Origin of the sequence: Methanosphaera sp. BMS, assembly GCF_003268005.1 — an archaeon.
In the GTDB taxonomy this organism is placed as follows: domain Archaea; phylum Methanobacteriota; class Methanobacteria; order Methanobacteriales; family Methanobacteriaceae; genus Methanosphaera.
Genome location: NZ_CP014213.1, coordinates 115343 through 230685 on the forward strand (window position 1 = coordinate 115343; position 115343 = coordinate 230685).

Annotated in this window: 86 protein-coding genes (2 of these 86 running past the window's edge); 29 read left to right on the forward strand and 57 right to left on the reverse strand. The window is 30.4% G+C overall.

Annotation, left to right across the window (positions count from 1 at the left end):
* The 8 genes from AW729_RS00370 to AW729_RS00405 form a co-directional block, all read right to left on the reverse strand.
* Window positions 1–1608 carry the 5' portion of a chitobiase/beta-hexosaminidase C-terminal domain-containing protein gene (locus AW729_RS00370; RefSeq protein WP_112123207.1) on the reverse strand. The gene continues 1569 nt to the left of window position 1, outside the view, so 1608 of the gene's 3177 nt are visible here — the first part of the coding sequence; its start codon is at window positions 1606–1608; its stop codon lies beyond the left edge, outside the window.
* A gap of 230 nt (window positions 1609–1838) precedes the next feature.
* Complete coding sequence (locus AW729_RS00375) at window positions 1839–3299, reverse strand: transposase (RefSeq protein ID WP_112123208.1); 1461 nt, start codon at window positions 3297–3299, stop codon at window positions 1839–1841.
* 463 nt (window positions 3300–3762) lie between these two features.
* Window positions 3763–5217: a transposase gene (locus AW729_RS00380; RefSeq protein ID WP_112123209.1), complete on the reverse strand. Its 1455-nt coding sequence runs from the start codon at window positions 5215–5217 to the stop codon at window positions 3763–3765.
* A gap of 1145 nt (window positions 5218–6362) precedes the next feature.
* Window positions 6363–7148, reverse strand: coding sequence for a hypothetical protein (locus AW729_RS00390; protein WP_112123211.1), 786 nt, complete (start codon window positions 7146–7148; stop codon window positions 6363–6365).
* Entirely contained in the window at window positions 7139–10321 is a 3183-nt protein-coding gene (locus AW729_RS00395; protein WP_162685686.1) for a chitobiase/beta-hexosaminidase C-terminal domain-containing protein, read from the reverse strand. The genes AW729_RS00390 and AW729_RS00395 overlap by 10 nt, the downstream gene beginning before the upstream one ends.
* Before the next feature lie 436 nt (window positions 10322–10757).
* Entirely contained in the window at window positions 10758–11810 is a 1053-nt protein-coding gene (locus tag AW729_RS00400) for a site-specific integrase (protein ID WP_112123213.1), read from the reverse strand.
* A 1008-nt stretch (window positions 11811–12818) separates the two neighbouring features.
* Complete coding sequence (locus AW729_RS11580; protein WP_257791393.1) at window positions 12819–12953, reverse strand: hypothetical protein; 135 nt, start codon at window positions 12951–12953, stop codon at window positions 12819–12821.
* Window positions 12954–13140: 187 nt separating this feature from the next.
* Window positions 13141–14052 (reverse strand): TFIIB-type zinc ribbon-containing protein, encoded by a 912-nt coding sequence (locus AW729_RS00405; RefSeq protein ID WP_112125202.1) that lies wholly within the window; start codon window positions 14050–14052, stop codon window positions 13141–13143.
* Between the two features lie 926 nt (window positions 14053–14978).
* Between AW729_RS00405 and glmS the strand changes: the two genes are divergently transcribed.
* Window positions 14979–16754 (forward strand): glutamine--fructose-6-phosphate transaminase (isomerizing), encoded by a 1776-nt coding sequence (gene glmS, locus AW729_RS00410; RefSeq protein ID WP_112123214.1) that lies wholly within the window; start codon window positions 14979–14981, stop codon window positions 16752–16754.
* Between the two features lie 151 nt (window positions 16755–16905).
* On the opposite strand, the gene AW729_RS00415 is transcribed toward glmS, so the two are convergent.
* The 5 genes from AW729_RS00415 to AW729_RS00440 all read right to left on the reverse strand — a co-directional run bounded on the left by AW729_RS00415 (window position 16906) and on the right by AW729_RS00440 (window position 29945).
* A complete protein-coding gene (locus AW729_RS00415; protein ID WP_112123215.1) occupies window positions 16906–17235 on the reverse strand; it encodes a hypothetical protein in 330 nt (109 codons plus the stop codon).
* Window positions 17236–17505: 270 nt separating this feature from the next.
* A complete protein-coding gene (locus AW729_RS00425; RefSeq protein WP_112123217.1) occupies window positions 17506–18102 on the reverse strand; it encodes a hypothetical protein in 597 nt (198 codons plus the stop codon).
* Complete coding sequence (locus AW729_RS00430; protein WP_162685687.1) at window positions 18102–20339, reverse strand: chitobiase/beta-hexosaminidase C-terminal domain-containing protein; 2238 nt, start codon at window positions 20337–20339, stop codon at window positions 18102–18104. Before AW729_RS00430 ends, AW729_RS00425 begins: the two co-directional genes overlap by 1 nt.
* Window positions 20329–20928 (reverse strand): hypothetical protein, encoded by a 600-nt coding sequence (locus tag AW729_RS00435; protein WP_112123219.1) that lies wholly within the window; start codon window positions 20926–20928, stop codon window positions 20329–20331. The genes AW729_RS00430 and AW729_RS00435 overlap by 11 nt, the downstream gene beginning before the upstream one ends.
* The gene (locus AW729_RS00440; protein ID WP_112123220.1) at window positions 20925–29945 is read right to left on the reverse strand and encodes a right-handed parallel beta-helix repeat-containing protein; all 9021 of its coding nucleotides are present in this window, start codon (window positions 29943–29945) and stop codon (window positions 20925–20927) included. Before AW729_RS00440 ends, AW729_RS00435 begins: the two co-directional genes overlap by 4 nt.
* A gap of 1325 nt (window positions 29946–31270) precedes the next feature.
* Between AW729_RS00440 and AW729_RS00445 the strand changes: the two genes are divergently transcribed.
* Together AW729_RS00445 and AW729_RS00450 are read left to right on the forward strand one after the other, a co-directional pair.
* A complete protein-coding gene (locus AW729_RS00445) occupies window positions 31271–31921 on the forward strand; it encodes a vWA domain-containing protein (protein ID WP_236951239.1) in 651 nt (216 codons plus the stop codon).
* A gap of 89 nt (window positions 31922–32010) precedes the next feature.
* Window positions 32011–32343 carry a hypothetical protein gene (locus tag AW729_RS00450; RefSeq protein ID WP_112123221.1) on the forward strand — a complete coding sequence of 111 codons (333 nt, stop codon included), beginning with the start codon at window positions 32011–32013 and terminating at the stop codon, window positions 32341–32343.
* Between the two features lie 472 nt (window positions 32344–32815).
* Here the strand turns inward: AW729_RS00450 and AW729_RS00455 are convergent, their stop codons facing one another.
* Entirely contained in the window at window positions 32816–34588 is a 1773-nt protein-coding gene (locus tag AW729_RS00455; RefSeq protein WP_112123222.1) for a DUF2207 domain-containing protein, read from the reverse strand.
* A 307-nt stretch (window positions 34589–34895) separates the two neighbouring features.
* On the reverse strand, window positions 34896–35102 hold the full coding sequence (locus tag AW729_RS00460) for a hypothetical protein (protein ID WP_112123223.1): 207 nt from the start codon (window positions 35100–35102) through the stop codon (window positions 34896–34898).
* A gap of 420 nt (window positions 35103–35522) precedes the next feature.
* Between AW729_RS00460 and AW729_RS00465 the strand changes: the two genes are divergently transcribed.
* The 5 genes from AW729_RS00465 to AW729_RS00485 all read left to right on the forward strand — a co-directional run bounded on the left by AW729_RS00465 (window position 35523) and on the right by AW729_RS00485 (window position 38280).
* Entirely contained in the window at window positions 35523–36272 is a 750-nt protein-coding gene (locus AW729_RS00465; RefSeq protein WP_112123224.1) for a metallophosphoesterase, read from the forward strand.
* A gap of 121 nt (window positions 36273–36393) precedes the next feature.
* Window positions 36394–36624, forward strand: a complete 231-nt coding sequence (locus tag AW729_RS00470) for an AbrB/MazE/SpoVT family DNA-binding domain-containing protein (protein ID WP_112123225.1) — start codon at window positions 36394–36396, stop codon at window positions 36622–36624.
* Window positions 36625–36627: 3 nt separating this feature from the next.
* Window positions 36628–37014, forward strand: a complete 387-nt coding sequence (locus AW729_RS00475) for a type II toxin-antitoxin system VapC family toxin (protein ID WP_112123226.1) — start codon at window positions 36628–36630, stop codon at window positions 37012–37014.
* A 589-nt stretch (window positions 37015–37603) separates the two neighbouring features.
* The gene (locus AW729_RS00480) at window positions 37604–37792 is read left to right on the forward strand and encodes a hypothetical protein (RefSeq protein WP_112123227.1); all 189 of its coding nucleotides are present in this window, start codon (window positions 37604–37606) and stop codon (window positions 37790–37792) included.
* A gap of 23 nt (window positions 37793–37815) precedes the next feature.
* Window positions 37816–38280 (forward strand): TIR domain-containing protein, encoded by a 465-nt coding sequence (locus AW729_RS00485; protein WP_112123228.1) that lies wholly within the window; start codon window positions 37816–37818, stop codon window positions 38278–38280.
* 53 nt (window positions 38281–38333) lie between these two features.
* Here AW729_RS00485 and AW729_RS00490 read toward each other — a convergent pair whose 3' ends face one another.
* Together AW729_RS00490 and AW729_RS00495 are read right to left on the reverse strand one after the other, a co-directional pair.
* On the reverse strand, window positions 38334–38714 hold the full coding sequence (locus tag AW729_RS00490) for a hypothetical protein (RefSeq protein WP_112123229.1): 381 nt from the start codon (window positions 38712–38714) through the stop codon (window positions 38334–38336).
* Window positions 38715–38924: a hypothetical protein gene (locus AW729_RS00495; RefSeq protein ID WP_112123230.1), complete on the reverse strand. Its 210-nt coding sequence runs from the start codon at window positions 38922–38924 to the stop codon at window positions 38715–38717.
* 529 nt (window positions 38925–39453) lie between these two features.
* Here AW729_RS00495 and AW729_RS00505 point away from each other — a divergent pair.
* Together AW729_RS00505 and AW729_RS11085 are read left to right on the forward strand one after the other, a co-directional pair.
* Window positions 39454–40728: an ATP-binding protein gene (locus AW729_RS00505; RefSeq protein WP_112123232.1), complete on the forward strand. Its 1275-nt coding sequence runs from the start codon at window positions 39454–39456 to the stop codon at window positions 40726–40728.
* Window positions 40729–40940: 212 nt separating this feature from the next.
* Entirely contained in the window at window positions 40941–41114 is a 174-nt protein-coding gene (locus AW729_RS11085) for a hypothetical protein (protein WP_162685688.1), read from the forward strand.
* 151 nt (window positions 41115–41265) lie between these two features.
* On the opposite strand, the gene AW729_RS00510 is transcribed toward AW729_RS11085, so the two are convergent.
* The gene (locus tag AW729_RS00510) at window positions 41266–43680 is read right to left on the reverse strand and encodes a hypothetical protein (RefSeq protein WP_112123233.1); all 2415 of its coding nucleotides are present in this window, start codon (window positions 43678–43680) and stop codon (window positions 41266–41268) included.
* Between the two features lie 566 nt (window positions 43681–44246).
* On the opposite strand from AW729_RS00510, the gene AW729_RS00515 reads away from it, so the two are divergent.
* On the forward strand, window positions 44247–44819 hold the full coding sequence (locus AW729_RS00515) for a DUF2284 domain-containing protein (RefSeq protein ID WP_112123234.1): 573 nt from the start codon (window positions 44247–44249) through the stop codon (window positions 44817–44819).
* 112 nt (window positions 44820–44931) lie between these two features.
* Here AW729_RS00515 and AW729_RS00520 read toward each other — a convergent pair whose 3' ends face one another.
* From AW729_RS00520 to AW729_RS00530, 3 genes are all read right to left on the reverse strand, one after another.
* Window positions 44932–49260 (reverse strand): DUF4011 domain-containing protein, encoded by a 4329-nt coding sequence (locus AW729_RS00520; RefSeq protein ID WP_112123235.1) that lies wholly within the window; start codon window positions 49258–49260, stop codon window positions 44932–44934.
* A 93-nt stretch (window positions 49261–49353) separates the two neighbouring features.
* Window positions 49354–50907: a zinc ribbon domain-containing protein gene (locus AW729_RS00525; protein ID WP_112123236.1), complete on the reverse strand. Its 1554-nt coding sequence runs from the start codon at window positions 50905–50907 to the stop codon at window positions 49354–49356.
* Window positions 50908–51049: 142 nt separating this feature from the next.
* A complete protein-coding gene (locus AW729_RS00530) occupies window positions 51050–52243 on the reverse strand; it encodes a type I restriction enzyme HsdR N-terminal domain-containing protein (RefSeq protein WP_112123237.1) in 1194 nt (397 codons plus the stop codon).
* A 275-nt stretch (window positions 52244–52518) separates the two neighbouring features.
* On the opposite strand from AW729_RS00530, the gene AW729_RS00535 reads away from it, so the two are divergent.
* The gene (locus AW729_RS00535) at window positions 52519–53793 is read left to right on the forward strand and encodes a hypothetical protein (protein ID WP_112123238.1); all 1275 of its coding nucleotides are present in this window, start codon (window positions 52519–52521) and stop codon (window positions 53791–53793) included.
* Between the two features lie 37 nt (window positions 53794–53830).
* On the opposite strand, the gene AW729_RS00540 is transcribed toward AW729_RS00535, so the two are convergent.
* Complete coding sequence (locus AW729_RS00540; protein ID WP_112123239.1) at window positions 53831–54514, reverse strand: DUF5714 domain-containing protein; 684 nt, start codon at window positions 54512–54514, stop codon at window positions 53831–53833.
* A gap of 158 nt (window positions 54515–54672) precedes the next feature.
* On the opposite strand from AW729_RS00540, the gene tsaA reads away from it, so the two are divergent.
* From tsaA to AW729_RS00555, 3 genes are all read left to right on the forward strand, one after another.
* Window positions 54673–55062, forward strand: a complete 390-nt coding sequence (tsaA, locus tag AW729_RS00545; protein WP_112123240.1) for a tRNA (N6-threonylcarbamoyladenosine(37)-N6)-methyltransferase TrmO — start codon at window positions 54673–54675, stop codon at window positions 55060–55062.
* A 155-nt stretch (window positions 55063–55217) separates the two neighbouring features.
* Entirely contained in the window at window positions 55218–55616 is a 399-nt protein-coding gene (locus AW729_RS00550; protein ID WP_112123241.1) for a hypothetical protein, read from the forward strand.
* Between the two features lie 123 nt (window positions 55617–55739).
* Complete coding sequence (locus tag AW729_RS00555) at window positions 55740–55994, forward strand: hypothetical protein (protein WP_112123242.1); 255 nt, start codon at window positions 55740–55742, stop codon at window positions 55992–55994.
* A gap of 39 nt (window positions 55995–56033) precedes the next feature.
* Here the strand turns inward: AW729_RS00555 and AW729_RS00560 are convergent, their stop codons facing one another.
* Together AW729_RS00560 and AW729_RS00565 are read right to left on the reverse strand one after the other, a co-directional pair.
* On the reverse strand, window positions 56034–56876 hold the full coding sequence (locus AW729_RS00560) for a M48 family metallopeptidase (RefSeq protein WP_112123243.1): 843 nt from the start codon (window positions 56874–56876) through the stop codon (window positions 56034–56036).
* Between the two features lie 158 nt (window positions 56877–57034).
* Window positions 57035–58156: a M48 family metallopeptidase gene (locus AW729_RS00565; RefSeq protein WP_162685689.1), complete on the reverse strand. Its 1122-nt coding sequence runs from the start codon at window positions 58154–58156 to the stop codon at window positions 57035–57037.
* 233 nt (window positions 58157–58389) lie between these two features.
* On the opposite strand from AW729_RS00565, the gene AW729_RS00570 reads away from it, so the two are divergent.
* A complete protein-coding gene (locus AW729_RS00570) occupies window positions 58390–59022 on the forward strand; it encodes a zinc ribbon domain-containing protein (protein ID WP_112123244.1) in 633 nt (210 codons plus the stop codon).
* Between the two features lie 241 nt (window positions 59023–59263).
* Here AW729_RS00570 and AW729_RS00575 read toward each other — a convergent pair whose 3' ends face one another.
* Complete coding sequence (locus AW729_RS00575) at window positions 59264–59596, reverse strand: hypothetical protein (RefSeq protein WP_112123245.1); 333 nt, start codon at window positions 59594–59596, stop codon at window positions 59264–59266.
* Window positions 59597–59753: 157 nt separating this feature from the next.
* Between AW729_RS00575 and AW729_RS00580 the strand changes: the two genes are divergently transcribed.
* Complete coding sequence (locus tag AW729_RS00580) at window positions 59754–60191, forward strand: hypothetical protein (RefSeq protein WP_112123246.1); 438 nt, start codon at window positions 59754–59756, stop codon at window positions 60189–60191.
* Between the two features lie 75 nt (window positions 60192–60266).
* Here the strand turns inward: AW729_RS00580 and AW729_RS00585 are convergent, their stop codons facing one another.
* Window positions 60267–60500, reverse strand: a complete 234-nt coding sequence (locus AW729_RS00585) for a hypothetical protein (protein WP_112123247.1) — start codon at window positions 60498–60500, stop codon at window positions 60267–60269.
* A 246-nt stretch (window positions 60501–60746) separates the two neighbouring features.
* On the opposite strand from AW729_RS00585, the gene AW729_RS00590 reads away from it, so the two are divergent.
* The 5 genes from AW729_RS00590 (at window position 60747) to AW729_RS11090 (ending at window position 64805) form a co-directional block, all read left to right on the forward strand.
* A complete protein-coding gene (locus AW729_RS00590; RefSeq protein WP_112123248.1) occupies window positions 60747–62195 on the forward strand; it encodes a hypothetical protein in 1449 nt (482 codons plus the stop codon).
* 236 nt (window positions 62196–62431) lie between these two features.
* Window positions 62432–63154, forward strand: coding sequence for a CPBP family intramembrane glutamic endopeptidase (locus AW729_RS00595; protein ID WP_112123249.1), 723 nt, complete (start codon window positions 62432–62434; stop codon window positions 63152–63154).
* A gap of 39 nt (window positions 63155–63193) precedes the next feature.
* Window positions 63194–63532, forward strand: coding sequence for a hypothetical protein (locus AW729_RS00600; protein ID WP_112123250.1), 339 nt, complete (start codon window positions 63194–63196; stop codon window positions 63530–63532).
* A gap of 72 nt (window positions 63533–63604) precedes the next feature.
* Window positions 63605–64432: a helix-hairpin-helix domain-containing protein gene (locus AW729_RS00605; RefSeq protein WP_112123251.1), complete on the forward strand. Its 828-nt coding sequence runs from the start codon at window positions 63605–63607 to the stop codon at window positions 64430–64432.
* 139 nt (window positions 64433–64571) lie between these two features.
* The gene (locus tag AW729_RS11090; RefSeq protein WP_162685690.1) at window positions 64572–64805 is read left to right on the forward strand and encodes a hypothetical protein; all 234 of its coding nucleotides are present in this window, start codon (window positions 64572–64574) and stop codon (window positions 64803–64805) included.
* Window positions 64806–65174: 369 nt separating this feature from the next.
* On the opposite strand, the gene AW729_RS00610 is transcribed toward AW729_RS11090, so the two are convergent.
* Window positions 65175–65678 (reverse strand): hypothetical protein, encoded by a 504-nt coding sequence (locus AW729_RS00610; RefSeq protein ID WP_112123252.1) that lies wholly within the window; start codon window positions 65676–65678, stop codon window positions 65175–65177.
* 215 nt (window positions 65679–65893) lie between these two features.
* Between AW729_RS00610 and AW729_RS00615 the strand changes: the two genes are divergently transcribed.
* The 4 genes from AW729_RS00615 to AW729_RS11725 all read left to right on the forward strand — a co-directional run bounded on the left by AW729_RS00615 (window position 65894) and on the right by AW729_RS11725 (window position 68974).
* Window positions 65894–66295: a hypothetical protein gene (locus AW729_RS00615; protein ID WP_112123253.1), complete on the forward strand. Its 402-nt coding sequence runs from the start codon at window positions 65894–65896 to the stop codon at window positions 66293–66295.
* A 700-nt stretch (window positions 66296–66995) separates the two neighbouring features.
* Entirely contained in the window at window positions 66996–68447 is a 1452-nt protein-coding gene (locus AW729_RS00620) for an ATP-binding protein (RefSeq protein WP_112123254.1), read from the forward strand.
* Between the two features lie 89 nt (window positions 68448–68536).
* A complete protein-coding gene (locus tag AW729_RS11095) occupies window positions 68537–68704 on the forward strand; it encodes a hypothetical protein (protein ID WP_162685691.1) in 168 nt (55 codons plus the stop codon).
* Window positions 68705–68740: 36 nt separating this feature from the next.
* Window positions 68741–68974 carry a hypothetical protein gene (locus AW729_RS11725; protein WP_394339574.1) on the forward strand — a complete coding sequence of 78 codons (234 nt, stop codon included), beginning with the start codon at window positions 68741–68743 and terminating at the stop codon, window positions 68972–68974.
* Between the two features lie 71 nt (window positions 68975–69045).
* Here AW729_RS11725 and AW729_RS00630 read toward each other — a convergent pair whose 3' ends face one another.
* From AW729_RS00630 to AW729_RS00665, 8 genes are all read right to left on the reverse strand, one after another.
* A complete protein-coding gene (locus tag AW729_RS00630; RefSeq protein WP_112123255.1) occupies window positions 69046–69363 on the reverse strand; it encodes a hypothetical protein in 318 nt (105 codons plus the stop codon).
* Window positions 69353–69568 carry a hypothetical protein gene (locus AW729_RS00635; protein WP_162685692.1) on the reverse strand — a complete coding sequence of 72 codons (216 nt, stop codon included), beginning with the start codon at window positions 69566–69568 and terminating at the stop codon, window positions 69353–69355. The genes AW729_RS00630 and AW729_RS00635 overlap by 11 nt, the downstream gene beginning before the upstream one ends.
* 285 nt (window positions 69569–69853) lie before the next feature.
* A complete protein-coding gene (locus AW729_RS00640; RefSeq protein ID WP_112123257.1) occupies window positions 69854–70642 on the reverse strand; it encodes a potassium channel family protein in 789 nt (262 codons plus the stop codon).
* A 248-nt stretch (window positions 70643–70890) separates the two neighbouring features.
* Window positions 70891–71433 (reverse strand): hypothetical protein, encoded by a 543-nt coding sequence (locus AW729_RS00645; RefSeq protein ID WP_112123258.1) that lies wholly within the window; start codon window positions 71431–71433, stop codon window positions 70891–70893.
* A 270-nt stretch (window positions 71434–71703) separates the two neighbouring features.
* Window positions 71704–74208 carry an Hsp70 family protein gene (locus tag AW729_RS00650; protein WP_112123259.1) on the reverse strand — a complete coding sequence of 835 codons (2505 nt, stop codon included), beginning with the start codon at window positions 74206–74208 and terminating at the stop codon, window positions 71704–71706.
* A gap of 18 nt (window positions 74209–74226) precedes the next feature.
* A complete protein-coding gene (locus tag AW729_RS00655) occupies window positions 74227–75039 on the reverse strand; it encodes a hypothetical protein (protein ID WP_112123260.1) in 813 nt (270 codons plus the stop codon).
* A gap of 102 nt (window positions 75040–75141) precedes the next feature.
* On the reverse strand, window positions 75142–76839 hold the full coding sequence (locus AW729_RS00660) for a carboxypeptidase-like regulatory domain-containing protein (protein ID WP_112123261.1): 1698 nt from the start codon (window positions 76837–76839) through the stop codon (window positions 75142–75144).
* A 192-nt stretch (window positions 76840–77031) separates the two neighbouring features.
* Window positions 77032–79344: an ATP-dependent Clp protease ATP-binding subunit gene (locus AW729_RS00665; protein ID WP_112123262.1), complete on the reverse strand. Its 2313-nt coding sequence runs from the start codon at window positions 79342–79344 to the stop codon at window positions 77032–77034.
* Window positions 79345–80499: 1155 nt separating this feature from the next.
* Here AW729_RS00665 and AW729_RS00670 point away from each other — a divergent pair.
* Together AW729_RS00670 and AW729_RS00675 are read left to right on the forward strand one after the other, a co-directional pair.
* Window positions 80500–83790: a toll/interleukin-1 receptor domain-containing protein gene (locus tag AW729_RS00670; protein WP_112123263.1), complete on the forward strand. Its 3291-nt coding sequence runs from the start codon at window positions 80500–80502 to the stop codon at window positions 83788–83790.
* Window positions 83791–83802: 12 nt separating this feature from the next.
* Window positions 83803–86022 carry a RyR domain-containing protein gene (locus AW729_RS00675; protein WP_112123264.1) on the forward strand — a complete coding sequence of 740 codons (2220 nt, stop codon included), beginning with the start codon at window positions 83803–83805 and terminating at the stop codon, window positions 86020–86022.
* Window positions 86023–86621: 599 nt separating this feature from the next.
* On the opposite strand, the gene AW729_RS11100 is transcribed toward AW729_RS00675, so the two are convergent.
* The 21 genes from AW729_RS11100 to AW729_RS00775 all read right to left on the reverse strand — a co-directional run bounded on the left by AW729_RS11100 (window position 86622) and on the right by AW729_RS00775 (window position 114528).
* Entirely contained in the window at window positions 86622–86843 is a 222-nt protein-coding gene (locus AW729_RS11100; RefSeq protein WP_162685693.1) for a hypothetical protein, read from the reverse strand.
* 324 nt (window positions 86844–87167) lie between these two features.
* Window positions 87168–87683: a DDE-type integrase/transposase/recombinase gene (locus AW729_RS11730; protein WP_394339575.1), complete on the reverse strand. Its 516-nt coding sequence runs from the start codon at window positions 87681–87683 to the stop codon at window positions 87168–87170.
* A complete protein-coding gene (locus AW729_RS00685) occupies window positions 87605–88087 on the reverse strand; it encodes a hypothetical protein (protein ID WP_162685694.1) in 483 nt (160 codons plus the stop codon). Before AW729_RS00685 ends, AW729_RS11730 begins: the two co-directional genes overlap by 79 nt.
* Window positions 88088–89109: 1022 nt before the next feature.
* On the reverse strand, window positions 89110–89841 hold the full coding sequence (locus AW729_RS00690; protein WP_162685695.1) for a hypothetical protein: 732 nt from the start codon (window positions 89839–89841) through the stop codon (window positions 89110–89112).
* A gap of 464 nt (window positions 89842–90305) precedes the next feature.
* Complete coding sequence (locus tag AW729_RS00695; RefSeq protein ID WP_112123268.1) at window positions 90306–90686, reverse strand: hypothetical protein; 381 nt, start codon at window positions 90684–90686, stop codon at window positions 90306–90308.
* Window positions 90687–90715: 29 nt separating this feature from the next.
* Window positions 90716–92680: a hypothetical protein gene (locus AW729_RS00700; RefSeq protein ID WP_162685696.1), complete on the reverse strand. Its 1965-nt coding sequence runs from the start codon at window positions 92678–92680 to the stop codon at window positions 90716–90718.
* 1239 nt (window positions 92681–93919) lie between these two features.
* Entirely contained in the window at window positions 93920–97933 is a 4014-nt protein-coding gene (locus AW729_RS00705) for an Ig-like domain-containing protein (RefSeq protein WP_112123270.1), read from the reverse strand.
* Between the two features lie 152 nt (window positions 97934–98085).
* The gene (locus tag AW729_RS00710) at window positions 98086–98517 is read right to left on the reverse strand and encodes a low molecular weight protein arginine phosphatase (RefSeq protein ID WP_112123271.1); all 432 of its coding nucleotides are present in this window, start codon (window positions 98515–98517) and stop codon (window positions 98086–98088) included.
* Between the two features lie 192 nt (window positions 98518–98709).
* On the reverse strand, window positions 98710–99699 hold the full coding sequence (locus AW729_RS00715; RefSeq protein WP_112123272.1) for a hypothetical protein: 990 nt from the start codon (window positions 99697–99699) through the stop codon (window positions 98710–98712).
* Window positions 99700–99720: 21 nt separating this feature from the next.
* On the reverse strand, window positions 99721–100032 hold the full coding sequence (locus AW729_RS00720; protein WP_162685697.1) for a hypothetical protein: 312 nt from the start codon (window positions 100030–100032) through the stop codon (window positions 99721–99723).
* Window positions 100033–100283: 251 nt separating this feature from the next.
* Window positions 100284–101603 (reverse strand): toll/interleukin-1 receptor domain-containing protein, encoded by a 1320-nt coding sequence (locus AW729_RS00725; RefSeq protein WP_112123274.1) that lies wholly within the window; start codon window positions 101601–101603, stop codon window positions 100284–100286.
* Window positions 101604–101763: 160 nt separating this feature from the next.
* Window positions 101764–102669: a right-handed parallel beta-helix repeat-containing protein gene (locus AW729_RS00730; RefSeq protein ID WP_112123275.1), complete on the reverse strand. Its 906-nt coding sequence runs from the start codon at window positions 102667–102669 to the stop codon at window positions 101764–101766.
* A 30-nt stretch (window positions 102670–102699) separates the two neighbouring features.
* On the reverse strand, window positions 102700–103110 hold the full coding sequence (locus tag AW729_RS00735) for a hypothetical protein (RefSeq protein WP_112123276.1): 411 nt from the start codon (window positions 103108–103110) through the stop codon (window positions 102700–102702).
* 489 nt (window positions 103111–103599) lie between these two features.
* Complete coding sequence (locus AW729_RS00740; RefSeq protein ID WP_112123277.1) at window positions 103600–104874, reverse strand: hypothetical protein; 1275 nt, start codon at window positions 104872–104874, stop codon at window positions 103600–103602.
* 221 nt (window positions 104875–105095) lie between these two features.
* The gene (locus AW729_RS00745) at window positions 105096–105437 is read right to left on the reverse strand and encodes a hypothetical protein (protein WP_112123278.1); all 342 of its coding nucleotides are present in this window, start codon (window positions 105435–105437) and stop codon (window positions 105096–105098) included.
* A gap of 11 nt (window positions 105438–105448) precedes the next feature.
* Window positions 105449–106741 carry a hypothetical protein gene (locus AW729_RS00750; RefSeq protein WP_112123279.1) on the reverse strand — a complete coding sequence of 431 codons (1293 nt, stop codon included), beginning with the start codon at window positions 106739–106741 and terminating at the stop codon, window positions 105449–105451.
* 199 nt (window positions 106742–106940) lie between these two features.
* Complete coding sequence (locus tag AW729_RS00755; RefSeq protein WP_162685698.1) at window positions 106941–109385, reverse strand: Hsp70 family protein; 2445 nt, start codon at window positions 109383–109385, stop codon at window positions 106941–106943.
* 125 nt (window positions 109386–109510) lie between these two features.
* Entirely contained in the window at window positions 109511–111106 is a 1596-nt protein-coding gene (locus AW729_RS00760) for a serine/threonine-protein kinase (RefSeq protein ID WP_162685699.1), read from the reverse strand.
* Between the two features lie 64 nt (window positions 111107–111170).
* Window positions 111171–111962: an FHA domain-containing protein gene (locus tag AW729_RS00765; protein WP_112123282.1), complete on the reverse strand. Its 792-nt coding sequence runs from the start codon at window positions 111960–111962 to the stop codon at window positions 111171–111173.
* A gap of 354 nt (window positions 111963–112316) precedes the next feature.
* A complete protein-coding gene (locus AW729_RS00770) occupies window positions 112317–113264 on the reverse strand; it encodes a lipopolysaccharide assembly protein LapB (RefSeq protein WP_162685700.1) in 948 nt (315 codons plus the stop codon).
* Between the two features lie 304 nt (window positions 113265–113568).
* Window positions 113569–114528: a BspA family leucine-rich repeat surface protein gene (locus AW729_RS00775; protein WP_112123284.1), complete on the reverse strand. Its 960-nt coding sequence runs from the start codon at window positions 114526–114528 to the stop codon at window positions 113569–113571.
* A gap of 242 nt (window positions 114529–114770) precedes the next feature.
* Here AW729_RS00775 and AW729_RS00780 point away from each other — a divergent pair, with 242 nt between their 5' ends.
* Window positions 114771–115184 carry a diacylglycerol kinase family protein gene (locus AW729_RS00780; protein WP_236951240.1) on the forward strand — a complete coding sequence of 138 codons (414 nt, stop codon included), beginning with the start codon at window positions 114771–114773 and terminating at the stop codon, window positions 115182–115184.
* Between the two features lie 90 nt (window positions 115185–115274).
* Here AW729_RS00780 and AW729_RS00785 read toward each other — a convergent pair whose 3' ends face one another.
* A protein-coding gene (locus AW729_RS00785; protein ID WP_112123285.1) for a hypothetical protein crosses the window boundary here: on the reverse strand, window positions 115275–115343 show its 3' end. Its footprint extends 1443 nt past the window's final position; 69 of the gene's 1512 nt are visible here — the last part of the coding sequence; its start codon lies off the right edge, out of view; it ends in the stop codon at window positions 115275–115277.

A 115343-nucleotide genomic window follows, 5' to 3' on the forward strand; every position in this document is an offset into this window, starting at 1 on the left:
ATATGTTTTCTCTGATACAGAAGTAAAAGAGATTTCTTCATATTGGGATACATTTAAGAATCGTACAACATATTGATAATTCATAACAGTTTTAGACCCATTTATTGGATTGTACTCGATTGTCTTGGAATATTTGTCATTATATTGTGTGTATATTTCTATTTTAGTATTGGTATCTGTTGTGTAGCTTCCGTAGTTGTTTAGTGTTTCTGTTGGTGCTTGTGTCTGGTTATACTTTGTTATGTTGAATTTACCTGGCTGGTTGGATTGTATGATTATTTTCTGCTGTCCATTGCTCCAGATGTTACTTGCATTCATGACTGTTATGGTTGGTCGCTCATCCGGGTGCTGTACCGGCGTGTAATTGAATACTTTTGATTTATATAATTGTATGTCATCCTGTGTGTAGTATTTGAGTCGTGTGTTTTTGTTTAGGTATATTTTATCATTGTTTTTTGCTGTTTTTACTGTTGTACTATTGTTTGGATTTGTACCATCTGTTGTATAGTATACTGTGCAGTTTAGTTTGTTTATGCTGAATTGTATTCTTTGTTTGTTGTTTTCCAGTGTTGTTAGTGGTCTTATTGCTGTTATTGGTGGTGTCATTACCTTGGGTGGCTGGTAGAATGTTACATCGGATGTGAATCCTTCATTATCCACCAGTATTGCTCTTACCTGTGTTTTTATGGATATCATTACCTTGGTGTTGTTAGTCCACGTGTTACTGCTGGTATTGGGTGTTGATCCGTTTCGTGTATAGTAGATGGTACCTGCCTTGTTTATTTTTACAGTTATGTTTTGATAGTTGTCACGTACATCGGTAATGTTTTTGATTGTAACCACGGGTTTAACTGCATTCATACGGTAGCTGTAAACGTTGCTGGTTATTGAGCCGTATACTGATATGAATCGTAGGTCGGTATAGTTGTTTATGTTTATGGGTGCATTATATTTGGTACTCTTGGTGGTGGGTATGCTGCCGTTGATTGTATAGTATATGCTTGTTGTGGGCAATGTGTATGAAATGTATACTTGTTGTGCCTGATTTGTTATTGGTGTTTTGTATACTATGTATGGTGTTGAACCTTCACTAAGCTTCATTGATAGCACTGCACCGCATTCGCCGTTGGCCTTAACTGCAAAGTACTTCAAAGTCTTACTTGTATCATAAACAAATGCCTTGGTGTATTTTGTGCTACTGGTTGTTGGATTAGCACCATTTAAAGTATAATAAACACTACAGTTGTTCACACCACTAAAAGTAGCATTATAAGTAGTGGACGTGAGTTTGCTTAGCACCACCTTTACACTTAAAGCTGTGGTGGTGTTACTTACAATAGCATCGGTATCTCCACTTCCCCTGTCATTGTTGGGGGTACCTCTAGTGGAATCTGTGGATTTGTCATCTTCGACAAATTCCTCCTCATCCTCATCACTGGTATCGTTTAATTCTATTATTTCAGAATTTTCAAATCCATCCTCAAAATTATTATCGGGAATAACTTCCACATTATTCATATATTTATCCATATCCTGTTTTACATTATTATCGTAATTTGCATTTGCAGTAGTACCCATGTCATTATCATTTGATTGGCTGACATCCATAGCACATGCTACACTAATGCAAGAGAGAATAACAAATAAAAACAAGATTATCTTCTTATAATTAATAAATATTAGCCTCCTATTTTTTTTCTTTTATTGATTAATTATAATTAATCATGTTATTTTGCTGTTAATTATATAACTCAACTTAAAATTCATTATATCAAAAATGATTAACAACATTAAAAATTTTGTCTCAGCTTATTAATAAACATTACCTTTTTAAGGCATTAGTACATTGCGGTCACTTTTTGTAATGTTTTGTTTTTCATGTATGTGATTAGTTTTGAGATTATTCCTTCTTCTGTTTTGTATTTTCTTTTTTCTGATTTTTGTAGTGATAAGTTATAGGTTAATTCTGCGTTGTTGTTGGTTCTGGGTACTCCGTTTAGTCTTAAGTGTGTTGTTAGTTGATAGAAGTTTTTTTCTGTTCTTTCGAGCATTTTTTTATTGATTTTGGGTAAGCCTATGGTTGATTGTATTTCTTTTAGTTCATTTAATTGTTCTTTGGCATCTTCTAAGCTTAGTTGTCTTACTATTTCATTTATTTGTGATGTGTAGTTGAATATTGTCATTTTATCTAGTGTTGATTTACTTAGTGATTTACATTCGTTTTTTGCATCGTTTTTGTTGTTATATATTGCGTGAAATATGCATAATTGGTGTTCTACATTGAATTCTTTTGCTATTTTTTTATACATGGCTCGTCCATCTGTTATTAAGACATGAAATGCTCTATCTTTTGTTGCTTTTTTTATAAAATTAGATACTTCTTCTTTTGTTATTTTCCATTTATGAATAGTATTTCTTTTTATTATCTGTTCAGCAATGGGTATTTTGAGTTTAGTATCAGATAATGTTAATCGTAGCCCATCTTTCTTGTTTTCGGATAAATATTGTTCATCATAATTATATATGCCTGAACCTATTTCTTTTAGGTTTAAAATTAGATTTTCATCGGAATTATAAGTTATTCCATCGTAATCGTTGGATCTACTTATTTTGGATGCTGTTCTTGTCCAGTCGAAGAGAGTTTTAAGATTAATTTCTCTATTGAAAGAAGTTTTAAGTACGTCTTGTAATTGTGAGGGTGTATAATGAGAATAATATGTTATTTCATCTATTTTGTTAAAAAAAGACTTTGCATAACGTTTATATTTATCATAAACATTTGTTAATTCGGTTTGGAAGTGTTTTTTACATCGTTTACATTTATATTTTCTTAAATAAACAGTAATATTCTTATCATCTTGAACATCATAATACTTGACTTCATTAATAAAATTATGTATGTAATTAACTTCTATTTTTTCATTAAAATCATTTAAAGTGTTTAATACTGTCGAAACGTTTATACTTTCTATTGTTTGCTTAATTATTTCTTTTTCTTTATTTTTATCGTAAGGATTTAATTTTTCATTACCATTTATTCTTATTTTTCTAGGCCTAAATCCTTTTTTAATGATACTTCCTCTCATATTTTCTTTAATACAATGAGGACAAACAGGATTAACATATTCAAAATGATTATCATCCAAATTACTTAATTTTTCATTCATATCTTTTATTAAAGACTGATTTAAAGCTCTTTTAACAACATTTTCTTTTGCATTATCTGAACCAAAATCGAAAAGATTAAGTTGAATGGAAGACAAATTACTACTTAAGGAATCAGATATTTCGTTGTACATAATAATATCTATTCCTTTTTTACTATAAATAATTATTTATTTTTCATATCCTCTATGGGGTACTACCATTTTTTTATATAAAATTTCAACCTTCATTAAAATAGTATAAATAATTTAATACCCTCAGCATAGTTTTTAAAAAATGTATTTTTTTCAGGTGACCGATTTGTACTAATGTCCTTTTTAATAAGAAACGGGGTTATTTTAATAATTGTGGTGGAGGGGTTTTGAGTAATATTTTTTCTTAGTTTTGTTAGAAAGGATTATAAATAAAGTAAGATGTTGTTCGAAAAAGAAAATTTTCACAAATGATGAACTTAAAAAAGCAGTATTGCCAAAAGCCTTAAAGGAAAGCTTTTGAAAGATTAAATCCTTCTGATTATGAACTATTTGCCATAGTTTTTATGGTTAATTCGCTATACCCTGATATAACGAGGTAGTGTCCAAAATACAGTCTGACTTCCTATAAATTTAATATTTTTTCAGTGGGTTGTATTACAAAGACAGGTAAGATAAAATCTGTTTTTCCCAAGCATACTCTATAATTCCATCTGAATCTATTAGCCCTCATTTTTCTATCAACCCCTTTATCGGTCCTATAATGTTTCTTTAACTTATTACCACATGTAACATTGAAAAATAATTCGACTAAATTATTTGTACTAGGTATATCATCATTTCCAATGTGTTTAGTTAGTTTATCAAATTTTTTATCTATTTTGTCAAGGGCATCCACTATAGAATCAGGTAATTTACTTTTATCTTCTTTTAGTCTGTTTAATCTATTCTTGGCTGTTTTAAGAGTTTTTGATTTGAATATTAAGGATATCTTATCCATATATTTATTTAGTTCTTTATCTTCCTTATTTAACGTTCGGATTTCTTGATTTAATGTAGATATCTGTCTGTTTTTGGATTGTATTTTTTCATACAATTTACGTTGTTTAGTATCGTTTTTTTGAAATCTACCTCGTTTAGGAATGTATTGATTATTCAATTCTGTTAAATTTTCTTCAATAGTCTTAATCTTCTTTGATTTATTTTTTCTTTTTGTATTGTTTCTATTTATTATCTTATATGGTTTATCTCGCACATTATGGATGGCATGAAAAGTGCATAATGCTTGTTCTATTTCAAATTCTTTACAAATTGATGGATACATTGTATGACCATCAGTAATCATGCATTCTTTTGGTAAATTTGATAAAATCGTATTCCAGTAATTTAAAATAGTATCAGAATCAAATTTATCTTGATTAAGGATCATGGCAGGATATGCATATTTTGTGTTAGCATCAAGCAATTGTAATTTTGCTTTTTTATTTTTGGATACTTTCATAAACTGTTCATCATAATTATAGTTTCCAGATGCTTCTATTTCTTGTCTTTCAACTTCTGCATCAATTTCTTTTTCAACGGCAGTTAATATTTCATCACTAGTTTGATCTTGATGATTATACATGGTAGACTTAGGTATTCTTATTCCAAGAATAGCTTGAAAAATTTCACTCATTTTACGATAGGCTATCTTTTCAATAAATTGAAGTCTAGAACCCAATTGTTTCATATTATTAGTATAATTAGAACCATTATCAATAAATTTATCTAATTTAGCCCTGTGTTTCTTACCGCATTTTTTATCAGGACACCTATAAACAATCCTATAAACATTATCTAATTTATTGGGATAAAATTCTTCAACAGTACTTTCAACCAATTCCAATCCACAATCAGGACAAATAGGATTTGATTTAAAATACAAAACACCATCAATATCGGAGTTAAAGAATCCTAAAAACGGTATAACATCAGGTGAAACAGTATCTGGTAACATGACCAATAATTTTTCTTCTTCACCGAAAAATTTAACTACTTCAAAATTAATACATATATCTGTAGGGGTTATTTTCGTTAACATAATATTATATAACTCCCTACACATATATAAACTTATTTTATAACTCTAAACTCATTATAACAAATTCATTAAACTGATATAAATTAACGACGACATATATATCAACCATATATTAAAATACTGATAAAAATAAGTCTGTTAATTAAATAACATTTAACTTATAATTTAATTGAAGATTAAATAATTGTATGATATTATATCGTACTTTAACATTTATTTAATCAATGAAAAAATAAAACAATTTATTAAATAATGTTATAAGGTTAACAGACATCAAAACTCAGACTGTATTTTGGACACTGCCCAAAATTTATATAATGGGCCTATGGAAACATTAATTAATATCAATAAACATTATTATTTTGTTAGTAAGACACCTTTAGGCAATTTTTTTAAAAATAAAAATAATTATGTCGTAGGAAAAAAATATAATTATTTATTTGAATTCAGATATAAATTAGAGCCATACCCTTTTATCAAAGCTGAACCCATAAATGAAGAAAAATTCTTAGATTTAATTTATTAATGGTTTTTTTATGGCTGTGTGGTAAATAGATAAGAATTGATTTTTTTTATTGATTTTTAGAATTAGATGATTATGCCTCTAATATAATTATCAATATATATTTTGCATTTGCAGATGAACGTTCTGTCAGAATTAATTATGAACTCCTTTAACTTCTTTTTTCCTCTTCATAGTTGTTGATAATAATTGCTTTGTTGATTGTAAAATTTATATCTTTTTATTTTATGTATTAATTTCAGGTAAATTTATCATAATTTGGTAAAATTATGGGATTATAATTGGTAAAATGTTGGGAATGAAATTGGTAAAATGTTGGGAATGAAATTGGTAAAATTATGGGATTATAATTGGTAAAATGTTGGCATTGGATTTGGTATACTGTTAATATTCATTTTTTTCTTCTTCGCTATACCTGACTATAACGAAGAAAAATATTATTATTATTTTTTGAATATATTAAAATCATAGATAAAAGAGGAATCGTTTACACATCCTATTAATATTTATCTGAATCACCTAAATTCCAATTAGTATCGTTAATTTATATAACTATTATTATGATGTTACAACGTTAGTAATCAGGTTAACTGTTAATCTAAGTATCATCAATAATTAATTTTTAAAATGTCAAGTGTCTAATTCCACTAGCCATTAAAAAAGCCATTGCAGATAATGTAAACATTACTAGTATGTATTGTATATAAATTTTCAAATCCATTTTTCTTTTATCTAATAAGTTAAGATTAAAATATTTGTCTATCTTATCAATAAAAATATGATAATTTAACCGGAATAGTATATAAATTAACAGTTTAACCGCATAGATATTATCTGTAGCAAAAACAGGCAGTAATATGAATGAAGATTCTATTAAAAATAACCTATTGAAGAAAATCATGTAAGTTATATAACTATGTTTATATGGATATTTGCTATTCATCAAATCAATGGTCTTATCAAACTTGTAACGTAGATAAATCATGATTGAATTATAAATCCATAATAATAATGTTGTAACAACAACCAAAAACATGACATTATTATGAAAAATAACAAGAACCGGCCATGTCAATAACAATAAATATAATGGAATCACGATTCCTTGTTCTATTAAACGACCTTTTTCATTTAATATTGTAATATTACCCATTTTATCCACATGATAAAAGCGGTTTAACATCTTAACCCCGTTGTTTTTTATAATTATCAATTTATTCTTTTTATCATTTTCAGATAAATTATTTGCACATTCCTTTAAATAATCTAAGGATACGATAAAATAACATTTATTATTTCTATTGAATATACTCAGTTTATAAATTTTATCATAAATCAAAACAGATAAGATAAAAATTATAATCAAATTCCCAAAAATTATAAAGCCATAGTTCAATTTTAATCCCATCCCATAAAGTCACTTACTTGTTCATAAATCGGCTTTTCAATCAATTTATCTCTAACATAGTTAATGCATTCTTCAGAAGCAATTTTCATACCCATTAAAAAATTATTTATCTCATAGGAAGTTTCAATTACCAATGAAGATGTAACGTACTCTTTTGTCATTAATTTAAATCCTTCTTCCATAGCTTTATAAGTTATTTTAGAAATGCCCATACCAATACCCAACATAGCTGTATCAATGCCTAAACCTATCCAATCACTTTCGTTAGCTAAACCAGAAAAAATACCATGAGAATCCACAATCAACAAATAACCACCCACTATAAGAGCACCTGCCACAAAAGCAGGAGCACATGATATCGTTATTACTCCTGTTGCGATTCCAACTCCAACTGTAATTACTACTGAACCTGCAAAAGATTCAACATCTGCCCATCCACTATCTGTTGTAAAACCAAAAAAAGAACATGCTTTATTGCTAGTATTCTCAAAACAATTTTCTTCAAAACATTCCATTGTTGATGATTTCTTAATATTTTTCAAATTTTCTGTTTCATTTTCCTCTATTAATGGTTCTGATATTGCCCCGTTATATTTAAATCCATTTAGAATTATTATACACTCTACGATTCCAGTATCATCATGTTTTAGTAAGTATATATCATGCATATTATTTGCATATATTTTTAGTGTGTCTGTCTGATTGTTAAATGTAGCTATTATTTTGGTGCTTTTATTTAAATCCATTATTATGGATTGTGCTGATTTACCTAGATTTTCTTTTATTAAATTTAATGATATTCTTGCTATTTCAGGTAATCTTGTCGTTGATTGTAAATTAAATAAATATTTATTTGTAGCATTTCCTGTCATTACAAGTCCCATTTTTAAATCATTATATTGTATGTAATTAACTCTGTCATAGTTTATTCCAACAATGATTAATGTTTCATCACTTCTAATGGCTGTTAGATTATATGCGTATGTCAGATAATTTGCATATTGATCAGCTTGCCATAATGTCATTACAGCCGTTAATATTGTTCTGTCTTGGGGATATGTTCTAATTAGATTACTTGGTATGTTTCCATATGTACGATATGTGCTTAGATAGGTTAATGTTTGGTTTGTGTATTCATTTGTTATTATATTATTAGTTAATAAGTATGTTTGTAAAACATCATAATCTCCACAGTTATATGTGAACTTTGATTTATATGTTATTGTTTCTTTTTTTGTGAATGTATTGGATAATGTTTTGAATATCGTGGTTATATTTTCGTTATTATTATTTTTCTTCTCCCAGTAAATATCAAATAGTCTTGTATAATTTGAATAAAGATATACCCGTTCAGTTTTTTCAAATAGAGCATTTGCTGTAAATATAGCATTAACTGTATTTATATCACCATACATTTTGTCTTGGAATATTATTTCTAAGTTATTGCCTTTATGTATCCAAACACCAGCCATATGGGGATTATAATTGCTTTCATAACTTATTTGATAATTGTTAAAATTTATGAAGATGTAATTATCCAATGCAATATCATCCATATAAATTGATTCGGAATTCCAATTTCTTATTAAAAAAATCCTATTATACTGACTGACTTTACTTAACTTAATTGTATAATTATAATTCATAATAGTTTTAGACCCATTTTCTGGATTGTACTCGATTGTCTTGGAGTATTTGTCATTATATTGTGTGTATATTTCTATTTTAGTATTGGTATCTGTTGTGTAGCTTCCGTAGTTGTTTAGTGTTTCTGTTGGTGCTTGTGTCTGGTTGTATTTTGTTATGTTGAATTTTCCCGGCTGATTGGATTGTATGATTATTTTCTGCTGTCCATTGCTCCAGATGTTACTAGCATTCATGATTGTGATTGATGGTCGCTCGTCCGGGTGCTGTACAGGTGTGAAATTGAATACTTTTGATTCGTAAAGCTGAATATCATCCTTTGTATAGTATTTTAGTCGCGTGTTTTTATTTAGATATATTTTATCATTGTTTTTAGCAGTTTTTACTGTAGTGCTATTTTTTGGATTTGTACCATCTGTTGTATAGTATACTGTGCAGTTTAGTTTGTTGGTACTGAATTGTATTCTTTGTTTGTTGTTTTCCAGTGTTGTCAGTGGTCTTATTGCTGTTATTGGTGGTGTAATTACTTTTTTTGGTTGGTATACTACTAAATCGGATGTGAATCCTTCATTATCCACTAATATTGCTCTTACCTGTGTTTTTATGGATATCATTACCTTGGTGTTGTTAGTCCATGTGTTACTGTTTGTATTTGGTATTGATCCGTTTCGTGTATAGTAGATTGTACCTGCCTTATTTATTTTTACCGTTATGTTCTGGTAGTTGTCACGTACATCAGTAATGTTTTTAATTGTAACCACAGGTTTAACCGCATTCATCCTATAACTATAGACGTTGCTGGTTATTGAGCCGTATACTGATATGAATCTAAGATTTGTATTGTTGTTTATTTCTATTGGTGCAGAATACTTGGTGCTGCTGGTTGTTGGCGTGCTGCCATCGGTTGTATAGTATATGCTGGTTGTAGGCAATGTGTATGAAATGTATACCTGTTGCTTTTTGTTAGCGATTGGTGTTTTATATACTATGTATGGTGTTGAACCTTCACTAAGCTTCATGGATAGCACTGCACCATATTCGCCGTTTGCTTTAACGGCAAAGTACTTTAAAGTCTTACTTGTATCATAAACAAATGCCTTTGTGTATTTTGTGCTACTAGTTGTTGGATTAGCACCATTTAAAGTATAATAAACAGTACAGTTGTTCACACCACTAAAAGTAGTATTATATGTGGTGGATGTGAGTTTGCTTAGCACTACCTTTACACTTAAAGCCGTGGTGGTGTTACTTACAATAGCCTGTGTATCTCCACTTCCTCTGTTATTAGGACAGTTACGTCTAGTGGAATCTGTGGATTTGTCATCTTCGACTAATTCCTCCTCATCATCATCAATAGTAGTATCGTTTAATTCTATAATTTCAGAATTTTCAAATCCATCCTCAAAATTATTATCGGGAATAACTTCCACATTATTAATATATTTATCCAGATTCTGTTTTATATTATTATCGTAATTTGCAATTGCAGTAGTGCTTATGTTATTATCATTTGATTGGCTGACATCCACTGCACATACTACACTAATACAAGAAAGAATAACAAATAAAAACAAGATTATTTTTTTGTAATTAATAAATATTAGCCTCCTATTTTTTTTCTTTTATCGATTAATAAATAGTTAATCAAGTTATTTTGCTGTTAATTACATAACTCAACTTAAAATTCGTTATATCAAAAATGATTAACAACATTAAACATTTTGTCTTAACTTATTAATAAAGATTACCTTTTTAATAAAAAATGACACTTTTAAAAAATTGTGGAGGAGGGGGTTTTTAGAGATATATAAGTATACTTAACTGCTAAAACAATTCCAAACATTACTGTGAGTATAATAAGGTAACGCCCATATAATCTTGTCACGATGAGTGGCGAATTAGGTATTATATAGGATCTTTTTACTTTCAAGACTATTTTTATATTATCATTATTTAAAATGTTCCCTACATCAATCCTTCAAGCTGTGCTATTTTCTTATTCTTATTGACAATTATCTCTTCCAGTTCCCTTATCTGCTGTTTCAACTGTTTAACTTCCTCAGAGTCTTCCTCGATTTTCAGATATTCTATCCCCTTCAAATACTGCGACTTTATGTTCTTGTTGGCGTAGGAGTACTTGCTTAAGACCGATTTTACCTTATGACCTAGGAGCCTGTCAATATCCTCATTGTGTACTCCTGCCAGGGTAAGCTGTGTTGCAAAGAACTTTCTAAGTCCGTGAGGGTGAAACTTGCGGTGGCTGTCTATTTTTCCAAAGCCCAATTTGTCATTGTAGTACCTGAATGCCTGATTAATTGCAGGTTTTGTCATGGTAAACAGCAATTCGTCATCACCAAGATCAGTTCTTGTACTTAGGTATCTTATGATTGCAGTTGTTGACTCGGGTGTGCAGCAGGTGTAGTAGAAGAAGTCTGTTTTTCTTCGATGTACCTTTATTGTCGGTATGATATCTGACTTGTTCCACAATTCATCTATTACTTCAGTTATGTCTTCACTTGATGTGTATTCGTCAAGTGAATTCTTGAATTCTCCCACACTAATGTTGGTTACCTCATTTATTGCACAGCCGCTTGTTGCCATGAATAGTATTATTGCCTTGAGTTGCTTGTTGTTAGTAGTGTTTAGTACCTGTCTTATCTCATTTTTATTGGGTAGTCTGTCGGGATCGTTTGATTCTCTGACAACGAGTTTTTCGATTGATCCAAGGTCTATTTTTCCGAGTTTGTATAATGCCTTTAAAAGATCTACCCTCTTGTTTATGGTTGAATTTGCCTTGTCTTCATCTATAAGGTAATCCTTGTAATCTTCTATCAAGTCTCTTATCTTATCAACATCCAATTCCAATGTGGAACAGAAACTTTTATCGAGAAATTTAACATAGCTGTTTACTGCTGTTACATATGTCCTGATGGTACTATCAGTTATTGTTTTTCCTTTTCGTCTTGCCTTTCTGTTTAGACTTTTTGTGATGTATTCATAGTCTTCATCATACTGCATCTTAAATACCTTCCCATATTTAATTTTTTGTTGAAAGTACTATATAATATTTTACTTACAAGTCTCTTAATAGACTCATAAGAAAGTCCTTTAAAAATATATGAAAAAAATGACCAAAAATTGGGGCAAAAATGAGGAATTTCGACACATTTCAATATCACGAAAATAGCATTTATAACACACCATATGTATATGTAGCAATAGTAAAAATGGTAAGTAGTAAATAATCATAACATCACCCCAACAAATTATTACATATCATGATGCGTCCTAAAAAATGCACAAAATTTTGTACGCATACAACCCATTACAAAAAATGAAAATGAAAATTTTTGATGAAAAAAATAAAAATGATTAAAATAGCATTTTTCATATAAGACATATAGATGAACCATACTCAAAATGATGAAGTAAGAAAAAAAAAACAAAATGAAGGACATGGGTAATAAAAACAACCAAAATATTATTAAAAAATTATCCTTCCAAGAATTGTTCAGCAAAAATAATTTTAACTAGTTAATTTATACTTGATATCATAATTATTAAAAATAGATTTTACTAATTAAATAATATTTAACCAGTTAATTACTGTTTATGAATTTTATTTTTAAAATTATACTTTACTAGTTAAATTATATTTTATTGATTATTTTTATTTTCAAAAAATTTGATTGTTAAATCATTACTAAATCAGCTAAAAATAAGGAATTAATTCCATAAAAATAACTAAAAATAAGGAATTAGTTCCATTAAAATAGCTAAAAATAAGGAATTAGTTCCATTAAAATAGCTAAAAATAAGGAATTAGTTCCATTAAAATAGCTAAAAATAAGGAATTAGTTCCATTAAAATAGCTAAAAATAAGGAATTAATTCCATAAAAATAGCTAAAAATAAGGAATTAGTTCCATAAAAATAGCTAAAAATACAGAACATATTCCAATATATTTTAGAACATTAATTATAAAAACTTTTTAGATTCTTCCATAAATCCCCCAGCACGTTTAATCTATAATTTAGCAATATTTTCTGTAATACCATCATATGCATCATAATCTGCATCTTCACGTATCGATTGAGCTTGTGAAAGATACTTTGCCATATTTCTATCAAATTCACGAGCAATTTCAACACAATCATTCATACTATCACCAAAGAGTATAGTTAATAAATCTTATTTATTAATGAATAATAAATATTTTTATCCTAAAATGAATATCTCAACCTCTACAGGTTGAGATGGAAAAAACTTCAGCAAAAAAATAGATTCACTTATCTAACACACTAAAAATTCTCAAAAAAAAATATTAAATTAGAATCTTACCAAAGATTTAATCCAATATCAAATGCTCAGTAATCTCATGAAACCTGTTACGTATCGTGACTTCTGTAACACCTGCTATATCCGCCACATCACACAGTGGTTTTCCTTCACCATGGAGTAAACCTGCAATATATAATGCAGCAGCAGCAACTCCCGTAGGACCATGTTTAATTGTTAGTCCATTTTGAATAGCTTCATTGATTATTTCAATAGCCGTGGATTGAACATTATCAGACAAGTTTAATTCACTTGAAAATCTTGGAACATAATCTATGGGACTTATTGAAGGTAGTATAATATGCAATTCTCTTGTCAGGAATCTGAATGTTCTACCCACTTCTTTCTTACTTACACGTGACACCTCCACTATCTCATCAAGTGTTCTCGGTTCTTGACATCGTCTGCAGGCTAGATAAAGGGATGCTGCAATTATTTCTTCAATACTTCTATCTCTGATAAGATTGTTTTCAACAGCATTTATATATATTGTGGATGCTGATTCACGAACTGATCTTGGAAGTCCAAGTCTTGATGAGTAAAGGCCTAATTCACTTAGTGCAAATGCCAGGCTTTCTGTATCACTATTTTTGCTTATTTTACGTTGCAATTTTCTTAACCTGTACCATTGTGCCCTGTTTCTTGAAGGCATATCCTCTCTATAGATATCCTTGTTAGATCCGTCCATCATTGTGGATAATCCGTTATCATTAATTGTGTCTGTTATTGGAGCATCATCGCTCGTACATTTGTCCCTTTGTTCATGGTCAAATGCTCCCCATTCATGACCATTATCATCTGAATTATAAGCCATTACAAAGCCACAAAATCCACAGACAATTTCTTTCAGTTTATGGTCAATGATTGGTTTAGTTGAACCACATTCAAGACAGGAAAGCTCATTTTTATTATTATTCTCCATAATATCACCATTTTCAATATGAATAGATTCTTTTTGATTTTTTTCATCTTTTTTTGGAGTTCTGGTAGCCTTTGGTTTAGTAGTTTTATTAGTTTTTGATTCGATGGTTTTAAGTTTATTTTTAGTTTTCACAGGTTTGGAAATTATTTCCTTAGTAACCGTAGGATTTCTTTTTCTTTACCTGCTTAAACGTTTTTTCCTTTTTAGATTTTTTACCATAATTTTTTCTCCGATTTTTATTTTTGGATGAATATTAATCCAATTAATCTAAAAAAGAAGATTATTCTAACATGACCTGATCTTCTATATTACATATTATACTTAAATAAGTAGATATATGTTATAAATTAAAATCTTTAATACGTGAGATAATATCCAAAATTTTAGATTGTCATTTCACATATAATATTATCAATGCTGTAAGTTAAGATTTTACATGAAAATTTTTGTTTTCCTTTGGGTAGAATTTTTTTTAACCTTGTATTAGAAGGAGGGTTTGTTGTTGAATTGAACTTTATTCTCTTCGATTTTGTTTTTCGTTTATATGTTCTGGGTTCTGAATCGTATTGGGTTCTTATACAGTCATCCATAATATTTATAATAATTTGTTGATTTTCGATGGATTTAATATAATTAATCGGATTAATCAAATAATCATTTTATCAGATGTTTAGACAAAAATAAAACAATCCCCTTTTTTTATCCGGTTACTCTTTTGGTCATTTGCAGAACTAGACATCTCAATCAATAATATATATCTGATTATATTTTTTATTTTTAACAATTACAGTTTAAGTTGTCACTTAAGGTGTTTAAAGTTTTTATTTTAAAGGTTATATTAAATATGTAGTGAATAATAATATTATAAGTAAATTTTCAATAAGAGATAATTAAAATAAAAGAATTAATAGGAAGGTAAAAAAAATATGTGTGGAATAGTAGGATGTATGCTTAAGGATAACCGAAAAGCAGCTCCAGTATTATTGGACTGTGCAGAAAAGCTTGAATATCGTGGTTATGATTCAGTAGGTCTGGCAACATACGATGAAAAGATACATGTAAAAAAGGATGAAGGATATATAGAAAGCGTTGATGAAGCACTGGACTTGGCAGATATGCCAGGTAATTATGGAATAGCACACGTAAGATGGGCATCTGTCGGAAAACCGTCTAAACGCAATTCACATCCACATCTTGATGAAGAAGAAACTGTAGCGGTTGTACACAATGGAACCATTTCAAACTATACGATACTGAAGAATAAACTTATAGGCGAAGGTCATAAGTTCATATCACAAACCGATACGGAAGTAATCTCACATTTAATGGAAAAATTTATGGACGAAGGATTGAACTTGGAACATGCACTGCGTAAAACTATAGAATTATTGGATGGAAGCTATGCTGTTGTTGCAATAAGTAGTAGAGAACCTAACAAAATAGTGGCAACCCGAAAAGATTCGCCTCTTGTACTTGGAGAAAAAAATGAATCATACTATCTTGCCTCTGACATACCGGCCATGATAAAATATACCAATGACATAATAGAATTAAATAAGGGAGAAATTGTCGTAATTACAAATGAAAAAATGGAGATTCACGATGAAAATGATAATATCATAGAAAGAAAACCAGTAACAATAGACTGGACTCCTGAAATGGTGGAAAAAAATGACTATGAACATTACATGCTAAAAGAGATATATGATCAGCCAGAAGCTGTTAGAAGAACCCTATCCCAGAAGGATAAAATAAGAAAAATCCTGGAGGATATAGGTGATATTGAAAAGATATGCATTGTTGCATGTGGAACCAGTTATCATGCGGCTTTAAGTGGAAAGTATATCATCGAATCTGAAGCACGAATTCCTACAAATGTAGTATTGGCATCAGAATTTTCTCATTCATTGAATATAATGGATGAAAAAACATTACTAATTGGAATGTCACAGTCAGGTGAAACCGCCGATACTATTAAAGCTTTGAATTCAGTCGAAGGTCCGATAAAAATGGCAATAGTAAATGTTGAAATATCCGAGATGACAAAAATAGTGGATTACACCATACTTACAAAAGCAGGACCGGAATTATCGGTTGCAGCCACAAAAACTTACACTGCACAGGTAACGGTAATGTATATGATTGCAGCAATACTGGGAGATAATGAAGAATTATTGAATAAATTAAATAAAGTACCTGAGTATATAGATGATATTCTTGAAAACCGTAAAACGATAAAATCCATGGCAAAGACATACTTATATGCCAATGAATTATTCTATATAGGAAAAGGATTTTCATATCCGACGGCACTGGAAGCCGCTCTTAAGATGAAGGAGATATCATATATACATGCAGAAGCATACGCTTCCGGTGAACTGAAGCATGGGCCGTTGGCATTAATAGACAACAACATGCCGGTAATAACAATAATACCTCCTGGCAAGGATCATAATCTGACATTAAATAGTCTGGAAGAGGTAAAAGCACGCAACTCCAGAATAGTAACAGTTTGCTCCGAAGATGATGACCTTGTACAGGATAAATCAGAGGAGTGTATCCTGATTAATCCATATGTTGATGAGATTCTTGCACCGCTAGTCTATATTGTAGCATTGCAACTGCTTGCATACTACATTACCATAGAAAAAAAGCACAACCCCGACAGACCAAGAAATCTTGCAAAAACACTGACTGTATGAATTTAGAGCTGTATTATAATTCAATACCCCTCTCCACCCAATAAAACTTTTTAACAAAAAAATTAAAAAGGAATTCTTCCATCCTCTTATTTTATATCAAAAAGAACATGGTTTTTTTCAAGATTTTAATTTTATAAATCATCCAATGTGATTATCCATCTATTTTTAAACCCATAAACTTTGGATACGGTTCATTGTACTCTTTTGCCAAAGCACATTGATAAGTATCATAAACTACATAGCTCATGTAAATCAACAGGATTAAACTTACCGACCATAATCGTGTATTGAAATACAAGTCCATACTTAAGTTCCACCTGCCAATAACCAGATAAAAGTGCATTATATCCAAAATTAAACCCATGATAAACTGGATTAACGCTCTTTTATAGAGTTTATTAATTACATTTCCAACTCCGACAACAAAAAATATTGAAGCGAATATTGATATTATGGGTGGAATCAATGCATGATAGTTCAAATGAACACTTTCCCTGTTTTTGATATAATACGGAGAATTAAAAACCATATTATTGCTAATGTAGCATAAAAACAATAGTTATTAAAGAAAATTCCCCATACTTTTATAAAACTCAAAGGCATGAAAGAGATATAACCATATTCACTATAGCAATAAGTTTTTAAATCTGCAATGGCAAAAAATGAACAAGTTGTTATACCCATTAAAATCAACCAAGAATCTTTTTGTTTTATATCTAAACCACCTCCCCCCAATTTTACAACATATACATTAATTATCAATGTTAAGGCCTGAAAACTTTGGATAATGTTCATCATAATATTTACATAAAGTACAAATACCCGTATCATAAGTTACATATACTGAATATGAAACCAGTAAAATACCAGAATAAACAATAGCAGTATTACCTATAAACTGATTGAACGGTAAAGCCCAATAGGAATAACTCCAATAAAAGTACATAACATCAAATACCACTCCCAGAAGTAATTGAACAATACCCCTTTTATATAATCCATTAAAAATATTTCCCAAACCATAAATAAAGAAAAAAGATGAACAAAATGAAATAATAGTAGGCAGATATTTATAATACAAAGAAAAATTCACCATTTTAATATTATTACTTTTGAAAAAGTTATACCCAATAAGAAATAACGCCAATAGAACAACATAACTATTTGTCCAATAAACAATTGTGATTCCAAATATTTTTAAGAAATAAACTGGAAGAAATGGTAAATAATATTTAAATAAGCCATCAACGAACAATGGATTTCCTATTTGATTTATCATATAAAATGAATGAACCAACATAACTATTAGGAAAAGATCTGCATATGACTTATAACCTTTGAAATCCATTATAAAATTCCCCCTAAATAATAATCATATATCGAGTCATATCTTCCATTATAATAAGTATATTCGTCTTCTGTTAAATTTCTCTTACCATTATTATCATAAACAACCATATCAGAATAATCCAAACTTCCACAACGCCCAATTGCAATTCTAATTACCTTATTGTTATCTTCCAGTTCCTGTGGAGTATTATATGTTATATTATTATACGCATCATAATCATGCATACTGAAAGATAAATAGCCATCAGTAATTGCATAATTTTCCATGTTATATGAATTCACATATTCATCTTTGTACAGTTCTTGTTCATCAATTCTATCCCAGTGATGTGCTACAGCCATTGGAATAGCTATAACTATTGCTGCAGGAATAAAATTTTCAAAAGTAATAGAACTTAATATTTCAAGTGAAAATGGATTAAGATAACCAAAATAGGACAATAAACCACTTGTTTGCGTTACTACCCTTACTATGTCCCCATATTCTTCTTTTAAACAAGAATATAATCTATGAGTGTAACCTGGTTGATATATCTCTTTGAGTACTAATTGAGATGCTCCGGGGATATAATTTACAAATCCAACTTCATTATCAATTTCATTTAGGAATTCAAATGATGGGCATTCTCTTTGGCTGGAGTGTAGTACTGTGTCATCTATTTTGCTGTTGTCTGTTAGTTGTCCTGTGTTTAGATTAAGATATATTGAGATATTTTTGATTGGATCAATTATGAAGTAATATTCATTTATTCTTCCAGTTAATACTTGGTTGTTGTTTATGCTTTCTGTTATTTCTTCTAGTGTTGATTTGGTTTTGTCGGGTCCGGTTTTGTTTCTTAGTATATTTATTACATCTGCTTCTATAACATTTAGCATTGATGTTGTTGAAAAACGATATAACCCTTTGTTTATTGTTTCTCCTTGAATTTGTATTCCCATATCTGGGTTGAATGAGTGGATAATTATTTTGGATGCATTCACATAGCAAGTTGTGGTAATTGTGCTTGTACGGTTATATGTGACATTGTAGTAGTCTTGGTATTCATTTGCTATTGAATCGAAGAAATATGCGACAAATAATGATGCTAAGTATGTGTTTTGAATCGGTATTGAGTAATTCGTGTTCAGTGCTTCTTCAATGTCACTTGTTGTGGTGACTTTATTGGTTATGGTGTATGTTTCTATTGCTCCTGTGTATTTGTAGGTTATGTTTTGTAGTTGTTCTAGTGTTTGGTTGTGTGTTTGTTGTATGCTTAGTATGTCTTCGTAGTCTTTGTGTGAGAGTGCAAATGATCGGTTGGTGTTTTTGTCGTTGATTGTGACGCTTGTCTTTATTATGTTGGGATTGTATATGAAGTTATCGAATACCGGTTCACTGTCAACTGTAAATATATCTTTGTTGTTTCGGGTATATTTGATTGTTGGTATATTGTTATTGGTTATTTGATTGTAGGTACTTGTTGTTATGTCTCCTGTGTACTGGTATTGTCTTGCCAGCTGATATCTTACTGCCAGGTCACTAAAGGTATCGGTTATGCTTTCTAATGGCAGTGTGTTAGTCTCTATCATTGCAGTGTAGTTGTTGTTTTTGTTGAAGTCTATGCAGTCGACCAGTAATATCTGATTGTTGTTGTGGTTGTATCTTGTCGTGTATTCTACCGTGAATTGGTTGATGTTTTCTCGTGTTTTGTCATGGTATTCTATGATTGTTGTCTGGTTTTCTGTGTAGATGAGTATTCCATCTTTTTTCTGTGGATTTGTGTGGTTTGTTGTCTGTAATTGTCCATCAAATGATATGAGGTAGTCATTTAGTTGCATGTTGTATTTATCATTTGTTACTCCGTTTATGAAGTTGTATGTCTGATTTGCTAGGACAATATTTACTATACGTATAAACGGTAGCATTACTGTTCCGTTAACTCCTTCTTCTATTATGTATTCGTCCAGTGTGTTGTTGTATCGTGTTACCTGTGGTAGTGTTATGTTGTGGTAGTTTGCCAGTTCTATTGTGTAGTTTATTGGAGCATACTCTGTCAGTTCATTGTCTGTTGTGTAGTTGTAGTAGTGTTTGTAGTTGTTCTGGTCTACCAGGAGTATGTTGAGTACTGTTTTGTTGTGTAGTATTATTTTAGTATGATTGTACTTGGGGCTGTTGGTGGTTGCTATCGTACCGTCTAGGGTATAGTAGATTGTGTGATTGTTGTTTTCTTTTATAAATAATGTATTAATTATCAATTTTAACACCTAAGAATTTAGGGTATGGTTCATTATAACATTTATATAAACTACAAAGATATGTATCATATATAACATATACTGAATATGTTGTCATGAGAATAGTATAAATATGTATGTTTGTACTTCCAATAAATTCTTCAAAAGGTAAATTCCAATTAATATGCACAAAGTAAAAATTTATTACTGTCAATATTAAACCAATAAAAAACTGAAATAAGAATCTTTTTTGTAATTTATTAAAATAATTACCAAGACCATTAATAAAAAAAAATGAAGAAAATAATGAAATAAATATCATAGTAAATTCTTTTTTAAATGGAAACTTTGCCATATATGTTGATTCGTTTTTAATACGATGACAGATATCTTTAATTAACATAATTCCAAAAATTATTAAAAAATAACCCCAATAACATAATATAATTCCAAAACACTTGATAAAAATTATTGGATATATTTTTGGATAACTATTTAATAAAATATTATTAAAAAATGGAAATAACATAGTTAAAAAATAAAATGAATATCCTATTATTATAATCAAATATTTATTTAACTTTTGTTTATAAAAATCAATAGTTATCATAAAATCCCACCTAAATAATAATCATATATTGAATCATATCTTCCATTGTAATAAGTATATTCGTCTTCTGTTAAATTTCTTTTACCATTAGTATCATAGACAACCATATCTGAATAATCTAAATTTCCCCAACGACTTATTTTTATTCTAATAACCTTATTGTTATCTTCCAATTCCTTAGGATTGTTATATGTTATATTATTATATGCATCATACTCATGCATGCTGAAAGATAAATAACCATCAGTAATAGAATAATAATTCATATTATTACTTGTTACAAATTCATCTTTCTTCTGTTCCTGTGCAGAAATATTCTCCCAGTGATAAAATGTATAAATAGGCACAGCCAAAAATACTGTAACTGGTATATGCTCAATAATTATGGAAGAAAGTGCTTGTAGAGATATTGGATTATTAATACCAAAATATTCCAGTACAGGTGGAACAGTTGTGAACAAATATATTTCAAAAATATACTTTTCTTTTATAGAATTATATAAATTAGAAGTGTACCCTGGTTGATATATTTCTTTGAGTACTAATTGAGCAGCTCCTGGAATATAATTTACGAATCCAACTTCATTATCAATTTCGTTTACGAATTCGCATGATGGGCATTCTCTTTGGCTGGAGTGTAGTATTGAGTCATCTATTTTGCTGTTGTCTGTCAGTTGTCCTGTGTTTAGGTTAAGGTATATTGAGATGTTTTTTGCGGGATCAATTATGTAGTAATATTCATTTATTCTTCCGGTTAGTACTTGGTTGTTGTTTATGCTTTCTGTTATTTCTTCTAGTGTTGATTTGGTTTTGTCGGGTCCGGTTTTGTTTCTTAGTATATTTATTACATCTGCTTCTATAACATTTAGCATTGACGTTGTTGAAAAACGATATAACCATTTGTTTATTGTTTCTCCTTGAATCTGCATTCCCATGTCAGGGTTGAATGAGTGGATAATTATTTTGGATGTATTTACATAGCAAGTTGTGGTAATTGTGCTTGTACGGTTATATGTGACATTGTAGTAGTCTTGGTATTCATTTGCTATTGAATCAAAGAAATATGCGACGAATAATGATGCAAGATATGTGTTTTGTATCCGTGTTGAGTAATTCGTGTTTAGTGCTTCTTCAATGTCACCTGTTGTGGTGACTTTATTGGTTATGGTGTATGTTTCTATTGCACCGGTATACTGATATGTCATGTTTTGTAGTTGTTCTAGTGTTTGGTTGTGTGTTTGTTGTATGCTTAGTATGTCTTCGTAGTCTTTGTGTGAGAGTGCAAATGATCGGTTGGTGTTTTTGTCGTTGATTGTGACGCTTGTCTTTATTATGTTGGGATTGTATATGAAGTTATCGAATACCGGTTCACTGTCAACTGTAAATATATCTTTGTTGTTTCGGGTATATTTGATTGTTGGTATATTGTTAGTGGTTATTTGATTGTAGGTACTTGTTGTTATGTCTCCTGTGTACTGGTATTGTCTTGCCAGCTGATATCTTACTGCCAGGTCACTAAAGGTATCGGTTATGCTTTCTAATGGCAGTGTGTTAGTCTCTATCATTGCAGTGTAGTTGTTGTTTTTGTTGAAGTCTATGCAGTCGACCAGTAATATCTGATTGTTGTTGTGGTTGTATCTTGTCGTGTATTCTACCGTGAATTGGTTGATGTTTTCTCGTGTTTTGTCATGGTATTCTATGATTGTTGTCTGGTTTTCTGTGTAGATGAGTATTCCATCTTTTTTCTGTGGATTTGCGTGGTTTGTTGTCTGCAATTGTCCATCAAATGATATGAGGTAGTCATTTAGTTGCATATTGCATGTCTCTTCTATTTCTCCGTTTACGAAGTTGTACGTCTGATTTGCTAGGACAATATTTACTATACGTATAAACGGTAGCATTACTGTTCCGTTAACTCCTTCTTCTATTATGTATTCGTCCAGTGTGTTGTTGTATCGTGTTACCTGTGGTAGTGTTATGTTGTGGTAGTTTGCCAGTTCTATTGTGTAGTTTATTGGAGCATACTCTGTCAGTTCATTGTCTGTTGTGTAGTTGTAGTAGTGTTTGTGGTTGTTCTGGTCTACCAGGAGTATGTTGAGTACTGTTTTGTTGTGTAGTATTATTTTAGTATGATTGTATTTGTGGCTGTTGGTGGTTGCTATCGTACCGTCTATTGTATAGTAGATTGTGTGATTGTTGTTTCTTTGAAGCATTATTTTATACGTGTTATAGTTGTTGTTTTCTTTCTGTATTGTAATATTTACCGGGCTAACCTCATTTCGTGGTGTTCTATAAGTATAAACTGGTGATGATTGATTGTATTGGTTTATCACATAGTATTTTAGTTGTGTTAGGTTATTTAATGTCAGTATGCTAGTGCTATTGGCTTGTCTTAGATTTGTCGTATTCAATGGATCTGATCCATCCCTTGTATAATATATCACAGCATCTTCATCATCACAAACAAATGACACATTCTGATAGCCATCTGTATAAGTAGTTATTGGCTTTACAATAATCAATGGTTTGTTGATGTCAACTATCCTTATACTTTTGGATACTGTTTCTCCACTTGTTGTTGTTAATGTTATATGTACTGTACTGTTTTCGTTTAGTGTTAGTATTGTTTTTGGCATGTATGTTTGTGGTGTGTTGTTGTCTACTTGGTATTGTATTGTTCCTGTCTTGTTGGCCATTATTAACAAATTATATGTGGAATCAAAGTTTTTGTTTAGTGTTGTGTATATTTCTGGGGTTCTGTTATCTGTATCATGACCCATACAAAAGAAATAATCGTGAGATGAAATATAATCCGTAATGATTATAATTCCATTTGCTTGATAGTAATATGTATCACTTACTATATTGTTGTGTATGTAAAAATACTTTAGAATGTATGATTTTAGGTATATTGTTGTTGTATAACTATTATTTTGAGTAATATTTGTTGGATGTAATCTTAAAGTTACAACAGAGCTATTTGTGAAACTACCGTTTGCCGTTGTTGGTGGTTGTCCATTAGTTGAGTAATATACAGTATAGTCCTCCGGTGCTGATAAATTAAGTTCAATCGTTTTAATATTGCCCATAAGATTACTATTAATGACATTAATGTTCACAACATTATCATCTGTATATTCATATTCACCATATAAAGGATAATAATAGTCATAAGTCAAATTACTATAATAATCCATAGAATCATTATATATTGTGAATACTGTTTTATATCGTATGCTATTATACCAGCTTGTTTGCCCTATCACTAATTCCAGGTTATATTCTCCAGGACTCCAAGTATATGGAATACTTTGATTTAGAATAACAGTACCATTTGTTACTGTATGTGTTGCTGTGGTTATTCCATTAATCTTAATTGCTACTTGTTCTCCATCAACATTGATATCATCAATGGATTTGACACTGGCATTAAGGTATAAACTTTTATTATAAAAAGCATATACTTCACATATGTCTATTTTCATGTCTTTCCTGATAAAGGAGATATTATAGTCCTCTTCTACTCTTGCCATACTGGAAGTATAGACAACCTGTAGGGGATGCTCGCCGAGAGTATATGAGGAATTAAATGTATAATTTACTATTACTTCACCGTGAACTACACTGGCATAGATAACATGACCATTATCGTCTTTCAATGTTTTACCATTAACCTTTATAACAACTTTACCCATATTAACCCCAATTCCATCATCATGATACACAAGCACATGAATTTTATTGTTCATGCCACGAACAAATGTATCATTAAGCAAGTGTACAATAATAGTATCATTAATCTCTGAAAGATTATCATCAATTACTGTTATAGGGGTAGTGTAATTTATCTCCAAATCATTGTTTATTATCTCAAGATTGTGCTGTCCTACTTCCAACACACCCGCATTAACTAGCATTAATCCACTGTTATCAGTACTCACGGTGTATTGTGTGTTGTCCAGTGTCATGTTAAACTGTGTTTGCATTACCGGGTTACCGGTATTGTCTGTTATTATTATATTATATGTGTCTGTTTTATTGTAGACATGTGTGGTTGGTGTTATGTTAATCTGGTAGTTGCCGTGTATTGTGTTGTTGGTGTATAGTTTTAGTGATGCAAGGTGGATGTGGTTATCTGTAAATTGCGGATAATCATGGAGGTTTATCCAGTTTATTCCATCACTGCTTACAAGTGAAGCATTCCTGCTTGTATTGTACGTTTTATAGGCTTTTTCTATCATGTAACCAGTCACATTCTCCTCAAGAGATGTGACCTTAACTACCACATTCAAGGTATCATTCTTTTCTAGCATTATGCATTTATTCAACGCTATGGTAATATAACCAATTGAATTAATTGTATTGTTTTGTGTGTATTCGAGGTGATTGTTACGGTAGATGTTTATGGTGTAATTGGATTTGTTGAGGTTGTATATTCCCACGGCGGTTAAATATCCCTCTCCGGTCATATTGTAAGTGTTGTTTATCCATAAGTCCTGTGAATCCAGTGTTGCGTATCCGTCATATGGGAGTATTCCATTTTGAATAACATTATCATAACATTTAGCTGTATTTATTGGAAATGCTATGTTGTTAATAAATAAACCATCCATTGTGTTGTTGTTTGTGGTGTATAGTCCTGCAAAGTTGTAATCATAATATGAAACGTGATACGTATCATTAAATATGCTGTCTGTTACAATGAATGCTCCATCACCCACGGGAATGTTTTCAAAGTTATACCTGCTGTAATTGTCATCCCATCCGATTACTGCGACTGCATGATTCGGAAGATGGAACTCATCATCATGGATGTCACTAATCTCAGTTGTTTCTTCATTTATGTGAAGGGTGGATACTACAGCACCATATTGATATATGGCTTTTTTAAGTTCCATGTTGTCACTTGTGTTTTGTCTGTTGGAAATAAATAGCACATCATTTACATTATAATCACTGTTTTGATTTACGGATAATTGACTGTACATCCAGTAATGATCATTGTATTCATATACCGGGCCAAGTCTGCTTACAAGATATCCCACACTGCTGACTATATCACATCCCGTGTTAGGTGTCCTGTCGGATTTGAAGATAGCATTTGTTGAAAGGAGGTTTTTCATGTTATTTTCTGAAAAATCACATGTAATGTTACTTTGTTTATTGAGTGAATATTCAAGGCAGTCAAGTACGGAAAACGCCCAACAGTTGCCACTGTCTCCCTGATTTTCAAAATCAACCATCACACCATCATCTCTTATATCATAACTAGTGGGTAGTGTAATATTCTCCAAGTTATAATCTATGTTCAAGTCATCCACATCAACTACATGGGTAGTGTTGGATTCAACAAAGAATGTGATGTTTTTACTGGTTAATTCCTTAAGATTTGTATCCCTGCAACTTAATTTAATATTGTATAATCCATGATAACTGGATGGAACATTATAATTTAACAGGTATTTTTCATTACTTACTTTAAAAGTACCAATATATGTATTGTTGATATATGCACGTACTTTACGGTTACTTATGAATGTATTGTCCTCTTTCAGTATTTTCACGACAAACTGTATCTTTTCGTTAGGTATGGCTCTTTGAGGTATAGAAACAATGTAAATCTCCTCTGGTGATATGATCTTAACAGTTTTAAATATATTCAAATCTGTTTCAACATCATTACTGTCAATATAAGTGGCTTTAATTACTATTGAACCAACACTACCTTCAGTTATTGTAAGATTATATGCAAAAAATCCATCAGTACAGGCAATAACACTTTCCAATGTGTCGTTTATTTCTAATCTAACAGAACCTTCAGTTACATTTTCATTATACTGATTTTGAATACTTATATTAACAGCTATCGTTCGGTTATTTTTAACAGTACCCGGTACTGTCAGATAAATATTATACTCATCTGTAGAATTAACCGTTGTTATACTGTTAGGTATATTATTACCTGTTCTGGTGTTGAAATCCGGCTGATTACTGCCCCAGTAATTGGATTCAATAGAATACAAGCCCATATCATTCAAATCAATGTTATCACCGATGAAAGTATTGGATTCTACCAACAAATTACTTTCAAATAGGTAAACAGATGAAGTGTCACATTGGCTGTTATCAAAGAGGTTGTCTTTTATACTGCCAATTGGACTTGACAAAACACATAGCGAGGAAGCGTTATCTGCCGTATTGCCTGTTATGGTATTGTTCACAAGTACGACGGGTGAATTAATCACATATACAGCTCCTCCACATTTGTCGGCACTATTATCGGTTAATATTGTGTTTCTAATTGTCAAATCATTAGAGCCTGCCTGTGTGATAGCACCACCTACTAATGCACTATTATTACTTAACTGTGAATTATATATAAAGAGTGTACTCTCATCAGAGTATACTGCACCTCCTACTCCAGTATTTGCATTATTATCCTCAAATACTGTATTGTTGATTAGTATTAATGAATCTTTGGAGTAGATACAGGATGCATGAACAGATGCCGTGTTATTGGTGTAAGTATCATTGTTTATTTCCACTACACTGCCGTTTATATAAATACAAGCACCCAGTTGAGTCATATTACTGGTTGTGTAGTTACCGGTTAATGTCTGTATTAAACGAACGGGATTATTCAATCCATTACCTGTAAATGTATTGTTTTCCAATATGGTTCGTGAATTATTAATATAAACTGCTCCACCAACCTCAGCATTATTGCAAGTAAAAACATTACCTGTAAGGGTAACATTATCTGTACCGGTTACTTGTATTGCAGAGCCACTTACAGGAGAATAACTGTTATTAAAGGTATTGTTTGTTATATTTGAACTTCCATCCGTTGCATATATACCTGCTGCCTGCCCGGCTAGATTTTCATAAATAGTATTGCCCGTTAAAGTCATCTCTGCATCATTATAGATAAATCCGCCCAAATCATTTGCAGTATTGTTTCTTATATAATTATTAGTAAATATGGTTTTATTCACATTCATTATGACACCTGCCTGAAGGCTAGCAGAATTATCTTCAAAAGAATTATTTGTAGCATTGAATAGTCCACTGTTATATACTACTGCTGCCATTAACTGTGCATAATTGGAACTGTAAGTACTGTTAAGGGTATTTGTTATTCCTTCATTGTAGATTACTCCACCAATTCCGGTTAATTTAATATTTTCATCTGATACTGTCTGATTGACCACGGTAATCTTAGCCTGGTTATCCGTGAAATTGGAATTTGAAATTATTGTTGAATCAGTATTGTATAGTACTCCACCATAACCACCATAAATAATATGATTGATGATATTTGTCTGTGAATCAATAATAAAATCAACATTATTGCCCGTGAATGTGGAATAGTCTATTGTCAGTGTTTTATCGTTATATAATACCCCGGCAAGAATACTACCACTATTATTTTCAAAGACACTGCCATTGATATATGTGATGTTGTTGTTGAATAAAACTCCGGCATTATCGGCGAAGTTATCCATATAAATATCATCAGTTATGTTTAATAATCCATAATTAACATGTATTCCTGCACCAATAGCGGTATTGTTATAATATGAATTGTTATAGGAGGTTATTGTACCGTAATTGTTAATCACAGATGCAATATTTGTGGCGGTATTATTATAGATTGTATTATTGTTTAAGGTAATGTTTCCTTCATTATTATAAATTACAGACCCGTTGGCTGCACTGTTATATTTAATGGAATTGTCGGTTAAATTACTAAAGCAATTAGAGTATACAACACCACCAAAGTTGTTGGCTTGATTATTTTTGATTGAGTTCTTGATTAAAGATAAGTTTCCTTTATTATACACTGCACCACCATTATTGGCTGTATTGTTATGTAAATTGGTGTTTTTAATGGTTAGAGTGGCATCTTCATAATTGTAAACAGTACCACCGTTTATTCTGGCAATATTATCATAGATACTAGCATTAATAGTGGATACTGTTGCATTATTAAATATAACTCCACCATTATCAGCAATATTATTGTAAATGGTGTCATTGACAATAGTTAAGTTGTACTTTTGATTGTATGCAAATGCACCATTGCTACTGGCACTATTATAACGAATAGAATTATTATACGACTCTAGAATACCCTTAGAATGAATCACTCCACCATTACCTGTGAGTGCTTCATTATGATGAAAAGAACTTTTAAACAAAATAGCCCTACCACTATTTCTAATAGCACCACCAAAATCAGCATAATTATACATTACCTGAGAATTTTTAATATATAAATAACCCTCATTAAAAATAGCACCACCAGCATATGCAGTATTATTGACGATTACAGAATCATAAATATTTAAAGTTCCATTATTGTCAATAGCTCCACCATTGGATGCACTGTTCATATTCTGTATGGTGATGTTATTCAAAGTCAAGGTATATCCATATTTTATTGTTAAAAAATGTTCGGTATCTTCGCCGGTTATTGCATGACCCATAGCATTGATTGTCACATTAGTAATACTTTGATCTGTGCCAAACACAATAGGCTGTGTGACAGTGTATATACTAGATCCGCTAAGTGTTATGACAGCACTATCATGATTAGTATCCAAATCATCAAAAGCATCAAGCAATTGTTCATAATTTAAAACAGTCACATATTTAATGTTATCAGATGAATCGGGATTGCTTTGAATGCCTGCATCAATTCCTCCATTGAGATTAACTGGATTGATGTTGATACTTGACTCTTCCAAGTCATCATCTTGAACGGTATCCAAGTTAAATGAATCATTGAATACTGCATCGGAATCGGGAACATCATCAATAAAATCATCCACAAAATCATCATCCTGACTAAATGAGTAAAAATCAAACTCATCATGCAAAGAATTAGAGTTAATAGCAGACACGTCAACATCTGTATAACTAATTGAATCGTTTCCCATAAAACAATCGTTTGCAGAAACAACAGATAATGATAATAACACAAATAATATCATTACCATTATTACTTTTCGCATAAAAACATATTCCTCCTTGATAATTTATAATTTTATTTTTAGTCATTAGTTAAGTAATTCTAAAATCGAGTATCCTATTTCAAATAGTTTGAATATTTAAAATAAAGTGTTACATTATTATTTGCTTACATATAATATTGAACGTATTGTTTAAACATCAACATATATCAACAAAAAAAAACAAAAAATTATCAATACAATATTGAAAAATATAAACAAATAATCCTTCAACAACAATTCGAACTCAAATACAAATATCACTTAACAAATAAACATATATTCATCATTATATATAAAGATTACATTATTTAAACAAACAATAACTAAAAACAACAAATATTAAAAAGCATATAACTATTTGATTGGATTTAAATATTAAAACTATTATTATAAAACCATATCCAAATAATAATTTGTCTACTAAAAAATAATCATCATAATCAAAGTATTAAAAAAAATATGCTAAAGTAAAAACAATGACCATTTAATAAATATAAACAATTAAGAGCTATTGAAATGAATATTCTAAAAAACAGATAAAAAAATGTAATGGGAAACCCATTAACACGAATAAGATAATCTAATGAGAAGAAAAAAAGGACAATATGTAAATTGAATTAAAAAAAAGGGATTAGCAACGAAAAAATAGTAAAAACAGTTTATATCATTGTTTGAATCAATAAATGATTGCATTGCTTTGTTATATCAAATACTGTGTTTTTTTAATAATCTGCTGTTCTTTCTTACATTTATTATTTGAAATGATTTTCATCGTTATTAACTCATATATTATTTCAAAAAACATTAGGAAACATAAAAAAAGACAGAGTCCTGGTTCTAGATTAGATAATATTTAACAGACAGTTAATCTAAAACAGTTTACATCAGATATCAATATTATCCTACTCTTCCTGCATAAATGACTATAGAAACCATGAAAATATAGGGGATTACTCAAAGAGAACCTCCCATGAAAGCATATGACAGTTCATTTTACATCTTTCATGATTAAACGTTTTTGTTGATTTAAAGACCATAAACATCCTAAAAATTTATAAAATCAGTGAATTTAAGGAAATAAAAAGATATACTACCCATTGATGATTTGTTGAATGAAAAAAGTCTTTTAAAACATCTTTTGCTATTAAAGAATTTTATTTCATAGCTTTATAACACATTTAATACTTAATTATAATAAGGAAGTAAAAAAATACTATAAAAAATTACTTCCTGAAGAGCAGTAAATTTAAATCTGTTTTAGATAAAAAAATAGTGTATTGGGTGCTTTAAATAGTACTGGTATACTTAATTGGGAGGAATATCATATGAACAACAATGAATCTTATACAAAAATGAGAAAGCTTAACTCTTTTGAGGATATAACTAAACATGATGATGAAGAAATTGATTTAGTATTGTTATTGGATAAGAGTGAATCGATGTGTGATATTGCAGAAGAAACTCTTGTTGGATTTAACTCTTTTATTGAAAGAGAAAAATATGAAAATCCCAATATATTAGTTACACTGGTACTGTTTGACAAACAATATAAAGTTTTATACAGTAAAAAACCTATTGGCCGAATAGAGAAGTTAACACGTGAAGATTTTTATGCTGATGGCTGCACTGCTTTATATGATGCTATTGGAACAGCTATAAATAATGTTGACAAGTTTGCAGGAAATAAGGTGTTATTTGTAATTACCACTGATGGATTGGAAAACTCTTCAATGGAATATAACTTCTCTGATATCAATAAACTTATTGAGAACCATAATTGGGAATTCTTATTTATCGGAGCGAACATTGATTCATACAGTGAAGCAGGCAAAATCGGCATTACTCCATTACATAGTGCCAATTACACTAAAAGCCAATATGGAGTTAATCGATTATTTAACTCTATATCCCTTGCCATTAGAAATGTTAGGAATTCACAACCGTTATCCGATAACTGGAAAAGAGATTTGAGCTAAATAATATTACTTAATTAAGATAATCCAAAACAATCTTTTGGATTCATCTTTTATTATTATGATTTATAAATTAATAGGATATGATTAGAATGAAAGAAAAATACGACGAGAATATAGATGAAATACTGGAAAAGGCAAGTGATCTTTGTCATGAAGAATGGATGGATTGGACTAAAACCATAAGTGTAGAATTAAATAAGATATTAGGTGTATTAATTAGAAATAAGGAATATTTAAAGAATAATAAAGGTATTGATAAAGAAGACCTGATTAATAAGAATGATGAACTGATAACTATGATTGAAGATAGACTTGATAGGTGGCAGTCCTACTGGATTGATTATAGTGAACTTAGTGATGAGGTTAAGGAATATGATAGAATTTATGCAAGAAAAATATTGGATTTAACTAAGGATAAATAGATATTTAATCTATTTATTGCATTATTAAAGTAAGTTAATTAGTCAAGGGGTATTTTTTAGGTGATAATGGGTTTTTTTAGAGTATTTCAAAGTAACGATTATCATTGAAGTATCAGAGCATTATGAGAATACCCCCTCATAACCTCCTTAAACAATAGTTAAACTTCGTTAAATATAAGATTATAATTTGATTATATTTGGAGAGTACTAATGTCAATTTAGATGAAGATGTCCATAAGTATATTAAAGTTTAATCCCATAACTTAATTATTAGGATGACTATGTGAAGTTATTTAGACAAGACATCAATAATTTTTAAATAATATTATACAACATATAAACCTGTGTGAATCGAATTATAATTTATTAATTCACATTAATATATCACAGATTAAGAATACATGCAATGTTAAAAGATATGAATAACATGGGATATTTAAAATAAAAAAAAGGAGTTTGGAAAGTTTTACAACTAAAACGTTCCTCCTCCACCTCCACCGAATCCTCCACCACCGGAACTTCCATAATTACCGGAATCAGAGTATGATGATTCAACGATTGTACCGAATGAGGATGTTAAATTAGAATATCCACCATTTGAAGCAAACAATACCAAATTATTGGTCGCTATATCCTTGTCGGATAGTTTCTTTGCACTGATATATCTCTGCAGGCTATCACATGCTTCATTAGCTTTTCCAAGTGCTGCTGCATATACCAGGTACTTACCCCATATCTGTACTGATTCTGGGGGATTCTGATCTATTAAACTGTAATCTGTTATGTATTTCCTAAAATTTTGCCATTGTGCATTTGCAACTCTTCCTTCTTTTGTCCATCTTCCAGGATATGAATTGGGAACAATAACGTATATTATGATTGGTATGGCTAAGAATATTATGAATAGCAAATAGCGATAATTTTCAAGTATTGGAAGTATTCCTATGAGCATTATGGCAAATATTGTTATTATGATACTTATAATAAATAATATGAATAGTGCCTTGTTGAACATTTTTGTTCCTTTATCATCAAAGTAGCGTTTAATCATTGAATCAGATATTGAATCCTGTGCCTTTTTTAGCCAATTATTCTTGAATTCACTGTAATGGTCGTATGTTTCCTTATCAGCTATACCTGCCAGTGATATGTTATTGTCAGCGTCTTTAAAGCTGTTTAAGTAATCTATAATATCAACTTCATATTCTTCCAAGGTTGATGTATCCTTATCAGTCACCCGTAGTATTGTATCATCGGGGTTGGAGGATATGATTTTAAAGTATTTGTTGTTAATCAAGTCCAATATTACTGAATTGAATACTTCTTTATATACCATACCTACATCTACGTAAAAAAGGCCATTTGCCTCTACCGGTTTTAAATCCATTGGAACATCAGATTCATATTCTGCATTGTAATCAATTTCAACTTCCCTACCATATTTAGCCCATATGATTAATGGTATGATACAATCAAGGACGATTACTATTCCAATCAATTTATAAAACAGGTTTTCATAGAATATCTTATCAGCATATTTTCTCTGGTCCTCTTCTATTATTGCTTTTGCATCATCATGGATAACTTCAGCATTTTCTGTACTTTTAAAGTATGTTGTTGGCATGAGTATTCTTTGTTCTAATGTTGTATGTGCTGGTATATTCTCGGCTATTGTCTCCAATTCACCATTAGCATTCCAAGTAGATTGTTTTATATGAGTATCCGGATTGTTGAACACTTCGGTCTGTGAATTGGATCCAGGTATTGTTACAATAGTTTTTAGTGTATCTATTTTTGAATCCCATTGACTACCCCATGAGGTGTACTGGAAGTCTGCCACGTCATCATATATCTTCAAAGCGTTGTTGTATGTGTATTTATAGATTACTGGGACTTTTTGATTGTTTATCTTTTGGGTATGTTCCTTATCGTTATACAGCCATACACGTATACGGGTATTTGTACTATTACCACCCAATTCCATATTATTATAGTAGCCGGGCGTTTCTACCGATATATTTGTCACTGATTGATTACCTTTTACCGGTAAATCCCTATATGTACCGTTTACTGAGCCTTTTATGTCCATAATAATTTCCTCTGTTATTACACAGGATCCATCATCCCTTACTTCTATATGCTTTGTTGCCTCTGGTATGCTGTAATTTGGCTGAAAAACATATGAAAGTATTAGAAATATGGCTATCAGTATAATTATTATGGCGGCTATGTTTTTATAGTTCATCTTACCCACCTTTTTTTAATTTATTTTAATATAATAATTAATTTAAATAGATTAATTAATATTCTTTTCTATGATAAATGTTGAAAATGAAAAAATTCTATCTGAAAATAATCATAAATTCATAAATAATTGTTATATGTTGTTAAATAGAAATAGATGGGTATTCAATGGGCTAAATAAATGATAAGTTATTTGATAGCATTGTTTTCAACGGGGATTTTCCTATCATTATTTCCCATATTAAGACTTTGATTAATCATCATGAAATAATAATTGATGAAAATAAAATTAAAAAATGGATAAGTGTTTATTTCCATTGGAATTTCTTAAAATCAATTATATTTTTGATAAAATCTTTTAAAATAAATGGTTTGGATTTGAAAGTGTGATTATAATCTTTTTGAGAATAATCTTCATTATTTTTTGCTGATTCTTTGATAGCATCAATAAAACCGTCATCATATCCTTCCTCATAACCTTTTTCATATCCAAGAGAATAATTATCATCACACAATATTTACATCTCCATCCGGATAACCTCTTGTTATCCTAAAAAATAACTAATTAATTCAATCACTAAAAGATTAATTATTATAACATAAATTATTACTAATTATAATTATCAACATACTATTATATAAATATTTTCATTATTTCAATTAATTTTCAAAACAATGTAAAGTATTATATAGTAAATATATAATGATGTTCAATACAGTATAAAAAGATTGGTATTATTTATAAAAATAATTTCACATCACCTTGTAATCCAAAAATAATGATAAAAAAGCCTAAAAAATAATCAGCAAAACCATTACCACCTCCTTTTAAAATAAATCCTTTAAATCATTTATAAAGAATTTAATATAAAATATAAATAAAATGACAACATCAAAAAACAAGTAATCGAATAATCAAAGAAAAAGGTGATATTATGAACAACAAAGAAATAATCCTCCCAAAAAAAGGCAGATTAATAGTCGTAACAGACATACATGGAAACTATGATAACTATCAAAAATACCTTAAACTATGGAACAAAAAGGATAAAGATTCACATATAGTATTTGTAGGAGACCTTATCCATAAAACATCCGGCTATGACCAGTCAATTGAAATAATGGATGATATAATAGAAAAAACAGAAAGATATGATAACTTCCATGTACTACTGGGAAACCATGAATGGGCACACATCACAAATAATGACATCTACAAAAATGGAAAAAACCAAAAATGGGCCTTTGAAAAACTTATAGAAGCAAAAAAAGGAAGCATTCAACCGACGCTAGAAAACTATATTGAATTTTTCAAGTCAATGCCATACTTTATCAAAACAGAAAACGGACTCTTCATATCACATAGCGGCCCGTCAAGAGATATCAAATCAATAAAAGACTACAATAACATATTCGATGAGGACTATGAAAATCACCTATTATATGAATTCCTATGGAACAGACCCGGCGACTATACCAAAAGCGATGTGGAAAATTTCCTAGACATTATTGACTCAAACTGCATGATTATAGGACATACAAATGTAAATGGATTTAAAAAAATAGGACCTCAGATAATAATAACTTCCAGTGAAATGACAGAAAATAAAACATACTTCGACATTGACTTGAAAAGACAGATTAACAATATGGATGAACTGATGGAATACATGAAGTTTTTATAGTAGGGCAGATTTGTCTGAAGAAAAAAATATTTAAAAAAAAGTTCTTTTTTAGATTTTTATAAAATCTGACATTAAATAATTTTATATACTAAATATTATATAATTTATATTAGTGATAAATATGATTGAATCTAATATATACAAAGGTTTTCAAATACATATTCCTAAGGTTATTCGTGAAAAACACAAATTAACACTTGAAGATAAGTTAATTTGGGAATCAAGGGATGATGAAATACTTATCAAAGTTAAAAGACAAAGAAATTTGAGTGATTTGGCAAATTTAGTAACTGCAGATGAAGAATTTGATGCTGTTGAAGTTAAAAAACTTTCTGGGAGGGGTGAACTGTAAAATATGATTTTTATAGACTCTTCTTTTTTAATCTCACTTTTAACTGAAAATGAGAAACGAAATCAGCATTCGGTTGAATTATCAAAAAATATTACAGAACATAGGGTAATAAACAATTTGGTTTTATCAGAAACATTAAATGGAATAAGACGATACAATAAACGAGTAGATTTGAATACAATTTATGAACTGATTACTCAAATATTCGACATTGATTATCTTGGACAAGAGGATTATTCTGAAGCAGTAAACAGATATAATTATTATAACGGTGCAATAAATTACTCTGATTGTTTAATATTAAAAAATATGGAGGACAGGAATATAAATAAAATTTTAAGTTATGATACTGACTTTGATAAGGTTAAAGGCATCAGAAGAGTATATTGATGATTAAGAATGATTCCTAAAGCCATGAGTATACTCATAATTAATATTCAAAACAGGACAATTGATTTAAAAAGAGCAATTTGTTGACAATGTATGATAATAACCCCATTCTTTTCCTAAAACAGTAATAGGGGATGTTCAAAATATGGTTAATTGATTTTGAACAACTCCATAAAAATATTTTTCAGATTATTAATAAAACTCCAATAGAAAAATTATTATTTTAAAAAAGTATTACATCTTATTTTTGACGAATTATGTTTTTTTTTCCAAGTTTATCTAATGTTTTTTGCTTTTTTTTGTAATGTATATTAGTATTTTCTGATTTTTTATCTATGTTACGTATGTTTTAATTTGGTTATTCAATATAATGAATATAAGAACTATTTTTCAAGAATTATGCTGTTATTATACATTTTTTAATCTTACAGTTATTTTTTGATAGTTAATCCAGAACGATGCCGAATTTTTTTTAAATAATTTTATGTACATAAAATACATATAATACATAACATACATTTAATACATATAATACATTTTAAACATAATGTACATAACTATATATATTAAGAAAGACATAGTAAATATCATGAAAAATTATACTGTTAAAGCAAGACAACGATCTGGGACAAATTCAATAGATCTAACACTTCCTGCCAGTATAAGAAAAGAATACTCCATAAATCATGGAGACATATTTAAAATAATACCCAATATGGAAAATGGCACATTGACATTAACATATAAACTAATCTACCAAAATAAGGAAGATAAATAAAAACCGCCATAGAGTGAAATAAGATGACAAATGAAACAAAAAATATCTACATCAGTTATAATCATACGGACAAATACTTCAAAGACAAATTAAACAAAATAATTGGAGAAAAATATAAAATCACATCATCTCCACAGGAATATTCAATCAAGAATAACATTAATAGGTACTTTGAACAACTAGAAAACAACAGCGAAGATATAGTAATCGTATTAATAGGTACGGATACATATAAAAGCAAGAATGTTGACTGGGAAATAGAGTACGGCCTTAGTCATGACTCCTGCATAATCGGATTATGTCTACCAACAAATGATGACTATAGGAAAAAAACGGTTAATCCCAGCAAACTGCCAATAAAACTAGTCAACAACCTATATTCAGGATATGCTTCATATTTTGACTGGACAGATAACATTGAAGATTTAGAAGAGTACATTGACATCAGCTATAATCAAAAAATGAATAAACATGCCATAATGTTCTAAAATCATCAATTTTATCTTATTTTTAAACTCCTTTTTATTTTTCACAAAGAAAGTTATCTCCATATAAAAAAAACTTCATGGACACAAATGTGTGCTGATAGATATCCGAGTCTCTTGTAGTTAACTAGATTAATGTACTGTGTCCAATTATTATTGCATTTCTTTTTATACTTGCCGAAATACTTCTTATTAATCCTTTTTCTCTTAATGTCTGCTTCATAAAATGTCTTATTAGATTCCAAAAAACTGCTGAAATATATCTTTTTGTCCTTAACGGATTCAGGTATGACTATTGTAGCGTACAATTCAGGATTATAGATGTGGGAAGTGTGAATGTCACCTTCCTTTAAATTCACAGATCCTTCTTTATATACTACATTGTCTTTGGAAACATCCAAGCCCATAGCCGATAGTATCACATCAATCAACGGCATCTACAAGTTCATCCTCCAAGAACTTGTTAATAAGCTTATGATCCAGCTGATAGATACTAGCGAGTAGTCCTCATCCAATACTTTTCCAAACTCATCATAGATGTATAGGTAATTCGTTTCAATGTAACTTTTGATATTATCATCAATTTTTTCCATATTTATACTCATTGGAGTAGAGTTTTCTCTCGTAACATAATCCTCATCATTCATGATATGATGTTTATAATCCATTTTAGAAATAAAAAATCATATAAAGCTATTAGCAATGTCAATCATCAACATATTTAATCCGATGACAGGACAAAGAATTTGAGTCAATATTTATTTAATACAATTCTTTTAAAAAAAATATGGCGTTATATGTATTATGTACAATAAGGCCTTATCAGACATATTTCTTTATTTTAAGGAGTATTCGTTAATATTAATGAAAATTTTTTTTGGATATTGCAAAAGTGTATAATGAAAAACTCCAAAACACTCTAACAAAAAACTCCAAAACACTCCAACAAAAAACTCCAAAATACTCCAATAAAAAACTCCAAAACACTCCAACAAAAAACTCCAAAATACTCCAATAAAAAACTCCAAAACACTCCAACAAAAAACTCCAAAATACTCCAATAAAAATATCAAAAATACTCCAATAAAAATATCAAAAAATATATAATAAAAAACTCCAAAAATATATAATAGAAAACTCCAAAACACTCCAATGATATTATGATGAGGAATAAAGATGGAAAAAAAATACTTGAAACGATACATGGATGATGACTTAGAAAGATATCTTAGAATGATTGGTGCAATATTGATTGTAGGACCAAAATGGTGTGGAAAAACCACAACAGCAGAAAGACACGCCAATAGTATTATTAAATTACAAGACATCAAAAAACAAGAAACCTATAGATTCTGGTCAGAAACAGATCCTTCCAAACTGCTTGAAGGAGAAAAACCCAAATTAATAGATGAATGGCAAATGGCACCAATACTATGGGATGCTGTGCGAAATAGTGTGGATGAACTAGGCGGGGAAGGATTATATATCCTTACTGGTTCAACAGTCGTGGATGAAAATAAAATAATGCATTCAGGAACTGGAAGAATACATAGGGTACTGATGAGGCCCATGAGTTTATATGAAAGCCTAGAATCCAATGGAAAAATATCATTAATGGAACTATTTAATAATCCTGAATTGAATATTGATGGAATTACATCGGATTTAACAGTTGAAGAACTGATATTTGCCACATGCCGTGGAGGATGGCCTGCATCAGTAACGAAAAAGGATAAAGAAGCACAACTGTTTGTAGCTAAATCATATGTACAAAATATATGCAATACTGATGTTTCCAAAATTGATGGTGTTAGAAGAAACCCGGATAAAGTACAAAGTCTTCTTAAATCCCTCGCAAGAAATAATTCAACACTCGTTAAAAACAAAACAATAATAGCAGACGTTAATGCTAATGAAAAGATGAGTAACGGTACATATTACTCATATATCAAAGCACTAAAAGAGTTGTTTGTAATAGAAGAAATACGAGGATGGTCACCAGATATCAAATCAAAAACCTCCATGAGATCAAAAAACAAAAAAGTCTTCATCGATCCGTCAATAGCGACTGCTTCATTACAAATGAGTCCTGAAGCGTGCATGGATGATTTATACTTATTTGGTTTCCTATTTGAAAACCTATGTATCAGAGATTTAAGTATATACACAAGCCCACTTGACGGAAAAATATATTATTATCATGATAAATCAGACATCGAAATCGATTGTGTAGTTTATTTAAATGATAACCGATATGCATTAATAGAATGCAAATTAGGTAGTGAAAAAATTAATGAAGGAGCCAAAAACCTATTGAAAATCAATAAGCTAATAGAAGAAAATGATGAACTTAAAAATCCAAGTTTCCTAGCTGTCCTAACCGGAGGAGAAATTGCATATACACGCCCAGATGGAGTGAAGGTTATACCAATAGGATGCCTGAAACAATGATAAAACAAAAATAAACAGAACGTGAATTAACTAAATAATAATATCCAATAAGTAATATATAATTAACCATAATAAATTCTTAAAATAATATTAAATAAACAAATAATTATAAAATTTAAAATAATTAAATATATTATGGAATTAAGTAAAATTAAAGTAAATATTGGTTAGAATAAGTAAACTAATCCATAAAAATAAGTAAAAATCTTAACTTGACAGCATTGGAACTGATTACTCAAATATTCGACATGGATTATCTTGGACAAGATGATTATTCTGAAGCAGTAACCAGATATAATTATTATAACTGTGCAATAAATTACTCTGATTGTTTAATATTAAAAAATATGGATGACAGGAACATAAATACACACTGCAATATATGAATACATATAAAATATAAATCATCCTCAATTAAATGATAAAAACAACAATTTAAATAAAGGATAGAACTCATCGAATAAAAATAATTAATGTAATTTTATCATTTTTACATGCATTCCAAATGTTTGAAAAATTAAAAAAAAGTGAGGGTTATTATTTTAAACCCTTATTATATGTGTTTATTTTACAGTTATATACTCTGTTAGTTGGTTTTGTTTGTGTTCCCCACCAATTATTATCACATTTTACATTTGTTGTTGTTTTTGAGTATGAATCACCATCATTGTATATTTCATATTTTGCCCTTGAATTATAAAGTGTTGAACCACTGACAGATAATGATCCTAAAAATTGTCCCCGATTAGTGTAAAATATATTTTTTGCTATATTGTCACGAATTCTTGAGTTAGTAATGATAGTTTTTCCAAAATAACCTATTACCATACCATTTTTATTATTATTTCCACTAATCATTGAGTTTTTAATTGTTAAATTAGCACAACTCCATAATGCACTAGCATTGTTGTATTTGATTTGCACATCATTCATGGTGACTTTTCCAGTTAATACCATAATAAATTTATCTGCATTATTGGAAATCTTTCCATTATCATTAATGTTTGATGATGTAATGTCAATAATTGCACCATTTCCTAATCCATTATCAGATATAGCATCTTCACCCCTATTTGCAATGTTATATTTAATGTTTATCTTGTAAAATTTCATATAAGGATTATAATCATGCTCCCCATAAAAGGTACTTATAGCTCCACCAACATTTCTTGCCGTATTACTGTATAGATTGGACACGTTCATATACAATGTACCGTCATACATTCCTATTGCTCCACCACAATCAGCAATGTTGTAATTTAACAGGCAATCAATGATTTTAGTTGTTCCACCATAAATACATAATGCTCCACCATAAGAATTTGATGAAAAATAATCATTATTACTGAATTGCTGATTTACAATATTTCCATTGAATGTTGAACTTCTGACAGCAAACGTAGACTCACTAATTGAAATAGCTCCACCTCCACTAACAGCACGATTACCATTGAACTGAGAACTTGTTACAGTAATGTTAGCACCTATAGCCGAAATTGCCCCACCAGACTGATTAGCTTTATTAGAATTTATAAAACATTTATCAATTAATGTGTACTTACCATAATCAAGTATTGCTCCAGTATCTCCCTCATTTTGAGTAATTTTTGAAGCAAGCAGTGTTATTTTACCCCAATTATCAATAAATCCTGCAGTAGATGCTTTGTTAAACATTCCTGTAACATTATTCATTTTTAAATTATCATTGTTCTTTATCAAACTAACTGTTGCATTATTTGTATTAATTATACAATTGGTTAATTGCATTTGATAATTATTAGTTATAACAGAATGATAAGCTTGATTTCTATTAATGGTTGTATTTGTAATAGTCATATAACCATCATTTCTTATCGCTCCTGCATGATGTTCTGCAAAATTATTGTTTATTACAGAATTAGTTATTGTTAAAGAATTTAAGTTAAATATCGCACCGGATCCCATAGTATATGTATTTAATACACGAGAATTATTAAATAATAATTTCCCATAATTTGCTATAGTTCCACCAAATTGAACACGATATGGTCCTCCAGGGATTTTATTATACTGTAATATGGTGTTATGTATCTGCATAGTAGCACGATTATAAATTGCACCACCTAATCCTCCTGTATATACATAACTATCACTATCCCAACCATCCATTTCACTTCCATTAACTGTATTTGCAGTTATGTTGGAATTTCTTATCACTACAGTACCATAATGGCTATAGATTGCTCCTCCAAATAATGCATTTCCATTTCTTATATTGGAGTTTGTAATTGTAGCTGTTGCTACATTATATAGTGCTGATCCATTGTATCCTTTGTTTTTTTCAAAGTAACATTTATCCATTTTGAGTGTTCCATAGTTGTTGACTATTGCTTTTTTATTATTTCCACCCTTATTTATACTGTTAGAAATAAAATCAACATTAGTTAATGATAATTTACCTTTGTTGGCAAATACGGAACATCTATTGATATTCTTAAACTGTACATTACTTATGCTTAAACTATTTGATGGATTTATGAAAAATAAATCGTTTACACTTGTTTTTGCTTGAATTATTACTTTTTGTTTATTGTTTGATTTAATTGTGATATTTTTATTTATATCCACTTTTCCCACGTTTGAAATGGTATATGTTCCATCATTTAGTATTATTTCATCATTGTTATTTGCAACGGTTATTGCTTTTGTAATTGTTTTATATGGATTATTATTTAATCCAGTTGCCTTATCATTTCCATTCGGACTGACATATATCTTAGATTTTGCAGTTTTTATGTTTTTAGTTTTTTCTTTATTAAGTACAGTAGTATTCTTCTCAATACTATGTACTTCATGATTAGATACTACAGTATCAGATGTATCTGTATTATCAGCAGCACTTATTGCAGTTAAAGATACCAATAACAATAATGTTACTGAAATAAACAATACATATATACTTTTTCTCTTCATTTTATCACCTACAATTAGAATTTTTATAGTAAAAAGAAATTAACCATTATTATTTAAAAAAAAAACAATACAATCAGTTAAATTCACAATAAGTAATGTCTTTATTAATTTACAAGACATTAATTATCTTCCTTACCATAAATATACTTTGTTAAAAAAAATATATTAAACTTATCTTTTAATTACTTGAAATTGAATTTAAACACAAATTACCGATAATTTTAATAATTGGATGGATTAAAATATGGAATTTATTAAAAGTTTCCAAAAAATAATTAAATAAAATCCAATGAATTTCACTTCTAAAAATAAATAAATAAATATTTGAGATAATAAAATACTGCTAAAAAAGAATCCGCTCATTTACTATAACTGATTTCAATTACCCTATTAAACATCAAATCATTCAAAGATAATCAGAATAATAATTATAGAAAACATAGACCTGTTCAAATCAATTTGGAAACAGGACAAAACATAATCATTAAAAGCTTAAAACATCAAAATATTATATAACAACGAGAAAATAATATTTTAATCCAATTCAACTGTAAATGTGATTCGTTATGATTAAAAAAGAGGATATACCTACCCTATACACTACTGAAGAAATTATAAAAACAATTCCGACAAGCGAATATAAAGAAAAGTATGTTAATTTAAACACTACCATGAGTGCATGTAGACAATGCCCCAATTACTCTAAAAACTGGGCATGTCCCGAGTTTAAGGAAGATGTGCTGAAATATTGGGATGAATATGACAATCTTGAATTAACCCTGACAAAGATCATATTCAAAAAAGATACAATGAACAAACAATATAGTCAAGAAGAACTAATGTTAATAGTCGATAATTCACTATTCAGGCAGAGAAATATATTGATATCCCAGATGGAAGAAAAGGAAAGAAGAATGAATGGTAAATTATTATCGGCGGGCTATTGTGGCCAATGCGATAGATGCTCAAGATTGGATAACAAAGAATGCAGATATCCTGATAAATGTCATAATAGCATTGAGTCAATCGGCGGATTGGTTGGTGACACATTAAGTGGAGTATTTGATGAAGAAATTAAGTGGATTGAAGACTCCAAACTTCCGGAAAACCTGTCATTGCTTATGGGTCTTCTTTACTAAAGAAACCTGGAAAATCATCGAGGTTATAGGGCATCAAATAGAAATATAACTCATATAATTATGATACAATAAAAATAGTTTTTTAAAAATGAAGATTATCGGAGTAAATATGTTATTTACTTACTTTTTTTACCTCATCCAATAATCTTTTCCTGGCATCTTCACGGTTATGATACCAATCGGTACTCCATACCCTGTAGAAGTTCCATCCTAGATTTTCAAGCACTTCCTGGTGTAGTCTGTCACGGTCACGGGTTGAATTTGATGAATGATAGGATGGTCCGTCACATTCTATTGCCAGTATGTATTCATCGGGATTATCAGGATTGACAACTGCCAAGTCTATCCTATAGCTGGCGGTTCCAACCTTTCTTTCAACTGTATAACCCTCTTCAACCAGTACTTCATAGATTTCGTTTTCAAACTCCGATTCCTTGGAAGTGGCTATCTGTACACCTGCAGGGAATTTTCCCTTGTCGGCGTAGTATAGGAATGTCTTGAATGCATGTAGTCCCTTGTTTGTATTGTCTACTTTCAAATCTGTTGACTTGAAGTTGGAGAATACCACACATTGCTCTTTGGCCCTTGTTATCAGTACGTTTAATCTTCTTTCTCCACCATCCTTGTTTAATGGTCCGAAGTTCATACTTATATGGCCTTTTTCATCAAAACCGTAGCCTGTGCTTATAAGGATGATATCTCTTTCATCACCCTGTATGTTTTCAATGTTTTTGATGAAGAACTTGTTTGTATCATCAAAGTATGCCTCATAATCACTATTGTCTCCAATTCTATCATCAAGGATTTCTTCAACGGTATTTCTCTGCTTTTTACTGAATGTTGCTATTCCTATGGTCTTTTCCATGTTGTACTTGTCAAGAAGTTCAAACAGGTAGTCTATTATCTGTTCTGCTTCCTTTATGTTTCGGGCCGTTCCCTTTTCATATACTGTGTCCTGATTATATTCCAGTTTAAGTCCCAAGTCATCGGATCTTTTCTGTGATGACGGGAATACGTAGAGCTGATTGTTGTAGAACTCATTGTTTGAAACTGCTATCAATGAGTCATGACGGCTACGATAGTGCCATTTAAGCATCTTTGTATTGAATGTGACCTTTGCATGTTCCAGTATACTTTCCAGGCCCACGGCACTGTATATCTCATCATCCTCATCTATTTCCAGAGAGGAGTCAAAGAATGTTGTTGGCGGCAGCTGTTTGGTATCCCCCATGATCACATAGTTTTTACCACGAAGCAATGCCCCCATTGCATCCTCTATCTTTACTTGACTTGCCTCATCGAATATTACGTAGTCAAAGAATGATTCATAGTATTTTGAGTCCAGATACTGTGCTATGCTCATAGGACTCATCATAAAGCATGGCTTTATATCAGTTATGACATCCTGTGTTTCGGCCAAGGTTTTCCTGATAGGAAGATGTCTGGACTTTTTGGATATTTCCTTATTCAATAATCCGAGGCTGGATTGTCTTTCCAGGCTTGAATGTATATCTGGTATCTGTTTGATTACCATGTTACGTATACGTTTCCTGTTTAGTTCTATGGTTTTTTTATCGAATTTTCTGAAGTCATTGATTTTCTTGTTATGGATATTGTAGTTGAACTTGTTTAATGAGTCATTTACAAATATCTTCTTTAATGCTTCATTTGCATAGTTATATGCAAAGACATCTGTTATATACTCTGATTCTATCTTATCCTGGTGGATTTTGTTTATGATGTCGCTTGTGTATTCGTTTGTAAAATCTCTTGAGTATCCATCGAATAATCTGTAGTCATTTATCGTGTCAAAGTTTGAGGTTAATGACTTGATTTGTTCCTTCTGATTGTCATAGTCGGAGATTTTTATCTTTTTGAATTCCTTACTGTCTGAACGATTTACCTTGGTGTTGATTTTATTGAATGCCTTTTCCAGTTTATCCACTTGTTTTACAAGCTTTGACATGGCCCCTTCATAGTATTCAAAGTTTGCCTCCTTGACAAAGTTTACTGTTTTGTCCGTAAAGTATCCGTCACTTATGGATGTCTTGAATGTGTCAAATTGATTTAATGAGTTTTTCAATTCATCCGGATTTGACTTATAGGAATTCCAGGATTTGCCGAATATGCCTCTTGCAGATTTATCCTCTTTTGTGATTTTTTGTTTGAGTTCTTCCTTCTTAATCAGATTGTTTAAGTCGGCTAAAAATTGTTTGTTGGATATTTGCTTGTAGCCCATCTTCTGTTTTAGCTGCTGTAACTGTTTTTTGTATTTGTTTAGCTGTTCATATTCCTTTAGCAGTTGTCCATAGTTCATTGGCTGGCTGCAGTAGGCGTTTACCTCATATCTTATATTGTTGTATTCATTTCTATCCTGTGAGAGTTTAATCAGGTCATTGTATATCTGTTCATCATCGGCCATGTAGTTATAATAGCCCCTGAGCTGGTTTCTAAGGTTCTCGAAGTCCCTGCTTACCAGTCTCATTAGTGAGTTGTTTTTATATTTCTCAAATAGAAGTATCTTGTCTTCTAGGTGTGGATCGTTTATAAGGGTTCTTATCGGTGAAGTTTCTATTGATTCATGTATGGCCTTCAAGACGTGTATATTGTCATCCAATGATTTGGAGTATATGTATTCGTTCTTGAATTTGCTGTTTGCCATTAGCTTGTTTACTTTGATGAAGTTGTTTTTAATTGTTTTTAATGTTTTTATATCGTAACTTTTTGATTGTTTTGCTGATAGTTGACTGTAGTTTGTTACATCCTGGATGTATTCCTTCATCTTATCCTTGTATTCATAGTTTTGAAGGTTGTTGGTTATCAGGAACAGTTTCTCCAACAACTCTTCACCCGTGAGTTTCTGATAGTTTTCAAGTCCTATTAATTCGCTGATGTCATTGATTTGTCTTTTAAGTTCATCAATATCGGCTACGCTTTCATCTACCAGAAATTCAAGACTTGATAATTCGGTGATGTTTAGGTTTGATGTGTCCGTTTTTCTCCAGAAGTTACCTGATACGGGTTTAACCATGTCATACTGTTGGGCCAGTGCGGATAGGTTGTCTATTATGCTGTCATATTCCTCAGGTGTTATGTTTTCCACATTGCTTATGTGTACGTTAACGGCGGTTGTGTTTTCCAGCTTTTTTGAGTACTTGTCATACATTCCTATTAGCTGGTATGTTGTCTTGTTTGACTTTCCGAACTTTTGATACATTATGTTTGCATAGTCATCCAGATCCCTTTTGATGTTGTCAAGGTGAGTGTATGTTCTGGAGTAGTCCTCATCTATTGAGCTTAAGGATAATGTTTTTGCCAAGTCCTGCATGAACGCCTTCTTATTGTAGTTTTCTCCATGTAATTCCAGACAGAAGTCACCCAGTCCTACCTTGTCAAGTCTGCTTTTAACAACGTCAAGTGCTACCTTTTTTTCACTTACAAATAGAACTGATTTGTTCAATGCCATTAGCTGTGCTATGATATTTACTATGGTTTGACTTTTTCCGGTTCCAGGTGGTCCTTCAACAACTAAATCGGCACCATTTTTTATGTTTTGTATTACTTCCTGTTGGCTTGAATCGGCATCCAGTACGTTATAGATGTCCATTGATTTGGATGAATCATCATAATCCGTTATGCCTGGCGTGTCGTCATCCTCTTTTTTGTTGAAGTATAATTTTTTTATGTTGTTTTCTTTTATGTTGTCCCATCGGGATAAGTCCAAGTCTTCATACATTGCCAGTTTTTTAAAGCTGAATATTGACAGGTATACCTCTGAGTTTACTGACCATCCGCTCTTGTTTTTTATTGCTTCCTCTATATTTTCCAGGTACTCCTTCATTTCAACTTTGGAGTTTAATGATTCGTAGTCGGGTAGGATAATGTTTATGTCTTTCAAGACATGTTTTAGTGTCGTATTGTATCTTACTTCCTCAAAGTTCCATGAGACCTTGTATGTGTCGTAATATTTTGATAGCTTTACTGGAATAAGTATTAATGGTGCCTTGGATAACCTGTTTTGATATGATGCATCTTTCCATTCCAGAAATCCCAGTGCTAGAAATAGGCTGTTGAATCCTTTTTCTTCTATGGTGGACTTGTTATCCCTGTATAGTTTGATTAATTTTCTGTTTAAAGTGTTTTTGTCATCGTTTGTCTGGATGTGTAGTTTTGATTCGGATTCATCTGAATCGTCGTCCCATATGTTTTGATGAGTTATGTAAACGGATGCTTCTTCTTCATCAAATGACAGGAATTTCATTGATTCTTCTTTTAAAACAAGGTTATCAAATAAGTTAAGCATGTTTTCATTTATTATTTCTATACTTTTACTTTTTGATGCTGTGAAGTTTAAGAATTTATTTCTTCTGCTTAAATCCAATAAGTTTGTCCTGTACTTATTAATCTCACTAGTTACAACACTAATATCTTTTTCAGCCATAGTTATCCCAATAAATTATATACATATATCTTTGTTTGTAAAAATATTTAAGATTTGTTTTTTTAATTTAAAACAAATAAAAATAGGTATGGACTATAAATGTTCCATTATTATAAATAATACCAGTAGTACGATGATTATTATTAAAATTGCAGTCTTATTTGCCATTATCATATCCGTTAGCGATGTGTAATGCTCATTATCTGATTCTTCGTTGGATTGGTGGATGCTTGAATCGTAATTGTCAATTATGAAGTCATCAGAATATTCATATTCTTCCCCATTTTTAGTTGTTGAATCATTATAAATATCATGGTTACTTCGTTTACCGGTTAAGTCCTCGTAAATATTGTCTTTATCAAGGCCCATTTCATCGGGCATATTCTCCGAGTAATTTTTGGTATCATCATATGAATCACTTATTTCAATGAAACTGCCGTCATCATGGTACTTTTCATCAATGTTTGAGTTGGTATCTTCATATCCGGTCGTGTCCTTTTTGGGTGAATCATCAGCCCATTCGCCTGCAAAGTCAAAGTCATCTGATGTGAAGTCACTAGTGAAGCTTTCATTATCATCAGGACTTTTGAGGGGTTCTTTATCTTCTGATATTGTATAATCATCCACGGCCATATCATCTTTAAGTGATTCATCGAGGAAGTTTATATCATCATTTGCTGAAGTATCTTCAGGTGAGCTATCTTCAAAATCCAAATACTCGTCAATACATATATCATTATCCGGGGTATGCTGCATATTATCTGAATCTTTGCTTTCATTAAGATCGGATAAATCATTTGCCGTATCATCGGTAAAATCAAAGTCATCAAATGTAAAATCATCCGTTTCATGGGTGTTATCTTTGAGGTTATTCTCTTTAGTATCATCGTCACTGGAAAAAGCATCAAAGTCATCCGTAAAAGAAAAATCAGAATCATCAAAAGAAACAGATTCATCATCATCTACTTCAAACAAATCAGTACTGGAAGAATCCATCTCTTCAAATGTAAAATCACCTGCATTATCATGGTTCTCCCTACTTTGATTATCGTTCATTTCACCATCATTTGAAGAACTATCAAAGTCATCCGTAAAAGAAAAATCAGATTCATCTAAAGAAACAGATTCATCACCACCTACTTCAAACAAATCAGTACTGGAAGAATCCATCTCTTCAAATGTAAAATCACCACTAATGTCAATATCCTCTCTGGTATGGGTGGTCTTATCGGATTTTGTAGGAAAGTCTTCCGATATTTCGTCGATTAAGTCACCGTTTATGTCAATATCATCGGATTTGGACTTTTTATTGATAGCAAAGTCATTGTAATTAAAATCATCTTTTGTAAAATCGTTTTCCATGGTGCTTTCATCACTGAAATCATCCACATTTAGTGAATCATCATAATCAAAGTCATCACCGGCGGATTCGTCAAGATTTTCATAGCTAAAGTCATTTCCTGTGGCATCATCAGAATCATTATAGTTGAAGTCGTCACTGAAATCAGTTTTTGCCGTGAACGAAAAGTCATCGGTAAATTCAAAGTCATTTTGACTTAAATCTTCGTTTAATTCATATCCACAGTTTGGACAGAATTTTACATTATCCTGTATTTTATTGGTACAATTAGGGCATTTTCGACTCAAAAATAATCACCATCATATTCTTTAACTATTATATTTTATCTTGAAGTTCTTATTATTATTTATATTCCTTTATTCTTAAAATAATTTCTTAAATCCCATCACACTTCATAATGATTTTTTCACCCAATCTGATTTCAACCGACTAAAAATCATATAATGACGTTTGTATAGTCAAATCATTTCTTTCCTCTTTTTTAATGTTTTTTATATAATCCCTATATTCATCCCTCAATACTGCGTATTCTATGAGATTAGAGACAAATTCTATCATGTCATCATCATCCATGTACAGTAAGTCGGATACATCCAGTTTTGCCAGTATAAGTTTTGATTTCCTGTCAAACTTTAACTTTGAATGTTTTTTAATATAAGTTCTTAGACTTTTTTTATCTGTACATCTGTTTAATCCCGTGTTTATTGCACAGTCATGCTTTATGTAAAGGTAATTATCTTCAAGGGCTGCATGTCTTTCAAGATCCAATTCCAGGCTATTGTGAATAGCATTATTATGTATTCTTGATACCGTAAGTGAGGTATAACTAAGATATTGGATGGTTATGTAAATTACGTCCAACTGCCCGTTTAATTTATAATATATTGTCCGGTAATCTGACGTTACTGAAACCGAAAGGCTTATTGTCTGTGTGGATATGCCTGCATCCGATTCAAGGAGGGCATTGTCATATCTTATTTCTGGTAATTTATGGGTAGCGTCCATTAATGATTCATATAAATTAATCAAGGGAGCGATTAATTCCTCCGGCACATACTCTGACATTACGTTTCGGTCATATATTTTCCCGACAACATTCTTATAATGCAGTCTGCCATAAGAATGTCTTTTATATTTCTCATCAGTTACTTTTGTAGCGTTATAGTACTTTAATAAGTTATTGTAGGTAATCAGGTTATCATGACTAGTTTTATAGTCATATTCACTTACTTCAAAGAAATCCAAATATTTGCCGTTTGATAATATGGCAAGTTTTTGATGTGCTAATTCACAGTACTCAAATAACTGATTGTAATCCTTTTGACTTAATTTTTTATCGAGACTTTTTAATTCAACTACAAGTAAGATGACATTTTTTGACCTTTTTTTACCATAAACCACTATATCCATACGTTTAGCACTGCCTGTTATGCTTACTTCGGTTTTCATGGCAGAATAGGGCACTTTCATCTTATCATGCAGGAATTCTATGAATTTTTGTCGTACGTATTCCTCCGGGTTTTTTATACGGAGAGTATTGTTTAGCTTGTCTATGTAATATTCCTTGTTTTCATGAAGATATATCCGCGGATCATCATATTTATCCAAATTTATTTTAATCATTAACAAACAACCCCTGATTTTCGATACCCCTACAGCTAATAGTGCTATTATATATGGAAAATGTTCACTTTTCAAGCGGGTGAAATAAAAGGTTTAAGAATATGCGAATTTCCCATTTGATTAAATAACCTATCATGCAATAAGTAGAGCTCAATTAAACATTGCGTAAACTATGAGTACTTTAAAAATATAACTCCTACAGTCTATATTTATTCGAGTCTACTTTTTTGGTTAAATAATAATTTTCATATAGTAGTATATAAATATTATAATATATGTCTAATAATAATTATGTTCAAAGAGAAAATTTTATAGCAGAAGTATATCATAACGATGATGATGACGAATTAATAAATACCAAGGAAATACTGAAAGAAAAATACGACTACATATGTAAAAGCATAAAGGATGAAGGATATACACTGGAAAATCCAGAATGTAACTTATTTAAAGAATTATTATATGATGACAATGTTGTTGGATTTGTTACCTATGATTATACAAAGGGAGTAGGAGACTTTTCATTAAATGAAATCTATGTGCTTCCGGAGTATAGGGGAAACAAATACTTCATCAGTGAACTTGAATATATGTTGATGTCCGGTTCAACAGTTAGCATATATGAACCTACACATAGGATTATCGAGATTCTACTGCAAAATGATCTTGCAAGAAAAATTGACGATAACCTGGTTGTTAGTTCAATAAGCCTTGATATCGATGAAGATAAATCCGAATGTACAGTTTCAGATCATGAACTGACTGATAATATGATTCATTCATGTAACCTTTATGATTTGAACATATCTGCATGTATATTGCTTGAGGACATCAGCAGCGAGGATACGAATATCATCCATTACAGCAGATGTCTTGATGATGATAACAAGTACTACTCGGCTGGTAGCATTCGTGAAAACATTGATGATGAATATTTTGAAAATATCAAAAACAGCATCATTGAAAATCATGAAGAATATGTCCAAACATTAATTGAATTGGAAGACAACAAACCAACAGCAGACTTTGATATTGATGATATAATCGGAAGACCACCAAAATTATCAGAGTATCTTGAAGGATTGATTGCCGAAAAACTCGTTACAAAACAAAGGGCATTGGATATTCAGGCACAGATGATTGAAGAGTATGATAACGGTTTAATATTACCTGAATCACTTCTTAAAAGATTGGAATACCTGTCCATGGAAGAACTCATCAATGAGGACAAGGAAGCCGAAGGATTTGACAGCAGTGCGTTTGATATGAAATGTCCATACTGTGAGTTTCCAACAACACCCATAAACAAGACATGTGACGTATGCGGCTTTAAATTGGATAACGATATGACACTTAATGCCGCAATACTTGAAGAGATAGAGGATGAACTTAGAGAGAATATAAAGGAAATGAAAAAAGACGGGCTTTCAGATGCAGAGATAATTGATATTACTAAAGAATTCGGGGATGAAATGAGTACTGGTTCTCCACATGATGAAGAGATAAAAACTATGCTTTTAGAATTCGTTGAAAGTGAATTAAAGAAATAGTATAATTAATTATACTATTTAAGCTAACTTTTTTTTGTTAATCGTAAAACGGACACTTATTTTTAATACACTCATTATTTAAACTTGAATATTCACATTTTATATCATTCTTTTCCATATGAACATCAAATTCCTGGGACACATAGTCTATTGCAGCGTTTATTGATAAAAATGAATCTCTTTTACAGCATCTTGGTCCGCCATGGCTTGCTACTTCATATAAAGCCTTTGATGTCATCATATTACACTTGCTGAATGCCTTTGTGGCAAGTGGCGTTGAATTTGTTATTATTGATATGAATATCCCCGTACTTACTGCCGCTCCACATGACCCGTAATATCCACAGAAACCTCCCGGTACTTTTTTTCCGCGTTTAATCATTTCATTTAAGGATTCTTCAAGGTTGATGTCTCCACCGGCATTTTTGTAGGCTGTCAATAGGGATGCTCCTACCAGCACATGGTGTTCAGGCCCATGCATATGACAGAATGATTCTTTCATAAGCTTGTTTAGTATTTCTATAGGGTTTTTTGATGTTTCATTTAGAAGTTTTGAGTAGATTACATTTATTCCATCCATATGACATTCATTACATACATAATGTCCATTTATACATCGAATATTGGCGGATTCCTCATTTTTACATACAAAACAAGTCATCGGTTCATCTTCTGTTAGATATTCCACTTTGGCGTTACAGATTAAACATTCATTTATCATTGCAGTCCCCCCAATCAAATTACTTTCATTTGAGTATTTGTGATAACAGAATATAAATATATTTCTATAGAAAGCTATCAGTATAGTCATATAAGAAGTTATTAATAACTTAAAGGAGATACAGTTAAATCAAATGATAAAAGAGATGTTGATTTTTTATGAAGGAGATTATTTTTAAACAGATAGGTTATATTAAAAGTCCGTTTGATGATGTTGAGGATGTACCCAAAAGGGTTAGTGATGCAATGGAGGTTGAGGGAGAACTTGTTGTTTATGAAGAGTATCTTGAGAGCATGGCGGATATGAAGGTTGATGAGGAGTACATGGTTATATTTTACCTGGATAAATGTGAAGGTTTTAAACAGACCGTACCGCTTAGAGGTGATGGACCATTGACTTCATTGTTTTCTACAAGGGCTCCCTGCAGGCCAAATCCCATAGGAGTATCCAACATAATTGTTAAAAAGATTGATGAAAATGTTGTCAAGTTCAATGGTGTTGATATGTTGAATAATACTCCCATACTTGATATTAAAAAGGTTTTCTGATTCTATATACAATACTATCCATTATCATGTGAATGTGTGGAATATCCACACATATCTTTTTCCAGAATATTTTTCGATATAATTTAAAAATGAATAAAAATATAAATATAACATTGTTATAAATATAACATTGTTAAGTATTAGGAAGTATACAAATGAAAGACTGGAATGAAGATTACATAAATAATTTAAAAGAAATAGACAAACACATAAAAGACTCAACAGTAAAATTAAACTATGAATTTATTACAGAACACTACTTTGAAATGTATGAAGTAGCATTAAACGCAGGAACAATAATGCCATACAGATTCAACGCAATAGGCCTGGCATATATCGGTGAAGAACACTCAAGACCCACCAAATTCAAAAACTTTGACCCAAAAGTCAAAGAAAGACTGGTAAAATCATATGCCACAAGAAACGAATTGCAATACAAGTACAAAGACCCGAATATAGATCCAAAGGAAAAATATGAAAAATTTTTAGATAAGGAAATATACGATTTCATCGAAGAATTTCCACAATTCAAGGACGTAATAATAAACGAATAATAACCAAAAGCAATTACTGAATTTAACACGTTATCTTGCAGAAATAGGAAATTAAATAGAAAGGTATTAATACTACATCTAAAATATAATATAATGCAAAATATAAAAGCAGAGGTAAGTTAAATGCCGGAAGAAAAAAATTTAGTTATCGCATTAATATTATCAGTAATTTTTTCAGGAGTAGGTAACGTATATAATGGCCTTGGAAAAAGAGGATTGATTGAACTGCTTGTTGCAATTGTACTGACAATGGCAGCATTTCCAATTGGTCTTATCTGGTGGGCATACGTCTTATATGACACATACGTATGCAACATTGCAGTAAACAACAACCAAGAGATACCATTGCTTCTTACCGTTTTTGAAGTAAATGACTAGGAGAAAAAAATATTCTCCTATAAAAAAAATCTTTTTTTATTATTGCTGGGTTAAGTATTCGGCCTTTGCCTTAGGTGTCTCAGGCAATAAAGGTTTTGAATAGAAATCCGGATTGTTTTTAATTTCCAATAAGGACTCCTTCATAACAGCTATTCTTTTACTGTCTGCCGGATGGCTTGAGAAGAAATCAAATTCATTACCCATATTCTGTGAAAAGTTCTTCCAGAACTCAGGTACAACATCAACATTATAACCGGACAGATATGCTATAATCAATCCCAGCTTATCTGCCTCCAATTCATGACTTCTACCCCATGGCTGGGTCAACAGATATTGTGAACCCATATTGGCTATACCGGTCGCCGCTTGAGTTAACTGGCTTGCCCCGCGGATACCAAGAAATTCCAGTATTATACCTATGATATATGATAATGAGAACAATGAATTTTTAGTCTTCTGTACACTGGCACTGGTACGTGAATGATCAAGAAGTGCATGTGATACTTCATGAGATAGAACAAATGCCAATTCTTCCTCATTTCTCATGTATTTCAATATACCTGAGTATACCAATATTTTACCACCAGGATAACAGCATGCATTGGCTATTTCACTATTTACAAGATGTACCTCCCAGTCATAGTAATCCTGAACGTAATCCAATCGATTTATCTTTCTAAGATAATCCTGAACAGTATTGATGAGGTTATTGGTTACATTATATACCATTTGTCCCTGAGGTGTCTGATCCAATATTTGATACTTTTTAATCTCTGTATAATATGCATTATAGCATTGATTCAAGAATTCATCATCATTTATATTATCATAATGCTTTTTACCGGTAAATGGGTTTAAATCACTTCTACTATCCTTACTCATTGGTAGGACCTCCAAAAAATATTTATATATAAATGAAAAAAATAACAATTCATCTTAATTATATTAAGTTTTGTGTTAAAAGATATTTATAAGTTATTTGAATTATGTAAAACAGAACAATCAAAAAAAAAGATTAATAATAAGAATATAACAAATGGCTATAATTTATTTCCACAATGCATACAATACTTATCCGTTAAAAAGACATGCTTTCCACAGTTTGGACAATGTAACTGTTTTAAATTCAATCCACAACTATTACAGAATTCATCACCTACAGCTATCGGATTATCACATCCCGGACACTTATAATGTGCTTGAAAAGTATGCGTTGTAACGTTGGAATTAGACTGATTCTGAGAATGGTTATATCCCTGAGCCTGAAATTCATTATGTCCTCGAACTTGTGAATCATTATAGCCTTGAATATTTCTTTCAATATTTTTTGTCATATATTCATCCTTCGCCTTGGGCGTTTCGGGAAGCAATGGCTGTGAAAAGAAGTCCGGCCTGTTATACATATCCATTAGCGATTCCCTCATAACGGCTATTCTTTTTTCATCGGCAGGATGTGTTGAGAAAAAATCAAATTCATTGGCATTATCCTGTGCAAATCTCTGCCAGAATACTGGAACGCCACTGACATCAAAACCTGCAAGATAGGCTATTATCAAGCCCAGCTTATCTGCCTCCAATTCATTATCACGACCCCACGGCTGAGTCAAGAGATAATGTGAAGTGGCATTAGCTACATTTACACCGGCTCTTACCAAATCTCCTGCAGCACCAAAGCCCAACATATCCAACGCTATACTGCCCATCCATGAAGCTGAGGACAAGGAGTTTTTTGTCTGCTCCACACTGGCTCTTGTACGTGAATGATCAAGAAGTGCATGTGAAATTTCATGTGACAATACAAAGGCCAATTCCTCAGGATATTGCATATATTCAAGTATACCCGCATAGACCACTATCTTACCACCGGGATAACAGCATGCATTGGCTATGCTACTATTTACCAGGTGTACCTCCCAGTCATAGTAGTCAATCACATAATCCATACGATTTATCTTCTGAAGATAATCTTCCACGGCACGTATCAATGAAACCGTGATATCAAATACCATTCGACCTGTTTGGGTATTATCAAGAAGTTCATACTGGTTTAATTCGGAATAATAAGCATTATAACACTCTTCAAGAAATTCATCATCATCTATTGTATCATAATGCCTTTTACCGGTAAATGGGTTTAAATCACTTCTATCATCCTTATTCATAATCACCATCTTCCATTATACTTATCTTTAACTAAACTCCATTATATAATTTATTCTAAATATTAAAAAAGTATATATATCTCCAAGACATAATAATTCTAGAGAATTAAAAATAGTAATTCTAAAAAAATATCTATGATTAATTGACAAAATCCATAAAATAATAAAGATATAACCACTAAAATCTTGAAAAAAATTTTCTAAATCAAATAAATATAAAAAAGGTGAAAACAATGGTTAAATGTCCAAAATGTGGCTTTGATTCACAGGAAGGAAAATTCTGTATCGCCTGTGGTCAGCCATTAACCAATATTGATAATCAAAACTACTACCAAAATCCAAACGATGAAAAAATAACATTCAACAATCAAATTGACAATGAAAATTTCCAGAATAATCTGAAAGAGGATAACGGAAATCTTCAAAATGCAAACAATCCAGTAATGAATGATTACACTCCCCTACGGAACAATCCATCAAATTTACAGGACAACACACCAATACCTAATAATCAGCAGACAAACATGCCCGTTCAAACAAATACCCAAATACAAAAACCATATGATAATCAGGGATTCAATAATCAGGGATATAACCAGGCAAACGTACCTATAAACCAAAAAAGCAAACTTGTGGGATTTCTGTTGAATTTCTTTATTCCAGGGCTAGGCTATGGATACGTAGACAAATGGAAAGAGGGAGTAATGATATTTGTAGCCTATTTCGTACTTTCATTTTTAGGATGGATACTCTTAATCATTTTAATAGGAGCCATATTCCTATTGGCAGCATTCATATTATGGATTTATTCACTGATAAAAACCATGGATATGATCGATAAATACAATAATGGTCTTCCATACTAGTTAATTTAAACAATTAACCAACCTTAATTTTTTTTTTATTGAAAACTTTTTTTAAAAACATATCAATTATAATTCCCACTTAAAAACAGCCCCCATCCATAAAATAAGATTATTTTTAACGTTTAGCCTAAAAACCTTAATAAAACAAGAAACATTAATTTTATGAAAAATAAAAAAAAATAGTAAAAAAGCAGTTTTTATCGAATAGCCACTGAAATAAAGCGATAAACCTTGTGTTTATCTAAGCTTTTTCTTTCATTACCCTTATCAATTCACTTAACAGTTCATTATTCCTTTCAATTTTTGAATCAAGATTATCCACGGATGTGCCCAATCTGTCAATAGCATCAATAACATCATCATTAGATGCATCATTTCCCGAATCAACAATATTTTCGGAAAGTTCATTGATATTTGATTCAATTGAGGCAATATTTGAAGATATACTGGATTTGTTGGAAAGATTTTCCAATTCCAAATTGTAAAAATCCTTAAGATCCACTCTCATGTCCTCAATAAGTTTAACCATGTAATTTACATCACTTCTTATATCATATAAGTTCTCTGTCCACAACATCATCACCTATATTTCTAGAATTTTATCATTATATTTTAATATTATCCTAATTCTATTTAACAATTTTTTTAAATAAGTAACTACAATATTATAATTAGAATATGTACTATTTAATTATTAGTATTCTTAAAATCAAATTAATGGGTGTGAATTTATGAACAATAAACATGCATTTGTAATCTTCATTACGGCATTACTATTGATAATATTTACATTTACAGTAGTCTATAACAATGCCGGCGTTGACGTTTTGAATCCACAGGTAATTACCAAGACAGTCGATGACAAGACCAGTTACGAGTTGAATTATTCATTAGCAGCCGGAGGTAACTTTAAAGTTTTGGATTGTGAATCAGCGTATTATACAAGTGATGATCAGTTTATAGGAAAATCCAGCACAGTCCTTGAAAATATAACCATAGGCGGTATTCCGATGTATGAGAACATTACTATGGAAGAAAACGCCGGAAATTCAACGCCAAAAAAAGTAAAGATAAGTATATTCAAACAGAAGCTAACTCCAGAACAGAAATTAGCCAATGGAACTTATGCCGTAGATGCATTCTATGAAAAAACCTTTGACTTGAAATAGATGAGTGAAAAAAGTTTTTTACTCAAACATTCCACTTTTTTTAAAGAAATTTAGCCAAATAATTAAAAAAATTGGTTAGTATTGGCTTTCATTATTAATAATATCAATATAATTATGTAAATTTGCAATTATTGATTTATGAGTGTTTCTTTTTTCCAAATCAGAAATTACATCATTTATTATTTGTATGATGGCTTCATTTTCTATTTCTAATTTATTCTGATACATATTTGTTAATAGTTTTAGTTTTGTATCATGATATCCCATCAGATGTAGAAATACTACTACTTCATATACTATTTGATTCATCTAGTTACCACACAGTTTTGTTTTCAATGATATTATTACAGTTAATGTTTAATTATTCAATAATAATACTATGTTTTTAGTTAATAATAATTCTTTTGATTTAATGGGATTATTTGAAAAATAATTCCAACTTTGATATTTATAATATCCGTAAAAATATACTCACATTTAAATACTAGTACAACAATATTAAGAAATACTCAAATAATACAATACAATCCACAAGCATATTTACGGAGGAAGCAAATGATATGTGATAATTGTGGTCATATAAACCCAAATATAAATAAAAGATGTGATAAATGTGGAAAGGAATTAGAACCTGCTCCACGATATCCAACTGAAAGAAATAAATCAACAAATAGAACATATGATAAAAATGAAGGACTTTTTGATGATATTAAAAACCTATCAACAGAAAAGAAAATTATTGGTGTATGCTGTTTAATCTTACTGGCAATCTTTGCAGTATCATCAGTACTGCCATACAACAATGACAGCACCATCATACCCTACGACAATAATACTACAGACTACGTAACGGATGTAAACAACACCCCCGAGATAGTTCAAACACCATCAAAAATAAATACAAACATAAATGTTACAGCCAAAAGTCCCGTAAAAAGTGGTGAAAGTACCATCATCAAAGGTTATCTGCTTGATGAATCAGAAAATCCACTATATAACTGTGAGGTTATAGTCAAAATAGCAAACAATGAGTTCAATATAAAAACAAAACATGACGGAAGCTACACCTTGGAGTATAACGATACCGAAAATGGCAGCCAGAACGTTAGTGTCGTATTTGAAGAAAATGCAAATTATCACGGCTGTTACAACAACACATTCTTTGAAGTTGTAAACAACACCACAAATGACAACAATGATACAAACAACACCACCAGCAATCACACCATATCCAAAAACAACACAGACAACGATACAAAAAACAAATCAGATGATGATCACGACAACCATGATACGCATAATTCAATTTTAAGTTGGATATTTGGAAATAGAAATAAACAAAACAATAACCTTACAAACGACGGCAATGACAGTACAAACAACACCACAAACCATGGCAATTTAAGAAGCAACCATACAATAAACAATATCAGCGATAATGACAACACCACAGACGATAACCACAATAAATCAACCAACAACACTACAACCACGAATAATACAACAAACAGCCTGCATCCTGATGACAACAAAAACAATACCGCCGACGACAACAATAATACAACAGACAACCACGATAAAAACAACACTCCCACAAACAATACACACAACAATACGACAGACGATAGGAACAATGATAACCATCATCACGCTGAAAATAACACCACACAATCCCTTAATGATACGGATACATCTAATGACACCAAAACAAGTGATGACAAATCAGATACAAAACTGGATGTGAAAATAGAAAACAACATAACCGAAAACGAGCCTACAAAAATTAACGGAACATTGGTTGATGAAAACAATACACCTATAGCCAATGCAGTTATAAAAATTAAAATTGACGACAAGGAAGCGATAGTGCATACTGACAGTCATGGTGAATATTCAATCGAGTACACACCTACAAGTGATGATTCAAAACATGTTGAAGTAATTTATGAAGGTGATGACAAATACTCCGGCACCCATAAATCAGGTATGATGAGTATCAAATAGGGCCAAACCCCCAATAACCCCCATGTTTTCCTTTTTTTAGTGATTTTTTGTCCTTTTATTTTTAATTACGTAGTATGGTTTTAATAATGATTTTTTACGAATTGATAGATTATATCATATTAATTGTAAATTCAAAGGATTAAATGGGAACTTTATTAAATGAGTATTTTTATATATATTAATAAAAAGTTAAAGTCTGACTTTAATATCCAAAAAATTTAACGAAGGATGATTTTATGAACCAAAGTCAATATTTTGAGTTTGAAGATAAGAAGTATGATTTTCCATATTACAAGAATAAGGAAATTTTTTCTAAAAAAACCGGACTGATAATGTTATTTAGTGTAATCTTATTTATTATACTGTTGTTTGGCCCGGTTAAATTCAAATCTCCCCAGGAAGAGTTAATATTATTTCTAGCCATGATGATACCATTTATTATTGCGACAGGAGGTAAATTAGGCAGTTTGTTTAAAAGGCCCAGATTAAGTGATCTTAAACTGGTAGTATTGTGTGTGCTGGGTGATTTGTTTTTACTGCTTTTGATAGTAATCATACAAAGTATCATAAACACGGTCATACCATTTGATATAACCCATACTACACAAAGCTTTGGAGAATACAGTTCAATTACGGCACTTGCCTTTATTGCATCACTATTTCAAATCATATCCGAAGAGTTATTCAGAGTGATAATATTTTTAATAATGTTATACCTGATGTACAGATTCACAAAAGACCGTAAGATGTCAATTATGGTTGCGGTATTTATCAGCCTATTAATATTCGGATTGATGCATGCAAACACTTATGGAAAAATATTATTTTGTATTTTTGTAATGGGATTTGGAACATTTTTCACGTTGTATCCATATCTGAAGACTAAAAATATATTATTAAGCATTCTAGTACATATGATTTATAATCTGTTAGTGCTGATTGTACAAACTTCACTATAAAGATTAAAAAGAAAAAGTAGGAATATTGAGTTGATTAAAGTGAACATATTAAATGAATTTAATTTTATGATGCCGACACAATCACCCGATGCAATCGTATTGGATGGAAGCATCATCATAATCATAGGATTTGTAGCATTAGCATATCTGTTATATAAGCATAGAAATGAACTGTTTGCTGTTGACACTGGAAGCTATGAAAATACTGTGGATAATGAAAATATTCAAAAGGGCACTGGTGAAAACACAGAATATGCCAACAACACCGTGAACTATAATAGCCAACAAAACACGGCTTACATTGAAAATGAAGAAAAAGAAAAAGAAAAAGAGTATTACGAGGATACAGAAAAGGAAGTTTTGCTAAATTACAGATAATCCATGTTTATATACTCAGACATGACAGTTACACAAAAATAGTATCAAAAATCAATCAAAAGGAGATATTAAATGGAAGAATATTCAATAACATGGAAGATTATGAATTTGTTCTGGGTCGTATTCTCATTCATATTCCTGTTAAATGGTGTTGGTATAATATATGCCGGCCATAAGGCAAACAATAGAAATTGGCTGATAGAGGGAATAATTTACCAGTTGTTTCCAACATCATTAATATTACTGATAATGATAGATCCGAATTCATCATTCGGTGTTACCTTAAGCGGAATATACCTGTTAACATGGGTTGTATGTATCGTCAGGACATTCTTTATAGCCAACAATTACTTGAAATACATGAAAAACAAAAACATTGACATGTATAATTCAGGGCAGATTAATCAAAACAACCATCAAACAAGTTATAACAATCCAAATCAGTCCTATGACATGACGGGTAATGTGCAATACAATAATAGTCCCAACTACAACAACCAAAACCCTGATATTAAGAGCAACCCCTTGACTGATGAATATGAAATCATCATGAAATCAAACAATTGCAACAATCCCCCCATGGAAAATCCAAGTAAAAACGCGGCTTTTTCAAGGGATAATCAGATAAACTTTGACAACGACAATCAGAATACATTAAACAATACTCCAGACAACATTCCAATAGTAAACATTAATACAGCCACAGTTGATGAAATTGCACTTCTTCCGGCAATGGACATTCAAAAGGCAGAAAAGATAGTTGAACTTAGAAATAATGGTGAAATGATTAATTCATTGGATGATTTGAAACGAAAACTTGATTTGAATGATTATCAGGTGAATCAAATGAAAGATTATATTCTCATAACCAGTATGACACAAAGAAGAATAGATCTATAATCCCCAATTTACTTTTTTTGATATTGTAAAATTGTATAGGCTTTTTTTGCGAAAACTTTTTTACAAGTTTCTAATTTTTTTTCTTAATTTAAACTCGTAATTTACATAATCAGACATATATTTTAGATTAAGTTTTCTATTGAATTTTATAATTAAATTTTCACGTTTAAACGGTAAAAGACATTACAGATCAACGATTTATGATTCGATTAATGAGATTCCAATAAGTGAAAAAATCGTCCGAAACAGATCACCAAATATTATAAAACAATTTATCAAAGAATCATTAGATAATAAACCACTAATAGCAATAACAACTGATTTATATCCTATGTATGGAAATATATTTGATGATTTAAACATAAAACAATAATTATGCATAATACACTTAAGAAGAACATGATATACCAAATTAAAACGATATACAAGAGGAAATAAGTTTACAAAATGAAGAAATAGAAAAAACATCCAACAAATTAGACAACTACTATAGAAATACAGATCCAAAAATAATAAAAAACGTTACAAAACTAGAAATGGAATATGAAGCTATTTATATTACCAAATGTTTGATTTGACTGATAAAAAAGAAAAAGATAAGATAAGCCTATGAAAATTTACAGCTTCGTTTTCAATAAATTGTAATTTCAAAAAAAAAAATAATAATCTAACGTTTTTAAAAAGGATAATTGAATGATAATTTAAAAAAAATAGTTTGGAAAAAAGTATTTTCCAATAAAACTTATTTTGCTGATTGTAGTACGGAATTTAATGTTTCCGGATTAGGTGCATTAATTTCAACTAATTTACCATCTTTACAATAGTCAAATGTAACTCCTTCATCGTTTTCTTTGAAAAATCCTTTCTGATTTTCGATTTGTTTTTCTACGCTTGAATTTGAAGGGGTGTAAGTATCACTATTAAAATCAGCACCATAGACAACTTTAATAATGATTGAATCATTACCATTATCAAATATTACGGTACTTTTTTTACAATCAGGGAAGTTTTCTCCGGCTTCTTTACCAATTTCATCTGCACTTTCATTATGGGTGTATCCGTCAGGAATAACAAATTTGAAGCCTTGAATGTTCACTTCATTGTTAACAACATTTAACTGTCCACCATCAGTATTGGAACTTGAACTGGAAGACCAGTTAAAGCTCCATTCATCATCGGCACTTACAGCACTAAATGAAACAAGAACTGCAAGAGCTATTGCTAATATCATTAATAATTTTTTCATATTACCACCTATGTTATAGGATATATTGCTTTAACTATATATAAAATATTCTTATTACTGTCGTGGTATCGTTGGAAAATTGATTAACTATTGTGGTTAGATGGCTATATTTTTGGTTGTTTCAATCATTCAAGCCTATTGGATAATGGGAAAACTTTATAATAACTGTGAATTACATTAATAAATATCAATATTACAAACGGGAGGTATAACTAATGAGAACAATGCCAAAAATATTGATTATAGCTGGATTAGTAGCTGTATTGCTGTTATTTACGGTTTATTCAATACAACAGAACAATACAAACAACACCACGAACAATACGACAAATGACACCAATATAACTCTAAATGATACAAATAATACCACCACTAACAACACAACCAGTACTACAACACAGACGAAGAAAACAACCCAAAAAACAAGCAATTCGCAGAAAAAATCAGATGGTAACACGGTATACACAACAGATAATCCGGAAGATAGTGGTGAATATGAAGGAGTAGGGGAAGCCATATACAGAAACAAGAAAACCGGAAAAATATATACCCAAACCGGTCAGGGAAAACTTCAACGTAGCCCTGATTTGGATTATTATAATTATCCATCAGAATAGAATAATCCTTTTTTTATTCCTTACTTTTTATGAATATATATACATATCTCTTTCTCCTTTGACATAGTCTTTACTCCATTGGAGCCTTCAGAATGTCACACATATTGTGTCTTGTTAAATTATCATTAAAAGTATTTATTTTATTTATTATTTTCATCAATTCTCTGCTTTGTTGAAATATTAAAATTAACCTTAAAATCCAAGAACAAAGGCACTCAAACATTGGATTCAGCAAATTTATCAAGACAACAAATACCGGATAAAATCAGGAAATTCCTAGAACGAATAGAGTATATCTTACCAAATTTAATAAAACATATAAATTACGATGAAATACCCCTTACAAACAATTAAGTAAATATTATAAAATATGTAAACATGTGCTAGATTCTGTTTTATGTAGTGGAAATGATATGGAACATTCTTCTTTTTGAAATCCATATGTCCTTCTCTTTAGAGTCAATTGTCTTTCAGCACACTCACCCCCTATTTTATTTAAATATTTGAACAAAAAATACTTATATTTATTCAAATAATTGAATAAAAAAATTTATATATAAAAAATCAATAAATAATTATATACAATACATATGTAATTCTAGGAATGAATATAAAATATAAAAAAAGTACCGGTAATATCAAAATAATATTTAATTATTTTTATTCAAATAAATGATTTATCTAAATATGGGTGATTAAAATGTTAAATAAAGAGGACATCCTATCCAATATTATCACAGAATACCTAACTGAAATACCAACAACAATCAATAAAAACACGTCCAAAAAAAATATCAAATACGAATACCGTAATGAATATTTTGACATTAAAGAAAAAATAGACAACTACCTAGATGACACGGAAATACATAAACGATTCCTAGTATTACCGGGAATAAGAGGAGTAGGAAAAACAACAATACTATACCAAATATACGAATATCTATTCAAAGAAAAAAACGTACCGCTAAACCAAATATTATACATATCATGTGATGACATAAACAATGTACTCGAATGTAATCTCAGAGAAATAATTGAATTATACCTAAAAAACCATCATAACACCACCCCTCGAATGCTTAACAAAAAAATATTCATATTAATTGATGAGGCACAATACGATAAAAACTGGGCTCAAATAGGAAAAATAATATTCGATAAAACAGAAAACATATTCATGATATTCACGGGTTCATCAGCATTAGACCTGGAATATAATCCAGATGCAAAAAGAAGATATAAAAAAATACCAATACCTCCATTAACTTACCCCCATCACCTAAAGTTAAGATACAACATACAATTAGATACAAGATTCAAGCAACTCAAAAACTTACTGGAAAAGGGGTGCATAGAAGAAACAAAAGATAAGGAAATTGAAATAAAAACTACTCTGATAAATAATATACACTACATGGAAAAAGACTGGGAAGACTACATATTACATGGAGGATATCCAGTAAACTATAATGAAACAGAACCCCTCGAAATAAGGGATAATCTAGTTGAAATAATAGAAAAAGTGATAAATACCGATATGGAAAAAATTAAAAGCATGTCAAGAGAAAATCAAACAAATGCAAATAGGATTATCAGATATCTGGCCCTGACAAATTCAAATGAAACATCCATGGATAAAATATCCAAATATATACATACTTCAATCGCAAATGTCAAAATGATACTGGAAACCCTTGAAAAAACACAAATAATATTCCACATTGAACCCTTTGGAACCTCATCAAAAAGAACACGAAAATCATGGAAATACTATTTTGCAACAAGCAGCCTAAAAAATGCATTGATAAATACAATAGGAAATACAAGTAAAAACAAAGCACAATATGAAGGCATATTACTAGAAAACTTTGTAGCAAGTAACTTATATCAATTCACCACACACGACAAAGGATATGCATTATATTATGACTCCAACAAAAAAGGTAATGTGGACTTCATATTACATAATGAATTTATACAAACAATACCCATAGAAGTAGGAAGAGGAAAAAAAGACAACAAACAATTAACCGAAGCCATCAAATACTATAAATCCGAATATGGCATACTCATATCAAACAAGACACAAGAAATTGAAAAAGAAAATAACATAATACATATCCCACCAAAGACATTTGCCCTGTTATAACTAAGATTATCCTTGCTTTTTAATATCTTGATAATCTTCGAATAATATATACATACTGTGATGGAACAATAACATTATTACATGCTGATTTGCAAAGAAAATATGCCCAAAACAGAGGTGTGATAAAAAATAATTCCTATGCCGGTTATACCTATCATCTTTCACGTATGGTTTCAGGTGCAGAACCCTTGGAAAATGAATATCGTGCCAAGTTAACCCTCAATAATTGTTATATAGGCAATAATATTTCAGATTAACTTGGTGGAGCAATATTTAACAATGGTGAAGTAAATATAGAAGAGTCAATATTTAAAAAAAACAGCACACCCCGGTGGGGAGGAGCAATAAGTAACTGTCACGAAGAAGAAATAAGAATTAATGACACGTTACTGGAAAAAAATAGTGCTGGCAAAAATGGCGGGGCAATATGGTCTAGCGGTAGTACTTATGAATTGGACACCTGTAAATTCGAGGACAACAAACCGAATGATGTTTCTTACGGTTCAATATACTTTAAATATGGATAAATTTACAAAGAATTTCTTTTAATATGAATTCAATCTTAATAAGAATAAAAAAATTAATTGGAAAATAATGCTTATGCATAATCATCCAATTTACTCTTTCTTTCATTTTTTTTAGAAGTATCCTTGTTTTTCATGTCTTTTATTATTTTCTTTATTGATTCCATAGTTGAACCCTTGAATACCTCCTCAAGTAACAACAACACTTCTTCATAGCTAAATTCCTTCGGATAGGTGGTTTTTTCATAGATTTCCTGCAGGTATTCTTCATAGCCGTCACTTTTTTCCCTGTATATTTTTCTAAGGTTGCTGATATTTCTTGAATGCAATTTTGATGAGACATACCTTCCCTGATTCAGGTTGTATGAGAATATCTTTATCTCATTTTCCAATGACTTCTCGACGGAAGGGTATATTATGATAATGGCCTGTCCTTATTTTCCGAGAATACTCTTCATGCTCATCAAGATTATCTCCTGATAACACATTATAATGGATTAATTTATATTCATTTTTCCTATAATAATCTAAGCCTTTATCGGATATAATGTAATTATATTCATCATCAATATAATCTGCTATGTCCATATCATCCAAGTTAACATTTTGAATTGTTCTATCTATATGTTCCTGTTTATTTCCTGATACTTTCAGATTTTGTTTTCTTAGTATGTCCTTAAGCTGGAGGATGGTAAATCTATGGATAATGCCTGAAAATTTTCCGGTGATAGATTATCAGTTATGAATTCCTTTTCCAATATCATATCAAATAACTTATCTGCTTACAATTTTCCAAAAACTGCCTGTATATTCACGGCATAGTATAATGTTTCACTCCTAAGCAAAAAAAAAGAATGTTGGAAGATAAATGCATTTTATGTATTATTCATTCTTTTCTATTAATTTATCTATTTTTTCTTCTAACCGGTTTATCTGATTTTTAAGGTCTTTTATTTCTTCCTCATTTTTTAGTGCAGCCTCTTCTATTTGTTCTTTAGTTATATTAAATGATTGTCGATCGTAGATGCTTGATAAGTATGCGGTGAATACTGATACGAACATTACTCCTACAATTATGGTTATTATGGTGATTGCACGTCCGATTGTACTTGTGGGTGTTATATCTCCATATCCTACCGTTGTGGATGTTATTAGTGTAAACCAGATTCCATCGCCTAGGCTAGAAACTGAAGGGTCAAAGAACAATAACAAAATGCTGGATAATGCAGTGTACACTATGAATAGGATAAACAATATATTAAACACTTGATGACTGACAAAGAATCGTATAATGCCGTTATCCTTAAGATGCCATACACGTACTACTTTTATTATTCTTAAGAATCTGAATAACCTGAATATCATGAAGTAACGGAAGAATATCAAATCCAATGGCATTATGCTAATTAGTGTAATGATGTTTTTGTCCGTTATGAAATATTCATGTAATCCCTTATTGCTTGTCTTATAGCCATATATCAAATCTATGAATATGATAATGCAGACTATTAAGTCAAATACTAAAAGCAGCCGTTCTGTATGTATGCTGAAGTTGGATACTGCTGATAGGATTATGAATAATAAATCCAGCACTATGAGTATTACCAGTGTTATGTTTTTTGTTTGACCTAACAGATTCAGGTATTCCTTTTTAATCTTAATATTTTGCATGGGTAATGATTTGTTTTTTATGGTATTATTTCTTTATTGTTGTTGGAAGTTTGTCCATCTTGACTTGATATATTGTTCATGTTTTGTCGCTTCGTCAACTGGTATGTTGTTTAATTATAAAAAGACAGGTGGAAATGATTTTAAATTAACAACTCTATAATTATATGTGTTTATAGTATACATTGAAGGATGTTGGGAATTCATCAGTTGGTTTGATATAAAAAAAAGTTTTGAGGGGGTTATTTTTTTTAATCGTTCATCAGTTTGTCAAGAAATTCATCAATTTTTAATATGTTTTCATCATCCTCTTTCATTTTAATAGCTGATTCTTCAGTCAGGTAATTGAAGATAAAATCCTCAAAGGAATCCTTGTCCTCTTCATCCAAGATGGTATAGATGAACGTTTTTTCCTGAGTTAACAGGACATGGTAGTATTCATCGAATATCTTGTTGAAGGTATCCTTACTTATGATATTTAGATCATATTGAAGATTCTTTTCATAGAACTCAAAAAACGTCAACAGTAACTCATAGAGATAATTGCGATGATATGTATTTTGGTCTTTGCTGGTTATGTAATCTGCAATAATCTTAACCGAATCGAATATGAACTTTTCCTCTTCATGAATAATGGTATCATTGGATATGTTGCTGATAATGTCTATGGCCTTTTTTAGGATGGTGATGAGTTTTAGGTCGATATCATTTTCCTGATTGTTGACATATTCTGGAACCGACAGAATGTAATGGTAGATATAATCACGTACCTTTCTTTCTTTTGTTATAGGCAATTGAATTCACCCCATGATTAAATTGTTATCTTCAACGATTGTTTTTATATGAATATTGAATATGAGTTTATTATATGTTTTGTAATTGAAGGTGAAGGTTATACTCATTGTTTTGTTTGATTACCCTTTAATAATTTGGAAGTTTATCCGTGATGATGTAAATTATATTCATCGTCAAAATATTATTATACATCAATGCTATTTAAATCATTATTTCAAATTATTTCATGTACATATATGTACTTAAAAAAAGGGGAAAAATGATGAAGGTTAATTTTTTTGCAATCTATTTTCATAGAATTTATCCTCTTCGTTATCCTCATCATCTTTAATTCGGAGATTATCAAGTTGCACTGCAATATCATATATTCTGGAGCAGTTATTGTTTGCAATGGCTTTTCGTCCTTCTTCTTTCAACTCATTTACTAACTCTTCATCTTCCTCATTAAAATCACCATAGAGCATTAATGAATTTAACGCTATTTTATTTTGTTCACATGGATCCATAAGATCATCTTTAACTTCCCTTAAAGCATTTTCAAGTCTATCTATTTTAATGTAGTCATTATTGTCAATAGCTTCATCGAGTTGATTAGAAATTCTTTCAAATTTTTCTTTATGTTCATAATTTCCCTTTTCGTCAACTATGCCTTCAACATATCTTTTGAAATATCTGATATCTCTTATTTTATCCTTTTGGCCAAAATAACTTTCAATGTTAATCAATAACTCATTAAATTTCTTAATAAGCTTATCAGCTTGGTAGATAGCATCTTCATCATTTTCAGAACGTTCTATGAAATCAGAAATATTCCCAATGAGATTTTCTTCTTCGATTTGATTGAGGTATGCGTCAATTTTATCATTAACATCCATCCTATTGCATTTGGATTTAATGATTTCATATTTATTCAGGGTATCCTTAAATTTATCTTTAATCATCTCCGGATCATCAAGAGTATCATATTCATGGATATCAAATTCGAATCTTTCACCGGTATCCAGTATAAAGACGTCAAATTTCATATCACGTGATCTGTCAATATCAACGGTAATGGTTATTTCACTATGTTTTGGGATGGAATTTTTAACTTTTTCTCCACCGATTAATAATTCACCGACCAATAAATTGTTTGAAGCCCTCCTGGCAGTTCCATTATATAATGGAATTGAAATATAACTGTCTTCATCACCCGCAGTAACCTTACTAGTTGTTTTAAAGACTTCCATTGTATGATATGGCAAAACGGAACCTTCTTTAGCCAAGACAAATAAGCTGTCATCGGCCAATCCTAAACCTAATGTATGAGGTAAGATAATAATTTGGTCATGACCCATTTTGTATTCAATTGAATTGGCTGAATCCTCATCAATTTCAACCAAGGCACCTGTTGAATCATATACCTTTATTGAATACTTATTTATTTCATCTTCAGGATGTAATTTAAATACGAATGATCCGTCATCTTGAACTGATATCTTACCCGTGCTTCTTTTTGTCTTTACATTGATTGATTCAATTTCAAAGCCTTCAAATGTTTCTACTTTATTTGACAATACTTTTCCCCTAACTATTAAATTCTCATTTATTGGTCCAATACCCTTATAATTCAATTCAAGTCCGAAATTATCCGTTTTGATGTCAAGTACAGGGTCAATCATGCTTCCAGCATATAATGCCGCACCTTTTGCAACAACAGTTATTGGGTCAATATCATATTTTAAAGGAATGTTAAAGGTTTCCTCAATCGTTTCCCTTATTACCGGACTAAGGGTTGAACCACCTACCAGTATAATGTAATCAATTTTATCTGCCGTTAATCTTGCCTTTTTTAATGCATCATTACAGTGGTTTATTGTTCTTTTGAGGTATGGAATCATGATTTTTTCAAGTTCATCCCTAGTTAAAGTATACTTAAAGTCATAATTTTCATCATCATGAACTAATAGGTTTTCTACGAATATCTTTGCCTTATCTGAATTAGACAGATATTTTTTACCCTCTTCGGCAGCACCCTTAAGTTTTGCAAATACTCTTTTGTATTTGGATTCTTTTCTATATAAATCTTCAAGGCCTAAGTCGTCACGTATCTTTTTGGCGAAAATCTTTTCTACGATATCCCAATCTATTAAATTTCCACCAAGACGTTCATCACCGGAGTGTGATAAATTTTTAAATTCGTCATTTTCTAACTTTACGATAGATACGTCAAATGTACCTCCACCTAAATCATATATCATCCATGTTCCATCATCTTTCAAATAATTGGAGTATGCATAGGCAGCCGCTACAGGTTCCATTATTATTGGAGTATATTTAAAACCTGCCAGTTCGGCCGCTTTTCTTGTTGCATTGACTTTAATCAATCCAAAATCTGCAGGAACTGTAATAACCGCGGAGGTTATTTCCCGGCCTATCTGATCTAAAACGGAATTTTTTAATTCCTTTAAGACTTCCGCAGATAATTCTTCAGGTAACATGTCCATATCCGCATCTTCAAAATGATATTTCTTATCCATACCCATATTTATTTTGAATTCTGCATAGGCGTTTGAATCATCGTATAATGATAGTCTTTTTGCTGATTCACCAACATCAATATGGCCTTCTTCATCAATTGCAACAGCAGAAGGAGTATAATTTCTACCACTAATCAGATTTGGAATTATTGGAGTATCATTACCTTGACAATGGGAAATGATGGAGGTTGTTGTTCCTAAGTCTATTCCATAATTTATTTTTCTTGTTCTTAATTCTTCAGAGTTATTTGTCATTTTATTCACCAACTATTTCTATAATAATCTTTTTTTTCCGTTTTTATTATTCGTATTTCTTTTGCCACCTGCTTTTCTAACAATTACCTGTGCCCTGGCAAGTTTATTACCATTTAAATATATTTCCGGTTTTCTGGTTTCCGTTATAATAGGCACTTCCAGATTGGGATCTGAATCTTCAAAAGCAAGTATATCCATATCCAAATGCACATCATACTTTTGACCTATAGGATTTTTTATTTCAAAGCCCCAATCGGATAATTTTGACATTAGAACATTATAATATTCTACCGTTGAATTAATTTGGTGTAATGAGTCATTAATTATCTTCTGACACATTTTAACGGATTTCAATTCATTAACCGTGTTTGAATCGGCTTTGGAATCATTCATATCCTTTAAGTATCCTTTCTCATACTTTGACAGTAACTGGCTTACGACTGTCAATTCATTTTCCTCTTTAAGGGTTGTAACGATATTGCCAATTTTCCAGGCATTTGTGATTAGTTCAACCATTATTTTCTTCATATCCGATGATACAACTGGGTTCTTGGAATCCAAGTATTGAACATCAGAGACAAGTTTGGCTATTTCATTTTCTATTACACGTATATGCTGTAAATATACCTTTTCAACTTCGGATAATTCTCTTTGAGAAGCTACATTTGATGCATTACGATTTACTCCATTATTCTGTATCCTATTATTCGGAGAATGATTTACCCGTTTTGTTTTAGGATTCCATTTATTGTTTTTATTGGTGTTTTTTGGATATTTCTTTTCCTGATTTCTATTAAACAATCCTTTCATTGGATTATGATTATTATTCATGTTATCACCTAAATTAGAAAGTAGCTGTAGCATAATATGCTAAAGATGCTAGAATAATAGCTACAACTAAAATGTATAATTTCTTACTGTATGTTAATCCGGTTACTTCATTCTTAAACGACGAAATAGAAATTTTTTTTTAAGTCTGAGATTTAGGTTTGACTCCTCTTGAACATCTATTGTCCCCTTATTTGAATAGTATCCGTTTTTTTGAACTTTATAGTTATATTTGCCTATGGGTAGTTTTATCTTGCAAAATCCGGATGAATCAGTTGTGCAAGTGTATGTTTTATCTGTGTAGATATTGCTTATGCTTACATTCACATCACTTAATGTATTGCCGTTTATATCATTAATGTTAATATCGAGTGAATACTCCTTTATTTTAGGTTTTTCTTTTCTGAGTCTAATGGTTAGATTTGAATCCTCTTGAACATCTTTTGTTCCGTCATCGGAATCATATCCCTTTTTTTCAATACGGTACTGGTATTTTCCCGGAGGTAACTTGCTGATTTTGCAGGTTCCTGAGGAGTCGGTTGAGGTAGTGTATGTTATATGTGCATCGATATGGGTAATGCTTACATTCACATCACTTAAGGCATTTCCATCACAATCACAAACACTGAAATCAATGTCATGTTCAACTGCTTCCAAAGGTTTTAAATCAGAAAGATCCGATTGAATCTTTTCTAATAACTTCCTATTTGTCACGTATTCCTCTAAACTTTCAAGTATTTCGATAAATTTAGAATACTTCTCTTCATCAGATGATTTCATGGATGATATGTTGCTTGCCGTTGGAATTTTATAATAAATGAAATCACAGGAGTCATTTATTACACTCTCGGATATTACATCATCCTCAAATGATTGTTGTAAGATTTTTAAATAAGGTAAAATCTTTTCATAATGTTTAAATATTCTATTATGCTTTATTTGTTCATCTGAGAAGAAAGTAATACCTTCTTGGCTTGTTTCTTCACTTTCCTTTATTGTTTTCTCGATTTCATCAATAATCTTAGAGGAAAATCTACCTATAACGGCCTTGTCAAATGGGGAATTCTTAATGCAATCAATATGTCTATAAAGATACTTCTGCTTTCTTTTACCCATTTTTTCCAAATTTAAATATTTTTTAATATAGATATAATTTATATTCAATAAGTCTTCGGGTAACTTGTCAAACACTTCATCTATAAACTCTTCATTCAAACGAGGATCATTAATGGAACATGCTCTTTCTTTAACATAATCTTTAAAAGTATCCAAACCAAGTAATTCAAACCAATACTTAAAAGATAATTCCAAATCATCAAATAAATTCTTATCTCCTATACCGTTATAAAAACCTTCCAATGCCATCATATGATATAAGACAGCCAAATTATGGATTGCAACTATGTTGATAGGATTCGTATTGGATCTATCCTCCCAATATTTAATGGCTTTTTCACACCTGTCTTCTTTTAAATATTCAACTATTTCTTCATCTAATCTATTGGCAGGTGTTTGAGGCCAAAACCAAAATAGTTCATCCATAAATCTTCTTTCAACATCATACAACCTATTTTTAGCATTTTGATATTCATTGTATGAAGGTTCCGGTCGAGCAGGTAATAAAAGAACCGTTTCAGACTTATCAAAAACACCTTCTAACGGTTCATAATCCTTAAAATTATTTGTAGACCTGTAAAATTCTATTTTGACAATACTATTTTCTATACTTGCATTACTGCTGTCAATATCCAAACCCAAAATTCTAAAACCATTTGTTCTATACATCTTTTCATCAATACTCATTTACCACACCTCACATGGATAGTCCATCTTTTCAAAGCTTTTTCTGCTAAGATTTGCATCTTAGTTAATTTATTAAATATATGAAGTCTAAAACTTCAATCATAGACATCATTTATTCCTGTTTTATTAATGAAGAAGAATATTTCCTCCTATGAAAATATTCTTCAACCATCACTTCCACATCTATCCAATTCATTTTTTAACACCCGACGTGATTTCAAAGCTTAACTTGTCATATCCGGTTGAAACGATAATCATCTCTCCGTCAATAACTTCACCATTAACTATCATATCTGAAATCGGATACTCCAAAAGTCTTTCAACACTCCTGTTAAGATATCTGGCACCAAAATTCTCATTATATCCCTTATCGGCAATATAGTCATACACGGATTTTTTAACATCAAGTCTTATTCCTCTTTCGGATAAGAGACGTTTGGCCAAATCATTAACATATAACTTTACCAAATAATTATAATCAGTCTTTGTCAAACGATTAAACATTACAACATCATCGATTCTATTGACCAATTCCGGTCTAATCATATTGGCTAAATTATCCAAAATGTCGTAACTGTCCATATCATCCCCTGTCCTACCGTATGCAATACCATAATCCCCTCCACTATTTTCAACAGTCATGTTTGAAGTCATTATGAATATACAGTTTTTAGCATTAACAGTATTGCCCTTTCCGTCAGTTAAACGGCCTTCATCGAATGCCTGTAAAAAGACTTCCAATATCTGAGGATGTGCTTTTTCAATCTCATCCAATAACACTATTGAATAAGGCTTAGTTTTAATGGCATTCGTTAAAAAGCCCCCTTCATCATTGCCATGATAACCTGGAGGAGAACCAATTAACTTTGAAATGGAATATTCCTCCTTATACTCAGACATGTCCAGTCTAATTAAAAATTTCTCACTTCCAAACAGGAATTTGGATAAAGTTTTTGACAGGTATGTTTTACCAACACCGGTAGGACCCAGGAATAAAAAAACCCCCAACGTCTTTTCCGGATTGTTAATGCCTGCATAAGAATTTTTAATTCTTTTAGAAACTTTTTCGATAGCAGAATCCTGGCCAATGACTTTTGATTTTAAAAAACCTTCAATCTTCCGGGCCTTTTCAAATTGGGATGCTTCATTGGAAATTGGAATGCCAGTCCATTGTGATACAACTGTTTTAATGTCTTCTTCATTAACTTCGGATTTGATAGTTAACGGGTCGGCGATATTCACTTCGGGAATAACCTTTCTTGAACATGCCTCATCTATCACATCCAAAGCTTTATCGGGAAGATTTCTATCATTGATATATCTGGTGGACAGATTAACGGCAGCTTCAATAGCCTTATCCGATATTGTTAAGTCATGATACTCCTCATAATCATCCTTCAAACCTTTAAGAATGGATAAAGTATCATCCGGACTAGGTTCTTCCAACATGATTGGCTGAAATCTCCTTTCAAAGGCAAGATCCTTTTCAAAAAATTTTCTATACTCACTTAATGTTGTTGCCCCAATCACCACTATATCCCCGTTTGCAAGAACCGGTTTTAAAATATTTGAAGCATCCAAACTGCCCCTAGCCGAACCTGCACCGAATACTGTATGTATTTCATCAATAAACAATATCACTTCAGGATTCTTTCTACATTCCCTGATAAGATTCATCATGTTTTCTTCAAACTCTCCCCGATAGGTAGTTCCAGCAACTAATGATGTTATGTCTATTTCAATAATCTGCTTGTCTTTAAGCAAATCATTCACTTGGCCATTGCTGATTTTATTTGCCAAACCCTTGACCAATGCAGTTTTACCTACACCAGCTTCACCGATAATCAAAGGATTATTCTTACTATGCTTATTTAAAGTTCTAATCATTTGTAATATTTCAGTATCACGACCGATAACAGGCATCAATTTGCCCTCATCAGCTAATTGGGTTAAATTCACCCCATAATTTCTTAACAGGCTATTTTGAGGTAATTCAAATCTGGATTTCATTTCAATTTTTAATTCATTTCTTAATTTATCTAAATCAATATCCCGTTCATTAAAAAACCTTTCAATAGTCTTGGAAGGATTATTTAACATGGCTTTAATTAAATGAACACATCTGATTTCATTGCTGTTCATTTTATCTGCAATCAATGTTGCTTCATTGAAAATTAACTTGCATGAAACGGATCTTGAAATAAATGGAGAAATGGTTTCATTATTTCCCACACCTTTCAGCTCTCGTATACCTCGTCTTATTGAAGAAAGTTCTAAGTTGAATTTTTGGAAATAAGCCGAAATTTCATCATTTTCCTCTTTAATCAGATTAGCGAAATCATCATTAACATTAACATGATCTTCTTCAGTTAAAGACGCTTCCTTTTCAAGACTGCAAATACCAATTAACAATTCGTCTTCCGATAGATACTCTTGTTTAAGACTTCTTGCCTCGGCAGAACCTATTTCCCAAGCTAAATATACACATTTAGATAATTTTCCCATTCTTAAAACCTCCCCACATATACCTTTTTAATTTTAATTACATTACCACTCATTTTTAATTTGTTATATTATTCTATTTCCCAAAAAATATTTAATAGTAAAAAAGTAATTTCTTTAAACACGAAATATTCAAAAATACTTTAAAAGTTATTTGAAATCTATTATGGAATGTTCAATAACCAATTTAACCCCTTTTTAATCATTTTTTGGATAAAAAATTATAAATATCATATTACAAGTATTAATTACATAGGATATTCTCTTAAAAAGGAGGTAATCTTTGTTCTAAATTTACTAAATTATTATTTTTATTCCAAATAGCACTGTTTAACAGTTTTTATCTTTAATAGGAGCTTGATTTATTTTCATTAAAAAAAGTTTATGGGGTCAGTTAAGGTTTATGTTGGTTTTTGTTTAGATTGTGGGTTTTCATTTTTTTTATTTAGTTTGTTTACTTATTTTTCTAGGGGTTTCATTGGGTTTTTTCATTTTGTGGAAATAGCATTGAGGGGTACTACTTTTAATGCTTTGATAATGAATTTCTATGTATTTGTGCCATCTGTAGTAATGCTTTTGGTTGTTTATCTTTGTGACTTGCTTTTGGGAAATCTTTTATTGTTTTGCATAAATGCTGTCAAAACATCTTTTATAAAATTTATCGTAAAAAGTGTTTAAATAACAAATCTTTCTATAATTTAACTGATGTATAAATGATGTTATTACTTATTATTGATGTGTATTTGTATATTGACTGATGATTGAGAATAAGACAAATAAGTTGTTAAAATACTGAAGTTTCAACTATATTTTCAACACAAACTAAATTATCATTCAAATTCTAATTTAACCAAGTTTGATTTTCAATAGTCACGATAACTTATGAAACAACAATCAAATAATCAGATGTTAAATTAAAAACATTAAAAACAATTCTACCTTATTAACCCCATTTACAACAATTTAATTTTATCAAATAATTGTAAATCCCCAAAAGAGTGCTGGTAGTTAATGTAATAAATTACTTTATACAACTTAAATATTTCTAAAAAGATAAATAAATCTCATGTGTAAAGTTCAAGGTCTTTTTTTGCAAAACACGTAATGCTCATGAATAATAGAGTGACAATGAGATAAACTAAGAATTAAAGTGATAACATGCTAAATGAAAAAAATAAACCATTGAATGCGTATGAGGGGGATGAACCATACCTTTTCGTAAGTTATGCTCCTGAAGATGAACATGTAGCATTCCAAGAAATCAAACGATTCCAAGATATGGGATACAATGTATGGTATAATGAGGATAATAAAATTGAAAACAAGTTAAAATACAGTACAGCTCTTAAAAATTGTTCTGTTTATGTGGTTCTTTTAACACATAATTCTGGATACAATAATAAAATAATAGAAGAAGTGAATTATGTTTTTAACCTTGAAAAAAATATTATTCCTATTTATCTTGATGAAACAAAAATTGATATTATAATGGAATCTACTTTATCTGATAGTAGTAGGATAGATAAATATGAATTAAAAGATATTACTCAATATATGTTTAAATGCAGAGAAACTTTTATGAGTTATGGTCTTCAATCAGGTGTGGATGCGTCAAATAATAAATCTCATTCTGCTATTAATCGTGAACCTCTTCCAGCTTTTCGTGGTGAAGGTTCATATATGTTTATCAGTTATGCTCACATAGATTCTAATCTTGTTTTTCCAGAGATTAAGCGTTTTCAGGATATGGGGTATAATGTTTGGTATGATGAGGGGATTTGTGCTGGAAATGAGTGGCTGCGTGATGTTTTAGAACATCTGGTTGATAGTGATTTATTTGTGGTATTTATAACTAACAACTCTGTACTATCAAAGAATGTTCAAAAGGAATTAAAATTTGCTGTGAGCAAGGAAAAAAATATCGTACCTATTTATCTAGAGGATTTTGATGAAATTGATATGGATATTCAGTTGGATTATGAATTATCACAGTTACAAGGAATATTAAAAACAGACCTTGACGATGAAAGTTATATCTCAAAGTTTACTGAAGCTTTTCATAGTTTTGGTTTTGACCCCGATTATGGAAATATTTTTGAAAAGATAGAATTGAAAACTCCTGAAGAAATTTTAATAGATGATTCTTTGAAAAATGAAGTTTTATATTCTGATATTAATTCAAATAGTATAAAACGATATATTGATGAATTTTTTGATAATTTGGTTTTATCTGAGAATAATCCTAACGAATGTTCTTATAAAGATATTTTAAAATTAACAATAAACAATTTTTTAGATAACAAATATATGTATACTGCATGGGATGTTTATTATACTTTTTTCAGTATTTATCAAATAATTTCTTCAGGTAAATCCTCTTATGAAGGGTTAATTGATAAAAATGTGACTTTGGATATACTTGAGAAAATCAAAAATTTTACTGAGGATATTCGTTTGCAGAAAAATTTATTCATACACTCCGTAAATGTATTTGTTCTAGGTTTAGCAATCTATTCTGGAAATAGAAACTATAAAAAAGCATTCAATTCCTATGTAATTGGTAGTGGGTATGAAGAATATTATAAAATTGATGATGAGATTAGTAGTGAAGAGTTTTTATACCGTTGGGGAATGACTTCATTACTTCATGATATTTATTATCCATTTGAAAAGAATGGTAGGCGAGAAAATCGTAATATTTATGGGGTATTTGATAATTTTTTAGGTGAAAACAGAATTATTAGGGATATACATGATTTAAATGAAATTATTAAAAAAGAACCTTTTAAATTTACTGATAATTATGAAAAAAAATATCCTAAAACAAAGTATTTCAATTTATTTAAACCTACAGAAATAATTGCCCATAAAATTGCCCATAATTTTAAATTTGATAATGAAAAGTGTAACCTTTTAAGAAATCATATAAATGATTTTATTGCCCATATAAAGGATACAGAATTTGCAGAACATGGTTTTTTATCAGCACTTCTTGTTTTAAACATGTTTGATTATCAAATTCAAGAATATGCTATCTATGATTATAATCTACATGAATATAGTATTAATCCTGATTTATTCTTTTATCCAATAGCAGATAGTGCTGTAGCTATCTTCTTACATAATTATTATAAATATTTCTTACAAAAAGAACCATTTAATCAAAAGCAACTAAATCCATCACAAAATCCATTAGCTTATTTATTAATTCTTTGTGACAATGTCCTAGAATTTTATAGACATAAAGATTTAAATACGGAAGATAATATCAACGAATTGTTTATTTCACAATTGAATGATGAGAGGTTAACTATTACATGTAAGGCTAGTAGTTATTCATATGGTTTTGGATTTTCCAATGAATTATATTTAGATAATCTCCTTGATATTCCATATATATTTGATGAAGGTGTCTGTAGTAAAACAGATTTAACTAATGTGAATGAAGAGGACATATTAACATCAACAAGTGATTTATCTAATAACACAGTATCAATGAGTCTTATTGAAGAATTAGCTAAAGCTGTTCATAAACAGTATCAAATATTATCCAATAAACTTACTGATGAATCTCAGATAAAGAACTATAAATTTGAAGAATTTAATGAGTTATCTCCGCAGGATAAGGTTATTAATATGGTTCAATCCAAATCAATACCTGGGAAATTAAGTAGCATTGGATATGAAATTACTGATATTATTGATGAAAGGGAGGATATTGTTGAATTTTCTGAGGATGAAATAATTTATATAGCTAAAGTAACGCATAAAGAATGGTATAAAGATAAAAAAGAAAATGGTTGGGAATATTCTAAAATAAAGGATGATAAAAAACGATTAAATCCGAATTTACTTCCTTGGGATAAGTTAAATGAAGAAGTACAACAACAGAATACTGATTTTGTCAGTTCTATTCCTAATATTGTAATGGATATCGGATTAAAGATAGTTCCATCAAAACTCAGATTACTGACATCGGAGATATACAAGTTATCTTCAGAAGATGAATTTAACACATTAACAAACAAAGAAGAACAATACGAAAAGATAAATGAATCTACAGATGATAAATTTGACACATTATCCCTAGATATGAAAAGATTAAACTTCAAAAAAACAGATCTGATAATTGAAACATTATCAATGCTTAATTATTATCTTGTTGATAGTTCTTATAATACTGAAGAGATAACCTTCCTAGAAAATGATGAAGCAATTTATCTGGCACAGGAATATCATAAGAAATATCGTATGTTAAATTATAGTTTAGGATGGAAACATGGGGATAACTATGATGAAGAGTTAAAAACAAATCCTTATCTAGTCAAATGGGATAAAGATTACTTATCTGCAGATTATGCAAAAATACAAGTTAAGATTTTCAAACAATTACCTGATTTCTGTAAAAAATTGAATTTAAAAATCATAAGGAATACTTATGAAATATAAGAGGTGCGAAAAATGACGGAAAATAATTTAAAAATATATGTTGACACATTCTTTGATGGACTAAAATTATCTGAGGATACTGAAGAACAAAATTACAAGGGAATGTTAAAAGCAAATATTGATCTTTTCTTTGATAAGGAATCATTATATCATGCATATAATGTTTATGAAACATTCTTAAGTATTTATCAAATAACTAGTGAATCAGACTCAAAAAATATCCAATATATGAATGATGCTAATATTCCATTTGATTGTGTTAAAACAATGTTTAAATATGAAAGCATGAGTAAAGAAAGACCTTATGATAGTTTAATACATTCTGTTAATGTATTTCTACTTGGACTAGCAATATATGCACAAAATAGAAATTATAGGGAAATATTTGAAGAAAACATAAAAAATAGTCCTTATTTGGGATATTATATTAATAATGATGAGATTTCAAGTGAAGAATTCTTATATCGTTGGGGAATAACTTCACTTTTCCAAAATATTGCTATAAATATAGAAGTGATAGGAAAATCGTTACAAAAATTATTAAATGAAGAACTCAATACCATCATAAACAGAAAAGGGGATAATATACTTCTTGATTTGTTGAATTTTCAAAAATTAGATTCAAGTATTCAGAATAAAACTTTTCGCAATCAATACATCAAAGAATATTCCGATGCTAAATTTTTGGAATTCAAATATAGTGATATGTTGACACATAAATTATATTTGAACTTTAAATTAAATAAACGACAACAAAATCATTTAAAAAATATCATAGAACGTTTACTCATCGATTGCTCTTGTGCTAAACATAATTCCACAGATTATAGTGTAATATCTGCAATAATTATATTAAATATATATGAATATCTAATACAGAAATATGATAGAAATCCTGATTTGTTCTTTTATCCAATATTGGATAGTGCAACCGCAATTCTCTTAAAAAACTTTTATAAGGATACATTACAGGAAGAACCATTCGAATTAAAACAATTAAATCCAAATCAAAATCCATTGGCGTTTTTATTAATATTAAGTCACAAATTGATGAAACCTATTAAAGCAGTTGAAGTAGATAAGAGACAACATAAAATAGAACCAGCATTATATATCAGTGATGATAAACTTGATTTAAAATATGTGGTAAAAAAAGGAACTATAAATATTAATTCAGATGATGTAAAACAAGAATTAAAAAATGTTTTAGATTTATCAAATATATTTCATGAGGAACTAACACTTGAAACTTCTATGGAATCTGAAGAATTATCATTAAGGGACAAAATGAAATCTGAATTGGATTTACCAAATTTACCTATGAATCTTGTGTATAACTTAGCAGAAGGGATACATGACCAATATGTTAAAGTTATAGAAGATGCTTATAACGAAGCTAAAGAAGATGAAATCGATATACAATTACAAGAATCATATGATAATTTATGTGAATTCGAAGAATTACCATTAGACCTCAAAATAACTAATTTAAGATTAGCAAGATTAATTCCAAAGGAATTAAGTTTAATAGGATATGAACTAGCATATGAATCAGATAACAGAACCTCTGTAAATGATTTTTCAGAAGATGAAATCAATGATATAGCTATTTTAAAACATGAAGAATGGGTTGAAGAAAAAAAAGGTACTGGATGGACATATGATTCAGTTAAAAGTAACAAAAAACGAACAAATCCTTATTTAGTATCCTGGAAAGAATTAAATGAGGAGTTACAACAGAATAATATAGATACTGCAAGAAGTATACCTCAACTAATAGATTCGATAGAACTTAAAATAGTTCCAACAAATAAAAGAGAACTGGCACAAGAAATACATAACTTTTACCATGATTATGATGAAAGCTATTCATTTGATAAATTATCCTCAGATGTCAAATATTACAATTTTAAACACATGGGTTCCTCTATAAAAAGATTAAGAAGAAAAGGTTATAAAATAGTAACAAAAGAGGATGAAGGCAAAGCAATAACTTCAATTGAAGAAGAAATAATAGAATACCTATCAGAAAAAGAACATCAAGAATGGATGGAGGATAAAAGAAATAATAGATGGATATATGGAAAAACAAGGGATGAAACTAAAAGAACAAATCCATACATGGTAGATTGGGAGAAATTAGACCCTAAAAAACAAGAAGAAAATAGAATCACATACAGAAACTATCCTCTTATATGTGACAATGTAGGATTAAAGATTATTAAGGAATAACTTTCATTCCTCGATTTACTTTTTTCAATAGTGTTAGATGTGTGTGACAATTATACTAATTCGTTCTGTTTTTCTGTAATTTATTTGGTTATTTTTTTTCTATAAGCATCTTAATATTTTTCATATTATGTATAATTTTAGAATTAGTGGTTATTGAAAATGTAGTTGAACTGTTATGACTTTTTTCTGAGAAATTTCTGAATTTGTTGGTTTACACTAAAATATAACACTGTTATATTCTTTTTGTGTTAAAAGGAGGATTGATTTATTTTTAGTTAAAAAAGTTAATGGATTGGGATTGTTTTTATGTTTTTTATTGATTGTTGTTTAGTATAGTGTGTTTTTGTTGATTGGTGTGTTTTGTTGGCAGTGTTCAGAATCTTACTGATATGTTGACATAATCTGGTAAAATTTCTTGATTTTCTGTTGTAAACTTAATTTTCATCAAAAAAATAGTATTATTATTGCCGTAATCCGTATTAAATTAAATTATTTAATAACGGATATTATTATTTTATTAATAGGTTGTTCTGAAGTTTTATTTTTTCTTGTATGGGAAAGATTGTTTGTAAAATTAATATTGTTCTGGGGGTTGTCTATTAGAATGTTAGGAGATTTATTCTAATAAGTGGTCCAGTATGACCCAGCACTTGTCGGTGCGTCCATCGCAGTTGACTTAGCATCATTCTTCGTTTGACGCCTTTTTCTGTTCTGTAGATTCTTTTTTTACATCCTGGTAGTGTTATTTTGTAGAATCCTTCAACTTTGTTGTTTGTGCGTGGAATGTCGTTATTTTCTATATGGTTTATGAGATTAGGCATTACGTCTTCGATTCTTTCTAGGAATTTCTTTATTTTATTGGGTATTCGTTTATCGTTTAGTAATTTGTTATATCGGTTGATTGCTGTTTTTTCTTTTTTGGATTTGAATGTAAGCGATACTCGTCTTTTGAATGTTTTATAATGTCTTAATTCTTTTCGTTTGTTTTTTCGTTTGTTTTTTCGTTTGTTTTTTCGTTTGTTTTTTCGTTCGGTGATTAGTTTTGAATTTTCATGGTTTAGGTTTGATTTTTCTTTTATGTGTTTATTCCATTCTTTATCTTCTTTGGATGGTCTTCCACTTTTTCCTTTATCGAGTTGTTTTAATTATTCTAGTCGTGCTTTATTTTCTTCTTTTTTAGAGTTAATGTATTCAATTCTGTTTTCGAGTGTGCGGATATCCTTTTTGATATCATCCATTAGGTTTTTCATTATGTGAAATACGCATCTGTGATGTATAGCTCCTAATACTTCTATTATGCATGGATAAGAGTTGTTTCCATCTGTTGTTATGGATGTTACTTCTAAATCTTTTAACGATCTTTCCAGAAAATCCTGGATTGTGTCTTGATTAAAATCATATTTATGTATTAATTCATTGTTGATTACAAGATTGTTTTTATTGTCGATTATTGTCATTCTCATAAATAATTCCCCGTTGATGAATATGTATTGTTCATCATAGCCGTAATGACCTGAAGGCTTGATATTGAGTTTGACTATTTCTAATTCTTGTTCTTTTCTGATTTCTTCTATAAGTTCATCTATGGAATCATCTGTGAATAAAACATTGTTTCTCTGTTGACACTTACTCCGGTTAATGCTTTTAAGAATTCTGATAATTTATCATTAGATAAAAACTCGATTAATGATAATTTAACACCAAGTTTTCTTATTTCACGATTAAATGAACAGAATTTATCAACATCCTTTAATTTAGATGCATATACATAATGAGTGTGATGCTTATTACAACATTTATATCCACTAATACGTATAGGAATCATTTTATTATAGTTAAATTCATAACTACTATTTTTAACCAGTCTAGCTCGACAATGAGGACATACCATGTCCTTTTTAACTAAACGAATTTCATCAAAATTCTCTTCTTGGAAATCATTACTGTAAATGATTCTTAAACTATGTCCTTCATACAAATTAAATACTTTTTTTCCATTATCATCGGAAGTTATAAATCCATGTTTAAACAGAATATTATCTGTAGGTTCTTTTTTAACGCACATAATAATATATATGAACCTACACATTTATAAAGGTCATATAAAGCTCATTTTCACTTGAAATAATTTATAATTGATTAATTATTGTTATAAACCTCATGAATCCCAATAAATTAGAAAAATAGCCATCTTATGAAAGATACTTAATTTGATAGTTATTCTCCTTAAAATAATCAACACTTTGCAACAAAGATAATAATATAATAATGCAAACGATTAATTTAGTACAAGAAAATAAAAAAACAATTTATTACTCAGTAAAAAATAAACGAAGGACAATTTCAAGTGTAAACAAAAAAATAAGTAATATTAATTAATATAATAGTAATACAAGTATGTTTTATCAGTAAGATTCTGAACACTGCCCATAATTGTTGTTTTATATTTAAATTATCAAATATATTCCTGTACATTGGATATAAATCTGTTGTTATTATATTTTCATCTATTTTTATCCAATTTTTAATAGTAGTGTGTTATACATTTATATTTAAGAATATTTTGAATTATGCTTGTATTTTTATCAATGAATGATATCCTTTTTTCATTATTTCAGGTATTTTATCAGATATTTGTTTATTTTTAATTATTTTATCTAAGTCACAATCAGGACATTGGGGATTAACATATTTAAATGCATTATTTTCATCTAATTCTTAAGAATAATCCTTAGAAAAAGAAGATTAATTATTTAAATGTTTATTTAAAATTTCATCAAAATTAGGTTTTCCATCATTAAATCGAAAAATTTAAGTTGAATAAAAGGTATGCTATTATTAGGGATAGATTTATTTCCAGTTCATATCTATATACTTATCTCTTTTTCAATAGGTGATTAATGCTAATTTTTAATTTCAATTTATAAAATAAATATTATTCATTCAAATAGCATAATTTTCATAATGAAACTATCTTTAATTAGAAAATTAAGTATTTAAAAACCAATATTAATGGGACAAGAGGATATATTTTTTTTTCGCAAAAAAAGCCTATACAATTTTACAACATCAAAAAAAATATAAAAATTAGTATGGATTTAAATCATACTTTAAATCCAATTGCTCAGTAAATTCCATATACCTGTTTTGAATAATAACCTCATTAACACCTGCAATATCTCCAATTTCTCGTTGGGACTTTTGTTCTCCTAAAATATTACTGGCAATAAATAATGCGGTAGCAGCTATACTTGTAGGACTACGATGATGTGTTAAACCATTTTCCTCGGCTTGTTTAATTATTTCAATAGCTTTTGATTGAACTGCTGTGGAAAGATTTAGTTCACTGGTAAAGAATGAAACATATTTAACAGGAGATGGGGGAGATTCATGTTTTTTTAGTTCACGTGTTAGGTGTATGTAAGTATTATATAAATCCCTATATCTTACATGGCAAACTTCCATAATTTCCATCTCAGTTATAGGAACATAAGTTCGACTACAAGCATCATATATGGAAGCGGCAATTATCAATTCTGTTTCAGTGTTTTTGAAAAATTTTTTTTCTAATGCACAACGACAGATTTTGGCAGCTAGTTCAATAACGCTTTTGGGAAGATTTAGTTTTGATGCATCATTATTTAATTTATTTAATGCATATGTCAGGTTATCTTCTGTGTTACCACATGAATTAGATTCTGTAACGAGATCTTTTATTTTTTCTTCATTTTTAGATTTCTTTTTCATAGGTCTTTCGTGATTTAGTTTCTTGGAATGGTCCTTTTTTTCTAAAATGCTTCTTTTATTTTTATTATACATGACAACAATATCCTCCATATGGGTAGAAATTTTTTTTAGTTTTTTCGGATTTTCTGTGAGTTATTTTGTTTCAGTTACTTTTTTAGTAGTGTTATAAACTTCTTTCAAAGTTAATATTTTTCTGACATTTTGCATTTATTTTGTGTAATTTGTTTTGGACATATACATTTAATATTATATTTTTTATAATTTTGGTATATCTTTTAATATTTTTGATGTTAGTAGTCATTATTAATGATGTTAATCTGATGACTGTCTAAATAATTATCGATACTTTTGATTAAATTATCAGTAATGCTAATGGAATTTGCCCAAGTTTTCCTATTTTTTTGTTGAATCATTGATGTTTATGAATGGGATTATGTAATTATTTATCCCAATCTGATTATTAAGATAATCATGGTTAACCAATAAAAAATAAGAAATATGGGGGTTATGAGTTGATTTGTTTTAATTAAAACAATTCAGAGCTCTTCATATATTTTTCGAAGTTCTTCCACGGATTTTTCAGATAATTCCTGATCCTGTTTGTCTTCAATGATAGAAAGTATCTTCTGTTTGCGAGAATTGTTAATTACTTCCTGTTGGCGGCGTTTGATTTCAGCATCCTTCATTTTGAAAATGCTTTTAACTATTTCAATCTTTGTTTCAACCTCTTTTATCTGAGGACTGTCCTCTTTATCCATCAGTGAATCTATCTGAAGTTCTTTTTCCTTCTTCTTAAGACTTATATATATGCAGTTAAGATCTTCCAATTTTAAGTCAAAAAGATCTTCTACACTAATAAGTCCTTTAAATTCAAATCGGTATTTGTTTTGTAGTGATTCTATCCAAATTTTGTTCATAATAATCCTCTCCAAATCTCCATTTTTTTTTATATTATAACATTGAATGTTCTTTCAATGTTTTCACTTTTAACCTTGAGTGTTATAGTGTTTCTCTGTGTTAATGAGAAACCCACTCCACTTAGCTGATTTTCTGTTTCTTCAACCTTTGTGACAGAAGATAATGCCTCGGTAACACGTTTATGTTCAAGAAGCTCATTTGACAGGTATTCATTAAACCATGGCCTTGCCTTGCCCTCATTGACACAGTCTTTTAACATGAAGAATACATGTTTGTTTCCTATGTTATTTGTTGACCAGTAGTTCGGACTATAGCAGATAAGAGATACTGGTATGAATGTGTTGTATGTCACGTTCCATTGCGTTCTGTTTGATGACTGGTTATCCAAAAGGCTTTCCAGTTCAAATTCATTGTCATCATTCAGTAGTACCTTGGCAACGTCAACATATTCCTTTTGGTTTAACTTGAATGGATAGTTGAAATTGAATATTCTTCCATCAAATTCAATCTCAGCATTAAATCCATCATCTCCCCCACGATAGTTGAACTGATGTACACGAAATAGGTATTCACCAGGGGTCATTTTTGATCTGTCTTTGAATTGAATGTTTTCAACCGCAGGCTTGTTTTTCTCTGGATCTATTATATCAACATCCAGCCATCCGCCTGTTTTTGAACTTTTCATCCTATTAAAGTATATCTCATTATCGTCTGGTTCCGTGCAGTGAGCATCAAGGTCATTCTTATCCCAATCACCGGTATTCCATTGGATTGAAAATCTTAAGTCAACGTCCACATCTCCACCCATGGATTTAACCTGCTGTTTGATTTCACTATCGGATAGGTTGTTGATGTATGTCCAGCTGAATGCATTACTCCATTTGAACATACTCGGTGCGTCGGCATTTACTGGGGCAATAAGTGATACGAAGTTTTTTCCAAAATCATATGACATGTATAGCTCCACCTCTGATGCATGTGGAAGAACCTTTTCAATAAACTCATCCAAGTTGATTTCCTGTATATTATCAAAGTTTTGAACTTTGTGGGGTATGAATTTCTCAAGCTTATCAAATATCCCCTCAGATTCCTTAAGCTGTTGTTTCACATCCCTATTTGCAAACAATATATCGTTGATGCTGATATCGGTTATGTTTGCATATCTTCGTGGGATACTATCTATAAAGCCCAATTGTTCAATTTTTTTCCGGGCATTTTTAATCATTTCCTGGGTAATGATTGGTTTTGGTCTTTTATAGTTTGTAGGTGCAACAATTTTTTCATACTTGTTAACAGCATCTTCAAGGGACATTCCACTTGTAATGTCACTTAAAAGTACACCGATACTATGATTTTTGATTCTGGACGTCATTGCTCCCAATTCTATACTTTTAATCCAGTAAAAAGTATTTTCATCACAGCCTTCCATATTTTCATATTCCTCGAGGTAGTTTTTGAATGTTTCTACAAGATACTTCCATTCAGTTGCCCGGTATAGGCTGTCTGTTTCTATCAGTTCCAATACTGTGTTAACAGCATATAATGAAATATCTGACGTTGATGATTCCAGTAATGTTCTGTTGGTCCGTGCTTCCATCATATCCTGATGTGTTCCAATGAATTTTTGTGGAATATCCAGATAATAATGGTTATAACGGGTTACCGTTCCATCATCCAATAATTCCCTATCCTCTTTTGTTCCTAACCTTTCAACATTTGATAAGAATATGTCCCTTATTGGAGCTTGCTTAATAATCTTATCCAATTGTTCAAAGACATCATTAAGTTCTTCTACACGTTCACATCCAAATAGTGTAATGTATTCAAGGGTATTCTCATCAATTGCAACAATATTTGCTGCCTTATGGAAGAAATGACGACATGCACTACATTCATATACATTATTTGTTTTGTAGATGGGATTGATATTGTCTGGAACATTGTTGTAGTATAACTTCCACAGTTTATCCCATTCAACATCTACTATGAACAATTTTCTACATTTCATGTTAGTGTTGAAATGATCATTCATATATTTAATTTGTTTTACGAAATATTCATCTGAGATAGTATCACAACCTGTTATATTCATTTTCCATTATAGGCTTATATTTTAAATATTATTTATATGATTGAAAGAAAAATCTTTAATACTTTTGAAATAATAATAAATTGCTTTATTATTTACATAATTAGTGTAATGGAGTGTAATTTTAATTAAAATAATCATCTTCATGTTATATTTTAAAATTATAATAGGGGTGCAGTTTTATAGTAAATTATTTTGTTTATGTTATAAAAAGTGGTAACTACAGGATTTGAACCTGTGTAGGCCTTAGCCTCAAAATCATTATTATTATCGGTTTTGTGCGTTTGACCGTGCTCCGCCAAGTTACCATATTAATAAATTTGTTTTTGGTTTTTTTTTCTACATCTTTTTTTGTTTATGTTATAAAAAGTGGTAACTACAGGATTTGAACCTGTGTAGGCCTTAGCCTCAAAATCTATTATTATCGGTTTTGTGCGTTTGACCGTGCTCCGCCAAGTTACCATATTAATAAATTTGTTTTTGGTTTTTTTTTCTACATCTTTTTTTGTTTATGTTATAAAAAGTGGTAACTACAGGATTTGAACCTGTGTAGGCCTTAGCCTCAAAATCTATTATTATCGGTTTTGTGCGTTTGACCGTGCTCCGCCAAGTTACCATATTTAATTTGTTCTTTGAACTTCTACTACTAACTTTATACCCATTACTATAAAAACGCATGAAAGAAAAATGTTTACACCCTTTATATTTTGTATTTAAACATTTTGAAGATATATTGATATAATATGAATCCTTTTTTATAATATCCTCATAATATATCTATTTTTTTTTGTTTATGGGAGTATATTGTCCATATATTTGAAATTCCTTATATTGCCATTATTTATGTAAATTACCGTCATTTGTAGTTTTTATTGCATTCAAAATATTTCATTGAATAATTTATTCTTACCAAATATACTATGATTCACATTACCATATTATAAAAGTAAATATTATTTTTTGTAAAGAAATATGATATGAAGTTCATTTCTCCAATAATCCATTGTATATAATCAAATTGGTGAACTCTGATAAATTCTATCATAAAAACTACAAATATGACTATTTTTGATTAGATAAACCAATATCGGGATATGATTACATTGATTAAAAAATAAGATAAAAAAAATATCGGGGGGAGAGTTATTTTACAACTTTAATTATTGTTGTAGAGTTTCTTTGACTTTTATATGCTAGCCTGTCCTGCGTTACTATTTCAATATTAGTGTATTTGTTGTATGCCGGGATGGTAATGTTCTTGATGTTTAAGATACCGTTGGTTGAGTAATAATACATTGGTTGGCTTTGATTCTTAAGGCTTAAACCATTGATTTTAATCACACACTTATTAGGTCCTGCTACAATGTTACCAAGATAATCCTTTATAGTCGCTTGAAGAGATAACTTATGGGTCTTATTGTAGACAGTAACATTTGAAATGGTAATTGTGATGTTTGATCTTTCAACCTGGAAAGTGCTAGTGTTTCGGATATCCTCCTGGTAGTTCTTGTTATAGAATCCCGCAAGTATCGTATGGTTCTTTGGGGTCATGGTCTTACCATCAGTTACACCGGATAGTCCCAGTGGAACGGTATATTTGGTTGTAGCGGTTCCGTTAACTACTTTTACTTTAAGCATTTGTCCTTTAGAGTCTTTTAATGTAATACCATTTACCTTGAAATATACGAATTCGTCATCATATTTTGTTAGGTTGCTACTTCGTTTACTATTAGTGATATCATATACCTTGGCTGTTAGCGTTAGTACCTGTCCCTGCTTGATTGTTTTCACGTTGCTGGATACTATAATGGAAGCATTTCTTTGGGATATGTTTATTTTTACCTCATTACTAACTGAAGCATTATAGCTGGATGTACCAATGTATGAAACCGTTAACTTGTTGGCATTTCTCATGGTCAAATCCGGTATAACCGTAGCAGTTGCCACACCATTTACCACTTTAATCTTAAGTGGATTGGAACTACCAGTTATTTTACCGTTATCCTTGATGGTTATACCGTTGAGTTTGAATATTACATTACCCTCATTAACTTTCTTATTGTTGGCATCCGTTACTGTTGCCTTTAGAGTTAATTTTTCTCCAATAATTCCTTTAGCATTCTGCACAGTTGTTTTTGTAGATATAATTCCATCATCAAATATGTTGTTTCTTATGGTGACTTTCATTCCTGAAGAATATATTGTTCCATTATACTTTGAAATGTCCGCATTGGTATTATTGGATATTGTAGCTGGAGTGTTGTTGATTATGGCCTTTCCGGTCATGTTTGCCTTATTGACCGTGAAGATATTTTTTTCTATGCTTGCATTTTTTCCAACAACATGGATAGCTGATCCTGCTTGGGCAGTATTGTTTTTAAATATGCTTTCTTTTACGGTTATATTACCATTTGTCAGTATTGCTCCTCCATTATATCTTGCATTGTTGCTAGTAAATGTACTGTTGTTTATGGTAATCTTTGCTTCATTCCATATTGCTCCTCCCCAGTTGTTTGCATTATTGTTTGTTAACGTACTATTTGTTATAGTTAATGTATCACAGTTGTATATTGCTCCACCGTCGGCATAGCTTTTTGAACCTGTAGCAGTGTTGTTGTTCAGGGTAGTGTTTTTTACTGTTAATCTTCCAAGTGCATTGCAGATTGCTCCACCGTTTGATGCCTGATTGTTATTTAAAGTGCTTCCGGTAATGGATATGTTACCTGTATCATATATTGCCGCTCCACTATAGTTTGCCATGTTGTTGTTTAATATGGCATTGGTGATGCTTATATTACCACAGTTTCTAATGGCTGCTCCTGCATTTATTGCAGTATTCTTGTTTAGTGTAGCGTTGTTTATATTCACATAACCGGTTTGATTGTTGTATATTGCCGCACCATCATTTGCTTTGTTGGAATTCAAGGTACTTTTTGTAATTTTTAAACTGTTGGCAGTGTATATTGCTCCACCATATGTTGTTGCCGTGTTGCTGTTTAATGTGCTGCTATTGATAGTTAGATTACCCGTATCATATATTGCCGCTCCACTGTAATCTGCTTTATTGTTGTTTAAGTTACTGCCTATGATGCTTAGGTTGGCACAGTTTCTTATAGCAGCCCCAGCATTTGCAGCATAGTTATTGTTTAAGGTAGTGTTAATTATTGTAAGATTACAATTGTCATAGTTATATATTGCTCCACCATCATAATCGGCCTTGTTGTTGCTTAGATTACTGTTTTTTATGGTTAGATTTCCGAAATCATTACGGATTGCCCCTCCACAGTATGTTTCGAAGTTAGGCTCGTCATCTCCTCCTTCTTTTGTTGCATTGTTGTAGTTTAATGTAGCTTTGTTGATGGTTAAATTACTGAAATAGTTATATATGGCTCCACCAATGATATTTGCTTTGTTATAGTTTATAATGCTGTTATCAATGGAAACATTGCTGAAATAGTTGTATACTGATCCTCCACTTGTTGCGTTGTTATTGTTTAGTGTACTGTTAGTCACAGTTAGAGTACTATCAATGTTGTGTATTGCTCCTCCAAAGTCTCTTGCAGTATTGTTTTTTAGTGTAGTGTTTTTCACGGTTAGAGTACCTTTGTTGCATATTGCTCCTCCAAAGTCTCTTGCAGTATTGTTTTTTAGTGTAGTGTTTTTCACGGTTAGAGTACCTTTGTTGCATATTGCTCCTCCACCATATTCAGCTTTGTTGTTGATTAAGGTACTGTTTGTCACAGTTAGGGTACCTTCATTTTCTATTGCTCCACCATAAGTTTCAAATCCTTTTTCTAGTCTGAAATTCTTTATGGTGATATTATTTCCATTAACTTTAAATATCCTGGAAATAGACTGTGCATCTATTTTATGTCCTTTCCCATTTATAACTGTATTGTTATCAGTTAGTTCTATTCCTTCAGGGAAAATTATTTCTTCATCGTTTAATACATCTAATTTAATATCATAATTTAATTGTATCTCTTTTTTTCCACTCCTAATTAAATTATTTAAATAGGTGTAGTTTTTTTCGTTTTGATTTAATTTACTGAAATATAATATGGTATACTGATTCTCTATTTTTTTACTTAATTTATTTTCATAAAGGTAAATTATACCGTTATTTAATATTGTTTTAGTGTTTTCATTGTCAAATATTGGTTCAATTAGTTTAATTACACCATAACTACCAAAGTTGTCATTATAGATGTCTTGACTATTATTTGTAGCGTAATTATTATTAAAGGTTGTATTTAATATTTTACTTAATCCTCCATTATAAATTGCACCACCCACTTCGTCTGCTTTGTTATTGTTTAATGTACAATACCTGATGGTTAATATTGTCATGTCACTATAATCAGAGTTGTATATTGCTCCTCCACGTCTTGCGTTGTTGTTGTTTAAGGTACTGTTGTTGATGGTTATATTACTTTGATAGTTTTTAAATACAGCTGCTCCATACAATGCGTTGTTGTTGTTTAGTGTACTGTTGTTGATGGTTAGATTACCATACATGTCGTTGTATATTGCTCCTCCACAGAATTCTGCAGTGTTTTTGCTGTTTAATGTACTGTTGTTGATGGTTAGATTACCCCTGTTGTATACTGCTCCTCCACAATATGCCTTGTTGTTGTTTAGTGTACTGTTGTTGATGGTTAGATTACCCCTGTTGTATAGTGCTCCACCATCATTATTTGCATAACAGTTTGTAATTTTGATATTATTTATGCTTACTTTACTGTCTGAGTTAATATATAACAGTTGGTATTGGTTGTTTCCGTTGATAGTTTTTCCATTACCATTAATAGTCAGTGTTTTAATTGCTTCATTTAATTCTGTGTTGTTTGCTAGTAAGATATTTGAGTTTATGTTTACTGTAACAGTATCATATGTATTCGCGGTCACAGCTTTTTCAAGTGTATTAAAGTCATTAACGTCATATGTTTTTGCTGATGTTTTAATATTCTTCTTATTATTGACAATAACCTCATTAGGCCGTGTTTCTTTTTCTAATGGAGTATCATCAACATCATCTGTTATCATGACTGTATCGTCACAAATTTCAGTATTTTCATCTGATAATTCTGTTGCACTAATAGCTGTAATCAACAGAAATACCAGTACAAACAGAATAAAAATTTTACTAATTTTCAAAATATGTCCTCCTTAAATTAATTTAGTTAAAAATACTTTATATATTATGTAAAGCAATTGTTTTATAGATGAATTAACCAAAAGATATGACTTCGGTTTTAAAATCGATAATATAGTCAATTCACCCGATATTTTCATTTAAGTCAATTTACTTAAAAATCATGCATTTTAACAATATTCTCCAGATATTCTTTAATTTCACAGAAACATATCTCATAAACTTCAACATCTTCACCATACGGGTCTTTAATATCCAGAAATTCTTTTTCACCAGCATATTCCTTGACAGTATAAACTTCTAAATCAGGATATCTTTGCTTAATATTATCCCGGATATCAAAGGTCAACGTTAATACTAAATCATCATCCCTGATATCCAAATCATAGAAATTTTTAGATTCATGATTTCTTAATTCAAGATCATTATATCTACATACTTTTATAGCATTTGAACTAGCACTTTCACCCTCCAATGCATATAATCCGGCTGACAATACCTCAACATTATCAGTCAATGACTTAAATATTGCTTCAGCCATAGGACTTCTACATATATTTCCATGACAAACAAAAATTACTCTCATATTATCATCCTCAAATGTTTATTCTCCCGATAGCTATGTATTCACTATGTAAGAATTAGACTAAAAAAATTCTAAAAAACCATGTTATCCATTAAATAATAAATATTTACTTGAAAGTATTTAAAATCTTTAAATGTTATACTTTCAGGGGAGTATATATGAAAAAAATAGAATTGCAGAAAGAATCTGCATTTATTGAAATAATGCCATTCTAATGTGGGAGAGGTATGTGTCTTCAAATTTATATCTACCACTATTTCCATCATTATGGGTATTCACTGCTTCATCAGATGGACAGTCACAATTGATTGCGTTAGTACCATACATTGCACTGCCTTCTCCACCATTAACACTGCAGGCAGTAAATTTGGATTCTATGGCAGTTCCCTGATAAATTCCACCACCACTGCCATTTGTAGCAGTAGAGTGTTCAAAGAAACATCCAAATGCACTTCCCTCATACATGGAACCACCCTCGGAGGCATTACAATTTACAAATTTGCTGTTAATCGCATCTGCTTGATATAAAGCACCACCTTGCCAGTATGCATAACAATTGGTAAAATTACAGTTGGTTGCAGAATTATATGATATTGCACCTCCACAGCTTGTAGAATAACACTCTTCAAAGACACATCCCATAGCACTACCTTCAAAAATTGCCCCACCATGATAAACTGTACTGCAGTTTTTAAAACTACAATTGTAAGCAGTACCATCCAATGCTCCACCAAACTCTGAAGAAGAACAATTTTCAAAGCTACAATTAACTACCTTATTGTTGTCCTCTTTACCTAAAACTACAGCACCACCGGCACCGGTAGCATTTGCATTGATGAATTTAATATTTTCAAAGGTCACATTTCTTGTACCGTTTGCATTAAATATTCTACCTGCATTATTTGCATCAATTGTTATGTCTTTGCCTTGTTCTGCTTTAATAACAACATTGCTTGCACTAATATTAATACCGTTTTCATCATAATTGTCTGTATTCACATAATTTTTTGTAAGTATTATTTCACCACTCTTATCACTACCAGATACAAGACTAGCTAATTGTTCAAATGTTCCCTCATTAGAATTGGATTTAGTTACATCTTCATCACTAACTACACATGCAGATGTAACTAGAACAATCAATGCTAATAAGATAATTATTAAAATTTTATTATTTAACAATTTAATCACCATCCTTAAAAGTTAATATTCTCCTTTACTGGTAGTTGTTGGTATATAATACAAGACAGCACAAATAATATTAATAAGTGCAAAGACTATTACAAGTAAATTACCCATACTGCATGTATTAATATCACTTATTCCCGGAACAGTATACAAAACACCATTAAAGTAAATATTTGATAATGTATCTGCAGGGTATAAGAATCCATGAAGTGAAGTGTAAACTACAAAGGCGATTATCAATAATGATATTATTGGCATTATACGACTGTTTTTTATTGAATCTTTTGGTATGATTAACCCGATAGCTGGAATTAATAATAATAACATATATGAATTGATGTAGTACGGTGTTATGAGTCGGATAGTAAAACATAAAAGTATGGATAATACTCCAATATTTCTCTTCAACTTATTTTTATTAGTTATTCCGAGTTTATTTGTTATAAAGGTTAAATTAAACATTTTTTCACCATATTCTTATTTATTTTATTAATTATTATAAATAATATTATTTTGTTTGAAATAATATGGGCTGAATAAATAATTATTTAATGGCATGAATATGTATATTCATTCATTTACTTATTATTAAATAAATAGAAATTATTTGATTTAAATGCGACATCACATGCAAATAAATATTCATCATATGTATTTAATGAATGTTTTAGAATTCCTTGTTTTGATACCATACTTAAATCTAATCCATATTTTAATTCACAATCTTCTAAATGTATTGCAATGAAAGGTTTCTTTTTAGAAAGTGCAAAATTTATTTCATTTCTGACATTTGGCGATTCTATCGAATTATCAGATATAAATACTACAAATAATGAACATGATTTTATTTTATTAGAAATAACTTCTGGCCATTCACTACTAGCAATAATTCCTTCATCATACCATATTTTAACACCATAATCATTGAAAACCTTTAAATCTTTAAAAACTTCTTCTGCATCTAAATGGGAGTAACTAACGAACATGAATGGTTCTTCTCCATTATATGCATGAAATGGAGCTTTTCTAATATGTGTTTGAGTATTATCATTCAATGGTTTTTCATCATCTTTACTATTTATATGTTGTTTATCTATTTTAGTAGTTAATTCAATATTTAATGTTTTTGATGGATAATAATTTGAAAAATCACCATCATACTTAATTGGTAATAGTACACTACCCGGATTGTCTGTTTTATGGATAAATATTGCTTCACCATTATTATTTGTAATAGAAATATGATTTTCACCAAGTTCTATTGGTTTACCCACAATAGGTTTATTATTTTCATCTAATAATTGCACAGTTAAATAATGATTTTCATTTGTATTTTTATTGGTTTCAACATTTAATATATTTAAATGAGTTTTACATTTTATATACTCAATTTTACCACCAATAGCAATTGATTGGATTGAATCTTTTTCTTCATAATATATTTTTAGCTTTCCATAATTCAAAATAGGATATTTGTCATTATTTTGTGAAAATTCACAATTTTCTATTTTTATCTCAGATTCTGGAGTATTGGAGATATCATTTCCGTTTTCTTTTGCAGTATTGTTTATGAATTTGCAATTTATAAGATTTATTTGTCCTTCCTCATTACGTATAGCTCCACCAAAATCGTTAGCATATCCATTTTTAAATGTGATATTTTTTAATGTGACATTTTTTCCTTTAATTTCAAATATCCTGACTTTTCCATTAGCATCTATTGTGTGATTATTTCCTTCAATTGTTATATTATCTTTCTTGATTACAATACCGTCATTAAACCCGTATAATAATCTTCCAAGAAAACCTCCTCTTCCTGTATAAACAATATCGTGTTCTAAGTATATATTATTGTAATCATTTATTTTAGCTTTTAACTCGTAAAAATCTCCATTCATATATATCACCCGTTAAAAATGGATTCTTTAGACATGGTAAGCTTATCAATATTAATATCTTTTTTCTTTATGATGTGTATTTTAATTTTTAGATTTAGATATTCTATTTAATAAAAAAAGTAGTTTATAAGGACAATATTGTCCTTATATCCTCTAATTTCTATTTCATTGTTACATTGACTGCTTCATCAGCACCCATTTCACAGTTTGTAGCACTTCCTCCATACATTGCACTACCTTCTCCACCAGTTACACTACAACCGGTAAATTTACAGCCTGATGCAACTACATTATATGCAGCACCTCCACTACCATTTTTAGCAACGGAGTTTTCAAATTGACAATCGAAAGCTGAACCTTCATACATTGATCCGCCTTCAGCTGCATAACAGTTGATAAATTTACATCCTACTGCATCTGCATGGTATAATGCTCCTCCTTGCCACCAAGCATAACAGTTTGTAAATGTACAGTTTGATGCATTATGATATGATATTGCACCACCTTGACTTGTTGAGAAACATTTTTCGAACTCACAATTTGTTGCATAACCATCAAATATTGCTCCACCATGATGTGTGCTGTTACAGTTTTTGAATACGGAATTTTCTGCATTACCGTCTAATGCTCCACCAAACTCGGATGCACTGCATCCTTCAAAAGTACAGTTAACTACCTTGTTACTTAATTCATTGCCAAGAATGACAGCTCCACCGGCACCTTCAGCATTACCGTTTACAAATCGTATATTTTCAAATCTTACGTTTTTGGTACCGTTTGCATTAAATATTCTACCTGCACTTTTAGCATCTATTGTAATGTCTTTACCTGGTTCTCCTTTAATTACCATATCATGACCAGTAATTTTAATACCAGACGCATCATAACCATCAGTATTTACAAAGTTTTTTGTCAGTACTATTTCACCGGTTTTATCATCACCAGATACAATGCTAGCTAATTCTTCAAATGTACCTACATCAGAACCTTCATCAGCATATACACATAATGATGCACATATGGTTAAAAATAATCCTAATGTGATAATTGTTTTTTTATTTATCATATATTGACCTCCAAAATTATTTTTCATTTTTTAGTATGGTTTTTTTATAGTTGTAGGAATAAAGTACATCACGCCACATATTATATTGTATATTGAATAAGCAATTATCAGTAAATAAGTGTTTGCACAATGACTTATCTCACTGGCTGTAGGAACATGACTTATCTGGTTTGTCAAATAAAGGTTTGACATTATAGGATAAGTATTTAAATAACCATTAATTGATACGTACAATATAAAAATGACAATTAAAAATGTGATTATTCCAAGTATATGACTATTTTTTATTGAATCACGTGGTATAATTAATCCAATTGCAGGAATTATAAATAATAACAGGTACCATTCAACATAAAATGGTTTTATATATAAAAGAATAGCACATATAATTATTGATGCAATCCCAAACATTGTTTTTCTATTATTCGTTACAAAACTCATTCAATCATTCGCCCCCTCTTTATTAAAAATTCTTTTAAAACTAAAAAATATTTAAATATGATATTACTTTGTTTTTAAAATATATTTAACTCGATTAAAGTAAATGCTTTATGTGACTGGTTGCTTATTATAAAAGTAATTATTAAATTTCTAATAAAATATGTTATTCATATTGATTGCTGTTTTAGTTTGGGCTAAGATCGTTTATATTCAAAAATTTGTGTTTCTGTTTTTTTCCAAATGGTTTTTCATTTAAACGTTTCTTTTTTAAAAAAAGGGGGGTCCTGATTTTCCTGAATATTATATTGATTGTAGGATATTGATTATGTTAAGATTAACTCCAGAATTCGATGAATCAATAAAGAAATAGAATAATGATATTATAATATATATTTTAGCAGTACTAATTGTATGAGAATTTCTAAAAATTATAGTTTATTGTATATGAAAAAAATAGATTATAAATGGGAGGTGAACTTTTAATTAAGATTATTCACGAGTATATACATTTATCGTTGGATTTTGTGTATCCATTATAATTATGCTTCCCTTGTTGTTGTGTATTGATTCTATAAGGTTCTCTTCTGAATTTGCTATGTCGTTCATGATTTCTGTATCTGTCAATGAGATTTTTCCTTCAATATTGTATATTGAGTCACCCCAGTGATTTGCGGTATTTTCTTTGAATAAACTGTTGTTTATATTTACGTGTCCTGAATTGAGTATTGCACCACCGTTTTCATGTGCCTTGTTGTATCCGAATATGCTTTTGTTTATATTTGCTTGTCCGGAATTGTAGATAACTCCTCCATTTGGTATGGCTATGTTATGGTGGAAGGTGGATTTGTTTATTTCTATTAGTCCACGGTTGGATATTGTTCCTCCGTAACCTCTTGTTGTGTTGTTTTCAATTTTTGAGTCTGTGATGATAATCGTCCCATTTTTTTGATTGTTTATTGCTCCACCGGTAAAATATGCCTTGTTGAATATGAGGTTGGAGTCTGTTATTGTCACTATACCATTTGCCTGATTGTTTACCGCTCCTCCCCTCTCGGTGGTGGCATTATCTTGAAATGTTGAGTTTTTGATGTCCAATGTTGCCCAATTAATTATTCCTCCACCGCTATGATTTCCAGTGTTGTGGCGGATAATCGTGTCTTCAATTAATACTTTAACATTACTTAGATCAATATCCATATAATGTTCCAATTCATTTATTGTTGATGTCTTATGGGTGAGTCCTCCATTATGGATGGCTCCCGCATCTTCCCAGGATAGGTTCTCCTCTATTACAGAACATTTAATTGTCAGATTGCCCCAGTTAAATATTGCCCCGCCATCGGTTAGTGCAGAGTTATTGCTGAGTATGCTGTCTTGGATAGTCATAGTTCCATTTATATCATTGTATACTGCTCCACCGTCTACTTCTGCTATGTTGTCCGTAAAGTTACTGTTGTATATTTTTACAGAACCGACATTGGCTATTGCCGCTCCACTATCTTTTGAATATCCATTTTTAAATGTTATGTTCTTGAGTGTAATGTTTTTTCCTGTTGTCTTGAATATTCGGGTCAGTCCCTGACTATCTATACTATAACCATTTCCATTGATTTCAATGTCATTTACATCAACGGTTATTCCTTCGGAAAACTTTTCTTTTTCTCCTTCTTCTATAGTTATGTCATGTTCTAATTCTAATTCCTTATGTTCACCGTGAATTAGCTTGTCCAGGTACGTGAAATTATATGGATTGTTATAATTCATTTACTATACCTCCATAATTGATTCTTATATTAAATTATCAACATTTTATATAATGAAACTATGATTTAAGTTGTTATTAAACGCTTTAAATATTATCCTTTAATTTATACACTTTTTATAATTTTTGTTGGCATAGTGCATTTCACATTGGGGATAATATCGTTTTAAAATCCCCATTTGGAAATGTGTGCATGTTATGGGATGTAGTCTGAGTTCATCTCCTAATTGACCATACTGCCTAATGTTCTCATAATCTCGTAGAATGTGTCCTTTTTTTGTCCATCTTCATCCTTCAAGCAGTATTCTTTATATTCGCTGATTTCATATATATTTTTTATTCTGTCCCCGTATATTTCTTTAAACTTTTCTTTATTTCTTGAACCAAATATTAACGCCAAATCCATCTCTTCTAGGCTTGAATATTTTCTATGACTTAATTGGAACTCTGTTAGTGAGTATAATTTTATGCTATCCTCATATTTGCCACCTGATGGATCATATTCTAGCTCTGCCACAGGTTTATCATAATTTTGGAATGAACTCATTATTATCAATACTTTCATAATAATCACCTCTATTTGCTATCTTCTAACTCATCAATCATGTATTCTTTCAGATAAGGGTTAACTGATACTTTTTTCCGGATTTCATTATTCTTGTCATTATCTTTAATGTATAATAATGTTTTTGCATCATCTAGGTTTGGGTTATCTAATGCAAGCATTCTAATATCGTCATTTTCATCATGTAATGCTATTTCCATCAGTGTTTGTTTATCGTTCATGTGGGGGTTTATAATGGCTAATTTTCTTAGATAAACATCCTCTTTTTTCATGGCAATTTCTTTTAGAAATTCCCTATCGTGTATGTTGATATTCTTCATAGCCCTGATACGTGTATCCTGATTGCCATGATATCTTATCATTGCTTTAAGTACGTCTTCATCATTCATTGTTTCCAGGGTGTAATTGTCCTGACATGTAATTTGATCAATCAGTAATCTATTGTCATGAATAATCTTTTCTATATTATTGCCATCCTCATTTACTATTTTTTCACTTAAATTGCCTATAATCTCATTTTTCTGATGAATTTTACTTAATTCTTCCATGAATTTGGATTGTATGTTGTCAATCAACGTGTCTGTGTTAATGTCAATATTGTTTTTCAGTAGATAGTCATATAACCTTTCATCGCCAAGAAGTATTTTTCTCACGTATTCTTTGTTATTTGCATCTTTTTCATGATCTATCAGGTCAATAAGCAGTGGAGGGTTATATGCTATTTTCTTTATTGCTTCTAGTCTAATGTCAGGGTCTTCATCATTAAATGCAATGTTTGTCATAATCTTCTCATCATGAAGTTTTTCCAAGGCATTCAAGCGGATATGAAAAGAGTCATCATTTAGCAACAGATATTTTAAATGAAATTCATTATTGGATTCAAGCAGTTCCTCTTTTGTCATTTCAAGAGTATTACTTTTCTTCAGTACTGCATCTTCACCATTATAATGTTTTAGCAAGAGTTCTCTTGCTTCTTTTTCTGTGAAGTTTTTCGGATATACCAACCGGATTTCTTCACCCGAATCAATACGGAGCATTTTATATAATAAACAACCATCAGTCGTGGATAATTCTGATAATAATCTAAGAAAGTCTATTGGATGCTTTTCAAGAGCTGTTTTGTCCATATCCCGTTTAAGTAAGTGTAATGTTTCATCCAAGGTTGGAATGTGTTTTTCATGTTTGGTGATGAATGTAAGGTATTCCTGTTCAAATGGATTTTCCACATGGTATGCCTTTTTAGGAAATCTGTCATATACGTCATGATAATAAATGACTGAATTGTCTTGATGGTTAACAATCATCTTTTCACCTCTACTGATTTAAAAGTGGTGTCTGCATATTAGTTACTATTATATGTTATTCGGGTAAAACAATTTATACCTTTGAAAGATTTTACTTTATTACTATATGTCCTGATTGAAAGATGTCTTTCATAGAAAAAGGGGGGGGGATATGGATGGAGTGTTGAAGTTAATTCAAGGTTTAAAAATTAAATGTTTGTTAGGATATTCCTGTTGTCACGTCACTACAGATTTTTTCATCATTTGTACTGTTATAATATAATTTTATCACATTTTTAAGCAGTTTTTCTTTGTTTTCAGAATTTATGGCTTTTTGTGAGTCTGCTATTAGTTTATTAATCATTCCTTCATCATCGCCACTATCAATGTTGAATTTGAGCTGGTAGAATACGGATTTAACTGTTTCCATCATGTTTTGATTGATATAAACTTCCAATATCTTGTTATATACTCTTTCATATTCAATGATTTCAAGTGTATTCTCATATTGTATGTTGTTGTATTCCTCGATAAGATTATCAATATCATCCTCTTCAAATTCGTCTCTAAGCTCATCCAGTTTTGACAGCTTATATTCTATCATTTCTTTGAGTATGCCTATTTCGAACTTTTCATCAATATCATCCAACTGGCTGATTATGTTATTCATATACTCTTGTGTGGCTTTGATACAGTTTTTATCATTACGTGTTATTTCCATCAGTAACTTCAGGTATTCAATATCTGTGCTGTTTTTTATTCTTTCCAGATGACTTCGTACTTCCATATCACTTATTTTTTCATAGCTTTCAAGCCTTTCTACCAACAATCGGTAGTTATTCTCTAGTTTTTTGATGCTTTGTTTCTCGGGATTGTATTTCAAGATTCTTGTAAGATTGGTGTTTAAAGATGGAATATATATGTTAAATTGGAGGTCATTTTCTTTACATGTCTCTAAACTGATGTCCATCCTTGAGTTAATGTCCAACTTATCTGTTATATCACTTGATTTGATTTCGATATGTCCTATTAATGTATTGTAAATGACTTTTCTGTTTTCTCCGACATATACCGGTATGGTGATTGAGTCTTTCTTGTCCGGGCTTAATTCTTTTGTAGTATATATTGTTGTTTGACTGATGTAATCTGTTCTTTCACCCTTTTTTGCCACTGGCACTGTTTTATTGTCATGAAGTAATAAGTGGATGGAGTTTTCTATTGTTTTTGTGCCTTTGATATTTTTTTGACATTTTATCTTATGATTTAACCTATCGTCAACATCCATTTTTTCATTGTTTTTATCAAACACGTCTATATGATATTGTAATGTTTTGTCGCTTATCGGTACAAGTACATTGAAAGTACCGTCTTCAGTTAAGTATCCGCCAGCTACAACTCTCTCTTTATCATATATTTTAACCTGTAATTGATTATATGATAAGTATGAATCATTGGAATATACCCTGCCGCTTACACTTAAATGATTATCATCAATTGATTCATTGTTATAAATAATTAATGTAAGCAGATCATCCGTAACTTCAGGTAATGTTTTTGTCATAGTTGATGCATATATTGCCGCACCACGGACGACAACCGTTAACGGATCTAAAGATTTCTCTATAGGTACATCATATTCATTTTGAAGTGTCTGTGTAACAAGTGGGGTTAATGTGGCTCCCCCTACCAGGATGATTTTTTCAATATCCTCCTTTTTAAGTGACAGATGCCAGAGTAGGTCATTACATGTGTCAATTGTTTTCTTGATTGATGGTGTGATTAGTTTTTCCAATTCCTCTTTGGTTAAGGTGTAATTGAATGTATAATCCATCTTATCAAAGAGATTTTCAATTACAATATCAACTTTATCTTCATATGATAATCTCTTCTTTGCTTCTTCAGCCTCATGCTTTAATATGTAGAATTGACGTTTATATATGGGATTATCTCTCGTAAAGTCGTAAAACTTACATTCATCGATAATCTTCTTTTTAAAGATTTCATCCACTATCTTCCAGTCAAACAGTATTCCACCTATATTGTCTAATCCACTATCCTCCATATTTTCTATTTTTTCTTCATCTGCTTTGACAATACACGTGTCGAATGTTCCACCACCAAGGTCATATATCATCCATATCCTTTCTTCTTTGTTTGTAGCCTTTAATCCATATGCTATTGCCGCCGCCACAGGCTCGGGTATGAAGTATGTTTTTTGAAACCCGGCCAGTTTTGCCGCCTTGGCTGTAGCCTTTGTATTCAGTGGATTGGAATTGGCGGGAATGGTTATTACGATTTCATGCAATTTTTCATTTGTCTTATCATAAGCCGATTTTTTAAGGTTTTTAAGTATCTCCGCTGATAACTCTTCGGGGTTGTATGTTTTATCGCTTCTTTTAAAGTGATATTCAAGGGGAAAGCCCATGTTTAGCTTAAACTCAGTGTAGGCATTTTCCGGGTCTGTTATCAATGCATCTCTAGCCGATTGTCCCACTTGTATCTTATCGTTTTCGTCTATCCATACTGCTGATGGTGTGAATATGTCATTTGTTTGGGAGTTTTCTATTAGGGATACTTCATCATCTTCTTTATATGCTATCAGGGAGTCACTTGTACCTAAATCAATTGCATAATCTATGGTGGGGGATACGTCTTTATTTGTCATATTATTCACGTCACTTGTGTTATACATAATTTAATTGTTTATATTTTAACTTTTTCTGCTATGAATTTTATCGGCATCAACTTCTTTATTTTTTAATCTTGCATTTTCACTGATTTTATGCATTTTTATACTAAATAATCAATCTCTTGCTTCCATAATGCTATCTTATAAGCATATTCGGTCTTATACTTCTTGTCTTTCAAAACAGCAAACTCCATCAAACGAGCAGCCTCTAATTGTCTATCCTCTTTTACTAATTCCAGTGCCCTCTTTACAATCAAACTGGCCGAATAAGTCTTTAAAGTATCTATCAAACCATTATATTGGGCGTTGATTTTTTCATCACTTTTCATATGATCCCCAAGAGTATCAACGGCACTAAGCAAATCTTCATCCTTCTCCAGTTTACTTAATAAATCCCAGACTTTTATGGTGGATTCATAGGAATCTGCTAAAGAGGGGTTGATTGCGATGGCTTCTTTAATAAATGTGATTGCTAACTTATAGTTTTCAGCCCTAAGTGTTATTTTATACGCTTCAAGTATCAACTTTATCTCGGGGTTTTTGGACTTCCACATTCTAATTATTTGAGTATAATTTCTTCTTGTCTGGTAATCGGTTATAATTTCCTTTTCAAGTAACTCTATTGCATCATCTAACTTACCGGGTGTTTGTGCAAGAGTCAGAATCTCTTCTATCCTCTCGTTGATGTTCAGCTTGTTGTATCGGTTATACCTGCTTGTTGCCTGATATACTCCCTCATCAAAGAACTCGTTATCATCCAATGCAATCGAATACATCATTTCATCAATTCTTTCTAAAAACTCCTTAGCATCCTTATATCTTTGTTCGGGATTAATCGCTATGGATTTTAATATAATCTCATCAATCACCTCTGGTATATTAATGTTGTATGTACTTGGAGCTTTCAATGGAATGTCCCACGTGGATAAGTCCTGCAGGTCATAGTTTGAATATTCACTAATAAGATATGGGTATTCATTTGTTAAAAGCAGATAGAATATCACACCCACGGCGTAAACATCACTTCTGGTGGAAAACTCCTTTTTAAATGATTCAGGTGACATATATAGTTTTGTTCCACCAAAATCATCGGCAGTACTATCACTTGACACTTCCTTTGCAAATCCGAAGTCTGATATTTTCACTTGAATATTTCCACTTGAGTTAACTCCCATCAATATATTTCCGGCTTTCAAGTCACGATGTATAATGGGACGATTAGCACTATGAAGAGTATTCAATCCCGTCAATATTTGTTTTATAATATTTACTACCTGCATTATGGGCATGTTAATGCCGGACTTTCTAAAAGATTGCCGGTATTCCTCTAAATCTCCCCCCTGCACATATTCCAATATAAAATATGCCCAATTTTCTGCTTGTATGTTGTCCTGTTCTTCCAGGATGTACTCTCCACTGTAATCATATCCATATGTGGATATTATTCCCGCATCATGTATGTCAATTACATTCTCATGGCTTAGTTTTGTTGCTAATTGAACCTCTTCAAATACATTATCAGTGTTGGCACTTTGTGTCAATGGTTCTTTAATAAACTTTAATGCATGTCGTTCATTCAGGTACTTATGCTTTATAAGATATACTCGTGCAAAGGATCCTTCTCCAAGAAGTTTTTCAATAGTATATCTATCTTTGAAAAATTTTTCTATCATGTTTTCAATCTTTTCATAATTCAATGTATCACCATGCATAAATAGTTAAAATAAAAAAAATAGTTGGGAAATTAATGATAAATAATATTTATTCATAGCTGCAATATAGGATTGCACTACCCGGTCCTTTTGATAATCTTATGAATGAACGGTTTTTAATTTTTTCATTTTTCACTACATTATTTCCTACATATGTACCATTGGTACTTGAATCATCAACCATATACCATGTACCATCTTTGTTGTATACCCTTAAGTGTGGTTTGTCTATGCTTGAAACTGTTGTATATGTATTTGACAGTAACAATGAAAATGGACCTACATCACTAGGGGTGTAGTTTGCCATTCTTCCTATAAATGCTTCCTCATTTTCATTGATTATCAATTTCTTACCCTTGTCTTCTCCATTAAATACGGTAAAAACACAGTTATCTCCCTCTATACTTTCTTGGTTTTGTTCATATAAGTCAAGTAATCCTTTAAGTTCTTCTGTCAGGAAGTTTATTTCTAAAAATAAATCTTCAAATGCATTGACATTAAGATAATATCCATAAGCTTCGTTTTCAAGACGTATACCATTAGGATTTTTTGAAAGTTTCTCTCGTTCAACCAGTTCCGCTTTTAATAATTTTTTTAGATCTTGTCCTACCATTTGGGTAGATATTTTAATTCCTATTTTTTTTAATTCCTTACGTATCATTTTAGATGTCATCGCATATTTATAAATAGGATTCTTATCTCTTGGATAAGCATTTTCCTTGTATTGTAACATTTTCAAGATTTCAAATTGGGTATTATTCTTCAAAGAGGCTAATTTGTTCATGACTTTGATTTCGGATTCATCCATATTTTCTGTGTCAATATTCCATTGTCTTCCCATAAAAACTCCTCATGTCAATTCTAAATTTTAATAACTTATCAATAGCTTTATAATAACCATTGCCATATAATATTACTTTTTATCATGTCACTTATTTAATAATTACTAGAAAAACTCCAGTTAAATATAAAGCAAGTGCTTTAATCAATAATATGGCTTATCTTTTTAATATTTCAATGTAATTAAAGAGTCTGCTTTACTTTATGCTTAACTGATTATCTTTCCATTCCAAATAATTAATAAACATCTTATATTATCTATATTTAAATAGGATTATTGAAATAAATAGTTATAAAATATTTTATTGCTAGCCCTGTTTCAATACCCTTATTTAAAAATAGTTTTGCATACCTTTTAGGGGGGTGACTCTGATTGAACTTTTTTAAGTATGTCGGATTTTTGGTATCGGATAATATTATAGAATTCAGGCCTTTCGAGTAAATTGTCTAATATTTCCAATGCATCTTCATATCGTTCCAATCTTCTAAATACAATACTTTTATTAAAAGCTGCATAAACATAGTGGGAATCTAAATTTAAGCATTTATCAAAGTATCTGATTGATTCTTGATAATTATCAAAGGAAAATTCCACACCACCTTTAAAATTCAACAGGATTAAATCATTAGGATTTTCGGTCAAAGCTTTATTAAGAATATTTGTAGCTTTTTTAGGTCTTTTTTGGATGATTATTATCTCAGCAATTTTTCTTTTAATTGGATTATTCATGATATTTTCACTATTCTTATCTTCATATATCAATTCATTTTGAAAATGCACATTTAACCTCTTAATTAATGAAAACATTACTTCTTCTGATGATGAATCTGCTATCAAAGCATTTTCATAAGAATCCAATGCATCCCAGTATTTGCCTTTTTTCTCATTTTTCAAGCCTTCAATAATTAGTTTATTTGCTTTATCATTGAAGTTTTCCAGTTTTAAATCCAAGTTATCCACTTCAAGTTTGTCAAATATTTCTTTTTTAAAGACGGTTATCACGTCACTCAATTCTGGTTTTAGTTTTATCGCATTATCAAAATAGTTCCATGCTTTTTCATATTCGTCCCTATTTTTTGATATTATGCCCAGATTTATTAGTGCTGATGAATTTTCTTTTATCGATAAAGATTTATTAAAATATTTTTCTGCTTTGGATGTTTGTTTTAATTTCATCAAGGCACTTGCTTTGCCATTAATGGCTTTAATATTATTCGGCTCTCTTTTTAAGATTTCATTGAATATATCTAAGGATTTTTCTGGATTTTCATGTATTTCTCCAAATGTCTTTTCAATTAGCATATCACTCTTGGTCATTCTGATCTCCTTCTTAATATTAACATAATCGGAATGAATATCGTGTTCGTGGTTAAATTAACATAGTATTATTTGCATTTTTTGATTTTCATATCCTTTCATTATGTATACTAAATGGTATTTAAAAGTAATTATATAAATTTAGGAAATCTTTTGTTTTATAAAGGAAAAGGTTTAATTTAAAAATAGGGGTAATTAGAAAGAATGTATGTTGAAAAAGAGTAGATGGGAGCATGTTCTTGATTAGCTATGCAAATATCTAATAATTGATAAAATCAATAACTGTATCTTATTTCCCATATTTTCTTGTTAATACTTTCATCACATAATCTAAATCCGAGGAATAATCAAAAAAACCATCTACTTCATAATCAACTATATTATCAGTGGGAACCCTTTCAGTAGTTTTTGTTTTATTTATAATGTTTTTATGTTTGTTGGTGTTTTCTTGGATGACATTCTCCTTTAGGTGATGATTGCTCTTATTTTTCGGTTGACTGTTAAAATGCACAATTTTCTCCTCGTCAAGTTCAAGGCAGTCCCTAAACATGTTGACCTTACTTATGTTCTCAGGCAGATTCCATCCGGCTATTGAATCAATATCACATAGGTTCATACAGTTTTCAAACATTCTGTCAATGCTTTTAACAGACTTCATATTCCAATCGGATAAACCATCAAGATTATTAAGTCCAGTACAATCCTCAAACATAGAAGTCATATCTTCAATACTCGTTGTATCCCAATTTATTAAGTCTCCCAGTGATGATAGGCTGTTGCAGTTTTCAAACATGGATGATGTGTCAACTACATTAGACATGTTCCAATCCTTCATGGAGTAAATGTGGGTTAGTTTATTGCAGTTTTTAAACATTCCATGAGAATCCTTAAGATGACTTGTATCCCATGTGTCTAGACCAGATACTGTCGTTAAGTTTTTGCAAGAATAGAACATGTAGCTAGTACTTTTAATATTAGGTGACATGTTCTGTGTAACTATAGCCTTAAGGTTAGGATATGAATATCTTCTAGTTAGCTTCTTTGTATTTTTAAGGTCTTCACTGATGTAAACTACACTTTCATTATCATCTATTTGATCCAAGCTTGTTAGATTTCTTCCATCATCAAGTACAACAAGTATGGAATAATTATCAAGTTCATATATATTTCTTGTTGTAGTGTTAAGATTTTCAAACTCTTTTAGAGAATCATTGTAGTAGTGTTTATTATAGTTTACATTTTTGTTCATACTTAATCAATACCCATAGCTAATTTTTTAATTATTGAATTATAGTTATGGGATTCATTTTACTTAATGATTTCATAAGATAAACAAGATATTCTTGGCATTCATATTATCAGGAATATCCTAAAACTGATATTATATCTACATTAAGATAATGATTAATTCATTAAAGAAAATAATTTACCACATATATATCCTATCTAGACAATAATACATAAATGATAAGTATTGATGTGGTGATATTTTTGATTAAAGAGGAATTTAAATCTAGGAATATATTTAATAGCTTTAAATATGCATTAGCAGGTATAACAAAATCAATTTCTCAGGAGCGAAATCTTAAAATACAATTGATAATCATGATAATGGTAGTTATTATAGGATTATATTTATCAATAAGCGTTTATGAATGGATTATATGTATAATATTATTTGGTTTGGTTATCAGTTTTGAGATATTTAACACTGCAATAGAAAATACCGTTGATTTTATAGAAAAAAATAGAAATGACAATAGATGGAAGATAGATGAAAATGCAAGGCTAGCAAAGGATGCATCAGCAGGAGCTGTACTCGTAGTCTCAATTACTTCAGCATTAATTGGGTTGATGATATTCATACCAAAAATTATGATGAACTTATATAGTTTTATCACGTAAATCCTTAAAAATAAATAATGAGGTGAAACAATAAGTATGGCCTGATTAAATGATTACTTTGCTTATTAAATTAAATTACAATCAAGTAAACTAATCATCTGGTCGAATTAATTTTCGATATGCTGTATTTCTTATAATGTACTCTGAACCTAAGAGGAA

Bases quoted from the DNA above. Each gene is read 5' to 3' on its own strand.
- AW729_RS00375 (WP_112123208.1), bottom strand. From the start codon at position 3,299: ATGTACAACGAAATATCTGATTCCTTAAGTAGTAATTTGTCTTCCATT.
- AW729_RS00380 (WP_112123209.1), bottom strand. From the start codon at position 5,217: ATGTTAACGAAAATAACCCCTACAGATATATGTATTAATTTTGAAGTA.
- AW729_RS00390 (WP_112123211.1), bottom strand. From the start codon at position 7,148: ATGGGATTAAAATTGAACTATGGCTTTATAATTTTTGGGAATTTGATT.
- AW729_RS00400 (WP_112123213.1), bottom strand. From the start codon at position 11,810: ATGCAGTATGATGAAGACTATGAATACATCACAAAAAGTCTAAACAGA.
- AW729_RS11580 (WP_257791393.1), bottom strand. From the start codon at position 12,953: ATGAATGATTGTGTTGAAATTGCTCGTGAATTTGATAGAAATATGGCA.
- AW729_RS00405 (WP_112125202.1), bottom strand. From the start codon at position 14,052: ATGGAGAATAATAATAAAAATGAGCTTTCCTGTCTTGAATGTGGTTCA.
- glmS (WP_112123214.1), top strand. From the start codon at position 14,979: ATGTGTGGAATAGTAGGATGTATGCTTAAGGATAACCGAAAAGCAGCT.
- AW729_RS00425 (WP_112123217.1), bottom strand. From the start codon at position 18,102: ATGGATTTCAAAGGTTATAAGTCATATGCAGATCTTTTCCTAATAGTT.
- AW729_RS00435 (WP_112123219.1), bottom strand. From the start codon at position 20,928: ATGATAACTATTGATTTTTATAAACAAAAGTTAAATAAATATTTGATT.
- AW729_RS00440 (WP_112123220.1), bottom strand. From the start codon at position 29,945: ATGCGAAAAGTAATAATGGTAATGATATTATTTGTGTTATTATCATTA.
- AW729_RS00445 (WP_236951239.1), top strand. From the start codon at position 31,271: ATGAACAACAATGAATCTTATACAAAAATGAGAAAGCTTAACTCTTTT.
- AW729_RS00450 (WP_112123221.1), top strand. From the start codon at position 32,011: ATGAAAGAAAAATACGACGAGAATATAGATGAAATACTGGAAAAGGCA.
- AW729_RS00455 (WP_112123222.1), bottom strand. From the start codon at position 34,588: ATGAACTATAAAAACATAGCCGCCATAATAATTATACTGATAGCCATA.
- AW729_RS00465 (WP_112123224.1), top strand. From the start codon at position 35,523: ATGAACAACAAAGAAATAATCCTCCCAAAAAAAGGCAGATTAATAGTC.
- AW729_RS00470 (WP_112123225.1), top strand. From the start codon at position 36,394: ATGATTGAATCTAATATATACAAAGGTTTTCAAATACATATTCCTAAG.
- AW729_RS00475 (WP_112123226.1), top strand. From the start codon at position 36,628: ATGATTTTTATAGACTCTTCTTTTTTAATCTCACTTTTAACTGAAAAT.
- AW729_RS00480 (WP_112123227.1), top strand. From the start codon at position 37,604: ATGAAAAATTATACTGTTAAAGCAAGACAACGATCTGGGACAAATTCA.
- AW729_RS00485 (WP_112123228.1), top strand. From the start codon at position 37,816: ATGACAAATGAAACAAAAAATATCTACATCAGTTATAATCATACGGAC.
- AW729_RS00490 (WP_112123229.1), bottom strand. From the start codon at position 38,714: ATGCCGTTGATTGATGTGATACTATCGGCTATGGGCTTGGATGTTTCC.
- AW729_RS00495 (WP_112123230.1), bottom strand. From the start codon at position 38,924: ATGAATGATGAGGATTATGTTACGAGAGAAAACTCTACTCCAATGAGT.
- AW729_RS00505 (WP_112123232.1), top strand. From the start codon at position 39,454: ATGGAAAAAAAATACTTGAAACGATACATGGATGATGACTTAGAAAGA.
- AW729_RS00510 (WP_112123233.1), bottom strand. From the start codon at position 43,680: ATGAAGAGAAAAAGTATATATGTATTGTTTATTTCAGTAACATTATTG.
- AW729_RS00515 (WP_112123234.1), top strand. From the start codon at position 44,247: ATGATTAAAAAAGAGGATATACCTACCCTATACACTACTGAAGAAATT.
- AW729_RS00520 (WP_112123235.1), bottom strand. From the start codon at position 49,260: ATGGCTGAAAAAGATATTAGTGTTGTAACTAGTGAGATTAATAAGTAC.
- AW729_RS00530 (WP_112123237.1), bottom strand. From the start codon at position 52,243: ATGATTAAAATAAATTTGGATAAATATGATGATCCGCGGATATATCTT.
- AW729_RS00535 (WP_112123238.1), top strand. From the start codon at position 52,519: ATGTCTAATAATAATTATGTTCAAAGAGAAAATTTTATAGCAGAAGTA.
- AW729_RS00540 (WP_112123239.1), bottom strand. From the start codon at position 54,514: ATGATAAATGAATGTTTAATCTGTAACGCCAAAGTGGAATATCTAACA.
- tsaA (WP_112123240.1), top strand. From the start codon at position 54,673: ATGAAGGAGATTATTTTTAAACAGATAGGTTATATTAAAAGTCCGTTT.
- AW729_RS00550 (WP_112123241.1), top strand. From the start codon at position 55,218: ATGAAAGACTGGAATGAAGATTACATAAATAATTTAAAAGAAATAGAC.
- AW729_RS00555 (WP_112123242.1), top strand. From the start codon at position 55,740: ATGCCGGAAGAAAAAAATTTAGTTATCGCATTAATATTATCAGTAATT.
- AW729_RS00560 (WP_112123243.1), bottom strand. From the start codon at position 56,876: ATGAGTAAGGATAGTAGAAGTGATTTAAACCCATTTACCGGTAAAAAG.
- AW729_RS00565 (WP_162685689.1), bottom strand. From the start codon at position 58,156: ATGAATAAGGATGATAGAAGTGATTTAAACCCATTTACCGGTAAAAGG.
- AW729_RS00570 (WP_112123244.1), top strand. From the start codon at position 58,390: ATGGTTAAATGTCCAAAATGTGGCTTTGATTCACAGGAAGGAAAATTC.
- AW729_RS00580 (WP_112123246.1), top strand. From the start codon at position 59,754: ATGAACAATAAACATGCATTTGTAATCTTCATTACGGCATTACTATTG.
- AW729_RS00585 (WP_112123247.1), bottom strand. From the start codon at position 60,500: ATGAATCAAATAGTATATGAAGTAGTAGTATTTCTACATCTGATGGGA.
- AW729_RS00590 (WP_112123248.1), top strand. From the start codon at position 60,747: ATGATATGTGATAATTGTGGTCATATAAACCCAAATATAAATAAAAGA.
- AW729_RS00595 (WP_112123249.1), top strand. From the start codon at position 62,432: ATGAACCAAAGTCAATATTTTGAGTTTGAAGATAAGAAGTATGATTTT.
- AW729_RS00605 (WP_112123251.1), top strand. From the start codon at position 63,605: ATGGAAGAATATTCAATAACATGGAAGATTATGAATTTGTTCTGGGTC.
- AW729_RS00610 (WP_112123252.1), bottom strand. From the start codon at position 65,678: ATGAAAAAATTATTAATGATATTAGCAATAGCTCTTGCAGTTCTTGTT.
- AW729_RS00615 (WP_112123253.1), top strand. From the start codon at position 65,894: ATGAGAACAATGCCAAAAATATTGATTATAGCTGGATTAGTAGCTGTA.
- AW729_RS00620 (WP_112123254.1), top strand. From the start codon at position 66,996: ATGTTAAATAAAGAGGACATCCTATCCAATATTATCACAGAATACCTA.
- AW729_RS00640 (WP_112123257.1), bottom strand. From the start codon at position 70,642: ATGCAAAATATTAAGATTAAAAAGGAATACCTGAATCTGTTAGGTCAA.
- AW729_RS00650 (WP_112123259.1), bottom strand. From the start codon at position 74,208: ATGACAAATAACTCTGAAGAATTAAGAACAAGAAAAATAAATTATGGA.
- AW729_RS00655 (WP_112123260.1), bottom strand. From the start codon at position 75,039: ATGAATAATAATCATAATCCAATGAAAGGATTGTTTAATAGAAATCAG.
- AW729_RS00660 (WP_112123261.1), bottom strand. From the start codon at position 76,839: ATGAGTATTGATGAAAAGATGTATAGAACAAATGGTTTTAGAATTTTG.
- AW729_RS00665 (WP_112123262.1), bottom strand. From the start codon at position 79,344: ATGGGAAAATTATCTAAATGTGTATATTTAGCTTGGGAAATAGGTTCT.
- AW729_RS00670 (WP_112123263.1), top strand. From the start codon at position 80,500: ATGCTAAATGAAAAAAATAAACCATTGAATGCGTATGAGGGGGATGAA.
- AW729_RS00675 (WP_112123264.1), top strand. From the start codon at position 83,803: ATGACGGAAAATAATTTAAAAATATATGTTGACACATTCTTTGATGGA.
- AW729_RS11100 (WP_162685693.1), bottom strand. From the start codon at position 86,843: ATGCCTAATCTCATAAACCATATAGAAAATAACGACATTCCACGCACA.
- AW729_RS00685 (WP_162685694.1), bottom strand. From the start codon at position 88,087: ATGTGCGTTAAAAAAGAACCTACAGATAATATTCTGTTTAAACATGGA.
- AW729_RS00690 (WP_162685695.1), bottom strand. From the start codon at position 89,841: ATGTATAATAAAAATAAAAGAAGCATTTTAGAAAAAAAGGACCATTCC.
- AW729_RS00695 (WP_112123268.1), bottom strand. From the start codon at position 90,686: ATGAACAAAATTTGGATAGAATCACTACAAAACAAATACCGATTTGAA.
- AW729_RS00710 (WP_112123271.1), bottom strand. From the start codon at position 98,517: ATGAGAGTAATTTTTGTTTGTCATGGAAATATATGTAGAAGTCCTATG.
- AW729_RS00720 (WP_162685697.1), bottom strand. From the start codon at position 100,032: ATGTTATTATTATTAATTCCAGCTATCGGGTTAATCATACCAAAAGAT.
- AW729_RS00725 (WP_112123274.1), bottom strand. From the start codon at position 101,603: ATGAATGGAGATTTTTACGAGTTAAAAGCTAAAATAAATGATTACAAT.
- AW729_RS00730 (WP_112123275.1), bottom strand. From the start codon at position 102,669: ATGATAAATAAAAAAACAATTATCACATTAGGATTATTTTTAACCATA.
- AW729_RS00735 (WP_112123276.1), bottom strand. From the start codon at position 103,110: ATGAGTTTTGTAACGAATAATAGAAAAACAATGTTTGGGATTGCATCA.
- AW729_RS00740 (WP_112123277.1), bottom strand. From the start codon at position 104,874: ATGAATTATAACAATCCATATAATTTCACGTACCTGGACAAGCTAATT.
- AW729_RS00745 (WP_112123278.1), bottom strand. From the start codon at position 105,437: ATGAAAGTATTGATAATAATGAGTTCATTCCAAAATTATGATAAACCT.
- AW729_RS00750 (WP_112123279.1), bottom strand. From the start codon at position 106,741: ATGATTGTTAACCATCAAGACAATTCAGTCATTTATTATCATGACGTA.
- AW729_RS00755 (WP_162685698.1), bottom strand. From the start codon at position 109,385: ATGACAAATAAAGACGTATCCCCCACCATAGATTATGCAATTGATTTA.
- AW729_RS00765 (WP_112123282.1), bottom strand. From the start codon at position 111,962: ATGGGAAGACAATGGAATATTGACACAGAAAATATGGATGAATCCGAA.
- AW729_RS00770 (WP_162685700.1), bottom strand. From the start codon at position 113,264: ATGCTAATTGAAAAGACATTTGGAGAAATACATGAAAATCCAGAAAAA.
- AW729_RS00775 (WP_112123284.1), bottom strand. From the start codon at position 114,528: ATGAACAAAAATGTAAACTATAATAAACACTACTACAATGATTCTCTA.